Origin of the sequence: Glutamicibacter sp. V16R2B1 (assembly GCF_005774635.1) — a bacterium.
Lineage (GTDB): Bacteria > Actinomycetota > Actinomycetes > Actinomycetales > Micrococcaceae > Glutamicibacter > Glutamicibacter creatinolyticus.
Window position 1 is genome coordinate 1 of record NZ_VATX01000022.1, and the last position, 115,343, is coordinate 115,343.

A 115,343-nucleotide genomic window follows, 5' to 3' on the forward strand; every position below is an offset into this window, starting at 1 on the left:
GGCACCTCGAACGGCCCCACCGAAGCGATCAATGGGAGGTTGGAACACCTGCGCGGCAGCGCTCTGGGGTTCCGGAGCCTAGCGAATTATATTGCCCGTTCGCTCTTGGAATCTGGCGGGTTCAGACCCGTTTTACACCCTGGATTGTGAAGAGCCCCTAAAGATAACGCAAATGCTAGCTTGCGAAGCTAGGGATTTAGAATTAAATCGAAGGGTACGGTCCCGGACGGCCAAACAGGAATCCCTGAAGGCAGTGGGCTCCCAGGGTGCGCAGCACGGCGGCTTCGGCCTCGGTTTCCACGCCCTCCACGATGCACTCCAAGCCACACGCCACCGCCAGGTCCAACACGGCCTGCATGACGGCCCGCTGCTTGGGGTCGCTGTCCACTCCGATGGTGATGGAACGGTCGACTTTCACACCGGCCACCGGCAATTTGCTGAGATAACCGAAGGACGAATAGCCCGCACCGAAGTCATCAATGAAGACCCGAACCCCCAATTCTCGAAGGGCCCGCAGTGAATACAGCTCCGGGCGATCCCCGGAGATGTAGCGTTCCTCGGTCACCTCGATGACCAGGCACTCGGGCGGGATTTCGTGTTCACGCAACTTCTGGGTGACCTTGTCCGAGAAGGCAAGATCCGTCAGCTCCGAGGGGGTCACGTTGACTTGGACGCGGAAGTCCTCGGAGACCCGCTGTCCTCGCCGCCACTGTCCCAGGTCGGCCAGTGCACAATCCAGCAGCCGGGTGGTGAGCTGGCTGAGCAAGCCTGATTCGGCCGCCAGCGGCAGGAAGTCCGCCGGGGAGAGCTCGCCCAATTCGGGGTGTTCCCACCGGGCCAGGGCTTCGACCCCGACTTCGGCGCCGTCCTCCACCGAGATCACCGTTTGGTAGGCCGGGTGGATTTGCCCGCTGGCCAGGGCCGTACGCAGCTCCGTGCTCAGCAAGGCCTTGCGGTGCCGTTCGTAGAGCATGAAGTCCTCGAACTGCTGGACCTTTTCCTTCGGATCCCGTTTGGCGACGTACATGGCGGTGTCGGCGCACTCCAGCCATTGTTCCGCGGTGAGTGATTCGTGGCCCACGCAGAACCCGATGCTGCCGCCCGGAGTGATGTTTGCCGGGCCGACTTCCACCGGTTCACGCAGTACCTGAAGCAGGCGCTGACCCATCGTCTTGGCTGCCGAGGCATCCACGCGAGCCAGGATGGCGAATTCATCTCCACCCAGCCGTGTCGCCAAATCTCCCGGACGCACGCTCTGACGCAGCCGGGTTGCCACTTCCTGCAGCACCCGGTCTCCGGCGTTGTGTCCGTGGATGTCGTTGATGGGCTTGAAGTCATCCAGGTCAATCAGGAACAACGTGCTGACCGGTTCGGCGCGATGTGCCGCATCCAGTTGTGAGGCGAGTTCGCGCATCAGGGCGGCCCGGTTGGCCAGGGACGTGAGCGGATCGGTGTACGCCAGCACCTCCATTTTGTCCCTCGCGGACTCCAGCAGGTGGGTCCGCTGGCGCACCCGCTGCTCCAGCTCCTCATAGGTGCCCGAGAGGCGATTGGCCATGGCCTTGATCCCCACCATGATCGCGTCGATGTCATCACGCTGTTGGCTGGGCCGCAGGGAGACAGCGAAGTCTCCACCGGCAATTTTCAGGATCGAGTCAACGATGTCCTGGATCCGCGGATCCATTTCGGCGTGCGTCACGAACCGTCCTTTCCTGCCTGCTGCGCCTGGTGGCGTTTGTGCTGCGCTGCTTTCGGCTCCCCGGCCTGCTCCAGCAGCTGCGCCCACCAGGAGAAAAGGGGAACCAAATGCTCAGGTGCACCACTATAACGGGACGTGAAACCCTCCAGAATGGCCATGGCGCGGGCAGGGTCGCCCTGGACGGCGGCGGCGCGAGAACGTGTCAGACACAGGCCGGCGTGGTCCAGGTCGCCGGCCTCGATGAGTCCAAAGGCCAGCTCGGCCCGCTGCAGGCAATCCTGGACTTGTTCGTTTAGGATCCCGGCCTGAAGTCGTAGTTCGGCGGTGGCCCGGTTGAAGCGCGCCCAGAGGACCATGTCCTGGGCCGGGACCAATAGTTCCGCGGCGCGCTGGTGGTAGTGCACTCCCAAATCCGGTTCGCAGACCATGAAGGCCAAGTTGCCCAGTGTCCAATACGCCTTGCCCTGCTCCTGTCCGTCGGCAACAAGATGCAGCGAGCCTGCCAGGTGCTGGTGCAGTTGCCATGCTTCATCTGGGTGCCCGGCTTCTACCAGTGCGGCCAACAGCACCTGGTAGAGCTGGATCCGTACCGGGGACTCATCGTCCAGTTCACGCACCAGGCATTGGGCCTGGCGGGCAAGGGACAGTGCGGTGGCGTCATCACCCACGCAGCGCCGTGCGGTTGACTGGGCCAGCAGCGCCTTGATGGTCAGGTCGGTGCGGTTCAGCTGCCCGGCGGTTTGTTTCATCTGATCCGCTACCCGGCACATCAGTTCGTAGTCATCCACGGCGTGGGCGGCCGAACACAGGGCCTCCTGCACCAGCCAATAACTTGACGCTTCGGTCTTCGGATCTAATTGGGCCAGTACCTGGGGGCCTTGGAGGGTGACCTTCTCATGTTCGCCATCGCGTGCGGCACGCAGTACCTCGGCGACCTTTAGTTGGGCGGCTGAGCCGTGACGAAAATGATCCACTGCATTAGTATCGCATCAGATGCGTTTAATTGTGCAGATTCCTTGTTCTCATTCTCAGGCTTCACTAGGCTTTACCTTGGCTCGTTGCGCTTCGGCAGGAGCCGCGGCACGAGCCGCGCATTTCGAGAAGGGTACTGCCCGTGAAGAACGTCAAGAAACTCATCGCACTGGCCGCCGCGGCCATGGCCCTGGTAGTCGGTGTCAGCGTCAGTTCCGCCTCCCAGGGGGATACCACCGCCGGTGGTCTGTGGCCGTACAGCCACGGGATCAGCACCCCGGCAGGCGGCCTCTGGCCCTACTAATAACGACGACGGTAGATACTGCGGAATACGCCATATTCTGATGGATCGCCGACCAACTGTCGACCGGCCGCTGAGTTCCAACCCCGGAACTTGGCGGCCGGTGCCGGTTTGGAGCCAAATACCGTCGCACGCCTAACGAGTCAGCAGGTGTTGCATAAGACTTGCCGGGGGTTAGTCGGCGAGAGAAAGTAAAAAAGTAGGCTGGGACCCGAGGTTGTGTATGAGCGGATACGCAAAACTCCCTGCTCCTCGGGATCACCGGCGGGTCAGGGAGTTTTGCAGGAAAGTAGGGGAGCCGATGGCAGGTGTTGATTCACCGCCGCCGACTTTTCTTTGGCTGAGTGATGAGCCGGTGGGTTACACGAAGTTCTCGGTGCCCTCGATGGTGTTCATGAAATGGTGCATGAACTCGGCGAAGTCCGCCGCGTCCGATTCCTGATCCAACTCCACGCTCTGCACCACGGCATCATCCAGGTGCAGGTCCACGTTCGGGTGTGCATCCACGTTGAAGCGGAACACCCGGCCGGTGGAGGTGGCGATCTCATAGCCTCCGTCATTGACCAGCGCGAGCTGGTTGACGTTCGTGTTGTTGATGGTGATCGCGTCCTCGGCGGCCCTCAGGTCCGCCGGATCGATGGGGGCGAGCACCAATTCTGCCGGTTGGCGCCGATACCCGATGACCTTTAATCCGCCGCTGCCGGCCAGTCCCACCGCCGCGACCAGGTTATAGCTGGCGAAGTTGGGGATCTGTGCATCAAACGCCTCATGCAGCAGGCGCTTGACGGTGTCGGTCGGATTCTCGTCTGGGCGTGTGTCCATGACTCACACTCTACTAAGAATGCTGAACAAAATGATCAATGAGCGCTTTTGGCGAAATGTGTCATTGTCGCGTCACGGGTTGTCCAATTGGTCATATTGACTTCTAGAATCTTTTTCATGAGCCAGGAAACGACCCCAGATATCAAACCACGCTCCCGCGCGGTGACCGATGGTATCCATGCCGCTCCCGCCCGGGGCATGCTCCGCGCCGTGGGCATGGGTGATGAGGACTTTGCCAAGCCCCAGATCGGTATCGCCAGCTCGTGGAACGAAATTACCCCGTGCAACCTTTCGCTGAACCGCTTGGCCCAGGGTGCCAAGGAAGGCGTCCACGCCGGTGGCGGCTTCCCGATGCAATTCGGCACCATCTCCGTCTCGGACGGCATCTCCATGGGACACGAGGGAATGCACTTCTCGCTGGTCTCGCGTGAAGTGATTGCCGACTCGGTGGAAACCGTGATGATGGCCGAGCGCCTGGACGGCTCGGTCCTGCTGGCCGGTTGTGACAAGTCCCTGCCCGGCATGCTGATGGCCGCGGCCCGCCTGAACCTGGCTTCCGTATTCCTTTACGCTGGCTCCATCATGCCCGGCTGGGTGAAGCTGGAAGACGGCACGGAGAAGGACGTTACCCTGATTGACGCGTTCGAGGCCGTTGGCGCCTGCGCGGCAGGGAAGATGAGCGAAAAGGACCTGGACGCCATCGAACGGGCCATCTGCCCGGGCGAAGGCGCGTGCGGCGGCATGTACACGGCCAACACCATGGCCTCCATCGGTGAGGCCCTGGGCATGTCCCTGCCCGGTTCCGCTGCCCCGCCGTCGGCGGACCGCCGCCGCGACATGTTCGCCCACCGCTCCGGTGAGGCCGTCGTGGAGATGCTGCGCAAGGGCATCCGCACCCGCGACATCCTGACCAAGGAGGCCTTCGAGAACGCGATCGCCGTGACCATGGCGTTCGGCGGCTCCACCAACGCGGTGCTGCACCTGCTGGCCATCGCCCGCGAGGCCGAAGTGGATCTGACCCTGGATGACTTCAACCGGATCGGTGACAAGGTCCCGCACCTGGCCGACCTGAAGCCCTTCGGCCGCTACGTGATGAACGACCTGGATCGCATCGGCGGTGTCCCGGTGGTCATGAAGGCGCTGTTGGATGCCGGGCTGCTGCACGGGGACTGCCTGACCGTCACCGGCAAGACCGTGGCCGAGAACCTGGCCCACATCGCCCCGCCGGATCCGGATGGCAAGATCCTGCGCGCCATGGACAACCCCATCCACAAGACCGGTGGGGTGACCATCCTGCACGGTTCGCTGGCTCCCGAGGGCGCGGTGGTGAAGTCCGCCGGCTTCGACGCCGACGTCTTCGAGGGCACCGCCCGCGTCTTCGAACGCGAACAGGGCGCCCTGGACGCCCTGGACAAGGGTGAGCTGAAGGCCGGGGATGTGGTGGTCATCCGTTACGAGGGCCCCAAGGGCGGACCAGGCATGCGCGAGATGCTGGCCATCACCGGCGCCATCAAGGGCGCCGGGCTGGGCAAGGACGTGCTGCTGTTGACCGATGGGCGCTTCTCCGGGGGCACCACCGGGCTGTGCATCGGCCACGTGGCCCCCGAGGCCGTGGACGGCGGACCGATTGCGTTCGTCAGGGACGGGGACAAGATCCGCGTGGACATCGAGGCCCGCAGCTTCGACCTGCTGGTGGATCCGCAGGAGCTTGAGGCCCGCAAGGTCGGCTGGGAGCCGCTGCCGGCCAAGTTCACCACCGGTGTGCTGGCCAAGTACGCCAAGCTGGTCAACTCGGCCTCCACCGGCGCATTCTGCGGCTGAAACACTTCGGTGTGAAGCGGTGGGTGGACACCCGCAGTGTCCACCCACCGAACATCCGTCTCATATCTTGAGATCAACGGAGAGTCGTGTTGATCTTTCAGATGAGTTGGACAAAACTGGGTATATGCAAACAACCACCAGTGTTCTACTAGTTATCAGGCGCGGAGCCTGAAACTTGATCTGTCCTAGACAGATCGCCTGGTGACGCGCACAGCCCCCTTTCGTCAGTTGCTGACGGCCGCGGGGCGTTTTTTATGCGCAGATGAAGAGATAGATCAGGAAGGATCCCGATGAGCAACGGAAAACCTGCCAATCCGGCTACGGTTGCCAAGTCATTGAACCGCAGCAAGGATGCCACCGCTGTCTCTTCCGTCGTGGAGGCTTCGAACCCGGTCCAGGGTCCGAACAACATTGTCGCTCCCACGCAGATGACGGGCTCACAAGCCATCGTCCGCTCATTGGAAGAACTGGGCGTCAAGGACGTCTTCGGATTACCCGGTGGGGCCATCCTTCCCACCTATGATCCGCTCATGGACTCAACCAAGCTCAACCACATCTTGGTCCGCCATGAACAGGGTGCCGGCCATGCCGCACAGGGTTACGCCATGGTCACCGGGGAAGTGGGCGTATGCATCGCCACCTCCGGTCCGGGCGCAACCAACCTCGTCACCGCACTGGCCGATGCCAACATGGACTCGGTCCCGATGGTGGCAATCACCGGACAGGTGAACAGCGCCTTCATTGGCTCTGACGCGTTCCAGGAAGCCGACATTGTCGGCATCACGATGCCCATCACCAAGCACGCCTTCTTGGTGACCAAGGCCGAGGACATCCCGCAGGTGCTGGCCAGCGCCTTCTACCTGGCCCAGAGCGGACGCCCCGGCCCGGTGCTGGTGGACATCACCAAGGACGCGCAGACCGCGCAGACCGAGTTCTCCTGGCCGCCCAAGATCGACCTGCCCGGCTACCGGGTGGTCACCAAGGGCCACAACAAGCAGCTGCGCGAGGCCGCCAAGCTGATCGCCGCGGCCACCCGTCCGGTGCTCTACGTGGGCGGCGGGGTCATCAAGGCCGATGCCCACCAGGAACTGAAGGAATTCGCCGAGTACATCGGTGCCCCGGTGGTCACCACCCTGACCGCCCGCGGCGCCTTTCCGGACTCGCATGAACAGCATGTGGGCATGCCCGGCATGCACGGGGCCGTCTCGGCGGTCACCGCGCTGCAGCAGTCCGACCTGCTGATCACCCTGGGTGCGCGTTTCGATGACCGGGTCACCGGGGTGCTGCACACCTTCGCCCCGTACGCGAAGGTGATCCACGCCGACATCGACCCGGCCGAGATCTCCAAGAACCGCACCGCGGACGTGCCGATTGTCGGTTCGCTGGATGAGATCATCCCGCAGCTGCATGCCGCCTGCCGCACCCGGTTTGAGACCGACCCGCAGCAGGACTTGAAGCCCTGGTGGGATCTGCTCAACCGCCTGCGCGACACCTACCCGATCGGCTGGACCGAAACCCATGACGGGCTCACCGCTCCGCAGAAGGTCATCGAACGCATCGGGGCCCTGACCGGCCCGGAGGGCGTGTTCGTGGCCGGGGTGGGCCAGCACCAGATGTGGGCCGCCCAGTTCGTGAAGTACGAGCGCCCGCGCTCCTGGCTGAACTCGGCCGGGCTGGGCACCATGGGCTACTCGGTGCCCGCCGCCATGGGCGCCAAGGTGGCCCAGCCCGAGCGCGTGGTCTGGGCGATTGACGGGGACGGCTGCTTCCAGATGACCAACCAGGAGCTGGCCACCTGCGTGATCAACCAGATCCCGATCAAGGTCGCGGTGATCAACAACTCCTCGCTGGGCATGGTCCGCCAGTGGCAGACCCTGTTCTACGATGCGCGGTATTCGAACACCGACTTGAACACCGGCCACGGCACCGCCCGGATCCCGGACTTCGTGAAGCTGGCGGACGCCTACGGCTGTGTGGGGCTGCGCTGCGAACGTGATGAGGACATTGACGCGACCATCCAGAAGGCGTTGGAAATCAATGACCGCCCGGTGGTCATCGACTTTGTGGTCTCCGCCGACTCCATGGTCTGGCCGATGGTGCCGTCCGGGGTCAGCAACGACCAGATCCAGATTGCCCGGGGCATGACCCCGGAATGGGAAGAGGAGGACTAGGAAAGATGGCAAAGCATACGCTGTCGGTGCTGGTCGAGGACGTCCCCGGTGTGCTGACCAGGGTCGCCGGACTCTTCGCCCGCCGTGCCTTCAACATCCACTCGCTGGCCGTGGGACCCACGGAAATCGAGGGAATCAGCCGCATCACCGTGGTGGTCGACGCCGAGGGGGACTCCCTGGAGCAGGTTACCAAGCAGCTGAACAAGCTGATCAACGTCATCAAGATCGTTGAGCTGCTCCCCGAGGCCTCGGTGCAGCGCGACCACATCATGGTCAAGGTGCGCGCCGACGCCGCGACCCGGCTGCAGGTCACCCAGGCCGCGGAACTCTTCCGCGCCTCGGTCATCGATGTGGCACCCGAGTCCCTGGTCATCGAGGCCACCGGCAACGCCTCGAAGATCGAGGCCCTGCTGGCGGTGCTCGAACCATTCGGGATCCGCGAAATCGTGCAGGCCGGCACCCTGGCCGTGGGCCGCGGCGCCAAGTCGATGAGCGACCGGGCCCTGAAGTCCCTGAGCGCCTAGCGACGGCGCCGGGCACCGCACACCACAGAACAACAACATTGAACACCCCTCGGTGGGGGCAGCCCTAGGTAGGCCGAACACCGTGGAACCAAGCTTCTGAAACGAAGAACACCTAAGGAGAAATACAGTGGCTGATTTGTACTACGAGGACGACGCGGATCTGTCGATCATCCAGGGCCGCAAGGTAGCGATCATCGGTTACGGTTCGCAGGGCCACGCCCACGCACTGAACCTGCGTGACTCCGGCGTTGAGGTCATGGTCGGCCTGTCCGAGGGCTCCAAGTCCCGTGCCAAGGCCGAGGCCGAGGGCCTGAAGGTCGCCACCGTTGCCGAGGCCGCCGCCTGGGGCGACGTGATCATGATCCTGACCCCGGACCAGGTCCAGGCCAAGGTCTACAGCGAGTCCATCGAGAAGAACCTGAACGAGGGCGACGCCCTGTTCTTCGGCCACGGCTTCAACATCCGCTTCGGCTTCATCCAGCCGCCGGCCAACGTGGACGTGGCCCTGGTGGCCCCGAAGGCCCCGGGACACACCGTGCGCCGCGAATTCGAGGCCGGACGCGGCATCCCGGATCTGATCGCCGTGGAGCAGGACCACACCGGCAAGGCCAAGGACCTGGCCCTGTCCTACGCAGCAGGCATCGGCGGCACCCGCGCCGGTGTCATTGAGACCACCTTCACCGAGGAAACCGAAACCGACCTGTTCGGTGAGCAGGCCGTGCTGTGCGGCGGCACCTCCCAGCTGGTCCAGTACGGCTTCGAGGTGCTGACCGAGGCCGGCTACAAGCCGGAGATCGCCTACTTCGAGGTGCTGCACGAGCTGAAGCTGATCGTGGACCTGATGTGGGAAGGCGGCATCGCCAAGCAGCGCTGGAGCATCTCGGACACCGCCGAGTACGGCGACTACGTCTCCGGCCCGCGCGTGATCACCCCGGAGGTGAAGGAAAACATGAAGGCCGTGCTGGCCGAGATCCAGGACGGCTCCTTCGCCAAGCGCTTCATGGATGACCAGGCCAACGGTGCCAAGGAATTCAAGGAACTGCGCAAGAAGGGCGAGGACCACCCGATCGAGTCCACCGGCCGCGAACTGCGCCAGCTGTTCAGCTGGGTCGCCGCCGATGACGACTACACCGAGGGTTCGGTAGCCCGCTAAGCGCGGCACCGCCGCCTAGGCAGCAGCGCCTGTGGCGCAGTGAGGGGAGCTCATCCCCGAGACTGCGTCGCAGGCGCTTTGTCGCGTTCGGGGTTTTCAGGACTGCGCGCGGGCAATGTCCACCAGCTGCGCGGCCAGGCCGTTCAACCGGCGCGGCCCACCCCATACGGCGCTCAGCGGCCGGGCCACCCCCTGGCCCTGGAACGGGACGCTGAGCAGCTCCCCGCTGGCCAACTGGGCGTGCACCGCCAACTCGCTAAGCGCCGGGGGCCCGGCCCCCGATGCCGCGGCCACCCGCACGGCCGAATTGCTGGAGAGCACCTGGGCCGGCTCCGCCAGCGGCCAACCGCTCAACAGCTCAGTCAGGGCCTCGCGGGTTCCGGAACCGGATTCACGCAGCACCAGCGGTGTCGCGGCCAGCTCCGCCAGGCTCACCGGCGTGCTGCGCTCGGCCCACGGGTGGTGGGGGCCGACCACGATCCGCAAGGCGTCCTGCTGCACGAGCAGCGTGTTCAGCTGCTGGGGCAGGTACGGTGTCTCCACGAAACCCAACTGCAGCGCACCTTGCTGGACCTGCTGCAGGATTTCCTCCGAGTTGCCCACCTTCACGTCCACGCGCACCCGCGGAACGAGCGTGCGCAAACGTGAGAGCCAGGCGGGCAGCAGGGTTTCGGCGATGGTCATGCTCGCTCCCACCCGCAGTTCCTCCACCTGGCGCCCAACGCCGCTCTGCTCCCAGGCGCTGAAGCGTTGGGCGGCATCCAGCAGGATGCGTGCCTGTTCGGCCAGCTGGACCCCGACTTCGGTGGGTGCTGAGCCGCGTGGGGTGCGGTGCAGCAGGGATGTTTTGAGCCTGGCCTCCAACAGGGCCACGGCCCGGCTGGCATTGGGTTGGGCCATCCCCACCTTCCGGGCCCCGGCGCCGAGGCTGCCGGAATCCACCACGGCCACGAAGAGTTCTAAGACATCCAAATCGGGCCAAGAATTACTCATATCAGGAGTATATGTCCTGATGTCAAAGTGCCGTCTACTGGGTTCGGCCCCGTGTTGAAACCATGGAAACATGGCAATTAAAACAGATCAGGTCAGACAGCCTGCGACCCACAAGGCCACAGGAATCATTCGCCCATACCTGCCGGGACTGCTGCTGTGCGCGGTCGCCGTAGTCATCTCCATGGGCATCAACAAGCTGCTGCCCGGCGTCAGTGCGCTGATCGTGGCGATCGTGTTGGGCATTACGCTCACCAACGTCATCCGGCTTCCCGAAAGCACCATGCCCGGCATCACCTTCGCCTCGAAGAAGCTGCTGCGCCTGGGCATTGTCTTCCTGGGATTGCAGCTGGTGCTCTCGGACATCATCTCGCTGGGGGCACCGATGCTGCTGGTGATCGTATGCATCGTCGGCGGCGGGATCTTCTCCACCTTGCTGATTGGCCGGCTGATGAAGATGCGCGCCGCACAGGTGCTGCTGATCGCCTGCGGCTTCTCCATCTGCGGCGCCGCGGCGGTGGCCGGAGTGGAAGGGGTCACCGACTCGGATGAGGAAGATGTGGTTACCGCGGTGGCCCTGGTGGTCATCTTCGGCACCCTGATGATCCCGGCGGTGCCCTTCCTGGGCCAGGTGCTGGGCATGAGCGCGGAACTGAACGGCATGTGGGCCGGAGCCTCGATCCACGAAATCGCCCAGGTGGTCGCCGCCGGCGGCATCATCGGCGGGGGAGCGCTGGCCGCAGCGGTTATCGCCAAGCTGGCCCGAATCCTGATGCTCGCCCCCGTGGTGGCGGTGCTCAGCGTACGCCAGCGGCGCCGCGGCAACCTGAACCCGGAAGCCAAGCGCCCACCGATCGTGCCGCTGTTCATCATCGGCTTCCTGGCCATGATCCTCATCCGCTCCTTCTGCAACCTTCCGCAGGGAGTCATCGACGCCGGTTCCATGATCCAAACCGCGCTGCTCTCGGCGGCCATGTTCGGCCTGGGCTGCGGGGTGAAGATCCGCAATCTGATGAACGTGGGCGTTCGTCCCTTTATCCTGGCCGCCATCTCCACCCTCATCGTGGCCGGCATCGCCTACGCCGGAATCATCCTGGTTCACTAACCCCGGAATCAAACAACCAACCCCACGAAAGCGCAGCACATTCGTTGCTGCGCTTGAAGTGCATCCGACCCGCGCCGAGCCGCACCTCCATCACCTCCACATCAGACCCTGCACCGGAAAGAACATGAACCGAGATCCCCGTACCCCACTGATTGCCATGGCCCTGCTCAGCACCCTCCTGCTCGGAGCCTGCTCCAGTGGAGCCGCCCCGGCCAACCACACGACACCCAGCCCTGAAGCCAGTGCCGAAAGCAGCGAAGCCGCGCGCACACCGGCGGCTCCCTCGGCTGAGGTCGCCCGGCTGCTCGCACCGCAGGATGCCCGCACCATCAGCGCGCCGAAAGCAGCATCCGGCACGCTGGTGCTCTTCACCGATTACCAGTGCCCGTTTTGTGCTGGGATGGATTCTGTAGTGCGCCAAGCCAATGACGACTACGGAGATGAGCTGCGCATCATCATCCGCAACTTCCCGCTGCCCATCCATGAGAACGCACCAGCGGCGGCCCGCGCGGTGGAAGCGGCCGCGGAACAAGGCGCACTGGAGAAGATGTCGGAAACCGTCTTTGAGGATCAAGATCAATGGAGCCAGAGCACTTCGGTGGACGAACAGTTCCTGACCTATGCAAGGGACTTGGGCCTGGACAACGAGAAGTTCCTGAGCGACTACGAATCCGAAGCGATAGCGGAACGGGTGGAGCGCGATTCCCAGGACGCCATGGAGTTGGGCCTACAGGGAACTCCCACCCTGATTTTGCAAGACACCGTGCTGGCCGTTGATGTATCCAACTACGAGACACTCTCCGCACCGCTTGATGACTTCCTGAACCGCTAGCATCGGTGACGGCTCTGCATGCACCACCGCAGACGAGACAGGGGCTGCCGTCCACCAGCACATCCGGTGAATGGCAACCCCTGTCAGTAGCATGATGATGCCCTGGCTAGGGCGACCGCTTAAACCTTGGAGGCGCGGTAGCCGGCCTTCCGGGCATCAGCAGCGGTCTTGAAGCACTCTTCTGGCTTGGTGCTCTTGTAGAAACGCTGACCCGGAACGTGGTACTTCCATTCCTTGTTGCTGCCGGTGCGATTGCCCTTGACCGGGAAGCCTGCCGGGCAGTTGATGGTCTTGCCGTTCATCTTCACCACGGTCTTCTTCACGGCGGCCTTCTTCACCACCAGCTGCTGCTTCTTGCTCACCGTGGAAGTCTTGCCCTTGTACTGGTACTTCACGGCGGTGGTGACCTCGTAGGTGCCCGCTGCCAGTGCGACCGACTTCTTGTTCTTGGCGATCGTCTTCTTGCCCTTTTTGACCGTCAAGACTGCCGACTTGATCTTGACGTTTTTCGCCTTCTTGTAGCTTGGCTTCACGGTGGCCTTGGCATTGCCCTTGACCGTCTTGGTGCCGATCTTGTTGATCGTCACTGCCGGGGCCTTCTTGGCAGCGGCGACCGAGACCGTAGTGTGCGCCGTTGTCGGCTGCAGGGCGGTAGCTGCGGTGGTGCCCGAAAGCATCAGTGCCAGAGCTGCCCCGGCGGCTGTGACCCCACGGATGATTTTGTTCATTCTTGTACCCTGATAAGTAGTGGTGACAGCGAATTCCCCGATCCGCTTGAGGAGTAGTTTATCCTCAATTTGAGACAAATATTCGCCCCAACAAGCTCAAATTCTCCTCAGGCTATGTTCGCATCCGACGGCGGCGGCCCTTAACCGCAATAGTTGCGGTTTTGGCTGCCGGTACGGGCGCAGGATCAGGGTTGTGTCTGAATCGATTGGCATGACGCAAAATGGGGGATTCGAAGAATCGAAAGCTCACGTAGGCGGCCAGCGTGACCAATAGCGTGGCGCCGATGAAGATGTCGATTCCCACTTCGTGCCCGAGCACCCGTCGCACCACATTGGCCGCCAACATGTGCATCAAATACATGCCATAACTAATGGCTCCGATAAAGGTGAGCAGACGCAGCTGTAATAGGGGATGCAGAACCGTTTCTTCCCTGATGCACAATGTAACGACCAGCAGGACCATCAGGGTGTGAATCAGGAGACTGGGTGCGTCGGCCGCGATCACCGCAAGGAGAAGGATGGCCAGGGACAACGCTGTCCATCGTCCACCGAGCAGACGGTAGGTGATACGAAACGCAGCCGGTTGATGCACGATGATTGCCGCAGCCGAAGCCATCATGATCGCCGGGGACAGGTTAATCAAAATCGTCAGCAACAGATTCTGCTCACCGACGAAGGAAGCTGCGATCTGCAGAAGCGTCAGCGCAATCGCCGCGTAGATCCCTGCAGTGACGCGCAGGAACAGTGTGATGAGCAGGATCAGCAAGGGCGGCCACAGTAAGTAGAACTGTTCCTCGGTAGCCAACGACCAGGCAAAGTAGAAAGTGACTCCTTCCTCACCTTTGGTCAGGTCCACGAACCAGTTAGAGGTATAGGTAAGAAACGCCGGCAGGTTGTCCCAGAAGGCCTGTCCCTTGGTTGTGCCGCTTAGGGTGAGGGCAACGAGCAGACAATACATCGCCAGTACCGAGTAATAGAGTGGAAAAATTCGCAGTGAGCGGCGAATGTAGAAATTCTTGAGCGAGATTTGCCCCGTGCGGCTTCTTTCCCGTATCAACAGGGAGGTAATGAGGAAACCACTGATGGCAAAAAACAGGTCTGCACCGCGGAACCCCTGATCCAGTTATGGAATGTAGTTCATTCCCGAAACGTGGTGCCAGATGACCGCCACGACGCTAAAGGCACGCAGACCATCTAGGGCTCCGAAACGCTTCTTCCGGATGAAATCCTCGTAGAAATTCTCCTGCTGCATAACGTACCCCCAAGATCGATGCTGAGCAGATGTCCCTATTATGGCATCAAGGTCAAGCCCTCAGCCCGACGTTGATGTTCGCTTTACTAGGCCTTAATAAGCAGACTTATTGGATCCGCGCTGACGGGATGCGCCGGGGAAGCGACACGTCACGCAGTGTCGTAACCCTCGTTTTCGCATTTGCTAACGAGTAACATGTCCTCCAAGACCTACCGGGCCCTTTTGGGGAGGGCCTGGATTTTATCCAGATCTTTGGGGGGATAGGGTAAATGGGTGTCATTGTCGCATCTTCGCAGTGGTTAAATCACTGGGATGGCATTCCGACACAGTGCTGGCACGCCACAGGTGAGCGAAGCGTGGAACGAAAACGCGTTCTTATGTTGCTTGCCGGATTGGGCGAAGAGACGGACCGCGGGGGCTATGTCCTGCGCGGTGCTATTGGAACCGGTAAGCGCGAGCTGCTAAGGACTGCCTTCAATCAACGCAGCAGCGGCACCGGACCGTTGTGGGTGTCCGGGAGCCGCTATGGAAGTGAAATTCCCTACGGGGCAATCCACTTCCTTCTTACACGCCTGGAGCACGAGCAGCTGCAGTCGCCTCTGGCCGTTTACGGACACCTTCGACAGCACTTTACTGGCTTGGGAACACGGCCGGTCATCGTCCTTGAGCATGTTGACCTCATCGACACTCTTACCAGCGCCGTGCTGGCGCAACTTGTCAGCACGGGTGTCATCAAGCTGGTGATCATCGATGACATCCTGACGGAACTGTCTCAGGACATTTCGGCCCTGATCCGTAACGGCGTGCTGGAGGTGTTGAACCTGGGCGCGCTGAGGCTGCGCGAGGCCCGGCTACAGGTCGCGGAATCTGTAGAGGGCGACGTCTCTTTCTTGACGGCTGCCCACCTCTGGATGCATACTTCCGGCTGCTCGGAGGCGCTGGATGCCGTGCTGCTTGACTGCCGACAGGCGAACAGTTTTGAGTTTGGTGCAGATGTCGTGGCACTTCGGAAGGGAGCGATTCCCCATCTGACCAACGTTGAGCAGCACATGGTGGCGCGACTGGGACGCTTGAACCGACGCGAACGACAGTTTCTGGATTTCGTCGCCCAGCGTGGGGCGGTACCGTTCGGGCATGACCTCTGGGTGCACGACGTAGATGTGGACCATCTAGTGGCCTCCGGGCTGCTTACTGAGCAGGAGGGCAGTTTTGCGATCGCCAGCCCTGCCATTGCGCGAAGTCTTTCCGGTTCGGTGCCGGGATATTCGCCGCTTCAGCCAGCAGGTTCCTCCGGCGCGGGGGCACGCCCGGATCACTTGGTACAAACCCATACATCCGAATTGCACCAAGCATGGCGCACGTCGAAGTCCGAAGCGCAGCGATCCAGTGCCGAGGCAAAATGGTCACGCGCCATCGACAGCGTCAAGAGCTTCCGCCAGGGCCACCAAGACAGGACGTTGACGGAGGGCCAGCGGGAGCAGACAGACCTGAATGAGTCGACGCTGATGCTGCTGCGCCTGCTGTTGGCGGCCAGCCGCCTGGAGGAAGCAGCGGCGCTCATCGATGAACTACAGCCCGAGGCGTCACATGGAGTGTGGACCGCACTGGATCCGTGCCAGAAACACGAGGCACTCGCGCTGGTCGCCGAATACCATTCCAGGATCAATGACTTCGAGATCGCCAATGAGCTGATCGACAGCTTGTGGCGACACCTTGATGTCCAGCACGCAGGAAACGCCACCGGCTACAGGCTCGCCCCGTGCATGGCCGAAACCATCCGGGCAATGCTGAACTGCAGTCTGGCTTTGGGACGTTGGGAACAATCTCGCCACCTCATCGAGCTGATTCTTGACGGGGCACTACCGGACCTTGAGCTCATCGCCTATGCGGAAGCCATGCAGGCCATCATCTTTGCCCTGGCAGGAAACCTGACCCAGGCGCAAAAAGCGATAGTTCCGCTGCAACAGCAGCTGCGCGAAAGCGGGACCGAACTTGAACGACTGTATGTCGACGCGGTTTCCCAATACATCAGCGGGCGCAGCGGCCGCGAAACCCTGGGGGCCGGCGCTCAGTGGAAGACCATTAATATGGATCTCGGTGCAGCCAGCGCCTTCGACTGCCTCTGGCAGTGCCTGCATGCGGTTCAGGCCGTACAACCGGGGCAGGCATCCCATGGAATTGAGGCCGTCCAAGCCTGGGCCCGGCGGGCGGAAGCCCAAGGGGAAATACTGCTGGCCTCCCACCTGTTGGGGTTGCTGATTCGCAACGGTCAATTTGAGGTTGCCGACCGCCTGCTTGATCTTCAACACGGGCAACGGCACCAGCTGGCCGAGTCGTTCAGGCTGCTGGCGCAGGGGGCACAGAACCGTGACGCTCAGCTGCTGGCCGCTGCCGTCGGTGCATTGGCGGCCTTGGGGTTCGTCTCCTATGCGACCGATGACGGTGCCGAAATTTTCCGGCACATGAATGCCTCCCAACGCCGGCAGGCTGCCCGAAAAGCCCACAAGTTCATGCTCTCGCTGCAGGCCGAGCGCATCAGCCCCAAGGCGTTTGCGAACCTGGGCAGCCTGACCGTGCTCACCGAGCGGGAAAAGTTTGTGGCCTCCGCGGCGGCCAGCGGGCTGTCGAATCTGGAAATTGCCGAACAGGCCAGCGTCTCCGTGCGCACCGTGGAGGGCCATCTGTACCAGGTGTACTCGAAACTGGGAATCCGCAAACGCACCGATCTCCACGCACTGACCGAGCTGAAACACGACCTCAATGCTGCCGGGTAGCGATGAATAATCGCCAAGAATGGAATCGCAGGGAATATGCCCTGGTGGTGCGTGCGCTGAAATCGCCCGGGAATGCCGGAGTGCTGCTCAGCGGCGAGTTCGGCACTGGCAAATCCCAACTCGTGCGCCGGCTGGTCACCTCCAAGGAGCTGCACTTGCCGATGATCCGGCTGATCTGCAGTGCCGCGTTGACCGACTCCTCCTATGGGGCGCTGGCGCCTCTGTTGTCCGGTGCCCAACAGCCAATCAATGACGTATCGGCCATTCGTGCTGCCCTCGCGGCAGTGGAAGAACTGCTGCAGTTGGAGCACGGTGCAGAGCACGTCCTGATCACGATCGAGGAAGCCCAGAGCATCGATTCGGCCAGTGCCTTCGTTTTGGGGCAAATGGTCCGCTCGGGGAAGGTCAAGCTCCTGGTGGTAAGCAACGAACAACACGAGGACCCGCTGTCGCTGGATGCACTGATGTCGGTGGCGCGGTTGACGCGCGTCGTTGTCGAACCACTGACACCGGATGAGATCGTAGACTTCTCTGGCACGGTGCTTGGTTATCCGGTCAGCCGTGGGTCGGCGAAAATCATCCACCAACTGACTTCGGGTTTCCAGAGCTTGGTCCAGGACTACCTGGAACTGGCGGTGCGCTTGGGCATCCTGCTTGAAGTCGAGCAACTCGGCGCATTGCGCGAATCCAGCCTGGCCATTGACCATGGCACCGCGGGACGCATTGCAGCCCTGGCTCACCGTCACCCGCCACAGGTGCAGCAGCTGTTTGAAATTCTGTGTATTACCGGCCCACTGTCCATCGAACAAGTTGATCGGCTCGGTCTGCGTGAGGCCCTGCAGCAGCATCCCACCGCCTTGATCGAGCTGCGCGACGGTTGGACGTATCTGAGTAGCGAATTCTTCGAGGAAGGCCTTCGCGCCAGTATGTCCGCCGGGCGCAGTGCCGGGGTGTACCGGGAAGTGCTCGCGCACCTGGGGGAGGATCTACCGGTAGGTCCCGACTTCGTGGGATTCCGGCTGATCTTCGGGGACACCGTGAGCCGTGAAGAGCTGCTCGCTGCCGCCCGACGGGCGCAACGCAGTCATCGCTACCAGCAGGCGTTGGAGCTATTGGAAAAGGTGGAGGAACCCGACCGCGAAGCGGAGGCCATTCGTCTGTTGGCCCATCTGGGGGCAGGGCAATTCCAGGCCGCCCGGACGTTGCTTTCCACCTCGGCGGGCAAGCTCGGTGACGAGGAAGGCTCACTGGCACAAGATGTCGGCTGTGCCCTGAATTGGCTGCACCCCGCCGTGACGGAGCCCGGCGGGGACCTGACCCAGCGCTTCTGGGGAACCTCGGCTTCCGACGGCGGCCATTCGGACGGGTACAGGGGTGGGGACTGTGCATTAGTTGAGGGCATTGAACGCGTCAGGTCCCTGTATTGGCTTGGTCAGCCTTCCACTGCGCTCCACCTTTCCGAACAGAGCACGGTAGGCGGTACCGCGGTGCCATCCTGCCGTTACCGCCTGGCCCTGCTCGTGGTGGCAGTACGCTCGGCGGTGGCCACCGGAAGCTATGAACAGGCCAGCAGGTTGGTTGACGGATTCGTGATGGGCAGTTCTTATGAGCTGCTGATGGAACACGGAACGGTGCAGGCGCTTCGAGCACTGATCGATGCACGCCGCGGACAAGTCAGCAATGCGCAGCTGTACCTCCGTCAAGCCCGGGCGGAATTGGCGCTAAATGACCCAGAAGGATTATTGGCCCTATGTTCCTCGCTTGACCTACTCATAGAGCAGTCCTCGAATGGGGAAGCACTAAGCGAGGACGGGGCGCAGAGAAACGACAAGGCAGAACAATTCGGGCAGTGTAATGCCGGCCGGCGGGAACCGGGCGCGCTCGCCGCAAACGCCTGGTGGGCAGCGGATCAATTGGAATGTGATCTGCTGGCCGAGCTGCAGCGGACGAAGCCCTCTGCAGGAGTCATTGACAGAATTCTGCGCTCCGCCCAGCAGAACGGTGTATTTCTCTATGGAATCTTGACTTACCAGGTCTGGAACTTGTCGCGCAATGAAAAATTGGCCTCAAGAGCTGCCGAGATATTAGGCGGGTTGGAAGTACCGGAGGAATGTGCCGCATTGCAACGACGACAACGCGCCGTCCAAGTGGTCCAGGACTCCGACGTGAAAGCAATGCAAGGCTTCGCGCAGGAACTGCATGACGAGGGCGACCGTGTCCTGGCCTTGGAAATGATCACCAGGGTCGTGGATTACTGGTCTGCTCAAGACAACCCCCGCAATCGCGGGTTCGCCATCCGTCAGATTCATGAATGGCTGCACCAGATGGGACAAAAACCTTGGGGACGCATGGCTCGGAGTTTGGAGGAAAGTGGGCTGACCGCGCGCGAGAATGAAATTGTCGAGTTGGTCCGGCAGGGGCTGAGCAACCGCGAAATCGCCCGCCTTTTGACCGTCTCACAGCGCACCGTGGAAGGGCACTTGTACCGCATCTTCGCCAAGCTGGGCATTACCCAGCGCTCCGACCTGAACTTCGGTGGGCGTCACTAGCGCCCGGAATTACCTGCACCCGCTTCAAAGCTCAGCGGTTGGCGCACTCGCGGGGTAGCTCAATGGACTGGGTGGCTTCTCAATGGACCGCGCGCACTGCTGCTCAGCGGGTACCTGGTCCGTGCCCGCAACCAGTTGCGTAGCGGCATCTGCAAGTAGCCAAGTCGCCAGGGTATTTAGCCTCCAGAGGTTGGCTCATCTCTTGCCTGTGTCGATTCGCTGTGCCCGAAAACCCTGGGCTGAGTGTGGACTACTTGGACTATCTGCGCAGAACGAGTGGCCAATGCCAAGAAATGGCAAACAAGCGCTTCAACTCGGGTGTGAGCTTACGCGTGAGTACTTCTTAGTTGGTTCATAGAATTTCCACTGTGCAGTGAGCCATGATCCCTCAGGGACGGTGCCGCTGCCTGAATTACAGATGAACACTTGGGGAAAATCTAGGCAAAATGGGGAGCCGAAGATTCTCGTGAAGCCCGTGCCTGAGCAGCACGTTAAGCCTCGCACAGCACTTCTTCACGGTATCGGCATCGCCAACAAGGGGGACGGCGTGTCGCAAGCTTATGAATCCTTAGGGAATCGTGGCCTTGTCGGAAATTGGGGAAACGGTTTAACCGACCTTTCCGGTCACACACTTAAGGATCAGCAACTCCTGCCTGCCAGCGGCTTCTCGGCCAGCAGGTGGAGACAAAAATACACTCGCATTTTGCTGCTATCCGATATGGCCACCTTGGTGCTGCTCAGCGGCATCGTGGTGCACCTGTACTCGCAGGCCGCAGGACCAAACTACTGGTTCGCCGGTGCATCGGTGGGCGTCTGGGCGGTATACCTATGGCTTTCGCGCACCAGGGCCGCGCAGGTAATCGGCGTCGGCGTTCGGGAGTACAAAAGAGTTGTTGACTCCAGCGCACTAGCCGCGGGGACCATGGCGCTAGCCGTTTTGGTCTTTGACCTTGAGGGAGTGCGCGAACAACTCATTGTCACCTTCCCGGCGGGGATGGCGCTGCTCTTAGCCAGCCGCTGGCTGTGGCGGCGCTGGTTGCTGGCGAAATCGGAAGCCGGGTACGCGCTGTCCCAGGTCGTTGTGCTCGGCCAGGGTTCCGACGTGGACTACGTCGTCAGGCAGCTGCAGAAGAACGCAGGACCGGCCTACAAGATCTGCGGGTTGCTGATTGACGGGGCGGGGGAGGAGCATCGCTATGAGGATTCCGTGCCGACGTTCCAGGGTCTGGAAAACCTTGAAGAAGCGGTGCAGCTCGTCGGAGCGGACTCAGTCATCGTTGCCGGCTCGCTGCGCGGCGGGAGCGATGCGCTCAAGGACGTAAGCTGGCGCCTGGAAAAGACGCGCACCAATGTCATCGTCGTGTCTTCACTGACTAATGTCGCCGGTCCACGCATCAGCATGCGTCCGGTGGAGGGTTTGCCGCTCATGCATGTGGACGTACCCAGTTTTGCGGGCGGTCACCATGTGGTGAAGCGGGGGATCGACATTGTCCTTTCCGGCCTGGCCCTGGTGCTCTTGGCTCCGCTCTTCTTGCTCATCGGTCTTTTGGTGCGCAAGGACAGCTCGGGTCCCGCGTTCTTCAGCCAGGAGCGGGTGGGACGCAATGGCCGGACCTTCCGGATGTACAAGTTCCGCTCGATGGTGGTCAACGCCGAAGCTGAGCTGGAGAAACTCAAGGAACACAATGAGGGCAGCGGTCCGCTGTTCAAGCTGAAGCAGGATCCCCGGGTGACCAAGGTGGGCAGCTGGCTGCGCAAGTACTCGCTGGATGAGTTGCCGCAGATTTACAACGTGTTGCGGGGGGACATGTCCCTGGTTGGGCCCCGACCGCCGCTGCCCGCCGAAGTAGCCAGTTACGAGGGACATACCGGACGGCGGTTGTTCATCAAGCCCGGCCTAACCGGTCTATGGCAGGTCAATGGGCGCTCCGACCTGGACTGGGAGGAGAGCGTCAGACTGGATCTCTACTACGTGGAGAACTGGTCGTTGACCGGTGACCTGATGATCATGTGGCGCACCTTCAAGGTCATGGTGCAGCCGGAGGGCGCCTACTAAACACGGTTGACCGTGATTACGGCAAAGGCAGGGCAGCGGAGGCTGCCCTGCCTTTGCCGTGTTCTAAAGTAACCACAAATGACAGTAGTCGCAGGAACGGTGAGTTGTCATCGGGCCTCGCCTTGGCAATGACAACGCCGCGGAAGCCTTCGGAGCGCTGGACCCGGCGGGCCGGCGGCAAGCACCAGGGCGGCCACCGGTGATCTACGGGCAGCGGTAGAGCGTGCGTGTGGTAAGAGCGAGAGTGAACCACTTGTTGCAAAGGTCGGGATTAAGTATTGACTACGCGTGTGAGGGCGGTCACCGGTTTGTAGCTTGGATGTAGGCGGAGGGATGGATCTTCCTGCCTGAGCGATCGTGCATGACGTCATGGCCGGGCTCGGGTGGGAAGTTCAATAATCAGCAGCGTTCCCCAGACGCGATTCATTTCTGCGCCTCATGGACGGGACCGGCGACGAAGACTCCCGGCAATTCGGGAGCTCATCCCCCCAGCCGTCGTCGGTCCCTTTCCATCGTTGTGTTCTTCGGCGTATTCAGCCAATCCCGGGCGGGACAGGGGCGCGCGGCTAAGGCCCACCGCAGGTGCACCGCGTTCCTTCGGGGTGGCCGCGGCAAGCGGGCCGGGAGGAGCGCGGATGCACCGGCAAGCCCAGGAGCAGGTCCGGGGGCTCCCGGACCTGTCGAAGGCCTGATGGTGTGCTAGATCAGATCCCTAGCGCTGGTTGAACCGGTAGAACAAGCGCAGGGGTGCGCTCAGCGTGGTGGCCAGGCGGCGGTCCAAGTCCTTCATCTGGGTGGTCCATGCATTGTCGAACTTCAACTTGATCTGCCCCACCTTGAAACGCATCGGATTCCCGGCCACGGTATGGTGCGCATCGAGGGTGATGTGCCCGTCGGCAAACTCCGGTACGCGGGCCTGGGTTGGCTCCAAGCCGGCGAAGCGGATGACCTCTTCGAGTGTGCGCGTCGGGTCAGTCATGAATTCCTCGTAGTGGACGGTCAGCACCGGAACGCGCAACAGTGTCAGGGCGTGAAACAGCAGGCTGTACGTCGTCCAGTTGAAAATTGAGGCCGGCACGGAATAGCGAGGCATGTCTTCGGCGCGACTGCCGGTTTCCGGCCGGGTGACCACCTTTGACCACGAGTAGGCAACGCCGCGTGGATCACGGACAACCAGCACACAGCGCAGGTCAATGGGCAGCGAGCGCAGGAAGTACGCGTAGGCCGGGTGTTTGCTGGAATCCACCAGTACCTTGCCGTCGGCCACGGTGTCGGCGGCACGGTACAGCTTGGACAGGTTTGACAGCAGTCGCTGCCGTGCTTGGCGCCGTCGCCCGAACCCACGCTGCAGGATCAGTTCTGGCAGGAACCGGTTGCGGATCACCGTCCGCCGGTCGGCTATGGCTTGATCGGTGTCAATCCGCCCCCAGCGGCCATAGGCCTGGACCCCGATCTGCTGCCAGACCGGGCATTCATGGAAAGCTAGGCCACAACCGCACAGTTCGTTGTCACGCAGGCCGCGTTCCCACAGGTGCAGCAGCTCACCCAGCCCTATGAAGTCTTCACATTGGGCCAGACACCGCTCCAGCAGGGTGGAACCGCTGCGCCCAAAGCCACCGAGCATGACAACGCGTGGTCGGCGTGGTGGCCCGTCGGCCGATTCACGCCGCGCGGGCTGTGGGTCCGGATCCAGCCCCGCGGCTGTTGCTGGCGCTTCCCCCGATGCGTCCTGCGCTGTTTTAACTTCTTTGATATCCCCCAAGGAATCCACGTGCCCTCCGTTGAGCGTTCTGCGTCATAGTCCCCAGACGACGCAAAAGGTGAATAGTTTCAGCTTTGAGTCTGCCATTGCGACGCAACATTTTGTAGAGGAACCGCCTAAATTGCGTCGAAGCGAGGAAATGTTGGCATGCCCCCTGCCCATGTTCGGTGTCTTATGCCACAATTACTCAAATGGGGAAGAATTATCTTGGGGACCCCAAGCTGGGGGAAATTATGTCTTTTGACAATTCACAGGGGAATGAGTTTTTTAAGCGTGCAGTCACCCGCCGTTGGCGGTGGATTGCCTGGTTCAGCATCGTGGGGGTGCTGCTGGCCGGAGTCACCTTCATGCTCTCGCCGCGGGAGTACACCTCGACCGCTAACGTGTTCTTGAATCCATTGGTCGGCAGTCCTTTCTCGCCGACCACGCCTACCTCGCGCACAGAGCAGCTGGCGGCCATGAATACCGAGGCCGGCGTGGTGCTCACCGACGAGGTGCTGGATCAGGCGCTGCAGAAGGCGGAGATTGCCGGGGCTTCGCGACAGTCCCTGCGTGAACAAACCGTGGCCTCGGTTCCATCGAACTCGCAGGTCATGAACATCAGGTTCACCAGTGCCGACCCGCAGGAGGCCCAACGCGGGGCCCAGGCCGTCACCGACGCGTTCATGAACTTCCGTTCGGAGCGGGCGCAGAGCGTCATCGATGCGCAGAGCAAACTGCTGCAAAGCCGTGAGGAGTCCCTCGCAGGGCTGCTGAAGAGCGCGAACCAGGCCTATGACGCGGCCAAGAAGGCCGGCAGCGACAGTGCCGGGGTCATCGAGCTCGAACAGCAGGTGCGGCTCTACGCCCAGGAACTGGCCAACGTGAAGGTGGACCGCACCACCACCGAAACCTCATCCATTGACCCGGGCACCGTGGTGGGCCCGGCGAACCTGCCGCAGGCGCCGGAGGGGATCAACCCGCTGCTGCTGGCAGCGGCGGTCCTGCTGGGGTTCGTGGCCCTGGGCTTCGTGGCCACGCTGATCGTGGAACACGGGGATAAGCGCGTGTGGGACGAGGGCGACTTGGAGCGCCGCCAGGCACCCTCGGTGCTGGCCGTGCTGGGAGATGCACGCGAGAAGAAGGACAATGCCGCTGAGGGTGTGATTGAAAAGTATCTGCGGGTCACCCAGGTGATCAGCGGGCACGTCAACACTCCTGGGACACTGGCGCTGATTGGCAACCAGTCCAGGGAGGAAGTGCACACCATCGCCGCGGGGCTGGCGGCCGCGTTCGCCATGACCGGACGTCGGGTGTGCGTGATTAGCACGACCCGGTTGCCGGGGGACTCCGAGACGCAGCTGGGCTTCAGCGACGTGTTGGAAGACGGGGTGGCGCTGCGTGAGGCAATCCATGTGAAGAAGTTCGGTGAGGGGCGTCTGGCGGTCATGTCCGCTGGCACCCAGTCGGAGAAGCTGCCCGGCCTGGTGCAGGCTGATTCGCTGAAGAATCTGATCAACCTGCTGGGAGCGGGCCATGACCTGCTGATCTTCGTGGTTCACCAGGGGGCGTCGGCCGTGGCCAGTGCCATTAGCGGGGTCTGTGACCACAGCGTGCTCACGGTCTCCGGGGGCAAGGACACGGTCACCTCCGTGTTCTCCACCGCCAACTACCTGCAAATGCGCGGTGCCACGATTTCCGGGACGCTGCTCTACTCCTCGGCCTGGGTGCAGGCCAGCGAGAAGGAGCTGGCCCAGGAGCTGCAGGGCGCGTTCGAACAGCTGCACCACGGCCTGGATCCGCGACGTGTCAGCTCATGATCCGAAGGCGTCGAAGCACACCGCGGTGGAGGGGGAGGACCGCGCCCTAAAGCGGATCGCCCGCAGTGGAGCGGCAAACGTGGGTGCGGCAGCGGTCGGCTCGGCATCGAATTTTCTGCTGATTGTGCTGATCACCCGCTTCTGGGCATCCGAGGATGCCGGCCTGCTCTTCGCGGCCACCTCTTTCTTCATCATTGCCGTGGCCCTGGCCCACCTCGGGGCGGACCAGGGCCTGGTGCGCTTCATTGCCTGGAACGTGGGACGCGGCGCCGGGCACAGCAACCGGGCCACCGTGCTGGCCGGCGTGCTGCCATCGTTGACCATGACCCTGGTGGTGGCCGTCCTCGGCTACGCGGCTGCGCCCTGGCTGGCCGGGCTGCTCGGCGCGCAGTCCGGTGCCGAAGGCGCCCTGATCATCCGGGTGCTGGTGGTGACCCTGCCGTTCGCTGTGCTCTATGAGCAGCTCCTGGCGGTCTGCCGCGGGTATGCGGTCATGAAACCGACCATCGTGTTGGAGCGGGCCCTGCGCCCAACCTTGCAGATGCTCCTGATTCTCGCGGCCGGTCTGGCCCAGAGCGGGGTGGTCGTCCTGACCCTGGCTTGGACACTGCCCTACGCGCTGTGCTTCCTGCTGGCTGGCGTGGCCGCCGTGCGCACGCTGCGCCGGCATCGGGATGACTGGCACGGTGCCGGGCCGATCGGGGAGGACCTGCGCTCGGAGTTCTGGCGCTTCACCGCGCCGCGCGGCCTGGCCCGGATGGCGCAGGTGATGATCCAGCGGGCGGATATCGTGATTGTCACGGTGATGCTCGGACCGGCTCCGGCTGCCATTTATACCGCCGCCACACGTTTCCTGGTGCTGGGCCAGGTAGCCACCAGTGCCCTGCAGCAGGTGAGCGAACCGCAACTGGCGCGATTGCTGGCCCGCAAACGCAAGGACACGGTATCCCTGGTAATCAGGCAAATGACCCTGTGGTCAGTGGCGCTGGTGTGGCCGGTCTACCTGGTCTTCGCGGTGCATGCCTCCGCCCTGATGGCCCTGGTGTTTGGACCCGGCTATGAGGCCGGTGGGATTGTGCTGCAGCTGTTGGCCACCGCCATGCTGGTGGCTACCGCGGTCGGTCCGCTGGATGTGCTGCTGCTGATGGCAGGCAGGAGCTCGCTGTCGCTGCTGAACATTTCGGTGGCCCTGGTCGTGGATCTGGCCTTGTGCGTGCTGCTGATCCCGCAGCTGGGGATCCTTGGGGCGGGAATCGCCTGGGCAGCGGCGATCATCGCCAAGAACCTGCTGTGCCTGTGGCAGGTGCGAAAGCACCTGGGGATCAGCGTTTTCAGCCGGGAACTGGTAATGTGGCTAATCTCACTATTGGGTCTCTTTGGACTACTGGGACTCCTTGGTAGCCTCCCGCCCGCGCAACCCTGGGTGGGGTTGGGCATTTCAGCTTTGACTGGCATTTTCTACCTCGGGTATCTGTGGTCCAAGCGAACCCTCTTGATGCCTAAAAAGGTGGGGGCGTAGGGGGCGAAATCAGCGGGAATCCGGGCTTTTAGCGGCATTTGGACTTTTTATTCAAGAACCTTCAGATTACAGTTTGGTAACGATCAAGCGGATCCCCGCTGTTGAATCTGCAGGCTGGGTGCAGAGTCACATCCCAACTCTTGGAGACTGAACATATGGCTGACGCCAAACTATTTTCATTCCCCCGCCGCAAGGGGGCTAACGTGGCAGCCTGCGCCGTAATGACCGGTGCACTGCTGGCCACGAGCCTTGCTGGCGCCGGTTCGCTAGCTGCACCCGCACAAGCCGCTCCGACCGACGGAGCGATTACCGCCGACACCTACAGCGTTTCCACCCGCGCTAATCACAGCAACGGCGATAGCTCGAAGATCGCCGTGGGCGAGAACACCGGCGCCAACCGCGAAGCCTTCCTGCGCTTCCATACCGAAACCAAGGTAACCAAGGACTCGCAGGTCGAACTGAAGCTGCACATCAACGGCGGCACTCCTGGCCAGCTGCGGATTCTGCAGGGCCCTTCGGACTGGTCAGAAGACTCACTGACCGCCTCCAACGCACCGCAGGCCGGTGCTTTGCTCAAGACCGTTTCGGTCAGCGGCACGGACCAGACCCTGAGCATTGCGCTGACCGGTTTGGTCTCGGCCGACAACGGCCTGAACATCGTCCTGCAGCGCACCGATGGCGGCATCACCCGCATCGATTCGCGTGAGAAGAGTGACGGGCAGGCCCCGGCGGTTGCCATCAGCGGGGAAAACACCCCGGGCACCGGAGGCCCGGAGGAAGTCGAAAAGCCGGGGGACAACCAGGGCAATGGCCACGACTCGGTGGAGAACTGCACCGTCTCCGAGATCCTGGTGCCCAGCTGCGGCATCTGGTTCGGGGCAGCGGCCAACCCGCTGAAGGGTGAATCGTGGGATCAGGCGCTGCTGAACTTTGAGAAGACCTCCGAGCGCAAGATGGACATCGCCCACTACTACAAGCGTGGCCAGTCCGCGATGTTCCCCAACACGGCCGAACTGAAGCGTCAGGACGAGTCCGGAGCGAACCGGATCCTGTTCTACAACTGGAAGCCCACCGGCATGACCTGGAAGCAGGTTGCCGAGGGCAAGGCCGACAGCTACCTGAAGTCGCTGGCCCAGCACATGAAGAAGAACGCATCGAAGAAGTTCTTCCTCTCGCTGAACGCGGAAATGGAAGACGAGGTCAACGAGAACGCTGGCTCGGGGCAGACCGCCAAGGACTACGCGAACTTCTACCGCCATGTGGTGCAGGTGCTGCGCGCGAACGGGGCCGACAACATGGTCACCGTCATGAACTACACCGGCATCCAGAAGTGGGGCGAGAAGTCCTGGTTCGATCAGCTCTACCCGGGCAACGACGTGGTGGACTGGATTGCCCAGGACCCCTACGCCTTCGGCAAGCCGCCGGTGTGGCTGACCGACATGGAGGGCATGGTCAACCGCACCACCAACTCCAAGACCTGGCCCGGCTTCTACAACTGGGCAGCCTCCAAGTACCCGAGCAAGCCGCAGATGCTGGCCGAGTGGGGCGTGGACGAAGATGGTTCCTACCCGAAGTACAAGAGCGACTTCTGGAAGACCGCCAACGAGCAGCTCCAGGACCTGCCCAAGCTCAAGGCCCTGGTCTACTGGGACAGCATGGGGTATACCCCCAGTGGTTCCAAGCTCAGCGTGGGCATCACCCGCGTTGACTCCAAGCAGGACTCGTTGACCGCCTACCGCAACTTCCTGGACGAGGAGTTCATGAACGCGGCGCGCGAGTCCTACCTGGACTAAATTGCCACACCGCCATCAGGCTGCGGCCGCAAGGACCGCACGGTGGCGGACATTGAAGGAGTGCCTGGCATGGGGATGAACCTGTGCCGGGCACTCCTTTTTCTTTGCGCCTGCCTTCCTGCGCAACCTCACCGGTTTTCTGTCCGTAACACTGTTCAGTAGCCAGCACACGGGCTAAGCTCGAGGCACCGAGTATTTGGGGATCTCGGTTCATCAGTCTTTGGGGAGGCTCACTTGAAGAAGACCGTCTATGCGCTGGCGGCATTGGCCCTGGCAATCACGGCATCCGGTTGTACATTCGCCGCGGATGAGGAAGCTGCGCCATCTGCAGCTGAGGCCACGCAGAACGAGGGCACGTCAATAGACCCACTCGGTGGCACGCCTTCGGCGGCACCGACCGAAAAAGACGTGGACTTCCTTGAGGACCTCGGCGTGAACGACCGCGGCAATGTGACGGTGGAAGAGAACGAACAGGCGGTCTTCAAGGATCCCAAGGGGGATGCCGAGTTCGCCGAATTCACGGCCACTTACGTCACCACGAATTTCAAATGCACCGCCAAGGACGCCCAGCCGAGCATCAACGGCCAATACGTGGCGCTGGACTTTGACGTCAATGCCAACGAGGACCTGGCCGAGTCCGGGTTCCCGTACTTCTACCTGAGTGTGCACGAGTTCCGTGCCTGGGATGCCAAGGGTGAACCAATTCCGGATCCGGTGGGCAACGCCGAATCGTGCATCACCGACAAGGAGCGGGTGCCTTCACCCATTGACCCGGGCGACAGTGAGAAGGGCCTGGTCGTCCTGGACGTGCCCAAGGGGGCCGGCACCGCGAGCTTCACGCTCGGTGGGTTCCAAGGCTCATACGGCTGGGAATGGAGCTGGTGAGCGTCCGGGGCAGCACTTGAGGAGTAAAGCCACAGCAAGTTGAACGGGCAATGCCGGTGTGTCCGTGACTAAACACGTCAACCGGGATGACCTTTTGGGGGAGGACATCATGAAGGTACTTTTTGTTACATCGCCGGGGGGACACCTGGCCCAGCTGCTGCCGCTGCGGGAGTGGTGGGAACAGCACCAACGCAGCTGGGTGACGTTCCGGCGTCCGGAAGTGGAGCAGGCGCTGGAGGGGGAAAACGTGACGTGGTGCTATTGGCCCACCACCCGCAACATTCCCAACGCCATCCGCAACTTCTTCCTGGCCATTCGCACGCTGCGCCGGGAGCGGCCCGATGTGGTCATGTCGGTGGGGGCCGGGGCCAGCGTTCCCTTTTTCCTGATTGCCTACGTCATGGGCATCAAGACCGTGTACCTGGAATGCTTTGACCGCATCACCATGCCGACGCTGAGCGGACGCATCTGCTACCCGCTGACCGACCTGTTCTGCGTGCAGTGGGATGAACAGAAGAAATACTATCCGGAGGCCGTGAACATTGGGGCCGTGCTGTGAGCGGGGCAGAGCAGCATTACGATTTGGTGGTCTCCGTCGGCACCGACCACCACCTCTTTGATCGGCTGATTGACTGGGTGGATGACTGGATGGACCGGCAGGCAAAGGCACCAAGCCTGTTTGTGCAGCACGGTGCGAGCCGGCGACCGCGGCATGGAACGGGCGTGGAGCGCCTGCCCCGCGGGGAACTGTTGAAAATTTACGAACGCGCCCAGGTGGTGGTGGTGCAGGGCGGGCCCGGCTCGATCCTGGACGTGCGCGAAATCGGGGTGATTCCCCTGGCCGTGCCACGGGTTCCTGAACTGAAGGAAGTCGTGGACGGGCACCAGATCGAATTCACCCGGGTCATGGCCGAACACGGTGACGCCATTTACGTGGACCAGCGCCAGGAGCTGCACCGTCAACTGGACAAGGCGTTTGCCAACCCGCTGGCCTTGCGCACCGAGCCACGGCGGGCTGATCCGGGGGCTGCGGGGCAACGTCTTGCCGCGCAGCTGGGGCAGCCTTTGTTCGGTTCGCGGCGTTCGGTGGGAAGGATGCTGCGCCGTGTCGGTCAGCTGGTGCGGCGCTAAGACATCGGTGAACGCAATCCCACTCCGCGTTGGCGCCGGCCATCGGGTGGAGCGGTATAGACGGCTGGGAGCAGCATCGTTCTGAAAGGTGTGCGCGGATGCAGAAGAACATATACGAGTAACAAGCCGCCAAACGGACCGGCCGGCAGCCAGGCGGCCAACACAGCTTTCCGCGGCCGGTCCTTTGGCATGGGGGAGTACATGATCACCACGACGAACTCACGCGTCGGGCAACGCAAGAATCAGAACATCGAGACCCTGCGGGGCATCGCGATCATCGCCTTGGTCGCCTTCCACGTCATCGGGGTCAGCGGCTCCGCCGGATTAAATGTTCCGCCCGACAGCGTGTGGCGCTGGTTTGCCGATTCCCTGGGCTTCATCCGCATGCCGTTGTTTACTTTCCTTTCCGGGGTCGTCTACGCCGCCTACGCACCCATGCGCAGCGGGATGGGCAGGTTCGTGCGTTCCAAGGCCCGTCGCCTGTTGCTTCCCATGGTTTGCGTCGGGGCGATCTTCCTGACCGTGCAGTCATTGGCCCCGGGCACGAACCGCGACTTGCTCGGTGAAGAGCCCTGGTTCATGTGGCTGATCCTGCCCGTGGCGCACTTTTGGTTCCTGCCGGCCCTTTTCTGGATCTTTGTGCTGTTCGCGTTGCTCGATGTCCGCCACCTGATGGACTCGGCCCGTAACCTGTGGACCCTGCTGGGCCTCACGGTAGCGGCCTCGGTGCTGATCGGGCCGCTCTTTGACCGGAACTGGCTGGGATTTGAGGGCAGCCTCTACCTGCTGCCGTTCTTCACCTTTGGCGTCATCTGCGCCCGCCTGGGCTGGCAACGGCAGGCGCTGAAGTGGCGGTTGCTGTCCGTGGCCGCCCTGGCGGTGGCCTTCACCTGGATCCAACTGGGCCTGCTGGGCGTGGTTCCGGCCATCGCTGAACGTCACGAGTTGGGCGGGATTCTGGCCAGTTTCGCAGCCCTTCTGGCGGTCTTTGGCTTTCCCTTCCAGGTGCGGGCGCTGGCCTGGCTTGGCCAGTTCGCCTACCCGATCTTCCTCTTCCACGTCTTCGGTTCGGCCGGGGCCCGGATCGTGCTGCTGCGCCTGGGCGTTGAGGTAACCTGGATTCACTTCCTGACCGGCGTCCTGCTGGCCCTGGCCTTGGGAATCGTGGCGGACAAGATGTTCTGCCGGTTCAACGCCACCAACGTGGTGCTGTTGGGGAACAAGCTCCGTCCACGCCATCGGTAGCCCGCCTTCCGGCCAAGTAGCCGCCGGGGAGCGCCTACCGCCACGCCAGCAGTATTTTATGGCCGTAGACACTGTTGGCCCCCGGCAATAGCCGGGGGCCAAGGCGTTGGGAGGGCCGGGACTGGTCAGATGCCGCGGCCCTTCTCGTTCAGGCGGTCCACCACCCAGCCGGGGCTCAACGCCCCGCTGGCCACCGCCAGGGCCAGGTAGCCGCGCGGCTGGCGAGGGTTGAGCCGAATTGACTGCGCGGCAATCTGCACCCCCTCACGGCGGCGCTCCTTGAGCGAGGCTAGGGCGAAGGCCCGCTGCCCATGCAGCCAGGAGGCCGTGCGCTTCGAAGCGGTCAGTTCCGGGTGCTTGCCGATCAGGAAACTGATTCCGGCTTCCATGGCCTCCCACCGGCGGGAGAACTTCGAACCGCCCTTGTGCCACAGCACGTCAACGGCCGCCTGCGGCAGGACGCTGATTCTTCCCGCGGCCGCGGCCCGGATCAGCAGGTCGTAGTCTTCCCCATAGCCGTAGGGAATGGTTTCATCGACTAGCCCCACCTCCTCGATAAGGAACACCCGGTCAAAGAGGTAACTGGAGGGGTGGGCGCCGGTGAGCCGGTCCTGGGTGATGGCACTGGTGTCAACGGTGGCAAGCTGCGGAATCCTGACCATCCGCTTCTGGCCGTAACTGATCTCAATGCCGGAGACGCACCCCGAGGCGTTCTCCTGGCGCATCAGGGCGACCTGCCGGGTCAGCTTGCTGGGCTTCCAGGCATCATCATCATCACAGAACGCCACCAACTCTGTGTCGGCGTGCAGGATGCCCGAGTTGCGGGCTCCGGCCAACCCGGGTGTCCGGGTGTTGGTGATGACCTTCACCTGGCGGTTGCCCTCGCGGCGGGCAAGCTCTGGATGCGGTGCATGGTTGTCGTAGACGACCGTGATGGTGATGGACCCCTGGTAGTCCTGGTTCCAGGCGGCCTCGATGGCCTGCTGCAGCAGGTGCATGCGGTCCTGCGTGGCGATCACCACCGTTACCGATGGTGCCGGCGATGGACCGTGGATCTCAGACATTGATACCCCCAAGTAGCTGTGGTCGAGACTCTCTGGCGGCAAACCGGGCATCGGACAGGGCCGAACGACGGTTGGGCGCCACAATAAAGGACAGGACGATGGCCAGGGCCAGCGAAGAGGTGAAGTAGACGGTCACCGGTGGACGTGCGGCCGTATCCGGTACGGCGGCCTGCCGGGAAATAAAGCCCGGGTCCGGTGGGATGGTATCGATGGCCGAGAGCGCAAACTCCAGTTCACTGATTCGCTCCGAGGATTCGGCCAGCGCCTCACGGCGTTCGCTGATCGGGATGTCCTCGATCTGCTGCTCCTGGGCTTCGGTGCGCAGCACCTTGATGTGCGCCTGCAGTTCCTCGCGCCGGCTTTCCTCCAGGCTCTCCAAGCGGGTGAGGCGCTCCTGAAGGAAGTTGGCCGAAAGCAGCTTCACGGCCCGGTAGGCCAGCTGTGGATCCGTGTTGGACACGTAGAGGCGCAGGATGCGGGAGTTGATGATTGGTGAAATGGCCAGCTCCCGCAGCAGACCGGAGGAGCGCCCCGGATACTCCAGCTCGCGGGCGGTCTTTCCCACCACCGCGTCCGAATACAGGATCTGCACCGCGGAGTCGATGGACACGTCCCGGTCGGCGGCAACCTGCGACGAACTGGTCACCGCAACGACCACCACGTCTACCTGGGCCGAATACTTTGCCGGCTGCATCAGGTAGAACGCGCTGCCCAGGCAGAAGACGATGATGAAGCACAGCAGGGTGCGTCCCGGGTTACGCAACGGCATCGAGAAGACCTCGGCCAGCGTTTCCACGTCGCTGCGTCGCTCGGCGTGGCGGCTCTTGAGGCTGGCAACCTTGGCGATCATTGCAGCCAGCTTGGCGTGTAGCCCAGGAATCGGATGAGCTCATCGTTCTCGCCGGCGAACTCCCGGTCCAGCAGCTGGCGCAGCTGCGGGGCCATCTCGGCGCTGGGCCGGGAATTGGAATGGATGATCTCCTCCGGGCGCCAGGGGTCCAGCCCGATGCTGTTCAGCAGCTGATCCCAGCCCTCCAGGCCGGGTCGGAAGAACGCATCGGCGTCCAGGATCGTCAGCTTCCCCGGGGCCAGTGCGTTTTTGGCCCGGCGCAGCTGAGCCGTGTAGCGGCCCCGGGCCACATAGCCGTAATGCTGGTGGGCGAAGGACTGGTAGTTCGGGTCGGCGATGATCTTTTCTTCCTCTCCGGCCAGGCGCTCGGGTTCGCGATCCAGGGCCTCTTCAAAGGACAGGGTTTCAAATCCCCGCCCCTTCTCCTGCTTGTAGGCCGAAAAGGCGCGCTGGGCAGGGTCGCGCAGCAACGCGATGACCTGGGCCTGTGGTGCCACCTCGGCGATGCGCTGCATGGCCAGGGGATGGAAGAGGTAGTACGGGCTGGCCTCCCCGCTGATCCGGTCCGACCCCCAGGGGCGGCGCAACGGGAAATGACCGGCATAGAAGTTCGGGCCCCGGCTGAAGCGCTCGGCGGTGTCAAAGAAATGGATGCCCTTGTTCAGCATCGGCGGGCGCACCTGCGGATGGCGCGCGAGCATCCGGAAAAGACTGGTGGTGGCGCAGCGCTGCGCGCCGGCGATAATGAAGCCCGGCTGCATGCGCAGGCTCGCGGTCATTTGCCCGAAACCCACCAGCGTGGTCCGCGCGAACTGGCGTGCCGAATGCTGGATGGTGTCTTCCACGACGAATTCTTGTTTAGTCATCACTTACCCCCATTGAGTGTCTTTGATCAGTTCTTGCATCACGTCGGTGTACCAGCGCCCCAGCGCAAAGGTCGCCTCGACCTGGTGCCGGTGCCCGTCCCCAAGGAACCTGGCCGCCAGGGTGGCCAGGTAGAGCAGCCGGAGCATCGCCTGAATTGCGTGGCGCGGTGCCCGGGTCCCACATTGCACCTGCAGTCCCGCCACGTCCGCATTCAGTTCCGGATCGCGCAGCGCCCTAAGCGCCGCACCCATGTTCCCCATCTCGCGCAACCTCTCGTGGGCCGCGAAGTGGAATAGGTCATTGCCCACCGGCTGACCGGTGTCGTAGCGCTCCCAGTCCCAGACCATTGGCGCGGATTTGGTGCGCGCCATGTTCCACGGGCCAAAATCCCCGTGCCCCGCCCCGAACGCCAGGCTCTCTTCGGGCAGCAGGCGCGGCAGCTGGCGAACCATGTCGGACAGTCGTCCGGCTTCGGGAACCGCTGCCAGAGCCTCCAAGTCACGCAGCAGGACCCGGAACCAGGTGGAATCGGCCAGCAGGCGTTGCTCCACCGGCGCGCTGGACAACAGCCCGATGACCGCGCCGACCGGCAACGGCAGGGGACGCTGGAGCGCATTGGGGCGCAGTGCGCTCATCACCAGCACGGGTTTGCTGTCAAAGAAGTCATAGGAAATCACCTGCGGTACCTGCAGCGCCGAGGCTGAGCTTGACTGCAGGGCCAGCAGCGCCCGGTGTTCATTGGCCACCAACTCGTGGGCCAGCTCGGACAGCCCGATCTTCGCAAACCCCAGTTCACGCCCGCGCCGGTCAAAGATCCCCAGTACCGGTTTGCGGTTGGCGCGCGCCGATCCGGTCATCAGCCCGAAGCAGACCGGCTGGTTGAAAATGTTCTCCAGATGGGTGGTGATGGAGTCGGAGGCGTCACCGACGGTGATCCCGGCGGGCATCAACCGTGCGCCTGCCGGTGAACGCAGCGCCGCGGCCAGGGCGTAGCGGCGGGCCTTGTGCTTGAGACCGTCGCTAGCGCAGGGGCGGATCGCACTGCGCATCGCGGCGGCGGGAACGTTGGCCGGGACCGCCAGGCGCGGGTTGGTGCGCGAGGGCACCAGCCGCCAGCCATCCTGCCCGGGGGCAAGATCCTGCACTTCGACGGTTCCGTGCGGGAAGAGCTCACCGAGCGTTTCACACAGTGAGCCGAGTCGTTCACCGGTAGCGCTGTTCATCAATGACCAGTCCTTCCGCTAATGGGTCTAGTTCCTGTTTTTCCCTGAACCAGCGCCAGGAAAGACCGGTGGCGATCATCAGGATGAACAGGGAAGTGGTGATGGTGTCATAGGTCGGCAGCACGCAGGCGAAGAACAGCGCCGGGTAGACCATGACCCACTGGCGTGAGTCCCTGCTCTTGAGTATCGGGAAATAGCGGCGCACGAAGAACGCCAGGAACAGGAGCGTGCCGATGATGCCGGTGCAGAAGATCAGGTACCACAGCGTGCCCTGGGTCCCCAGCTGCGGGGGCGAGCACTGGTGGCAGTCCGCGGTGGCGCCGGCGGCAATGGAGAAGAAGTTCCCCTGCCGGGTGCGGGTGGAGCCGAAACCGATGAACGGGGAATGCTCCACCGTGGTCTTGAGCGTGTAGCTGGCCAGGTTGGTGCGGCCCGTGTTGCTGTGCGGGTTGTCCAGGCGTGCCTGGATGACCTCCCACAGTGGGGTGCTGATCAGCAGCACCGCCGCCACCAGGAACGCGGTGCAGAAGCCAGCCAATGCCATGAAGTGCCCGTTCAGCGTCAACCGGACCAGGAGCAGCAGCCCGAGCACCACCAGCCCAACCCACATGGCGCGATTCAGCGAGAGGATGGCCGGCGGGATCGCTGCCAGCAACCCGACCCATAGCAGCACCCGCACCCACTTGCGGGCAACATACTTGATGACCAGCAGGTAGAACGGCAGCAACAGGCCGTAGTTGGCGCCCCAGGAGTTGGCGTACTGGTAGGGCGCCTTGGGGCGCGCACTGGAATACCCCAGGATGTCCTGCACCTGGGTCAGCCCGGGATGGATCTGTGAATTCACAAATGTGTTGGAGGTGATGGCGTGCGGTAGCACGGCCTCCAACACCGACGGGAAGTCAAGGAAGCTCAGGTACACCCCGGCATAGCCGCCCAGTACCGTGACCCCGAAAAGCATGGCCAGCAGGGTGATAATGGTGCGGTCTGCAAGCGTCTTTTGCGAGCTGTTGCCGATAAAGAGCATCACCGCGGTGCTGGCCAATATCCACCCGAAGCGGTAGGCCCAGCTCAAAACGCGGGACGCACCGCTTTCGGGCATCAGGCCGGGCACCGGAACCCAGAGCACGAACACGCCCAGGGCCACGATGATCAAGAACAGTCCCCATAGCCAGAATCCCGGCGGCACCTGAATCCGCGGCTGCTTCAGCAGCTGGTAGCCCAGCAGGGCGCCGACAATCAGGAAGCCCAGATTGCCCAGTCCCAGTAGCCACCACAGCGGAAAGAATCCGAGAAAGGCGACCAGCGGCCACGCAGGATTGCGCTCGAACCAAGTGTTCGAGCGCAGGCGCCATTCATGGCGCGGTGCAGTATTAAATCCCCCAAGTACAGGTGGCTTCATCGGTTTACATCCCCAGTTAGAAACCGAACCCGGCCGCCACGTGGTGACGCCGAGTTTGAAACTGACGCCAGCCTACCGACAAAGCGTTGACGAAGGGAAGGGGATGACGCGCCAGGAGCGCCGTGCCGCGGCGGATTGCAGTAGCCCATCACGAATCGAGTATCAGGCGAGTAGTGAATCCAAGTAGTTCGGAGTAGTTAACGAGTATGGGGTCGCGGTTACCACTATTCCTGTGTCCCGGATTGCTACCCATAATTAGGTCAGTTGTCGTCCTTTCGGCGGCGCTATGTCACTGGCATTGCCAACTTGGGGTTGGTTTGGGGGAACATCATGAGAGTCAAGAGATTCTTTGCGGCCGTGGCTGGCCTGGCAATGATCTTGGGGTTAACAGGGATTAATGCGATACCGGCCTCCGCGTCGGATCAGGAATACAACTCCGTGGTTTCTGCCACGCCACGGAACAACACACCCCACGTACTGGATGGAATTGTCTTTTCCATCGCCGAAGTGGGGAACATGATCGTGCTGGGCGGATCCTTCACCCAGGTCCAAGCCGCCAATGGCGGCCCGGTCCTGACAAGGAACCGCCTGGTTGCGTTTAACAAGGACACCGGGGCGATCAGCACCAGCTTCGCCCCGAGCCTGAACAGCACCGTGCGTTCGGTCATCGCCGCACCGGATGGCAATTCGGTGTACGTCGGTGGACAGTTCGGTACGCTCAACGGCCAGTCGGCTCCCAAGGTGCTGCGGCTGAATGTGGGCAACGGGCAACGGATCACCCAATTCAACCCGGGCCAGATCAACGCCGTGGTGCATGACATGAACCTGGTGGGGGACCGGCTCTTCTTCGGCGGCGAATTCACCGCCGTGCGCGGGCAGGAACGCCTGGGCCTGGCCGAGGTGAACGCCACCAGCGGGGCGCTGTCCGAGCGCACCAAGGTCGCCTTCACCGATACCCACCGTGGAGGGATCACCTTCGTGCACAAGTTCGATGTGGATGCCGCCGGCAAGAAGATGGTGGCTACCGGCAACTTCCGCTACATCGATGGGCAGGACCGAGTACAGGTGGGCGTGCTGGATATTTCCGGTGCCCAGACCAACGTGGCCGACTGGCAGACCGAGCGCTGGAAGCCGAACTGCTACCCGTCCTTCGCCTACTACCTCAACGATTTGGACTTCGCCCCCGACGGCAGCTACTTCGTGCTCTCATCCATGGGCGGCTACGGCAGTGGTCCGCCCACCCTGTGTGACACCATCTCCCGCTGGCAGAGTGATGACAGCGGTGCCGGCATCAACCCGGTGTGGGTGGACTACACAGGTGGTGACAGTGTCTACGCGCTGGAAGCCACACAGAACACCATTTACTTCGGTGGGCACATGCGTTGGGTCAACAACCCGTTCCGCGCCGACGCCGCCGGGCAGGGCGCCGTGGGACGCGAAGGCATTGGTGCGCTGAACGCCTCCAACGGCATGCCCATCGAATGGAACCCGGGACGCGACCGGGGCCGCGGCGTCTTTGACCTGTTGGCGACCAAGGACGGGCTCTGGGTGGGTTCGGATACAGACCGTATCGCCCGCTACGTGTACAAGGGGCGTATCGCACTGTTCCCGCTGGCCGGAGGCACTAAAATCCCGTCAGCCGAACCACCTGCACTGCCGGTGGACGTCGTGCAGGCCGGGGCGCTGTCCTCCAACCAGGATCCGCGCTACCTTTACCGCATCAACTCCGGGGGCGACACCATCCCGGCAGTGGATGGCGGGATGGACTGGCTGGGCGATAACAACGCCCCGGGCAGCAACTACCGCAGCAGCGGGAACAACAGCGCCGGCTATGACGCCGTCGGTTCGCTGAGCGACAAGGTGCCCGAATCAACGCCGCGCGGGATCTACTCCAGCGAGCGCTGGGACCCAGCCGGCGGGGAGAAGCTGCAGTACAACTTCCCGGTGGACTCCGGGAAGAACGTTGAGGTGCGGGTGTACCTGGCCGACCGGTGCAACTGCACCACCGCCCCGGGCTCGCGTGTCTACAACCTGGATGTCGAGGGCAGCCGCGCCTACAGCAACATCGACCTGAACGCTGACCCGGGCCACAATATCGGCACCATGCTCAGCAAGCGGGTGGTCAGCGATGGCAGCATCAACATCACCTTCGACCATGTCACTGAGAACCCGGCCGTAAACGGCGTGGAGATCGTGGACCTGGATGCCCAGGCCCCGGACCCAGGGGCCAGCGCACAAGTAAACGAAACCTACTTTGACGGCACCAGCGCCGCGTCCAAGGGCGCCACCAAGCTCACCGGGAACGTGAACTGGGATGCGGTGCGTGGCGGTTTTGTGGCCGATGGCCGGATGTACTTCGCGATGGCCGACGGCACTTTCGTCAGTCGAACGCTGAACGGCAATACGCTGGGCAACGCGGCCACCCATGATCTGTATGGGCTGACCAACTTCTCCAGCGAGGCGCAGCAGATGACGGGGCTGTTCTTCAAGAACGACCGGATCTACTTCACCCTGAGCGGGCAGAACGCCCTGTTCATGCGCTACCTGGATTTGGACAGCGGGATTATCGGGGCCGAACGCTTCACGGTGGCCACCGCGTCTGCGCAGGTGCCCTGGAGTGCGGTGCGCGGTATGTTCCAGGCCGGTGACAAACTCTACCTGGCCACCCCAGATGGCGACCTGATGGCCGCCAACTGGCGGCAGGGTGTCACCGACGGCACGGCCGAGGGACCCACCCAGGTGGTTTCCGGGCCGGACAAGGACGGGGCGAACTGGGCCAGTCGGGCGCTGATCTCGATGACCAGCGATGGGGCGCCGCCGCTGCCGAACAAACCGCCGACCGCGGACTTCGGCTCGGAATGCACCGATTTGGGATGTGCCTTTGACGCCTCGGGATCCACGGATTCCGATGGGGAGATCAAGGACTACGCCTGGAACTTCGGGGACGGCAAAACCGGTACCGGCAAACAGGTCGAGCACCAGTACGCCGAGGCCGGGGACTATGAGGTCACCCTCACGGTCACCGACGATGACGGGGCGACGGCGACCAAGACCGTCACGGTCACGGTCACCGCGCCTGAGAACCAGGCACCGACCGCCCAGATCACCCAAACCTGTGATCAGCTGGCGTGCGAGTTCTCCGGTGCGGACTCCAGCGACCCGGACGGTGAAATCGCCTCCTACGCCTGGAGCACCTCCGATGGCGGCAGCGGTGAAGGAGCCACCTTCAGCCACGAATTCGCCGAAGCCGGAACGTACACGGTCAGCCTGACCGTCACCGACGACCGGGGCAAGAGCGATACGAAGCAGGTCGAGCTCGAGGTGAGCACCACCCCGAACTCGGCGCCGGAAGCCAAGATCCTGACCACCTGCAACCAGCTGGAGTGCACCTTCAACGGCGGCGGGTCCACGGATCAGGAGGGCGAGATTGCCTCGTACAAGTGGAGCACGTCCGATGGCGGCAGCGGGGATGCGGTGGAGTTCGTGCACAAATTCCCTGCCGGCGGCAAGTACACGGTGAGCCTGACGGTAACTGATGATGCCGGAGCCACCAACACCGTGCAGGAGGAGGTGCAGGTCAGCGCGGCAGCCAACCAGGTGCCGAAGGCTTCCTTCACCCAGGACTGCGTGTTCCTTTCCTGCACGTTTGACGGCACCCTCTCCGCCGACCCGGACGGGGAGATCACCGGCTACGTGTGGAGCGTGAACGGCACCGAGGTCGCCGAGGGCATGGTCGCAACCCACGCCTTCGAACAGCCTGGCACCTACCAGGTCACCTTGACGGTTACCGACGACGCCAACGAGACCGGCTCGGTGACCCAGCCGGTGAGCGTGGTGCAGGACCCGGGCCCACAGCCCGGAAACAACGTCTCGTTCGTCGCCTCGGCGGCCAACGACGGCGCCACCACCAGCACCAGCCATACGGTGAGCGTGCCCTCGGCGGTGAAGGAAGGCGACCTGATGGTGGCGGTCCTGTCCACCAACTCGGGCAGCACCACGCTCAGCGCACCGGCCGGCTGGGAAACGCGGGCCGATGCCTCCACCACCAGCATGAGCGGGGCGATCTACTCCAAGATCGCTTCGGCCTCGGATGCCGGCAGCAGGGTGAGCGTGGGCAGCAGCGGGTATGTCAGGGGATCACTGGTGCTCTCGGCCTACCGGGACGCCACAGTTGACGGGGCCTCGTTCGCGATGCGTCCGGAGACCACCTCCGGCGCGGTGCACACCACCCCGGTGCTCAACGCCCAATCGAACAGCTGGCTGCTGTCCTACTGGGCTGACAAGACCGCATCGACCACCACCTGGCAGCTGCCCGGCGGCACCGTGGCCCGGGAAACCGGATCCGGCAGCGGGGCGGGACACCTGTCCTGGATGCTGGCCGACTCCAACGGGGCAGTCTCCGCCGGGGACGCCGGGGGGCTGAAGGCCACCGCCAACTCCACGACCGCCAACGCGGTCATGGCCTCGGTGGTCCTGGCCGGGGCACCGGGGCAGGGCGGCAACGCCAAGCCGGTGGCCGACTTCGAGTGGGACTGTGACTTCCTGGCATGCATCTTCGACGGCACCGGGTCCTCGGACCCCGAAGGTGCGCTGCTGGACTACACTTGGTCCGTCAACGGCGAAGAAAAGGCCAATGGGGAAAGCTTCAGTCACGCCTTTAGCGAAGCCGGCACCTATCAGGTCAGCCTGAAGGTCACCGATCCGCAGGGAGCCAGCGGCACCAAGACGGCCTCGGTGAGTGTTGAAGCGGACACCGCGCCGGAGCCTGAATCCGAGGTGGAGTTCGTGGCCTCGGCCGCCAACTCCGGGACCGCAAATGCCACGACTCACTCGGTGAAGCTGCCCTCGGGCATCCAGGCCGGAGACGTGCTGGTCGGCGTGTTTGTCACCAACCAGTACACCTCGGCCCCCAGCATCCCGGCCTCCTGGGAGCAACGGGCCCAGGTCGCCACCGCCTCGATGCAGGGAGCGATGTTTTCCAAGGTGGCCACGGCCTCCGATGCCGGGGCCACGGTGAGTGTCTCGGTCGGCGGATATGCGCGCGGCTCACTGTCGGTGGCGGTCTACCGCAACGCCACGGTGAACTCGGCCTCCTTCGTGATGGAACCCGAGGTGGGTGCGAAGGCCGAACACCAGACACCGCAGGCCACCGCGGCCAACGGGGACTGGGTGTTGTCCTACTGGGCGGACAAGACCGCCTCCACCACCAAGTGGTCCATCCCCTCGGCGCTGTCGACCCGACAGACCGGGGCGGGCACCGGGGCCGGGCACCTGTCCTGGATGCTGGCTGACTCCGGCGGACCGGTCAGCGCCGGCGCCGTGGGCGGGCTGACCGGCACCGCGGACAGCAGCACCTCCAACGCCGTCATGGGAACGGTGGTGCTCGGCGCCGAGGACTAGCCGCCCGGTGCGCCACAACGACGGTGGCCTGCGATCCAGTATTGCTTGCAGGCCACCGTCGTATTGTGCTCGGATCCACACGGCAGGCCGCGGCAAGAATTGTTGCCCGGCCGGTTGCGCCGCAACGTGCATCATGCCGGGATCGGTGCGGTGGCGGCATGGACTGATGGGCCGGGCTCTGCAAAGATGAGTTCTGTAAACGCTGCATCACATCATGAACCTGGGCGCCAGATGAAATGGTCTGCGCCAGGGTGAGGTCACTGAGCGGCGCTGACCCATGTGGGGTGGGTTTCATGGCAATACAGGGGGAGTATTGTGGGCATTGATGCCATATTGACGCTGGTCGTTGTGCTGTGCGTCCTGGGGCTGCTGGCCGCCACACGGCTGGCCGCGGACCTGATTCTGATGGGAGCGGCACTGTGCCTGATGCTCCTGGGCATCCTGACGCCCCAGGAGGCGCTCGCGGGGTTCTCCAACACCGGGGTCATCACGGTCGCCGTGCTCTATGTGGTGGCCGCCGGACTGAGCGAGACCGGGGCCGTGCAGTGGATCACCCAGAACCTTCTGGGCCGGCCCTCCAGCGTGCGCGGCGCCTACGCGCGCATGCTGCTGCCGGTTGGGGGACTGAGCGCCTTTTTGAACAACACCACCGTGGTGGCGATGCTGCTGCCCGGCATCCAGGAATGGGCGGCCCGGCTGCGCATTCCGGCCTCGAAACTTCTGATCCCGCTCAGCTACATGGCGATCATCGGCGGGACCATGACGTTGATTGGCACCAGCACCAACCTGGTGGTCAACGGGCTGCTGCAGTCCGAGCTGGGAATCTCGCTGCGAATGTTCGACATCGCGGCCGTCGGACTGCCGCTGACCGTGTGCGGGGCCCTATTCCTGACCCTGTTTGGCAACCGCCTGCTGCCCAACCGGCAGGACGCGGTCGAGCAGATGCAGTCGGCCCGCGAGTACGCGGTGGAGTTCCGGGTCCAGCCCAATGGCCCGATTGCCGGCAAGTCCGTCGCCGCCGCCGGGCTGCGCAGCCTGACCCATGGGTTCTTGACCAGGGTGGAACGTGATGAGCACCTTGTGGTAGAGGTCACCCCGGAACTTATCCTGGACCCGGAGGACATCCTGATCTTTGTCGGGGCACCGGAGTGTGCCAGCGAACTGCGCCACATCCGCGGACTGGAACCCAGCGCCGGAGATGTCTCCAAGCTGGGGATCCGCCACTCCCAGCGCCGGCTGGTGGAGGCGGTCGTGGGACCGGATTTCACTGGGATCGGCCAAAGCGTCAAGGAAAGCCGCTTCCGCTCCCACTATCAGGCGGTGATCCTGTCCATCTCCCGGTCCGGGGAAATGCTGCGCGGAAAAATCGGGGACGTGAAACTGCGGGTCGGGGACACCCTGCTGCTGGAGACCGGAACCGACTTCGTGCGCCACTACCGTTTTCGCAGGGATTTCATGCTGGTCAGCAACATCAGCGACATCGCCCCGGCTAACTTCCGCAAAGCCCCGTGGGCGATTGCCATCCTGATCGGAATGGTCGCCCTGAACGCCCTGGGGGTCCTGGAAGTCATCCAGGCGGCCCTGCTGGCCGCGCTGGCCATGCTGGTGACCGGGTGCCTGTCGATGGGCAACGTGCGCCGGCATATCGACCTGCAGGTCATCATCGTCATTGCCGCCTCGTTCGCGCTCGGGGCGGCGATGGTGAAAACCGGGGCGGCCGCCACCATCGCCAACACGCTGCTGCTGGCCGGCACCGGGCCCTGGGGAGCCTTGGCGCTGGTGTTCCTGCTGACGCTGTGCTTTACCGAGCTGCTGACCAACAACGCCGCGGCAATCCTGGTCTTTCCCATTGCCATGGCTGTGGCCGAACGGGTGGAGGCAAACTTCATGCCCTTCGCCATCACGGTCATGATCGCCGCCTCGGCCAGCTTCATCATCCCCATCGGCTACCAGACAAATCTGATGGTGATGGGTCCTGGTGGGTACCGGGTCATCGACTTTGTCAGGATCGGGATCCCAATGAGTTTGGTGACGGCCGCCGTCACCCTGAGCGTGGTTCCCCTCGTCTGGCCGCTTTAGCCCGCACCGCCCGCCACAACGAAGGCGGGCGGCCGTGCGCCGTGGGCGCCCTTCAGCGGCCCCGCCGAAACCTAGTGGACGTGTACGGCTTCCGGCGTGTGGGCCGCCAGCAGCGCAAAGACCCGGTCGGTGGCGGTATTCAAATCCACGACCGATAGATCCAGGGTGAGCTCGGCATCCTCGGGGACCTCGTAGGGGGAATCAATTCCCGTGAAGTCCTTGACCTCTCCCGCCCGGGCCTTGGCATACAGTCCCTTCCGGTCCCGCTGCTCACATACCTCCAGCGGGGTGCTCACGTGCACCAGCAGGAACCGTCCGTGCGGCGCGACCAGCTCACGCACCGCCTGACGGGTTTGGGCAAACGGCGCGATGGGGGCGCACAAGGCCAGACCGCCGACCTCGGCGATGCGGGCGGCAATCCACCCAATGCGTTCCACATTGGTCTCGCGGTCTTCACGTGAGAAACCCAGTCCCTTGGAGATGAAGCGGCGGATGTCATCCCCATCCAGCAGCACGGCCGGGCGTCCCAGTTGCTCATGGATGCGCTGCTGTACCGCGCGGGCCAACGTGGATTTGCCCGACCCCGATAAACCACTAAACATCACCACCGTGCCCGGGGCAGCCTCGGGTTGCTGGTGCCGCGCGGAGCGGAAATCGGCGAGCACATTCCCGGAAAGACGCTGGATCAGTGCCGCTGCGTCCACCGAAGGCGGAACTACCAGATGCCCCGCGGTGCTGCCGGAGAAAAGGTCGGACGCCGCCCGCAATTGCTTGATGGCCCCGGCATGCCCGGGACCCGAAGACCGGTCGCTGGGGCTGAGCAGCACAAAACAGGTGCCGTTGGGCAACGGCTGCAGCTGCTGCAGCCGTTGCAGGTCCACAGCCGACGGTGCCTGGTCAAAAAGCACCACGGCTCGTGGACCGAGCGGCGAAGTCAGGCGCAGTTCGCGAAACGGCCCGTGTTCGGCATCGGCCAGTTTCTGTACCTTTCCCACCGTTACGGAAGCCTGCCCCGGATCCGACTGCCGGGTGTAGGAGACCCGTACCAGCGGTGTGCCATCGGGATCGGCCAGCTGAATGTGTCCCCTCTGGCCGGGATCGGCCAAGGCAGCGTCCGGGAGTTGCGACCATTGCGGAAGGTTTTCCAGATCCAACCCCTGGTGGTCGAGCAGACCGCCCACGATGAGTTCCACGATGTCGAGCTGGGCAATATCCAGCTGCACGATCGGATCCTGATACGGGATCGACCCCATGTTTTCCATACTTTCCCCCAAGAAGTATTCCCTGGAATCCACCCTAGAGAGCGAAAGCCATTTCGGCTAGAGCCAGGTAAAGGACACGAGTAGCGTGTAACCCCTTTCATCTGAACCCCAAACATGGATAGGATGGCGAACAACCGAGTGTCTTGGGGAAGACCTTGGATTTGTTTTGGGAGCAAAAGGGGGATGCTTCATTGGGGGATTTGCAATGCGCTATCGACCTGGCCGAAGGTGCCGGGAAGAAACTTCTTCAACTTCGTGACCGGGCCGGCGAACTAGGCCTGGAGGGCAGGGATCTCAAGGCCGCTGGGGACAGAACAGCCCAGGAATTTCTCGCGCAATCCTTGCACCAGCTCTATCCGCAGGACGCCGTCCTCTCCGAGGAGGCCGTGGATGACAAGCGGCGCCTCGATAGCCGACGGGTCTGGATCATTGATCCGCTGGATGGCACGCGTGAGTATTCAGAATTCCGGGATGACTGGGCCGTGCACGTCGCCCTGTGGGAAGACGGAGAGTTGTCGGCAGGTGCCGTTGCGTTGCCGGGGCTTGGTCTTGTCTTGGACAGCGCCGAACAGGGCATGCCGATAGCCGTTGGCCCGGCCCGTCCATGGCGCATCGCCGTCTCGCGCAGTCGCCCTCCGCAGATCGTGCACCAGCTGGCACAGAACGCGGATGTCGAACTGGTGCCCATGGGCTCGGCCGGCTACAAGGTCTGCGCGGTGGTCAGGGGAGAGGTGGACGCCTACGTTCACGCCGGCGGCCAATACGAATGGGACTCGGCAGCTCCGGTGGCGGTCGCCCAGGGCAAGGGCCTGCACACCAGCCGGGTCGACGGAAGCCCGCTGGAGTACAACCGCGCCGATCCCTACCTACCGGACCTGGTGGTCTGCCATCCGGCGCTGAAGCGTGAACTGTTTGAAGCCGTACACGCCTTCGCCTAGACACCTACAACAAACGTTCATTCACTGAATTTGGGGGTTCACTCGATGAAACTAAAAACTGCCACGAGTATGCGGTATCAGCTGGATCAGCTGACCGCGCTGGAGGCTGAATCAATATTTATCATCCGCGAGGTCGTCGCCGAACTGGAGCGCCCGGGACTGCTGTTCTCCGGAGGAAAGGATTCGGCGGTGCTGCTGCACCTGGCGGCCAAGGCCTTCGCCCCGGCAGCCATCCCGTTCCCGGTGGTGCATATCGACACCGGGCACAATTTCCAGGAGGTGCTGGATTTCCGAGACGCCGAGGTGGCGCGGCGCGGGGTCCGCCTCATCGTCGGGTCCGTGCAGGAAGCCATCGACGCCGGTCAGGTGGTCGAGGAACGCAACGGCTCACGCAACCGGATCCAAACCCCGGTGCTGCTGGACACCATTGAAAAGCACCAGCTGAATGCGCTGATGGGCGGAGCCCGCCGGGATGAGGAGAAGGCCCGCGCCAAGGAACGGGTCTTTTCCTTCCGTGACGAATTCGGGCAATGGGATCCGAAGAACCAGCGTCCCGAGCTGTGGAGCCTGTACAACACCCGGCTCAATCTGGGGGAGAGCATCCGGGTGTTCCCGTTGTCCAACTGGACCGAACTGGATATCTGGAACTACATCGAACGTGAAAACGTTCAGTTGCCCTCCATCTACTTCGCGCACCAGCGCCAGGTGTTCGACCGCAACGGGATGCTCTTTGCCGTGCACCCGTTCTGTCAGCCGCGGGAAGACGAGCCGGTGCGCAATCAGATGGTTCGCTATCGGACCGTGGGGGACGCCAGCCTCACCGCGGCCGTGGCATCCACCGCGATGACCGCGGCGGAAATTGTGGAGGAGGTGGCCACCACCACGATCACCGAGCGTGGGGCCACCCGCGGAGATGACCAAGTGAGCGAAGCGGCGATGGAAGACCGCAAGAAGGAAGGGTACTTCTAGACATGGACCTGCTACGCATAGCCACCGCCGGCTCCGTTGACGACGGCAAGAGCACGCTCATTGGCCGTCTGCTCTTTGACTCCAAAGCGATCTTCGCCGACCAGCTGGATTCGGTCGAAAAAACCAGCCAGGAACGCGGCTCCGAATACACGGACCTGGCGCTGCTCACCGACGGGCTGCGCGCCGAGCGCGAACAGGGCATCACCATCGACGTGGCCTACCGGTATTTCGCCACCCCGAACCGCAAGTTCATCGTGGCCGACACCCCGGGACACATCCAATACACGCGCAACATGGTCACCGGGGCCTCCACCTCCGATCTGTCCATTGTGCTGGTTGACGCCCGCAAGGGGATGGTGGAGCAGTCCCGGCGCCATGCCTTCCTCGTTTCCCTGCTGCAGGTACCGCACCTGGTGGTGGCGGTGAACAAGATGGATCTGGTCGACTGGTCCCAGGAGGTCTTTGAAGACATCCGCCGGGAATTCGTGGACTACGCGGCTCGCCTGAACATTGCCGACATCCAGGTGATACCGGTCTCGGCGCTCACCGGCGACAACGTGGTCACCCGTAGCCAGAACATGCCCTGGTATGAGGGGGCTTCCCTCATGCACCATCTGGAGAACGTGCAAACCGCCAGCGACTCGAACATGGTGGATGTGCGCTTCCCCGTTCAGTATGTGATTCGTCCGCACAACAACGACTACCACGACTTCCGGGGGTACGCCGGCCAGGTAGCCAGTGGAGTGATGAAGGCAGGGGACAAGGTCGTGGTACTTCCCAGCGGGCTGCCAACGACGATCAAGGAAATCAGCACCGCCGATGGGCCCGTGGGACTGGCCTACCCACCAATGTCGGTCACGGTGCGGCTCGAAGATGAAGTCGATATCTCCCGTGGTGACATGATCGTGCGCCCCAACAACCAGCCAAAGGTGGCCCAGAACTTCGAGGCCATGATCTGCTGGATGAGTGACAAGCCCATGAAAGTGGGGCAGAAGCTGGCGATCAAACAGACCACCAAGACCGCCAGGGCCCTGGTCAAGGAACTGCGTTACGGCCTGAACATCAACACGCTGCATCGAGACGAAGAAGCTACCGGACTCGCCCTGAACGAGATTGGCAGGATTTCAATGCGGACCACCCAGCCGTTGTTGGCCGATGAATACCATAAGAACCGCACCACCGGGGGCTTCATCCTGATCGATGAAATCACCAACGATACTGTTGCTGCGGGAATGATTATCGAAGCGGGCTAAACTGGCGAATAACGTGAGGCGCTGAGCGATGTAAGAGGACACCGCTCAGCGCCTCATGCTGTGGGGAGAAGCACGAGCAGAACGCCTGGCAGAGTGACCTGCTACACCTATGAGGCAACAATGAAGAGACTAAGTGAAACTTTTCACAAAGTAGGCGAACCGGTGCGTAACATCTGAAAAATCAAGGAAATCGGGGCATCCGAGGCACTACTGTGGATTGCGGAGCCGGTCGCTGTTGACCGTATCCGCGTAAGCATCCAGCCCAATGAAATCGCAAAGGTGCCACCCTCGTGTCTGACAACAAGCCCGTAGTACTTCTGGCCGAACAGCTCTCTCCCGCAACTGTTGCCGCTCTCGGCCCAGACTTTGAAATTCGTCAGACAGACGGGGCGGATCGTGCCCAGCTGCTGGACGCGATAAAGGACGTCGACGCGATCATGGTTCGCTCCGCGACCCAGGTGGACGCCGAAGCCCTGGCCGCGGCCAAGAACCTGAAGGTGGTGGCTCGCGCCGGCGTGGGGTTGGATAACGTGGACATCAAGGCCGCGACCCAGGCTGGCGTGATGGTGGTTAACGCGCCCACCTCCAATATCATCTCCGCTGCCGAACTCACCGTGGGACACATCGTGTCGCTGGCGCGCCGGATTCCTGCGGCCAACGCGTCCCTGAAGGGCGGTGCGTGGAAGCGCAGTTCCTTCACGGGAGTGGAGCTTTTCGAAAAGAAGGCCGGCATTATCGGCCTGGGGCGTATTGGTGCCCTGGTGGCGCAGCGCCTGCAGGGCTTCGGCATGGACATCGTTGCTTATGACCCCTACATCACGCCTACGCGAGCCCAGCAACTGGGCGTAACACTGTTGAGCTTGGACGAGCTGCTGGAACAGGCGGACTTCATCACCATCCACATGCCTCGTACTCCGGAAACGATTGGCATGCTCGGCAAGGAAGCCTTCGCCAAAATGAAGAACAGTGCTTACGTAGTGAATGTCGCCCGCGGTGGACTCGTGGATGAGGATGCACTGTACGAGGCTCTGAAGAACGAGCAGATTGCCGGTGCCGGCATTGACGTCTTCGTCAAGGAACCGAGCACCGACCTGCCGTTCTTTGAGTTTGATAATGTCACCGTCACTCCGCACCTTGGCGCTTCCACCGATGAAGCGCAGGAAAAGGCCGGCGTATCCGTGGCAAAGTCGGTGCGACTGGCCCTTGCGGGGGAGCTGGTTCCGGATGCTGTCAACGTCGCTGGGGGAGTGATCGATGAGAATGTTCGCCCGGGTATCCCGTTAATTGAGAAGCTTGGGCGCATCTTCAATGCTCTCGCCGTTGGATCACTTACCAGCATCGATGTTGAGGTAGCCGGCGAAATCGCGGCCCTCGACGTGAAGGCTCTGGAGCTCTCTGCACTAAAGGGCGTATTCATGGATGTCGTTTCTGAGCAGGTCTCCTACGTCAATGCACCCGTGCTTGCTGAACAGCGCGGCGTAGCAACCCGGCTCATCACGACGGCGGAATCACCAGAGTACAGGAACCAGCTGACGATTAGGGGTGCGACGAACGAAGGTGCGCAGCTGTCCGTAGCGGGAACCTTGACCGGGCCTAAGCAGATCGAGAAGCTCGTTGGAATCAACGGTTATGAAATTGAGATTCCTATTTCGGATCACATGATTGTGCTCCGATACAATGATCGGCCGGGCGTCGTAGGAAGCCTGGGTAATGTTCTGGGCGAACGGAACATAAATATTGCCGGTATGCAGGTATCGCGGGATGAGAAGCTAGGCGAGGCAGTTGCCGTCATCAATATTGATTCCGTGCTGCCACAGGATGTACTCGACGCCGTAGGCACAGAGATTGGCGCGAGTGTCGCTCGCGAAATTAATCTGACTGTTTAATTGCGACGTGTTTTACCGTCCAGCTTCCGGATAGGCGCCGACATCCTCGTGCGGTCGGCGTCTGGGGATTCAATCAGGAATATTTAGCATTATTAAAGGGAGACCGATGCTAGAAGTGCTTTCTTGTGTGTCGAATCGCTAGCCGTGAAACCGAACAAATGGAGCCCATTAGTTCGACCATGCGATATGGACGATGGGATCCAGGGTCGCCCCCGCTGGTAGCCCTTCGATGGATGAGTGTCCCAAAATCCCAAGTAGAGTTCACGTAAACCAGGTTCAAGGACTTCTGTTGGCAACGGGAGGAACATCATGATTTCCAAAGTGAAAAATGTAGTCGTGTTACTGGTGTCGGTTGGTTTATTGGTTGGTTGCAATCCGGAAGTTCGAGATCAGCGCCTAACTGACCAGGGAAATTCAACTACCACGGCGCCTTTACCTCCCCAGTCGTATCAGAAAGCTGAATCCGAGTTTGTTCAGAAATTCAATCAGCGGCCCAAAGGCAGAGCGATGGGTGTTACTGTCAAGAATTCTTTCCTGGGGACAAATCTGGATGCTGATAATATTGGGATCTCATTTGAGGCTACCGAACTGACCGATGCCAGATGGGACCCCGAATTAGGCAATCTCGACGAGATGCTGCAGGCTCTAGGCAATCCGGGGCTGCGATTCGGTGGCAACGGACTAGACCGTAAAGTCTTCTGGAGCTCGACGGGAGAAAGTGCGCCTAAGGGTAAAACATTGATCACGCCTGAGGATTTACGGCGGGTGATGAAAACAGTGCGAAAGATCGACGCAAAGGTAACCATAGGAGTCCCCCTTGGTACGTTTGATCCCGCCCGCTCCGCTGACATGGCAAAGTACGCCATGGAAATCTTCGGCCGGCACTTAATAGGCATTTCGATAGGTAATGAACCTAATGGCTTCACCAAGGACACCCGGTCTGGTCTTCAAGTACGCACGCCGGGCTCATGGGACAAGAATCAGTATGTTACGGAAGTACGTAGCTATATCAACGCTATAGATGCCGTAGTTGACGCTGAAGCACCTATCATCGGTCCAGGTGTTTTTGAAGGGACTTGGATGGACGCCTTCTTAGCTGCGAAAATCCCCAACTCTAAAGCACTTACTCAACACTATTACGCTACGTACATGTGTTCTTCGACCGTTGTGCCTGGTCGTGGTCCAGAGTGGGAAAATCTGTTAAACCCTGTCGTCGAGGAGAGCTCCCACAAAATGTTTGGCGTTGGGCTCGCGAAAGCCAGAAAGGCTAAACTACCACTATGGGTGGAGGAAACAGGCCCAACGAGTTGCCCTGGAACTAATAGCACTTCCAAGACGCACGCCACCACGCTGTGGACGGTAGATCATATATTTTCTGCTGCTCGACAGGGCGTCGAACGCATGAACATGCACTCAATGCTCGGCGCGTGCCGGGGAGGTGCGCCCATGTCGGTAATCTGTTCTTCAAAAGGCACAGGTACGCAGGGGAGTGGTAAGATACTTCCTCAACCAAGCTACCAGGCCATGCGTATTGCCCGAGTTAGTGCCGGCGGCAAATTCTTGGTTACGAAAGTAACAGGAGATGAAAGACTGCGTGCGTATGCGATCGAAGATCGGAATGGAAATATCTTGGTCACCATTGTGAATAAAAACGACGCCGCGAAAAGCTCTGCCAATTCTGTTACGGTTAATGTTCCTAAGGAATACCATGCCGCACGTGCTACCCAAGTTTATGGCGTAAGTAATGGCGTCGTTAACGGGTCAGAACATGTCGACCTTTCACCGTTCTCAGAGAACGGAAGCGGCGTAAAGACTAATCTGGATGGAAAGTTACTAATTGATCTAGTCTCCAGTAGCGTCACTACGATCGAGTTTACGAAAATTGAAAATAATAAGTGAACTTGATTATAATTTCTGCGAGCGGTCACTGTTATGGCCGCATGCCAGATCGGGACAACAATTGTTGTGAACTACATCAAGAGGGCGATTCAGGCGAACGGTTCAAATCGAATACGGTGGAAGTCGGGCACGAGATCTCCGCCATCGTAGCAGTCGCCGTGCAGGGGCTAGACTCCGCTCTGGAGGTGTCGCGGCTCTCCTGGGAGCCTCGCAACTACCGGCTGCAAGTCGAGTCGAGCTGAAATTTCGGGTCCACTCACCGCGCTTCGTTCACCTACGTTTCATCCTGGCTACACGGCAACACGAGCAGCGGAAGCCTATACCCGCTCTTAAAAGTTAAGCGTGGTGCAGGATGTTCAGCACGGCAGTAAGCCCGCCGTGTACAACAATTTCGGACGCCGATAGTGCCCATGATTCCGGTATCTCCTCCAGATTCGTTTGAGGTTCTTCGCCGTCAGATTCACCGCCTCGCTCCTGGCGTTGGTCAATCGAGTCGGCACGAAGACCAGCAGTTCCCTGTGCCAGTCTGTCAGAATCCGGAACAGTAACTTCGCCTCAACCAATGCGGCCGCCTTCACTGGTTTCTCCAGCACTGCCCACCGGGACTGGAACTCATGAACGTCCGTGGCTTTCAGCAATACCCGCACGCGCTCCTTAATCGCGTAGATCACCCCAAGCTCGGGATCCGTTTCAATGATCAGCTTCAGCCAGTCAACCTGCTTGATCGAAAGCGGACACACCGAGCAACGATCTCCGCTGTAGACCGATTCAGACATGATGTGTTGCAAGATACCTACGGCGCGGACATCTAAAGCGGAAGTCATATGCTTACGGTGGTGATCTGTTTTGCCTCTCGACATCTCTCACGTTGGAAGGCTGAAGGGGCGTGAGGCTGGTGACGTGTAGTAGGCACGTGCAGAGTTAAACAGCGCGATATGGAGTATGTCTTGTGCTGAATGTTGCTTGACGTTTACGATCGTCATTCTCCCAGACCGAAATCGCGATCTGCTTCAGTTCGCGGAATATAGCGTATCCAATGTAGATTTTGCTACCCCCGCCGGGCAACGTATAGAGTATCAACGATGAGGCATGCATTAGCCGCCTGACCTGCCTAGACCACGTGATTGGATGGCTGAAGAAATGGGAAGAATTCAACTCAGTAGGAGACGAACTAAGCAAGTCGGTCTTCTAGCCGGTATGGCGGCGTTTTTCTTCACAGCAGGGATCGTGGTCCTTCTGGTTGGCAATGCGCCGGTCTACGTCGTCTTTTCAATCTTCGCATTCCTCGGAGGGTTGGCAGTCGTCTTGACATCTGTAATGGGGTTTCTATTAAGGCAAAGAGCCTCCGTAAATCGCATGCGAACCGAGATGAACCATCTTTCCAGGAAGCTGGAAAAATCTCAGGCAGCGCAACGGGAAATGATGCAGCATCTTAAGGCGTTAACGGCGAGCCAGACACGACTCTGGGACGATTTTGAGCGCAGTTACAATCCTCAGCATACGCTGAAGAAATGAAGGAAATGACTTTTTCAATTATTGGTGCCAACGGTGACATCCTTGCGCTAAACCGGTGGACTGCATCACATGCGGCTTCTGTGGCAATGAGTATTTCTGAGAGCAACCGAACGAAGGTCATTACTTCCCAGGACAGTACCGTGTATTTGGTCGCCAATGGGGATGACAAGGACTTTAAACGGCTCCGCACGCCAAACGCTTTCGCTGTCGAAAGCCACCGGATCCTGCACATCTCCACCCGAATTAAGCGGACCGGAGATGTGCGTCCAAATCTCCTGATTCTCGAATATGATCGCCAAGGAATTCGACTCGGTGAGATCTCCGTTAAGCTTGACTCGACTGCTCGGGTGACGCTACGGCGGGAGACTGGCTTCATTCTGCTGGCAATACGGATCGTTGGCCGAGGCACGTTGGAGTTCAGTTCTATCAGCGCGACAGTCACGGCTGACAGCTCAAAGGTGCAGGGACCCTTCGTCGAATACGTCGAAGCCGACTCGGCCGTTGTTGAAGAAGTGTCCGGAACTATCCTAGGGGCACAAGAACGTGTGGCCGAGATATCTCACTCCGTCCAGGCCCTTTCTCGAGAACTATTTGCTCTGGCAGCTGGTACCGAGCAGGCTGATGTTGCAGAAGCCGCTGGCTCGGCGCGGACTAGCGAGCCGATCTCTTCGAATCGGGAGAGCATAGTTAGGGAACTGCTATCCTCGATGGCGCGCTCGCTGCCGGAAACTACCGGGTCGCACCACTATGGGAAGATCCCGGCAGCTGTCGGACTTATCACCGATGAATACATGTTCAATTTTTACAGGGACGTTTTCGAAGACGCCATCTACTTATCCCCGGAAAATCATGCCGAAATTCTAGTGAAGAAGAACCTTGACGCTATCTTCTACGTCACCTGCTGGAAGGGAATGAATGACGAAGAATGGAAGGGCGTGAAGTACAGGGAGAAGCCGAAGCAGGCGCTCGAGCAGATACTGGAATACGCTAGGTCACGAGATATTCCTACCGTTTTTCAGTCGATTGAGGACCCACCGAATTTCGAATACTTCCTTCCCATTGCAGAAAAGTTCGACTTCGTCTTTACATCCGATGCCGAATCTATCGACAATTATCGGGACCAGTTGGGACACGATCGTGTCTACTACGGCGAGTATGGCGTCAATCCCATCGTGAACAATCCCGTCGGCTCCTTTCGGTTCGATCTCCCGAAGTCGTTTTTCGCTGGCTCCTACCCGGAACGCTACCCGGAGCGCTGCCTCGACATGCAGACCGTCTTCAACTCGGTTCCAGGGTCACGAGAGAACCTGCTCGTGGTGGACCGGAACTTCGGTATGGAGGGGTACGATTTTCCCGAGATGTATCAAGAATCGATCATCGGACCGTTCCCTCATGACTTGTTGCAGAAAATTCACAAACTCTTCCGCCACAGCCTGAACTTCAACTCGGTCAAAAGCAGCTCTACGATGTGCGCCATGCGCGTATATGAGCTTCAAGCTCAGGGCAAATCCCTTATCTCGAATTACGCACGTTCGGTGTTCAATAAGTTCCCCGAGGTTCGAATCGTGGCCGAGCAGAATCCGTTGCCCAGTCTCGTGGACACCAGGCTGATCCACTTCGAGCGACAGTTGGCGCAGCGAGCAATGCATTACGTCATGCACGACAAGACAAGCTATGCAGTTGTTTCGAAGATAGCTGGACAAGTAGGCATGCCGGCGTCCGTTAGTCGGTCGAACGCCATCCTGGTTATTGCCGACGGAAACGTCCTCCATGTTGAGGATATCGTCAGTAAGCAGCTTCTTGTGAAAGCCGTGGTAGTCACGCAGAGCGCAGCTTCACACGCTCTGGCGTCCGGCCAATACGGATACGTAACCCGAATGAGTGATGCCCATGAATTCGGTCCGTTCTATCTTGCCTCGCGCGTGAACGCCTTCAAGTATGCCGACATCGAATTCGTTGGTCAGTCCGCGCGCTTCGTCAATGGTGTTTATCATGACGCGAAGATCCACGAATTTGTCGAAGAGGTCCCAGACCTTGCCACCGCTATGGTGAGCACGGAACACCCGGATGTAGACACATTCCTTTCTGGGGACCTCGAATCCCTCAAGGGCCGAGGATACGTGGTTGATCCGTACGAATTGGATTTCGGTGCATATATTGATCGTGAGTTCGGAGATACGGCGTCAATGCATCCGGAGCTTTCCGTCATCGTTCCTGTTCATAACAACGGTCGTTACTTGGAAACCAAGTGCATTCCGAGCCTCATGCGGAACCGCTCGTGGTCACGGATGGAAGTTCTACTTATTGACGACGGTTCCACGGACGCTCAGACTCTTAACGCACTTGCCCGGTTGGAGCGAATGCCAAATGTCAGAGTGGAGCGATTCGACGACGGCGGTAGTGGTAGCGCCTCGCGTCCTCGTAACCATGGCATGGACATTGCACAAGGTGACCTCGTCACCTTTCTGGATCCCGACAACGAGATTTCAGAGGCGGGGTACGATGTTCTTCTCGATTTATACCGCGAGTGCGCAACAAGTGATAAGCCCGTAGATTTCGCGAGCGGCTATCAGGTCAAGGTATCTCACAAGAACACGATCACGGGTCGTCATGCCCTAGGTGGCGACAACTTCGTGAAAAGTCCGAGGGAGGTCTTCTTTGAAGCGGGTAAATTCCCTGTCGTGTCGACTCAGGCCGCAGTCATTAGCCGGGCTTTCCTGCGCGAAAACAACCTACGTTATGTCGAACGGGCAGCAGGACAGGACACATTATTTGGGTGGGAGGTTTTGGCACGGGCCAAGTCGGTTGTGTTCACGGATCGCGCGCACCTGATCTACTACGCAGAACGCGATGGATCCGTGACGAACTCGGTAGACATCCGCTATTTCGAAAAATGTATGATCATGGAGTCCGCACAGGTCGATACCCTGCGTAAGCTGAACCTGCTGGACCTGTACCGGCAACACCATCTCGACAACTTTATTTTGAACTGGTATCTCAAGCGGCTCGAGCTTGTACCAGACAGCGATCAGTCGTCTGCACGGGACATTCTTGCAAGAATCGTCGAACTGTACGAGCGGCGACTTGAGGAGTATGAATTCCAGAATGCTGGAAAGGAAATCTAACATGAAACGCATTGCGATGGTCGGCTATTTCGGCTGGGGTAACTTCGGCGACGAGCTATTCCTCGAAGCACACAAGCAACACCTTGGCCGGGATTATGAATTGGTGGTTGCTAACGACTTATTGGCAGCACCGTACTTTTCGAAGCCCGTGGCCAAATTGGTGGAAGACTTTGACGGTGTACTCATCGGCGGCGGTGATTTGCTGAACCCATTGCGGGTTTCTGACCTGTACTGGGACGTGGCGTGGCTTAACAAGCCGACCTTCATCTACGGTCTCGGTGTACCGCGTGCTTCTTTCCGACGGGAGAATGTAATCGCTCAGTACAAGAAATTCGTACAACATGAGAACTGTAAACTGATCGTCGCTCGTGACGTGGAGAGCTACGAGTGGATCAGAGAGAACCTGGAGCCCGGTGACAAGTTGAAGTGGTATCCAGACCCCGTGTGTGCACTCGATCGGCCGGCTGCCACTCCGCCAAAGGAGAAAACCCTTGGTGTGGTCATGCGTGAGCATCGCTCTCTGGACCAAGACATGTCGCATGTGCGGAAGCTGATCGACGAGGCCAAGGCTATGGACTACAAGATTAAGCACCTTGTGCTTGCGACGAAGTCCCTCGGCGAAGGCGATCTCAAACGTGCCCAGATTATTGCCAAGGACGACGAGCAGATTGTCCACAGCGAGTCCCTAAGCGAGCTCTGCGCGGCGATCTCCTCGGTTTCGGCACTCGCCACGATCAAGTTCCACGGTCTAGTCGTAGCGACTATGTACGGTGTGCCGTCCGTGGCAATGTCGGTCACACCGAAGAATAGGAACTTCCTCCGCATGATCGAACGTCCGGAGATGCTTGTCAGTTACACCGACCCAAATCTCTACAAGCACCTCTCGCATTACCCAGCGCGTATCCATCAGCGAGTGCGTGGCGGCCTCTATCGCGAGGCCCGCGAGGGTTATCGTGTGCTGAAGGAAACCATCGCGCAGCACATCTAATATCGGTTAGCGGCCACGGGCAGTTTTGACATGACCGTGGCCGTTTTCTAATTGTTCTAAACGATCTGGCGTAACGTTGTGTTGCTGTGAGACTTGGAGAGCATTAGCGAATTATCATCCAAAGAGCTCACAGCTATGTTTCACGATCTTTTGCTCGGTGGCCGATGATTGGAAGTACACGTCTACAGTTGATACATCAGATGGGTGTCCGGACAACACGTCAGACGAAACTGATACTTTCGTTGAGGTGTTGCCCGCTCCTGACACTGTTCCCGAGGTTAGGTGCTGGGTGCGATCCCGGATGCACACTGTATCGAATTCAATACGTTGCGTTCCAGACGTGGTGACTTCTATGCTGCCTAATAGTGCATTGTCGACGCGAGCTATGAGTGTTACTGGTTCACTTGTCGTTGCGCCGATGACAGTCACGAGCATCGATAGGAAAAAATGTTTTCCTACGCTTCGGAAATACGCTTTCGGTAAGCTGTTTCGGAATTGCGCGACTAATACCTCCTCGTTTTCGGAGCAACTGATGGTTCCTTGCTCGTAATCATTCCCAATGTTGAAAAGTGCTCGGTGACCTGTCGATGCACTGGCACCCATGCTTTCCCCGGCCCACATCATTGCTCGAAGCTCGCCTGAAGCACCGGCAGAATATACTTCTCGGGTATTGGCATCGGCTCCGGTTCCCCAAACAATGCCACTTTCGTTATGAGAAGCAGAGTTGATTATGGCGAGAGCCGTGCCGTTTCGCCGTAGTGCTACTTTTTTGAAGTTTGCGACACAGTGTTGAAGTAATTCGATCCCGGTCTCGCAATCTTCAACTTCTAGATAGTCGAGGTGTCCGACGCACCCTTCTTTGCTGCGAAGCCCTATTTTACAGTTACGAATAATCATCTGGTCAGTATGGCGTGAGACAGTGGCCAGCGAACGACTGACTGCGAAGTATTCATCAATTCCGGCATAGGTCATATTCTCGATGAGTCCGCCCTTGATGTAGTAGCGGGAATGTGCGGAGATCGAGAATCCGCGAGCACCTTCGCCCAGCCCATCCGCATGAACGTTGGTAAACCAGCCGTAAACATTGCGTGTGAATTGGACTGCAACAGGGAACCCGCCAACGAATTTTAAATTCTCCAGCCAAACCGCCAGACCATCTTCGGCAAGTAGTCCTCGGTTAATTCCCTGGCTGTGGACGATTCGAGTCGTCGGAATGCCGTTCGACTGTTTGCCCACAATCCGTATGAAGTCGTCTTGAGCGGTAGCGCGGGTTAGCGGAATCCTAATGCCTCCATTGAACTCACCTTCACCTACGTCGATTAACACTGTGCCTCTGATCACCGGACCGTACTCGTCAAGTGACTGCACGGCAGTAGTGATCTGTCTGAATGGATTATGGCGGGTGCCATCGCCATTTATTGGGTGACCATTGCTTCTCACGAATATTCGACGGACATAACCCCTTCGGCCAAGCCGTGGCTCAAATCGGTCTTCTATTGTTGGATCTTCAGTAGAGTGCATTATTTCAATATACAGCGCCAAGGTTACTTGCCGACGGTTGACATCGCGAGTGAATCTATCGCCGCTTTTTCTCGTTTACTTGTTTTAGTCTTGATGGACACTTCAACATTGAGAATGGAATTGCCTACAGACGGGCGAGACCTGAATAGCACCTGTCTCTAAGAACGGTGCCACACCAGCACTCGGCAGCCATCTTCCTTGTTTTCGTTTTACCATACCCTTTTCCACGATGTTGAGACTTTCCTCCAACGCGCAGCGGCAGCGCATCTTGCGTGTCTCGCCTAATCATCGGGGTCTGGTGCAGGAATAGATGGCATCGAACATAGCTAGCCGAGGAGGCTGGCATGAAAGGATGCCACTATGCCCAAGCCTTTCCCCAAGGAGTTCTGAGAAGACGTCGTGCCCGTCGCGATGAACCGCGAGGCAGGCGTCTCGATTGTGCAAGTCGCGAAAGACTTCGGCGTCCGTGTCGGAACCCTCGACAAATGGCTGCCAGAGGCTCGCATCGAGTCTGGCGAGCAGCCTGGCCAGACGAAGTCAGAGTCCGCGGAAATGCGCGAGCTGCGCAAATGCAACCGGCTCCTCGAGCAAGAGGTAGAAGTCCTGCGCCGCGCGACGGCGTATCTGTCACCGGCTCATCTGCCGGGAAAATGATGTACCCGCTCGTGATCGAGCTCGCCGAAGACGCAATCCCCGTCGCGGTGTCGTGCCGGTACTCAAGCTCGCCCTATTACCGCTGGAAGAAGAATCCCATCACGCGGCGCGAACTCGACGAGGCGTACCGAGCAAACGCGTTGTTCGACGCGCATCATGAGGACCCCGAGTTCGGGTATCGGCTCCTGGCTGACAAGGTCCGCGTTGAGTATGGCGAAGTCATGTCAGACTGAACCGCGTGGCGGATTGCCTCGTCGAATGGCTGGTGAAGCGTGTTCGGGAAGAAGCGCGGCAAGAACGGCAAGAAGCCCGGCCCCGCCGTTCACGACGGCCTCTGCGTCGTCATCGACGAGGACGGTCGTGAACGCCATCAGTTCGTCGCAGACAGTGCGAACCAGCCCTGGCTGGCCGATATCACTGAGCATAAAACCGCGGAAGGTAAGCTGTATCTCTGTGCGGTGAAGGACGCCTTCAGTGGCAGGATTGTCGGCTACTGGATTGACTCAAAGATGAAAGCCTCGCTTGCCGTGCGCGCCTTCCGAAACGCTATGGCCAGACGCGGCAACGTGAAGGGTTGCATCGTCCATTCCGGTCGAGGATTGCAATTTCGAAGCAGGAAACTGCGTCGCGAGCTCGCCTGCAATAATCACGTCGGGTCTATGGGAAGAGTCGCGTCGTGCGGTGACAATGCGGCGATCGAATCGTTCTTCAGTCTGTTGCAGAAGAACGTGCTGGACCGGCGTTCGTGGGCCTCGTGCGAAGAGCTGCGCATCGCGATCCTGACGTGGATCGAGCGGACGTATCACCGGCGTTGTCGTTAGGCTCGGTTGGGGCGTTTGACTTCGATCGAGTTCTAGACGATGATGAGCAAGGACTTGGCCCTCGCGGCCTAACAGGAACTGTCGCTTCCTCCTCCACCAGACCCCTCCGCGCGTTGAGTATAATTTGATCTGGTCTTCTAGCGAAACACGTATGGTGGTGCAGTGAAACAGGCAATTAGCGAGGTTCGAAAGGCTCTATGGCACCTACGGAACGGGGGGCCCGAGCAGGTACGTGAATGGGCCGAACGCCGGTCCTACGCGCGCAGGACTGCTACCGTGCAGTCCGGACAGCTTTCCGACGTTGAGAAAGCCATCGGGATCCGCTTGCCAGATACGTTGATGTCCACCGGATACGCGCAGCATAAGGCATTAACGGTGGCAGTGATTCTCGACGATTTTAGTGCTAAGGCCTGGTCCCCGGAATGGAACTGTGTCTTCGTCAAGCCAAGTACTTGGGAAGAAGAACTGGCCACAGGGGATTTTGATTTCCTTTTCGTGGAGTCCGCGTGGGCAGGCAATAGAAAAGCTTGGCAGTATCACTTAACGGGACCTACAGCTCCCCGCCCCGCATTCATTGAAATGGTCGAAGCGTTCAAGTCGAAGAACATTCCAACGGTTTTCTGGAACAAGGAGGACCCGCCGCACTTCGAAGACTTCTTGGATACGGCCAAACTATTCGACTTCGTATTTACGTCGGATGTGCGCATGATTCCGCGCTACCAACAGGTGCTTGGGCATGGAAGGATCGAGGCTCTCAGTTTCGCGGCTCAGCCTGCCTTCCACAATCCTGTGAGACCGTTGCCTCAGCCACGTCGGGATGTAGCTTTTGCCGGGATGTACTTCGCTCACAAGTTTCCGGAACGTCGCGAGCAAATGAATATCGTTCTGGGTGGGGCAGAGATGGTCGCGCCGCGCTTGGAATCAGGTTTCGACATCTTCTCGCGGCAATTGGGCGGCGATGAAAAGTATCAGTTCCCAGAACCGTTCAATAAGCACGTTGTGGGGTCGCTTCCCTATGAGAAAATGCTGACTGCACACAAGTACTACAGCGTATTCCTCAACGTGAATTCAGTGGTTGATTCACCAAGCATGTGCGCTAGGCGAATCTTTGAGATCACTGCAGCTGGTGCTGCCGTAATCTCAGCACCGAGCACAGCGATCGGCAACTTCTTTGCTCCAAATGAGGTGGTCGAAGTCGCGAACCAGGAAGCTGCCGCTCACGCAATACGGAGTCTGACCCGAAGCCCCGAGCTGCGAGACCGGACCGTACACCTTGGACAGCGGCGGATCTGGTCCGAACACACCTACGCACACCGTGCCAGAGCGGTCGCCAAGAAGATCGGTATCGATGAGGAAGATCCAAATCCTCTGAGCATGGCTTACGAGCCATCAGTCAGTATCGTGGTCTCAACGATCCGCCCGGCACAGATCGACCACATCATTCGCACGGTAGCGATGCAGTGGGGTGTGCAAGTTCAACTCATCCTCGTGGCGCACAAGTTCCAGGTAGATGATCACGAGCTCCGTTCCAAAGTGTCAGCTGTTGGTATTGAGAACTTCAAGCTGGTGCGGGCCGGTGAGGATTTTTCTTTGGGTGAATGCCTGAATCAAGCCGTGGATCTATGCGATGGTGACTTCATTACCAAAATGGATGATGACGATCTTTACGGCGAGCACTATCTTTTCGATCAGGTATCGGCGCTGCGTTACAGCGGCGCATCCGTCGTCGGCAAGCAGGCCCATTACATGTACCTGGGGCAGTCCGACGCTACACTCCTACGGTTTGCGGAGCGGGAGCACCGCTTTACCAACCTGGTAATGGGCCCAACAATGCTGGGTCATGCGACTGTATTCAAGTCCACACCATTCGAATCCCGCAGTCGAGGGGAGGACACCCAATTCCTCCGTGATGTTGCCGCCAACGGCGGCACTATCTACTCGGCAGATCGTTTCAATTTCCTGCAGATGCGTGCCGGTGATGGAAACAACCACACGTGGAATTTGAGCGATGCTGAACTCACGTCCACTGGTACTATTCAATGGTTTGGTAAGAATGACAGCCATATTTTCTTCTAGGAATCCGGCTGACGACGGGGAAACACGGGGGAGGGAATGTAACGGGTGCGTATACTGCTGCTGACGCATTCCTTTTGGCCCGATATTTCTCCCCCGCAGAAGCGATGGGCCGCATTCTCCCGGGAGTTTGCATCTGCTAGTCACCAGATTGATGTGGTGGCTCCGAGTGTGTTCGATCAGTATTTCTTCAAAATTTCGCATCGATCAGCACCTCCAGCAGGTGTAACGGTGTACCGTTACCCGTCCATCGGTAAGTCCGGCACCATGGTGGGCAAGCTGCTCAAGCATGCGATAGATGCATTGCGCAGTATTCCCACAGCACTTCGAACACCAAAGCCACAGGTCGTAATCGCCACTGTGCCGGCGATTCCCACCCTCGCCGTGGGTTACCTCGTGAGCCGAATACGCCGAACACCGTTTGTCGTAGACCTTCGTGATGCTTGGCCCGACCTATTACAGGATTCACAAGTTCTCCGCATATCCTGGCTGGAGCCTTTGGTTTCTCGAATTCTGACATTCATGATTCAACGCAGTGACCTTGTAGTTACTGTATCCGAGGGCTTCGCGCAAAAACTGACGTCTGAGGGCGCAAGGAAAGCAGTCACTATTTCCAACGGCGTTGACATCGACAGATACGGCATGAAACTGGTGGCAGCGCAACGCGGCGAGAAGCTGCGTGTACTCTACTTGGGAAACCTGGGCAGGAGCCAAGGTCTTGATCTGGTGATTCGCGCTGCCGCCTTGGCAGAGGGCAAAGTAGAACTTCGGATTGTCGGTCAGGGGACCGAGAAAACCAATTTGCAAGAACTCGCTGCTGGACTCGGCGTTGATGTCGACTTCAGAAATCCAGTCTATGGTCCCAGCGTCCTGGATAATTATGCCTGGGCCGACACATGTCTAGTCACCTTACGTTCGGACTGGGATAGCTTTGACCACACCATTCCGTCGAAGCTCTACGAGCTATTGTTCCTGGATCGCCACATTACCGGCCTGGTGAAAGGTGAAGCAGCGGAGATCATCCGTGCCTCGGGGTCAGGCCAGGTCATTGAGCAATCGCACCAGGTGTTGGCCGAACACTTTTTGACTCTGTACTCAGAACGTAGCCGGTTGACGACAGGGCTCGCCGGTTCCCAGTGGGTGCGACGAAATGCGGCCTTGCCTACCCTGGGGCAGCAATACCTACGAGAACTCAAACTGCTGACAGACCGCTATCAAGAATCGAAGTAGAGATCATGCCTGTTCACCCACGGAGCACCCTCCGCAATCTCGTCAATACCGTTGGTTTGGTATATGCGAACATCACGGATGATCCAAGTTTCTTCGCGCTGCAGGTTGTGCGAAAATTCAAGAATCCGGTCCTACGGCGGATCTTTCGATCCGTCCTTTACATACCAATGAGCAAAACACGACGTGAGGTGCTGCAAAGTATGCTCGCTGAAGACACCAGCCGCATACTCCTGGTGTCCGAGCGTTGGTTCGCAGATACTAATCGCAAAAGTTCCGATGGGCTGGCGCTGGCTAATGTCTGCATTGCTGTACACCAGTGGGATCAGGCTCAGCGTATCCTTGACCAGATTGACGCTGACCAGGCGACGGCTCGTGTCCGGGCCCGTATGGCGTGGCACATGGGTAACCTGCGCGAAGCGGTGGAAGTCCTCTCAAACAACGGTGCCTCTCGACAACTGCGTCACTATGAGAGCGAACTGCAAGTACTCTCCGGGTGGAAGCCAGTCGTTGCACCAGAAGGAAACGGGACTAGTGGCCGCGACAACCAGGTGCTGTATTTCGCGACAAATTCGTTGCCGTACACGGGCAGTGGTTATGCTCAACGCACCCATTCTACAGTTGCCTCGCTTCCCGACGCCGGTTGGCGAGCGTCGGTTGCCACCCGAATTAATTATCCCGCGAATATCGGACATCTGCTGGCGCCGCCGCGGGAAACCGTCGACGCTGTCACCTATCACCGTGTATCGTCCTTTCCTGCACGTACCGATATGAAGGGACGACTGCAGCAGCAGAGCGATGAACTGATGAAGCTGGTCACCGAATCCCGACCGTCGGTATTGCATACAACCACGGACTTCAGCAACGCGGTATCCGTGCGCGCCGTAGCCGACGCGACCGGCCTGCCATGGGTTTATGAAGTGCGCGGTCAGCTGGCCGACACCTGGGCTTCGATGCGTCCGGACTCGGCGCACGACACGGAACGGTACCGGCTATTCCAAGCGCGCGAGGCCGAGGCGGCTCAAGCGGCGGATCATGTGGTCACCTTGGGCGAGCACATGAAATTGAACCTCGTAACCGCTGGCGTTGCCGAAGAGAACATCACAGTCCTTCCCAACGGAATCGGGGACAAGTTTCTTGAAGCTCCAGTGCCACGGCTCATAGCCAGGGCCAAGGTGTCCCTGGAATCGGACGCCTTCTACGTCGGTACGGTCAGCAGCCTAGTCCCTTACGAAGGACTGGACACGCTGCTGAAGGCAGCCGCATTACTCGCCCCGTCCCACCCTTCGCTGCGTGTACTGATCGTCGGAGATGGCACAGAACAGGAAAACCTCCGCAATCTCGCCCAAGAACTAGGAATCAAGGCAATCTGCCGGTTCCCAGGCCGGGTACCCAGGGACGACGCGCATTTATACCACGCCAGCCTGAACGCTTTTGTTGTTCCCCGTCAGAACTTGGCAGTGACACGGTCTGTGACGCCGCTCAAACCTGTGGAGGCTCTTGCCAGCGGTGTTCCCGTGCTGGCTTCGGATCTTCCTGCTCTTGGAGAGCTGATCAGAGACGGTGAGAATGGTCACCTGATCAAAGCTGAGGACATCAACGCTTGGGCGGCAGCCATTTCGGATCTAATATCACGTCCTGATCAGGCGGCTCGTATGGGGCGCGCAGGCCGGGACTTCGTTCTTCGCACGCGCACGTGGTCCTCGAATGCGCATCGTTTAAGCGAGATCTACGAGAACCTAATAAGTAAACCCTCGTGACCTGCGGGGCTGAATTGCGATAAGGTTCTTAAGGCCCTGCTGACAGATCCCTGAGCCGAGCGTGCATCATTGGATAGCCGTTGCGGCGGCCGTAATCACGCACCTGAGAGAAAGCGACTTTAGTGAACAGCATAAAGGAAGTTGCAGTTATCGGTTTGGGCTACATTGGTTTGCCCACAGCCGCGATCCTGGCATCCAAGGGAATCACGGTAAAAGGCGTCGATGTCTCGACTCGAACCGTTGAAGCTGTCAACAAAGGCGAAGTTCCGTTCGTCGAGCCAGCCCTGGGCGAGTTTGTCGCGGAGGCCGTCTCGCAGGGTACGTTGAGTGCAAGCTTTGAGACTCCTGAAGCCGAAGCCTACATCGTCGCTGTACCCACCCCTTTCAACGAGGACCACTCGGCCGACCTTTCTTACATTGAAGCCGCCGCCGACGGAATCGCCCCGAAGCTCAAGGGTGGGGAGCTGGTCATCCTTGAGTCAACTTCACCTCCAGGCGCGACCGAGCACATGGCCGAGTATCTGCTTTCCAAGCGTCCAGACCTCTCCAAAGACAACCTGCTGATCGCACACTGCCCTGAGCGAGTCCTTCCCGGGTACGTTATGGAAGAGCTGGTCACCAACGATCGCATTGTCGGCGGCATCACTCCGGAAGCTGCAGATAAGGCCCGCGAACTCTACGAAACCTTCTGCGAGGCAGCCATCCTGACCACCGACGCCAAGACGGCCGAAATGGCCAAACTGGTGGAAAACTCCTACCGCGATGTCAATATCGCGTTCGCTAATGAACTTTCCGTCATTTCCGACAAGCTAGGCATCGATGTCTGGGAACTGATCAATCTGGCAAACCGTCACCCGCGCGTCAATATCTTGCGGCCAGGTCCAGGCGTGGGAGGACATTGCATCGCTGTTGACCCATGGTTCATCGTCGCGGCAGCCCCTGAAGAATCTGGCCTCATTAAAATGGCCCGTGATACTAATGACGCAAAGCCGAACTGGGTCATTAACAAGGTGAAGGAGGCCACCAAGGCGGAAGACTTTAACGGCAAGGTGGCCGTTATGGGTCTGGCTTTCAAAGCCAACATCGATGACATGCGAGAATCGCCGGCGATCGCCATCACCCGAAAGTTGGCAGAAGGCAATCCGGACGTTGAGTTTTTAGCTGTTGAACCACACGTGGAAGTGCTGCCAAAGCAGCTGGGCGATATCTCCAACTTGACCATGGTGTCCACCGAGGACGCCCTGCAGGATGCGAGCGTCGTTACGTTGCTGGTCGATCACGACCAGTTCAAGGCTGTTCCCGCGACCGCGCTGGCTGGAAAAGCTGTTGTTGATACGCGCGGCCTGTGGCGCTAAAGCCCCTTAGACGACAAGGTACTCATCCCCATGAAGAAGATCATGCCGATCTACGGCACACGTCCCGAAGCCATCAAGGTAGCCCCAATCGTGAAGGCGCTCAAGGACTCCGAAGGTTTTGAATGTGTCGTGACCGTTACTGGTCAGCACCGTGAGATGCTCGATCAGGTTAATGAGCTGTTCGACATTACCCCCGACTATGACCTTGATGTCATCCAACCTCGCCAGACCCTCAACGGTCTTTTGACCAAAACCATCAGCGGGTTGGATGAGATTTTCGAAAAGGAAAAGCCGGATGCAGTAGTCGTTCAGGGCGACACGACCACCTCCACTGCAGGCGCCATTGCCGCTTTCTACCGCGGCATTCCCGTCGTTCACGCTGAAGCAGGCTTGCGCAGCTACGACATTTTCTCACCATTTCCCGAGGAAGCTAACCGCAAACTCACGAGTCAGATTGCCAGCCTACACCTGGCACCGACCTCGCTGAGCAAGAACAACCTGGTACGAGAGACCTTCCGCGAGAACGATATCGTCATTACTGGTAATACGGTGATTGATGCTCTTCTGACGGTGGTGGAAAAACAAGTTCCGTTTTCTGATCCCACACTTGAGAATCTTGTAAACTCGGGCAAGCGCATTGTTCTGGTGACGACACACCGTCGTGAAAACCAGGGTGAGCCGATGCGCGGAATCGGTCGGGCGCTGGCCCGGCTTTCCGCCGCTGAGCCGGATGTCGAATTTATCCTGCCAATGCACCGCAATCCTGCTGTGCGTGAAGCTCTATTGCCGGAAATTGACGGCCTGTCGAACATCACCCTGACCGAGCCGCTGGCTTATGGTGAGTTCACTCGCATCATCGATGCCGCAACGCTAGTGCTCACCGACTCAGGGGGAGTGCAGGAGGAAGCACCAAGCCTCGGTAAGCCGGTTCTCGTGATGCGTCTGAACACCGAGCGGCCCGAAGCAGTCGCGGCAGGCACCGTAAAGCTGATCGGCACCAACGAGGGGCGTATCTTCGAGTCGGTAACCGAACTCCTGCACAACCAGGATGCCTACGATGAGATGGCCAACGCAGTAAACCCCTATGGTGACGGCAAGGCCTCTGAACGAACCGTTGCAGCAATCGCAGAGTTGCTTGGCGTGGGGATCCGCATGGAGGACTTTGATTCGAAGTTGCCGGATCCGGAAGACCTGATGCGAGCGGCCAGCATTTAGTCCGTTTGCGTGGAATCGAGGCCGAGATTTTACGATCTCGGCCTCGATTCTTTTTGCCTGCCCGAAGGGCCATGCAGGGTTCAACAGTACCGCTTAGTAGGATCGACGTATGATGAACCAATCGGCCATATTTATTGATGCAGGTTTTCTTCTCTCCTTAGGTGGGCACCGCGCTGCGGGTACCACGCTTCGATCGGCGTTTACCATTCATTATGAAGCCCTGATCAAAGGGATAGTCCAGACGGTTAAGAAAAATACCGGCCTGAATAATCTGCGCGTCTACTGGTACGACGCGTCCAAGGACGGGCTGTTCACGGAGCAGCACAAACGCATTGGTTTCATTCCCGGTGTTAAGGTTCGCCTTGGCCGTATCTCCTATAACGGCGAGCAAAAGGGCGTGGATCTGCGTCTGGCGCTGGACCTTGTCGGCGTTGCGCGTCATGGCGCCGCATCCGTTGCATATCTGGTTTCAGGAGACGACGATCTCGCCGAAGCGGTCGAAGAGGCCCAGGACCTTGGTATGAAGGTCGTCCTTTTAGGTGTACGGCGGGACGAGAGCCGGTTGGGAGTGGCCTCAGTCGCGGAGCACCTAGCACTAACTGCAGACGCCATTGAGACAATTCCTGACCAACTGTTGGACAGTTCCTTTACGAAGGTCATTGAGTGGGACGATCATCACGCCTCTGAGTCCGCGACCATCGCGGCCGCCCCCACCGAGATCGCCGCATCAGAACCAAAGCCCGCTGCTGCTCCCACCCCGGCGATTATGGCGCAGAGACTGAAGAACGTCAGCCAGGCGCAAGGGCGGGAGCAGATAGCCGAGTCGGAAGTTATCTACTCCAGCGGCGGTGAAAAGTCGGGTTTCCAGGGCAAAGCTGCGTATGAGCAAGAAGAAATGGCTGTCGCCCAGGAAATTGGTGCCAACGTCGCAAATTCCTGGCTCGCCAGCACGACGCAACTTGAATTGGTGGAGCTTATGGCCGATCGACCCCAGCTGCCCCCCGAGATCGATCGGACGCTGCTAAAGGACTGTGCCCAAGTTATCGGTGAATGGAAAACCGACCAGCAGCAGATCCGTCGCGTCCTGCGCGGAGCATTCTGGAGCTCGCTGGACAAGTACACCTAAGAGTCAGACAGCGACTCTGACTCCTGAACAACCATGCAACTAAGGTAAATTACTAACGTGACTTCGCAGCAGAAACCCTATTACATCACCACCGCAATCTCGTACCCCAATGGCACGCCTCATATTGGTCATGCCTATGAAGTAGTGGCAACCGATGCCATGGCGCGTTTCAAGCGTCTGGATGGATACGACGTCTTCTTCATGACCGGCACCGATGAGCACGGCCAGAAGATGATGCAGACGGCTGAGCGCGAAGGCATCTCGCCCGCTCAACTGGCCCAGCGTAATTCCGATGCCTTCCAGGCGATGAATGATGAGCTGGGAATCAGTTACGACCGATTCATCCGTACCTCCGATGCTGACCATCATGCTGCAGCGCAGGAACTCTGGCGCCGTATGGAAGCCAACGGAGATATCTACCTCGATGCCTATGCGGGCTGGTATTCGGTGCGTGATGAAGCCTTCTACACGGAGGAACAAACCGAACTGCGTGAAGACGGGGTTCGCTACGCCGTTGAAACCGATACCGAGGTCACCTGGACCGAGGAGGAGTCCTACTTCTTCCGCCTCTCCAAGTACCAGGAGAAGCTGCTGAAGCTTTACGCGGAGCAGGAAGAATTCGGTGCTCCCAAGTCTCGCTTCAATGAAGTGATCCGCTTTGTTGAAGGTGGGCTGACTGACCTTTCGATCTCACGCACGACTTTCGACTGGGGCATCCCGGTTCCCGGTAATGACAAGCACGTCATGTACGTCTGGGTGGATGCGCTGACCAACTACTTGACCGGTGCCGGTTTCCCTGATGTCGAGGCCGCTTCATTCAAGAAGTTCTGGCCAGCCGATGTCCATGTCATTGGTAAGGACATTTCTCGCTTCCACGCCATCTACTGGCCTGCTTTTCTGATGTCCGCGAAGCTGGAGTTGCCGAAGCGCATCATGATCCATGGCTTTCTGCACAACAACGGTGTGAAGATGTCAAAGTCACTGGGTAATACCGTCTCCCCGGATGACTTTGTCCAGCAGTACGGGCTCGATCAAGTACGCTACTTCTTCCTACGTGAAGTCCCGTTCGGTGCCGACGGCAGCTACAACCACGAAACGATCGTTGCGAGAATCAACAGCGACCTGGCCAACAACTTCGGAAACCTGGCACAGCGTTCACTGTCCATGGTGGCCAAAAACTGTGGGGGAGCGGTACCGGAACCAGGGGTGTTCAACGATGCTGACCGAGCGGAATTGGAAGCCGCCGCGGCGCTCTTGGACACCACTCGTGACTACTTCGCACGGCAGGAGTTCAGCCGTGCGCTGGAGGCGATCTGGCATGTGTTGGGTGATACCAATGCCTACTTCGCCGAACAAGAACCGTGGAAGCTGAAGAAGACCGACCCGGCCCGCATGGAGACGGTGCTTTACGTGACCCTCGAGGTGGTCCGCCAGGTGGCCATTCTGCTGCAGCCGGTACTGCCCCAAACCATGACGGCCATGCTAGATCTCTTGGCTGTGGGTAGCGGATCTGCCCGCACCTTTGAGAACTTCGACAAGGCGCTCGTTCCGGGGACCGAGTTGCCGGCACCGAGCCCGGTGTTCCCGAGGTACGAAGAGCCCAAGTAAACTCCGCAAGCTAAAGATCCAGCCCTGGCACATGTGCCAGGGCTGGATCTTTAGGGACTGCGATTTACATAGCCACGAGCCACGACCGTCAGGGAGTGGCCACGCCGGTTTGGTAGGCGATGACGACAGCTTGAACCCGATCACGCGCTCCGAGCTTAGAGAGAATATGTCCTACATGCGTCTTCACGGTCGCTTCAGATAGGAAGAGATCTTGCGCGATTTCAGGATTCGATCGTCCGGCGGCGATCATTTCGAAGACTTCGCGCTCCCGTCGGGTTAAGGAATCAACGAGAGCCTGCAGGTTGGCATTGGGCTGCGCATTGCGTTTCAGAATCGGCGCCATGTGGTTTAGCAAGCGTCGGGTGGTGGACGGCGCGATCACGGCATCGCCTCGATTCACAGTTCGAATGGACTCCAGAAGTTCCTCCGGAGGGGCATCTTTGAGCAGGAACCCACTGGCGCCGGCCTGAATGGCATTGAGTGCGTACTCGTCCATATCGAAAGTCGTCAGCACGATGACTTTCGGAGCTGCTCCCGGGTACTTTTCTCCGTGGAGAAGGTGTTCTGTGGTCTCAATGCCGTCCATCTCCGGCATTCGTACATCCATGAGGATCACATCAGCGGTAGGCAACAGCGTCGACGCCAACGCCTCCCGGCCGTTGGCGGCCTCCGCCATCACTTCCATGTCGTCTTGGGAGTTGATCAGCATTCGAAAGCCGCTACGCACCAGCAGCTGGTCATCAACCAATGCGACTTTGATTTGCTCTGTATCGCCCACGTGTTTTTAGTCCTCCGAGTAAGGGATGAAAACTGAGACCTTGAAACCTCCACCCGGTTTCGGGCCAGCCGCGCATTCCCCATCGTATAGGGCAACTCGCTCGGCCATGCCTCGTAACCCCTGTCCGGTACCTTCACTGGATAGGGCTCCGGCACCTCGTCCATCATCTTCAACGCTGATATCCAGGCCTCGTGTTCCCCAGGAGAGGGAAACTTCGGCGCTCGCGCTGGCGCCAGCGTGCTTGACTACGTTCGTCAGAGCCTCCTGCACACAGCGATACCCGGTGAGCTCTGCGCCAGCGGGAAGGGAGCGTCGCGGCGTTCCCTGCAACGCCAAATGCACTTCCAAGCCCGTGCGCCTGACGGTGCCAACCAGGTCAGGGATATCTGCCAGCGTGGGCAGTGGCCGGTTGTCTGCTCCGTGGCCCGTTCGGAGTACTCCGAGCAGACGCCGCATCTCCCGCAACGACGAACGCCCCGTGTCGGCGACGGTTTTCAACGTGTCGATGGCGACCTGCGGATCCTTCGCGGCGGCATAACGTGCGCCATCGGCCTGAGTGATGATGACCGACAGTGAGTGGGCCACGATGTCATGCATTTCACGCGCAATATGGTTTCGTTCATCGGAGGCCGCCAAGTCACGTTCGTACTGGCGTTCCAGTTCCAGCCGCTTGGCGTGGTCGCGCAGGGCATCCATTGTCAGTCTGCGTGTCCTTGCCAAGTCACCAAACGTCCAGGAGACCAGGACAATCAAGGAGAGCCCCACGAAGGATACGAAGGTGTCAAAGGAGAGGGGCTGAGCATAGGGCAGATTGGAGAACATCCGCACAGTTGCTGCCAGCGCGCCGAAGATCCCTATGCCCAGAGTGGTCAGTGACTGCCAGCGCTTGCCGTATTTGGCCATGGTGTAGACGAGGATTGGCACTGAAAATTGCGAGGGCAAAAAGTAGTTGCCGTGCAACAGCTGCAAAAGGTGGCCGATAACGACAAGTACGGTGGCTGGCCAGGGAAAACGTCGTCTGACAATCAGCGGCGCCGACTGTAGGAACGCAATCAGAACAACAACGGATGTTCCCACTCCGTAGACCAGGCCGAAGCTGCCGACTAGGCAGAAGAGTGTGTAGAAGGACCCGGCAATGGCATCCATGCGATACGGGTTGTCCCGCACCCACTGATCGATGCGCCGGTGAAGACTTAAGAGTTCCAAGAAAAGGTGCCCACTCGTGATTTTCCTACTGTTCCTCTCAGGGTACTGAACAGAAGCAGAGCAGACCTCATGCCAAGGGTTGAAAATAAGAGGAGAATACAGCTGAGTTCATATGATGAGATAACTTCTCACATGTTGGATTCCTCCGGTTAGGATCTAAACATGGGAAACGTATTGAAGATTGCAGTCATACCCGGGGACGGCATAGGGCCCGAGGTTGTCGCCGAAGCCGTTAAGGTTCTGAAAGTTGCCACCAGCGCCAGCGCCACACAGGTCGAACTCACGGATTACGCACTGGGAGCCGAGCACTGGCTGGCCACGGGGGAAAGCCTGAGCATAGAAACCCTGGAGTCAATCAAGAAGCACGACGCCATCCTCTTCGGAGCCGTCGGTGCCGCGCCGGGGGATACCCGCATCCCTTCCGGGCTTATTGAACGTGAACTGCTGCTCAAGCTGCGCTTTTCCCTCGATCACTTTGTGAACTTGCGGCCAGCCAAGCTGTACCCGGGAATTGAGAGCCCTCTGGCCAACCCTGGCGACATCGACTTCATCGTGGTGCGGGAAGGCACCGAGGGACCATATGTCGGCAACGGGGGATCGGTACGAACGAATACGGCCCACGAAATCGCCACCGAAGTCTCGGTCAACACCGCCTATGGCGTGGAGCGCGTGGTGCGTGATGCCTTCACCCGAGCTGCGGCACGCCCTCGCAAGCACGTAACGCTGGTGCATAAGCACAATGTCCTCGTACATGCCGGACATTTATGGCGTCGTACGGTCGAGGCCGTGGCAGCGGACTTCCCGGAGGTGACCCACGATTATCTGCACGTGGATGCCGCCACCATCTTCCTGACCACCGACCCTTCCCGGTTCGATGTCATTGTCACCGACAATCTTTTCGGCGACATCCTTACCGATCAGGCCGGTGCCATCACCGGGGGCATTGGCTTGGCCGCCAGCGGCAACATCAACATGGACCGGACCTATCCGTCCATGTTCGAGCCGGTGCATGGCTCTGCGCCGGATATCGCCGGGCAGCAGAAAGCCGATCCCACGGCAGCGATCCTGTCCGTGTCGTTGATGCTTGACCACCTGGGATTATCCAAGGAAGCCGCCGCGGTTGAGCAGGCTGTCGAAAAAGAGATCACCTCACGGCAGGAATTGACCGATCAGCGCACCACGGCCGAAATCGGCGATGCAATTGTGTCACTGCTGGCATAAGCTACACATAGAAGCCCAGCTGGCGAAGTGAATCTTCCCTGATGGGCGCAACCACGAACGGGTGTTCCGCTTTAGGCGTGGGCACCCGTTTTTCGTCACCGAATTAAGGAAGTCCTAGGTCGATATGGAATTCACCGAACATCTCTCAACGAATCGCGCCACCGACGAAGAGCGCGCCCGCATCTTGGCGAACCCGGGTTTCGGTGACTTCTTTACGGATCACACCGCCGTGATTGACTGGACCTCCAACGAAAATGGCGAGGGCGGCAACTGGCATGATGCACGAATTGAACCCTACGGGCCCATTGCCCTGGATCCGGCCGCCTCGGTGCTGCATTATGGGCAGGAAATTTTCGAAGGCCTGAAGGCCTACCGCCATGCAGATGGCACCGTCTGGACCTTCCGGCCCGACAAGAACGCCGCGCGTCTCAACCGCTCCGCGGCCCGTCTGGCCCTTCCGCAGCTCGACGAGGAGCTGTTTGTGGAGTCCCTGCGCAGGCTCGTGAAGGCAGATGTTCAGTGGGTTCCTTCCGAAGAAGGCGAGTCGCTGTACATTCGCCCGTTCATGATCGCCACCGAGGCCTTCCTTGGGGTGCGGGCAGCACGCGAAGTGTCCTACCGCGTGATCTGCTCGCCAGCCGGAAACTACTTCGGCGGCGAGCTGAAGCCGGTGTCCATCTGGGTCTCCACCAAGTACGCCCGCGCCGGTCGCGGCGGCACCGGCAATGCCAAGTGCGGCGGCAACTACGCTGCCTCCCTGGTCGCCCAGATGGAAGCCGAGGCCAACGGATGCAAGCAGGTACTCTTCCTGGATCCGTTTAACAACAATGCCGTCGAAGAGCTTGGCGGAATGAACGTGTTCTTTGTCATGAAGGATGGAACGCTGGTCACCCCGGCTCTCACCGGAACCATTTTGGAGGGCGTAACCCGTGAATCGGTGCTGCAGCTCGCCAAGGACCGCGGGATGAAGGTCGAGGAACGAACCATCACCCTGGATGAATGGCGTGAAGGAGTCAACAGTGGTGACATCAGCGAAGTCTTCGCCTGCGGAACCGCGGCCGTGATCACCCCGATCGGTGTTCTGAAGAATGGGGACGAGATCATTGGGGACCCCCAGGCCGCTGCCGGGGAAGTCACCATGGCCATTCGTGAGGAACTGCTTGGCATCCAGCTGGGAACGGTGGAAGACCGTCACGGCTGGTTGGAGCAGCTGGCCTAACGAGCAAGCAATATCGATAGAATGGCTCGGGCTTTTCCTTGAAGTCCGAGCCATTCGCCCGCGAAGCTAAAGGAATACGATGCGCGTACTTGTCACCGGTGGAGCTGGGTACATCGGCTCCCACACCGTTCTGTTGTTGCTCGAGGAAGGGCACGAGGTGTTCGTTGTCGACAACTTCAGCAATTCCTCGCCTGAATCGTTGCGTCGTGTCTCTGCCCTCACCGGTCGGGCTCCTCGCTTCTTCAACGTTGATTTGCTGGACGCTGATCGCCTAAACGAGGTTGTCATTGAAGCAGCTCCCGATGCAGTAATACATTTTGCCGGACTGAAGGCCGTCGGTGAGTCGGTCTCAAAGCCACTGATGTACTATCGCAACAACGTCACCGGCACCTTGAATCTGTTGGACGCCATGGAACTTTCCGGATGCCGTCAGCTGGTCTTCAGTTCGTCGGCCACGGTGTACGGCGAGTCGACGGAGCTTCCCCTGGTGGAGTCCACCCCGCGCAGCGCCACCAACCCGTATGGGCGCACCAAGCTTCACATCGAGGAGATGCTTGAAGAGCTTGCGGCGGCAGATGAGCGTTGGTCCATTGCCGCCCTGCGCTACTTCAACCCGGTAGGCGCCCACGAGTCGGGTCGTATCGGGGAAGATCCCCAGGGAATCCCGAACAACCTCATGCCCTACGTGGCACAGGTAGCGATCGGGCGCCGTGAGCAGGTCAACGTCTTCGGCGGTGACTATCCAACGGTGGACGGTACCGGCGTGCGCGACTACATCCACGTCGTCGACCTGGCGTCCGGACACCTGGCCGCCCTGGACTATCTTTCAGACCGCACCGGATCTTTTGTTTGGAACTTGGGGACGGGTGAAGGCTCCAGCGTGCTGGAGGTGATCGAGGCCTTTGGGCGGGCAGCGGAGAAAGACATTCCCTATCAAATCGTTGAGCGTCGGCCCGGGGATGTCGCCGAAAACTATGCTGATCCAGTTAAGGCGCGGCTCGAGCTGGGCTGGAAATCCGAGCGTGGATTGGAGCAGATGGTCCGCGACATGTGGCGCTGGCAGGAGAACAATCCCACCGGTTTCCCGGAAGAAGACTCTTCGGCTACCGATGAGCAGCTTAATAACGAGCTGCTTCAGGCGGCGCGACGCGCCTCAGATCCCAAGAACGCCAAAGAAAGTAACTAGGTAAAGCAATGCGCATTGCACGATTCGTAGTAGACGCTGACCCTCTGTACGGCGTGGTCGAAGAGCAAAAAGTCCACACGCTGGCGGGGGACCCCTTCTTTCAAGGGATCAAACCGACCGGACAAAGCCACGAGCTCGAGGATGTCCGCCTGGTGGCCCCCATCATTCCTCGCTCAAAGGTGGTGGCCTTCGGACGCACTTATCGCAAACACGCTGAAGAGCTGGGCAATGAGGTACCCCCGGAGCCGATCATGTTCCTCAAGCCCAACACCTCCGTGGTGGGACACAACGAACCGGTCACGCTTCCTTCGTTTTCCGACGAAGTCTCCTTCGAGGGGGAGTTGGCCGTGGTGATCGGACGCATTTGCAAAGACGTTCCCGTGGAAAAAGTGCCCGAAGTCATCTTCGGCTACACGGCGGCCAACGATCTGACCGCCCGGGATGCCCAGCGCAGCGACCTGCAGTGGGCTCGCGCCAAGGGCTTTGATGGTTCATGCCCCCTGGGCCCATGGATCGAGACCGAGCTGGATAATCCCGACGACATTGGGATTGTCACCAGGGTCAATGGCGAGGTGAAGCAGGACGGCTCCACGAGCGAACTGATTTGGTCTGTTCACGAGCTTGTTGCCCGAGCTTCTGAAGCCTTCACGCTGTTGCCGGGTGATGTGATATTGACTGGCACCCCGGCAGGCGTGGGCGAGGTGCGTGAAGGGGACCGCGTCGAGGTAGAGGTCGAAGAAATCGGTAGTCTTGGCAACATTTTCCGGCGCTGAGAATTGAAACTGTCTTCGCTTTACCGCGGTTAGTAAAGAGTTTGAGCAGGACCTCTAGGTTGGATAACTAGAGGTCCTGCTTCTCTTTGCGGTCTTTCTAGCGCTGAATGGAGCGGCCGCCAGAAGTGGGCATAGAATGAAGTCATCATGATTGATCTATCGCTGATTCCCGCAGTAACCGATGACACTCCCGTCCGGGTTCGCTTTTGCCCCTCGCCAACTGGCACTCCGCACGTAGGCTTGATCCGCACCGCGTTGTTCAACTGGGCCTACGCCCGGCACACCGGTGGCAAGATGATCTTCCGTGTCGAAGACACCGACGCCAACCGCGACTCCGAAGAAAGCTACAACCAGCTGCTGGACGCGCTGGACTGGATGGGCATCGACTGGGATGAAGGGGTGAACGTCGGTGGCCCGCACGAGCCGTACCGTCAGTCCCAGCGTAGCGACATCTACCAGGACGTCATTGCCAAGTTGCGTGCTGCCGGTCATCTGTACGAGTCCTACTCCACCCCGGAGGAGATTGAGGCCCGCCACCGAGCCGCCGGCCGTGACCCCAAGCTCGGCTACGACAACTTTGACCGCGAGCTGACCGATGAGCAGGTTGCCGCGTTCAAGGCAGAAGGCCGCGAGCCGGTGTTGCGCGTTCGCATGCCCGACACCGACCTGAGCTTCACTGACCTGGTCCGCGGGGAAATCACCTTCAAGGCTGGTTCGGTCCCGGACTTCGTGGTGGTGCGCGCCAATGGGAAGCCGCTCTACACCCTGGTGAACCCGGTGGACGACGCCCTGATGGGGATCACCCACGTCTTGCGTGGCGAGGATATCCTTTCATCCACCCCGCGCCAGATCGCCCTCTACGCGTTGCTGCATGACATTGGCGTAGCCAAGTACATGCCGCGCTTCGGTCACCTGCCCTACGTCATGGGCCAGGGCAACAAGAAGCTGTCCAAGCGTGATCCGGAATCCAGCCTCTTCCTGCACCGGGAACGCGGCTTTATCCCCGAGGGGCTGCTGAACTACCTGGCACTGCTGGGCTGGTCGCTGAGCGCGGATGAAGACATCTTCACCCGGGAGCAGCTGATTGAGGCCTTTGACGTGAAGGACGTGCTCTCCAACCCGGCACGCTTCGACCAGAAGAAGGCCGAAGCCATCAATGGCACCCACGTGCGCATGCTGGAGCCGCAGGACTTCAGGGACCGGCTTGTTCCCTACCTGCAGGCCGCGGGCCTGGTCGGTGAGGAACTGAGCGAGCGGGAGGCACAGATCCTGGATGCTGCAGCACCACTGGTCCAGGAGCGCGTGGGCCTGCTGGGAGAAGCGGCCGACATAATGGCCTTCCTCTTCCTGGCCGACGAGCAGATCACCGTGGATGAGAAGGCATTGAAGGGCATGCCGGCCAATCTCGGCGAGGTTGTCCAGGCCTCCATCCAGGCACTGGAGCCGCTCACCGAGTGGAGTGCAGCGGCCATCCAGGAAGCCCTGCGGGCAAAGCTCGTCGAGGAGATGGAGCTGAAGCCGCGTCACGCCTTCGGTCCGGCCCGCGTGGCGGTCTCCGGCAAGAAGGTCTCACCGCCGCTGTTCGAGTCCATGGAGATCCTGGGCAGGGAATCAAGCCTCAATCGGCTTCGGGCCTTTGGTGAAGGCCGCTAGAATCGGTTATCGCCACTGTGACTGAAACAGCTGACGCCCTCGACACTCCCGTTCTTTCGGGAGTCGTCGGGGGCGTTTTTTTGATATTGACGATACACTCGTCGATTTGCGCAGTGCTGTGGTCGACGGGTTCCTGGCAATGGTCTACGACGATTTCTCCGTCGTGAACTATGCGCTGCGGTTACAAGCTGCAGCGGACTTCGCCGATGATGGAGCCCACGCCTATCGGCGCTACATGGCTGGCGAACTGAACAACGTACTCTGCGCATTCAGAGGGCGTATGGCCTCGCCTCAGTTTCGGCGCTAATTGCCTTGGCGCTGACAGGCTAAGTGCAAAGGTACGAATCCCGGTGCGAAGCGCCTGGAAGCCTTCTCAGACGTTCAAGAGCACCTTGAGACGCTTTCCTCTAGGGATCCCGTTCGGTGCCGTGAGCAACAACGTTGAGGCGTATCAGCGTGAGAAGCTGAGGCTTGCTGGACTGGGCATGTTCGAAGTGGCTATCGGTTCGGATACCGCCGGTGCCCCGAAGCCTGATGCAGCTCCCTTCCTGGCCGGTTGTGAGCAATTGGGAACCGATCCGGGCAGGACCCTTTACGTGGGCGAAAACGCCATAAACGATGTGGTGGGGGCAAGGAATGCCGGACTGTCGGCAGTCTTGCCGGATCGTGGGGCACGTCACAAGAATTCCGAATCGGCGCGGGTGGAAAATCTGGCCGGGCTAACCCCTGAAATCGGCGAGAATTCAAGGGATTTGGCGGCTCGGGCAGCGGGGGCACCCTCGATTTGTTTCTTCCCGAAAACGCCGGTATAGTTATATCTCGTGCTGAGGCGAACAGGAAAGTTCGAAACGCTGAGCTTTCCGAAAAGCCGCAGGTCACAATGGGATATGGTGTAATTGGCAACACAACGGTTTCTGGTTCCGTCATTCTAGGTTCGAGTCCTGGTATCCCAGCGCTTCACCAAATTTATTTGGTGAGCTAAGAAGAAGTTCTTAGCGTGCGGCCCCATCGTATAGCGGCCTAGTACGCCGCCCTCTCACGGCGGTAACGCGGGTTCGAATCCCGCTGGGGTCACAAGTTTTTCTTCATCTTAGGTTCCCCGAGTCATCGGGGTTTTGCGGCCCCATCGTATAGCGGCCTAGTACGCCGCCCTCTCACGGCGGTAACGCGGGTTCGAATCCCGCTGGGGTCACGCATGAACAAAAGCCACGGGAAACCGTGGCTTTTGTTGTACCCGCTGCGTGTGCCTTCTTGCCCTGACTTCACTTTCGGGCAAGATGGGCATATGGATCCGATATCTTCCACTGGCCCGAACCCAGAGCCGCAGCCGAACAGCACTGAAGGACAAGCCAGTGCGCTGGAGCGGACTTTGGTGGGGCTGGAGGACATCCTGGCTCGGCTGATGTTCGTGCACGGCTATCGGTGGGGAACCGGGGATCCCGGGGAACTTAAAACCACGATCAGGAACCAGATCGGTGATTATCTCCTGCCTCGGGCCCGCAATGCCCACGCGCCACTGCTGACCGTGGTCGGTGGTTCCACCGGGGCTGGCAAGTCGACTCTGGTCAATTCACTGCTTCAACATGTGGTTACCCGTACCGGGGCCGTGCGTCCCACGACCCGCACGCCTGTGCTGGTGCATCACCCAGATGACCACCAGTGGTTCACCGGCTCAAGAATCCTGCCCTCCCTGACCCGGCTGACCGGCAGTGGGTACCAGGACGCCTCAAGTCTGCAGCGTTCAGATGCACTGCTCTTATTGGCCGACCAACGGATTCCATCGGGGCTGGCGCTACTGGATGCTCCCGACATTGATTCCATTGCGGATGAGAATCGTGAACTGGCCGGCCAGCTGTTGAACGCGGCGGACCTCTGGATCTTTGTCACCACCGCGAACCGCTACGCGGACGCCGTCCCCTGGCAGCTGCTGCAATCCGCGGGGCGCCGCTCGGTGACGGTTTCGGTGATCCTGAACCGGGTTCCGCATGGTGCGGAGTCTCAAATTGTGCCTGAGCTGGCAGCCCTGCTGGAGGCCCACGGGATTGACCCGGAGCTGTTGCAGGTGATCCATGAAGCGGAGCTGAGCGAAGAGGGGCTGATTCCTTACGGAGAAGTCCAGCAGCTTGGAGCTTGGCTGCAGTCCTTGGCCGCCGATGCGGCCGAGCGCCGGAGGGTAGCGGCCCAAACCCTACGCGGTGCCTTGGAGCAGTTGGCGGAGGACCTCGACACCCTGGTGGCCGCAGCCCATGAGCAGGATAGGGAAGTAGGAGCGCTTCAGGAGTATGTCGGGGAACGCTTTGCCTTGGCCCTGGAGCGAACCCAGGACTCGCTGCACGATGGTTCCCTGTTGCGTGGCGAAATCCTGGCCAGATGGCAGGACTTTGCCGGTGCGGGGGAGCTGATGCGTGGTCTTGAGGGGACCGTGGGCCGGGTCCGAGATCGTGTTACCGGTTTCTTTACGGGAAGACCACCCACCCCCAAGAAGGTGGAGAGCGCTATTGAGACCGGACTCCACCTGGTGCTGGTCAATGAAATCACCAAGGCATGCCAGGACGTGGACCGGCGGTGGGTTGACTCCGCACTGGGCACCGAACTGCTGCTGGATATTGACTCTCCCCGTCCGTCGGCGGATCTTCCCGAGGATGCTGCGCAAACGATCCGGGACTGGCAGCGGGATGTGCTGGATATGATCCGCAAGGAAGGGGCAGGCAAGCGCAAGACCGCGCGTATCGCCGCCTTCGGGGTCAACGGGCTGGCGGTAGCGCTCATGGTGCTGGTCTTCGCCTCCACCGCCGGCCTGACCGGGCTGGAAGTGGGAATCGCCGGCGGTTCTGCAGTCGTTGGGCAAAAGCTGCTGGAGGCGATCTTCGGCGAAGACGCTGTGCGCCGCATGTCACAGCGGGCGAGCGTCCTGCTCCAGGAACATTGCCGTGCCCTGATAGAACGTTACGAGGGGAACTACACCCGTGCCACGGAGCATGTCCTAGAGCAAAGTGTTGCCAGTGAGCTTGCCAAACAAATCGGCGTGCTGGGGCGGGACGGAGGAAATTCTTGAGCGAGCGCAAACGGCAGCGAGCCGCATCAAATCTGACCGAGCAGATCAATGCTTTGAACCAGGCGCTGGAACTCGGTGGCGACTTTATGGATCTAAGCCAGTACGAGAAGACCCAGGCGGTGCTGGACAAGGCAGCGGCACGGCGGGAACTGTCGGCTGAGCACACCGTCATCGGGCTCTTCGGGGCCACGGGCAGCGGCAAGTCCAGCTTGTTCAATGCCCTGGTTGGGCAGGATATCGCGTTGACCGGCGTGGTGCGTCCCACCACCCGCGCCGCGGTGGCCGCCGTATGGAAGCCGGAGAACGCGGCGGAACTGCTCGATTGGCTGCAAGTTCCAGAACGCCACAGCATGAGTGAACCGCTGCAGGGAGCGGCCTCCAGCCGCAAGGCGGCGCACACCAGCGGATTACTGCTGTTGGATTTGCCGGACATGGATTCCACCTCCGTTGAACATCACCAGATCGCCGCACGACTTGCCGGGCAGGTGGACTTTCTCATTTGGGTGCTGGATCCGCAAAAGTACGCTGATGCCAGCATCCACCACGGCTATTTGTCCAGCCTGGGCGCCCAAGCAGGCAACCTGATGGTGGTGCTGAACCAAATCGACACCCTCTCACCAGCCGACCGGGAGGACGTCCTGGCCTCACTGAAGAACCTGCTGAAGGACCAGGGGCTGAAGGACGTGCCAGTCGTGGTGGCTTCAACATTGACCGGGGAAGGCGTAGAGGAAGTGCGAAGCCAGATTGTCACCGTCATGCGACGGCATGAACTGGCAACGCAGCGGATTCGCAACGATGTTGACGCCATTGCCCGGCAGTTGGAGGAGGAGCTTCCCGCTTCCCGGGTTTCCCTACCGGGAAAATCATCTCAACAACAGCTGGAGCGAAGCGTGGCTGCGGCCCACGGAACCGAGAGAATCGCTGACGCGGTGGGCACGTCCTACCGCTGGCGGGCCGCCAAGAGTACTGGCTGGCCGTTGACGTCCTGGCTCACCCGTCTGCGAAACGACCCGTTGCAGCGAATGAATCTGGGCCGAAACGAGAAACCCAGCGACCTGTCCCTGACCTCGCGGCCAGAACTCTCCGCGGGGGAGGTGGCCGCGGTTGACCGGGCAGTAGATGGCTATGTTCACCAGGCCACCGAGCCAATGCCGCCAAGCTGGCGCCAACCGTTGCTGGATGACATGTCGAAGGCCGGAGAACGGATGGAAGGGCCAATCGACCTGGCGATTGCCTCGACACCGCTGGGAGTGGAAAAAGGTTCCTGGTGGTGGCCGCTGATCAAAATCCTGCAATGGGTAAGCGTTGTGCTCGCCGCTGCAGGTGCCCTGTGGCTCGGCGCGCTGGCTGCCGCCCAGTTCATGCAGTTCTCCTTGCCCGAACCACCACGAATTGAGGGAATTGCGATTCCCACCCTGCTGCTGCTCGGCGGTATCCTAGTAGGTATTGTGCTTGGCCTTGGCGGCTCGATTTTCAATCGGCTACTCGCTAGGATCAAGCGCAAGAAAGCCTTGGGGAACTTGAACAAGTCAGTAGCGCAGGTCGTGCGGCAGGAAGTCGTGGATCCAACAGGGGAACACGTGGATCGATACAACAGCTTCGCCGGAATGATTCGCCAAGCAGCAAAGAGAGTGCAATAGGTTTAGAGTGACTGATCACGTACAGACTTCCGAACGCACCGTGGCAAACATCGGCGAAAGCGGAATTCTTCAAGTCATCCTCCCCATCTTCAAATCCCAGGGTGTCGTGCTCGGCCCCGGGGATGACGCCGGCGTCTTGCAGATCGGCACCGGTGAAGTCCTGGTGACCGTGGACACCATCGTCGAGGACCAGGATTTTCGGCTGAAATGGCCCAGTGGCGCGGTGCATGAGGCCTTTGACATTGGATGGAAGTCTGCCGCCCAGAATCTCTCCGACATCAATGCCATGGGTGGCCAACCCACCGGCGTGGTCATCTCCCTATCGCTGCCCGGCAAGACGAGCATCGGATGGGTTGAGGATTTCGCCCGCGGGTTCGCCCAGGCGCTGCATGAGCTGAGCGAACACCCGATCGCCGTACTCGGTGGAGACCTGGGGCTGTCCAAGGAAATCTCCGTCACCACCACCGCGCTCGGAGAGACCAGCAAGGGACGGGTGCTGCGCAGCGGAGCGAAGCCGGGGGACCTCGTGGCGGTGGCTGGCCGAGTTGGTATGGCCTCGGCTGGCCTGGCGCTGCTGGACAAACCCGATTCCGAGCACTCGTGGAGCCGTGCTCTGCGCCGCGTGGTGCAGGGCCAATGCCGCCCGGTGCCACCGCTGGAATCCGGTCCGCGGGCTGCCGAAGCCGGCGCCACCGCGATGCTTGACCTTTCCGACGGCCTGATGATTGATGCCCAGCGTCTGGCAACCGCCAGCGAGGTGACACTGGCATTGGATTCCCAGCCACTGGGCGACTTTGCCCGCCGGCTGCAGCCGGCGGCTGACTTCCTGGGTGAGGAAGCCATGCACTGGGTTTTGTATGGGGGAGAGGACTTCGGATTGCTGGCGACCTTCCCCAAGGATGCCACCATTCCAGAGGAATTCAGCATCATCGGAGAGGTCGCAACGGAGGGCAGCAAGGGGACCGCCATCACCATTGATGGTGAGCAAATGTCGACCAGCGAAGGGTTTGACCACTTTTCCTGACCGGTCACAGCGCCAGGTATCACCGCTGGCTTGCCCCGAATGCTGCTGCCGGGTGCTGCTAGTACGCAGGTGCGTCCTCCTGGACGCGCAACAGCTCCGAGAGTTCGTCGGCCGTCTGCACGACCGCCTCGTGGTGGATCTTGCCTGGCTGACGGGTCAGGCGCTCAATAGGGCCGGACATGGACAGGGCGGCGATCACCCTTCCGGACTGTCCGCGAACCGGCGCCGAAACCGAGGCGACACCCGGTTCGCGTTCGCCCAGCGACTGCGCCCAACCGCGGCGGCGCACCCCGGCAAGAATGGTGGGAGTGAAACGGGCGCTGCGCAACCCGTCGACCAGACGCTCGTTGTCTTCCCAGGCCAACAACACCTGGGCCGCTGAACCTGCCTTCATGGACAGTTGCGTACCGACGGGGATGGTGTCCCGAAGTCCCACGGGGCGCTCCGCGCTGGCGATGCATACGCGGTATTCCCCCTGCCTGCGGAAGACCTGGGTGCTTTCGCCGGTCTGGTCACGTAACCGAACCAACAGCGGGCCGGCGGCAGTGACCAATCGATCTTCACCTGCTGCCCCAGCCAATTCAACCAGTCGGTTACCGAGTTCAAAACGACCGTGCATGTCCCGGCCAACCAAGCCATGATGAGCCAGCGATTGGGCGATTCGGTGAACTGTGGGACGGGAGATGCCGGTAGCATCCACGAGTTGGGCCAGGGAGAATGGGCCCTGTTCCAGGGCGTTGAGGATCGCGACGGCCTTGTCCAGCACGCCGACACCGCTGCTAGTTGTCATGGAAGACATCCTTCCATCTCAATATTTGAGATTCAAGTCCGTATATTGGAAATCTCCGCCCAAGCGCTGGCACACTGGAAACTGTAGGAAGAACAAGTTGAAGGAGTGTGTCGTATGTCTGCGCAGCAGTCACCCGTGACACTGGCCGAGAAGGTCTGGAACGCCCACGTTGTGCGTCGCGGAGAAGGCGAAGGAGCCGCGCGTCAGCCCGATCTGATCTTCATTGACCTTCACCTACTGCATGAGGTCACCAGCCCGCAGGCCTTTGAGGGGCTGCGCCTGGCCGGTCGAAAGCTGCGTCGCCCGGATCTGACCATTGCGACCGAAGACCACAACACTCCCACGCTTGACATTGACAAGCCGATTGGGGACCGGACCAGCCGTACCCAGATCCACACCCTGCGGGATAACTGCAAGGAATTCGGGGTGCGCCTGCACTCGCTGGGCGACAAGGAACAGGGAATCGTGCACGTGGTCGGGCCCCAGCTGGGTCTGACCCAGCCGGGCATGACCGTGGTGTGCGGTGACTCCCACACCTCCACTCACGGAGCCTTCGGTGCTTTGGCCTTCGGCATTGGCACCTCCGAGGTGGAACATGTCATGGCCACCCAGTCCCTGAGCCTGAAGCCGTTCAAGACCATGGCCATCAACGTGGAGGGAACACTTAAGCCCGGTGTCACATCCAAGGACATCATCCTGGCCGTGATTGCCAAGATTGGCACCGGCGGGGGACAGGGCTACGTCCTGGAATACCGGGGCTCGGCCATCCGCTCCCTGTCCATGGATGCACGCATGACCATCTGCAACATGTCCATCGAGGCCGGAGCCCGTGCCGGCATGATCGCACCGGATGAGACCACCTTCGAGTACGTCAAGGGACGCCCACACGCACCGGAGGGCGAAGACTGGGACGCCGCAGTCGAGTACTGGAAGACCCTGCATACGGACGAAGGCGCCGAATTCGACGCCGAAGTCTTCCTGAACGCGGACGAACTCGAGCCCTTCGTTACCTGGGGAACAAACCCGGGCCAGGGTGTGTCGCTGTCGGACTCGGTGCCAAGTCCCGAGGACTTCGAAGATGAAAATGACCGTCAGGCGTGCGAACGCGCCCTGAAGTACATGGGGCTGGAAGCCGGAACCCCCATGAAGGACATTCGGGTGGACACCGTGTTCCTGGGCTCCTGCACGAACTCGCGCATGGAGGATCTGCGCGCCGCCGCCGAGATCATTAAGGGGCGGGAAAAGGACCCGGACGTACGCATGATCGTGGTCCCCGGCTCGGCTCGTGTTCGCCTGGAGGCAGAAGCCGAGGGCCTGGACAAGGTCTTCAAGGACTTCGGGGCCGAGTGGCGTTTCGCAGGGTGCTCCATGTGCCTGGGCATGAACCCGGACCAGCTCTCGGAAGGCGAGCGCTGCGCCTCAACCTCGAACCGCAACTTTGAGGGACGCCAGGGCAAGGGTGGGCGAACCCACCTGGTGTCACCACTGGTCGCCGCGTCCACGGCCATTCGCGGAACCCTGTCCTCACCCTCGGATGTCGCCCAGACTCCGGTTGCCGTCTAGAAAGGAACACTTCCATGGAAAAGTTCACCTCCCATACCGGAATCGGTGTTCCCCTGCGCTCGAGCAACGTGGACACCGACCAGATCATCCCAGCCGTCTACCTCAAGCGCATTACTCGTACCGGTTTCGAGGACGCGCTGTTCGCCGGCTGGCGCAAGGATGAGAACTTCATCCTGAACCAGGAGCCCTACTCCTCAGGCAGCGTGTTGGTGGCGGGTCCCGACTTCGGCACCGGTTCCTCTCGTGAACACGCCGTGTGGGCCTTGAAGGACTACGGGTTCAAGGCAGTGCTCTCATCAAGGTTTGCCGACATCTTCCGGGGCAACTCCGGCAAACAGGGCTTGGTGGCGGCCCAGCTGGCTCAGGACGACATTGAGTTGATCTGGAAGGAACTGGACAACAATCCAGGTACGAATATCACCGTGGACCTGGACTCCCGGACCGTCACCTGTGGTTCCCTGGTTGCCCCGTTCGATATTGACGACTACACCCGCTGGCGCCTGATGGAGGGGCTGGATGACATTGGCCTGACGCTGCAGCACGAGGACGCCATCACCGAATACGAACAGGCGCGGCCTTCCTTCAAGCCGAAGACCCTGCCAGCCCGCACTGCCAGCTGACTCCTGCTATTCGGTCACATCATGCTGTGGGCGGCGCCACCCGATTTCACATTGGAATGACGGCGGTGCCGCCCTTATTGCCTTCCAACGCAGTGCTTTCCCAAGATGTGGTGTGAATTGCCTGATAAGACGGAAATAATGTGGACGGCTCGCAACGTTGGAACCAAGAGGACACAGGGCCAGGCGGTATGCTGGCTTAGTCCTATCCACTTTCGGAATCCGAAGGCAGTGGACAGTTTCAACTACGTGATGAGGGTAATTCATTCATGGGCAAGATCCTGACAATCCATGGTGGTGTGCCACTGAAAGGCACCGTAAGAGTTGGCGGAGCCAAGAACTTGGTTCCCAAGGCCATGGTTGCCTCTCTGCTCGGCAATACACCCTCGGTCCTGCGCAACGTCCCAGAAATCAAGGACGTTTCAGTGGTGCGCAGCTTGCTGGAACTGCACGGGGTCAACGTCACTCAGGACCCGCAGACCGGGGACCTGACGATGGATCCCACCGACGCGAAGTCCGCCTCCAACCGAGCGATTGACGCCCATGCTGGTGACTCGCGCATCCCGATTCTTTTCTGTGGCCCGCTGATTCATTCGCTCGGCCAGGCCTTCATCCCGGATCTGGGCGGTTGCCGGATTGGTGACCGACCCATCGATTTCCACCTGGATGTTCTGCGCGAATTCGGCGCCGTGGTTCACAAGGGTGAAGACGGCATCCGGATCTCCGCGCCCCAGGGCCTGTCCGGCGCCAAGCTCGATCTGCCCTACCCGTCGGTGGGCACCACCGAACAGGTACTGCTCTCGGCCGTTCGCGCCCGCGGCGTGACCGAGGTGCGCAACGCCGCTATTGAACCAGAAATCCTGGACCTGATCGCGCTGCTGCAGAAGATGGGCGCCATCATCTCCGTGCACCGCGACCGGATCATCCGGATCCAGGGTGTGGATGAGCTCCAGGGCTATGACCACACTGCCCTTCCGGACCGCAATGAGGCTGCCTCATGGGCTTCGGCCGCACTGGTGACCAAGGGGGATATCTTCGTCGAGGATGCCCAGCAGCGGGACCTGACCGCTTTCCTACACGTATACCGTCAGATTGGCGGCGAGTTCGAGGTCAAGCACAATGGCATCCGCTTCTACCACCCCGGTGGTGAGCTGAACCCGCTGATCCTGGAAACCGACGTCCACCCGGGGTTCATGACCGATTGGCAGCAGCCGTTGGTGGTGGCCTTGACCCAGGCCAGCGGGGTATCGGTGATCCACGAAACCGTGTACGAAAACCGCTTCGGCTTCACCGAGGCACTGCAGCGAATGGGCGCAACCGTCCAGGTCCACGTGGACTGCCTTGGCTCCACCCCCTGCCGCTTCGGCCACCGCAACTTCAAGCACTCTGCGGTTGTCATGGGCCCAGTCGACCTTCGCGGTACCGATGTGGATATCCCGGACCTGCGTGGCGGGTTCTCCCACCTGATCGCGGCGCTGGCCGCCGAAGGCACCAGCACCGTAACTGGAATTGAAATCATCAACCGCGGTTATGAGCACTTCACTGAAAAGCTCATCTCCCTGGGCGCCAACGTAGAGCTCCATGAAGCAGGAGTGAAGGTTGGCAGCTGACAGCACGGTGAGTAAGGAACCACTGAAGTCCAGGCTGATCTTTGCAGGCCTGGCCGGCGCCGTTCGGCCGGTCTTGAATGCCTTGATCGGCAAGACCTGGAAGGGCTTTGACTCCCTTCCGCAGGGCGGCTTCATCCTCTGCGTCAATCACGTCACCAAGATCGACCCGCTCGTGATTGGCCACGCGATGTACAGCAATGGCCGATTGCCGCGTTGGCTGGCCAAGGAATCTTTGTTCACAGCCCCCGTGCTCGGTTGGATCATGAAAGCCTCCGGGCAGGTGCCGGTGGCCCGCAAGAGCAGCGCAGCCGGCGACTCACTGGTGGTGGCCAAGCAGGTGCTGGACGCGGGTGGGGTAATCATCATTTACCCAGAAGGGACGCTGACCCGCGACCCGAACCTGTGGCCTATGCGCGGGCACACCGGTGCGGCGCGTCTGGCCCTGCAGACCGGTGCCCCGGTTGTGCCCATGGCCCACTGGGGTGATCAGGAACTGCTGCCACGCTACAGCAAGAAACTGAACCTGTTTCCGCGCAAGCACGTGGTGGTCTCGGCCGGACCCGCGGTGGACCTGGATGATTTGCGCAATGGTCCGAGGACCCGTAGCGTCCTGCAGGAGGCCACGGACCGCATTATGCGTGAGGTGACCCGTTTGCAGGCCGAGCTACGCGGTGAAGAGCCGCCAACCAAACTATGGGATCCCAGCGAACACGGCCAGGCGGCCACCGGTTCCAGCTACGACGCATCAAACCCTGTCACCGAAAAGAACAAGCCAGCCGTAGAGGACTGAAAAGTGCCGAAAACCTTGCCACGTAAGATCGCCGTCATGGGTGCCGGAAGCTGGGGGACCACCTTCGCCAAGGTGCTGGCAGACACGGTAGAGCATCATGACATTCCCGTGATGATCTGGGCGCGGCGAAGCGAAGCAGCGGCGGAGATCAACGAACGGCACACGAACTCGCGGTACCTTCGCGAAACCAAGCTGCCGGCGAATATCAGCGCCTCAAGTGACAAGGCCGAAGTACTTGCCCAAGCCGATCTGGTGGTTCTGGCCATCCCTTCGCAGTCCTTGCGCAGCGAGCTCGCCGAGTTCAAACAGTACCTGGAGACCGGGGCGGTGCTGCTGTCCTTGATGAAGGGCCTGGAGCGCGGTACAGATCTTCGCATGAGTGAAGTGATCGCCGAAGTGACGGCACAGCCACAGGACAAGATCGCGGTGCTGTCCGGCCCGAACCTCGCCATGGAAATCGCCCGGGAGCAGCCAACGGCATCCGTCGTAGCGTGCACCGACCCGGAAGTCGCCAGCTGGATTGCCGAACTCTGCTCGGCTCCGTACTTCCGTCCCTACACCAATGATGATGTGCTGGGTGTTGAGCTCGGCGGAATTGTCAAGAACATAATCGCGCTGGCCGTGGGAATGTGCGATGGCATGGGCTACGGAGACAACACCAAGTCAAGCGTCATTACCCGAGGTCTTGCCGAAACCACCCGCCTAGTTCTCTCCCTGGGCGGACGCATGGACACCCTGGCCGGACTTTCCGGGCTAGGGGATCTGGTGGCCACCTGCTCATCGGCGCTGTCACGCAACAATACAGCCGGCCGCCTGTTGGGTCAGGGCCTGTTCCTGGAAGAGGTTAACGACCGCATGTCGCAGACGGCCGAAGGCATCAAATCAGCAAGGGCCGTTTTTGACCTTGCCACGACTCATGGGGTGGATATGCCCATCACCGAGGCCGTCACCATGGTTCTGGAGGGGAACTTGAGCGTGGAAAACATGGCCCAGCGCTTGCTGGCACGTGATCTTAAATCCGAAGGAGAGCTGCAGTCATGAGTGAGGCTAAGGAAACCAAACCCCGGGTTCTGCTTCTGATGGGCGGCCAATCCTCCGAACATCCGGTTTCCTGTGTCACTGGAGCCGGCGTCATGCATGCCATTGATCCGGAACAATTTGAGGTCATTCCGGTGGGGATCACCCGCAAGGGTGCCTGGACACTCGTCGAACAGGATCCGCGCGACTGGTCGCTGACCGGCGGCGAACTACCCGAGATCACTGCCGTCAGCACCGCTGTGGCGCTTTCGAGCAACGGCGTGGAAACCAGGCTGATCGCCCGGAATGGGGACAAGGTAGAGGATTTGGGCAAGGTCGATGTGGTCTTCCCACTCCTGCATGGACCTTTTGGCGAGGACGGCTCCATCCAGGGCCTGCTGGAAATCAGCGGAGTGCCCTATGTCGGTTCCGGCATCGCAGCCAGCGCTGTCGGCATGGATAAGCACTTCATGAAGGTCATTTTCGAGGCCGCCGGGTTTAACGTCGGCCCCTATGTTGTCATCGGCAACAAGGAATGGCAGCGCGAGCCACAGGCGTGCCTCGATAAGTGTGATGCCCTGGAATACCCATTGTTCGTCAAACCCGCTCGTGCCGGTTCCTCTGTTGGCATCACGAAGGTTGATTCCAAAGACGGACTGGCGGCCGCGATTGACTTTGCTCGCGCCGAGGATCCCAAGGTCATCGTCGAGCAGGGCATTGAAGGTCGGGAAATCGAGTGTGGCGTGCTGGAGGGCAACGGCGCTAACGTTGCACGTGCTTCACTGCCTGGCGAGATTGCGGTGGAAAGCCCGGATAACGCCTTCTATGATTTCCAAGCCAAATACGTCAATGGAGCTGCGGCAAAACTGACCTGCCCGGCGGTGCTCAGCGATGAAGCTACTGCCGCCATTCGTGACCTGGCGGTCAAGGCATTCGACGCCGTCAACGCGGAAGGGCTCTCTCGGGTTGACTTCTTCTACACCCCGGAAGGGGAGTGGATCATCAATGAAATCAACACCATGCCCGGATTTACTCCGTCGAGTATGTACCCACACATGTGGCAAAAGACCGGCATTGATTACCCGGAGTTGATTCATCGACTGATCGATCTGGCGTTGGAACGTACTACTGGACTGCGCTAAGACACGATTTACTGCCAATAGGCAGCACCCGGTATGCCGGGTGCTGCCTATTGTTTCGTGTTCCTACATGTTGTCCAGGGCCTTGTCGTACGAGACGCATTCACGTTCGGCAGGGATCTTGCTTGCCGCATCAGCCAGGGAAGCCGTGACAGTGCTCGAGGGAATTTCTTGAGGATCTAAGAGAATCTCCGTGGCCGGGTTTCGTCCATAGGTGGTCAGCGTCCATACTCCGTCGTCTCCCTCCCGAGCAATCCAGTCAACCCCGTTGACCGAGACGCACGGGTCCGGAGTAGGCCCGGGCACCTGGACGCCGCACCGAAGCACCACCTGAGCAGGATCTCCCCAGGCCGCAGTAGCTTGGGAACTGGTGGGGCGCTTTTCGACGTCACCCATGACCTCCGGCAGGACGACCATCATGTCGGCACAGCGAGGATTGGCGGCATCTGGTGCGGCTTCAACGTTCAACACAGCCTGACACCCCGTCAAAAGTGTGACGGTTGCCACGGAGCCAGCAACCAAGCCTGCGCGTTTACTGAATCTTGAGACTCGACTTGATAACGGTTTGCGAAGAAAACTCATTTTGGCCACCTTATTAGCGTACCTGTCATTTCTGATAGCTAAGATGTAGTGAGTTAAAAGTGTGAAAGGTTGCATATGTCTGAACGAACTGCAGCGGTGGAAGAGACTAAACGTCCACGGCGAAAGAAACGTCGGGGACTAGGTGTCCTCATCACTGTCTTGGCACTTGTTGTCGTAGCGGCAATCGTCGCTGGCCTCTATGTTTGGAACTTGGGACGCACTTTCGACGAAAACTCGCAGCGTCTGCCCGACGCATTTCCGGCAGAGGAAACGCGCCCGGAGGTGAAAGAGGAATCCAAGGACGCGGTAAATATTCTGCTTTTGGGCAGTGACACTCGCGAACAACGCACTGACGGGGATGATGACGAGGGGTTCGGCACTCTGCCCAACGGTGGTCGGTCTGACACCATGATGTTGGTCCACATTCCTGAGAACCGTGAAAATGTGTACGTCACCTCCATCATGCGCGATACGTGGCTGGACATTCCCGGCGTTGGAACCGCCAAGATCAACCGTGCGTTTGCCAGCGGGGGAGTTCCCAAGGCCGTCGAAACGCTGGAAAACCTCTTCGGGGTGAGAATCAACCATGTTGCTTCGATCGACTTTGAAGGATTCAAGGGGTTGACCGACGCTCTGGGCGGCGTCACTATCAACAACCCGATCGCCTTCCGACAGTCGATCACCAACGGGATGTATTTCCCGGCAGGAACCCAGACACTGGATGGCGAACAGGCCCTCGCATTCGTCCGGGAACGCAAGTCTTTCCCTGGCAGCGATTATCAACGCGTGAAAAATCAGCAGCTGTTCGTGAAGGCGATGTTGGGACAAATCATGTCACGGGAGACGCTGACGAATCCCGGAAAGGTATCGGATGTCATTTCAGAGATCTCTCCCTTCATTGCGGTCGATGACTCGCTGAATTCTGCCGCCGTGGCTAAGCTTTCGACCGGTATGCTGGATGTGCGTCCCTCCGATATGACCTTCTTTACGCTTCCGAATAAGGGACCGGGACGGTCGGCAGACGGACAATCCATTGTCATTCCTGACATGGAGGTCATCGACAAGTTCGGTAAGGCGTTACAAGACGATAAGGTCGATGACTTCGTGGCGTCCACAGACTTGTCACGATGATGCAGAAAGATTGATTCCCCATGAGCCAAAAACTCGATACCTCCGGACGGGCCATCACCCAATGGCTGGAACGGAGTGTCAAGAGTCTAGGCAATCACTCGGATCGGCTCAACGCGATTAACGTCTTTCCTGTCGCGGACGGTGATACAGGCAGCAACCTGTATCTCACCGCCCGCGCCGGACATGACGCCGTGAGTGAGTTGGACAGCCCGGACGTGGGTGGATATCTGGAAATAGCCGCCCGCGCCGCCATGGAGTCCGCGCGTGGCAACTCCGGAACATTGCTTGCCGTCTTCCTCAGCGGTTTGGCTGAACCGCTGATCGGCGCTGACCGTCTCACCGCGCCCGGGTTGGCGGCAGGCCTGGAACGGGCCAAGGTGCGGGCATGGTCCGCTCTCAGCGACCCAGTAGACGGAACCATGCTTTCGGTAATCAACGCTGCCGCTTTGGCGGCGAGCAGCACCGTAATGCACCTGAAGCATGACCCGGAAAGCCGAGCAGCCCTGGACGAACTGCTGACACAAGTCGCTCAGGCTTCTCGGCTGGCTGTCCAGGGAACAGAAAATGAACTGCCGAGCCTGGCGGAAGCCGGCGTAGTGGATGCCGGCGCTGTGGGCATGTTGATCATCATTGATGAATTGTGCGCCGCAGTGCGCGGCACGGACGCGCAGTTTGAATTCTATGAGACCTTCCACGGATACAACATCCAAGACCCGCACGTCCACCTTTCGGTGGACAACGCCGAGGGGGTAGAGGTGATGTGCACCGTCACCTTGGATGCACTCGGTGCCGCTACTTTGCGCGGGCAATTGGATTCCATTGGTGATTCGGTGATCATGTCGCCGGTGAACCAGCGGGGCAAAGCATTCCGCTGGCGCGTACACGTGCACGTCCCCGAACCCGAAGAGGCGTTGGCCCTGATCCGCCAGCATGCCGAACCGGTCAACCTTAGTATCACCGACCTATGCCACCACGATGCCTGAAATGACGCGCAGCTCCCTGCTTGAAGCTCCTTTGGCTACGGTTGTTGGGGGCAACAATGCCAAACAGCTGCAGAAGGCCTTCGGCTACGAAACAGTTGGTGAGTTTTTAGCACACTTTCCACGACGCTATGTCGAAGTAGGGGAACTGACCCCGATTTCGGAGCTTCCCTACGACGAGCACGTCACCATCGTTGCCCGCGTGGTAAACACCAGCCAGCGCAAAATGCACTCCCGGCGGGGATTCATCTTTGAGGTGACCGTCAGCGATGAGCTCGACGCCAACGGTCAGCAACTGCGGATGACATTCTTCAACGGATATCAGGCCCGCAATGAACTCCAGCACGATACCGTGGCAATGTTCTCCGGCAAGGTCAGCTGGTATCAGGACCACCTGCAGCTCAGCCAGCCGGAGTACGCGATCCTAGATGAGGCGGCCGAAGCCGACCCACGACCCATCCCGATCTACCCGGCATCAGCCAAAATGCCGAATAAGAAGATCCGCGATCTGATGCAGCTCGTACTTGACCGTCTATCGCCCGCCGATGTCCCGGAATTCATCCCACAGAACCTATTGGAGTCCCGCGGCTACGTCAACCGCTTCCAAGCCCTGCTGGAACGACATCAGCCCCAGGAGATCCGTGACGGGTACCGGGCACGCGACCGCTTCGCTTATGAGGAAGCGCTGCTCTTGCTGTTGTCCTTAGCCGAGCGCAGCAGCGAGGTCAGCCAGCAGCGGGCCACACCCCGTCCACCCAAAGCCGCAGGAATCGCGGTCCGCTTTGATGCGAACCTGCCCTTCCAACTGACCGACGAACAGATCACCGTGGGGAGGGAAATCAGCGACGACCTGCAAAAAGCGCACCCCATGCACCGACTGCTGCAGGGCGAAGTTGGCTCCGGAAAGACCTTGGTGGCCCTGCGAGCCATCCTCCAGGTCATTGATGCCGGGGGACAGGCAGCACTGTTGGCCCCGACCGAAGTTTTGGCGACCCAGCATTACGAATCAATCCGCAGCATGCTCGGACCCCTGGCTGATCCTGGCCTCTTTGGTCAGGGTGAAGGCACCGGTGTTGCCCTACTGACCGGCTCGGCCAAAACTGCGCAACGCCGACAGGCTCTGCTGGGGATTGCCAGTGGTGAAACCGGGCTCATCATCGGTACCCACGCCTTGCTGGGAGAGCAGGTTCAGTTCGCTGACCTCGGGCTGGTCGTAGTTGATGAGCAACACCGCTTCGGGGTTGAGCAGCGGGACACGCTGCGTGCCAAGGGCAACGACTCGGTCCCGCATACGCTGGTAATGACCGCGACCCCGATACCCCGAACTGTCGCCATGACCGTGTTCGGTGATTTGGAAATCTCCACCATCCGGCGAATGCCCTTTGGCCGGGCTCCCATCACCACGCACCTGGTACCGCTGCAGTTGCCCGGGTATCAGCAGCGCATGTTTCACCGGATCGCCGAGGAAGTGTCCAAGGGGCACCAGGTGTATGTAGTATGCCCTCGTATTTCCGACACTCGCGGTGAGAGCGGCGTGCCCGCTGTATCTGCGACTGCGGGCGGCAGGGAACCAATGAGCGTCGAGGCCATGCATGAGCTGATGCACTCCATCTCGCTTTTCAACCAGGTGCGCGTGGAGTCGCTCCATTCCCAATTGCACGCCGAGGACAAGCACGCAATCATGGAAGAATTTGCTGCCGGGGAGATTGATGTGCTGATTTCCACGACGGTCATTGAAGTTGGTGTTGACGTTCATAACGCGACGTTGATGGTCATCGTTGATGCAGAAAATTTTGGTATTTCCCAGCTCCACCAGCTGCGCGGTCGAGTAGGCCGCGGTGGCTTGCCCGGCACCTGTTTGCTCACCACCTGGTTGGACGCGGATCACCCCTCGGTGAACCGGCTGCGCACCGTGGTGGGAAGCATTGACGGGTTCGAACTTGCCGAAGCGGATCTGGCCGAACGCAAGGAAGGCAACATCCTCGGAGTCCAGCAGTCGGGCAGCCGTTCATCGCTAAAGGTGCTCAGTGTGATGAAGGACCGGAACATCATCGAGAGGGCACGCGATGACGTGGCGCTATTGACGAGATCAGGGACATGGAAGACTGATTTTCCACGTCTTGCCACGTCCCTTGCTTCCTGGGTGGATGACTCCACCCGCGAATTCCTAGAGAAGAACTAAAGTGACGTTTTTGAGCGATTCAGGGAAGGGCACATCATGAGCCGCATCATTGCAGGGGCCGCCGGTGGAATCAGTCTCAAGTCTGTTCCCGGGAACGCCACCCGGCCCACAACCGACCGGGTTAAGGAGGCCTTGTTCTCTCGGCTGGAAAGCTGGGGTGTCTTGCAGTCCGCGCGCGTATTGGATCTGTTTGGCGGCTCCGGGGCACTGGGCTGCGAGGCCGCTAGCCGCGGGGCTCGTAACGTCCTCCAGGTTGAAAAAGCGCCCAAGGCAGCGGCGGTGTGTCAGCAAAACGCCGGCACCATTAACCGCGTCCTAAAAGCCGAAATCATCCACGTGCACCGAGGCAGTGTCGATACGGTGCTGGAAGGTTTCTTTGATAACCAAACCGGGAATCCTAGCCGCACCTTTGACCTGGTGTTCTTGGACCCACCGTATCCCTTGACGGATGACGAACTGGCGAAGACCTTGCAGAAGGTCACCCGAGTTTTGGCTGATGATGCAACCGTAGTGGTAGAGCGATCGAGCCGTTCTTCTGCGCCTCGCTGGCCCGAGGCGCTAGCGCCCTTGGCCGATAAAAAATACGGGGAAACCCATCTATGGTTCGCCGAACCGATCTAGGTCGGTTCCACTGAGCACTTCCGAAGGATGAGGCCCCGCAGCTTTCCATTCCGCGACGGTGGAGGAATTCACCGACCGATTCGTGGCGGTAAGTACGAGGTTTCCTGGATATCTCCGGCTGAACATTTCGGTCGGGGCGCTGACGGCAACGAAGTTGAAATTGGCCCGCGCGGCTGCAACCTGACTGTCCGTGAAGCGCAGCGGTGGGTCATCTCCGATGTTGACGAACAGTACGCCCTCGGGGGAGAGCCGGGAAGCCAACAGCCCATAGTAGTCCGTGGTGGTGAGATGTTCGGGGGCGTCCGGTCCGCTGAAGATGTCCAGGACGATGACATCGTAGATCTCGTTAGCCAACTCTGAAGTCAACACGTTGCGCGCATCTGCGGTGATCGTGTTTAGATGTGTTCCTGCCGGCAGGGGCAGTTCTCGAAGGACGAAGTCGACAAGTTCTCGTTCGAGGTCCACGGCGACTTGTGTGCTGCCCGGGTATTGTTGTCCCGCCCACCGTGCCAGGGTCAGGGCGCCCGCTCCCAAATGCAACAAACGAAGAGGCCCGGCTGTTGGATAGAGGACTTTCATGTGGTTGGCGATACGAGCCAGGTACTCGTAGGCGATCTCGCTCGGGTGATCCATGTTGACGTGAGACTGCGGGGCATCGCCGATGGTGAGCACCTTGGCGCCGGCAATCAATGGATCCGTCTCGATTACGGCGTGGGCTTGACGGATGCTCAGCCATTGGGAGGGATGATGTTCTGCCACAGCTCAACCCAGTTTTGTTTGGAGCGAATTCAAGCGCTCAATAGCCAACTGAAGCACTTCAGGACGTTTGCAGAACGCGAAGCGCAACAACGTCGAGCTACGTTTATCTTGCGTGTCCTTGCAGAACACCGAGAGTGGAATGGCAGCCACGCCCGCTCTCTCCGGCAGGAGACGGGCGGTATTTACCGCGTCCGTTAGCCCAAGCGGTGCAATGTCCGCTACGAGGAAGTAGGTGCCCTGGGGACGCAGGACCGTCATACCCGCTGCTTCCAAGCCAACTGCCAGCTGCTCCATCCGAGCAGCTAGACCTGAAGCGAAATTAGCGAAGTAGCTGGCGGGCAGTTCCAGAGCTTGGGCAACTGCGTGCTGAAATGCTGGCCCTGAAGAGTAAGTCAAAAATTGTTTAACTGTCCTGACAGCATCGATGAGGTGCTCAGGGCCGGTGGCCCAGCCCACCTTCCACCCCGTGAAGGAGAAGGTCTTGCCTGCCGAGGAGATGGTGATGCTTCGTTCAAATCCTCCGGGGAGGGAAGCAATGGGGGTATGGGTGACCCCAAATGTCAAGTGTTCATAGACTTCATCCGAAATGATCAGACAGTCATGCCGGTGTGCCAATTCGATAATGCGTTGTAGAACGTTGGGACTGAAGACAGCGCCGGTGGGATTGTGGGGGTTATTGAGGATGATCAATCGTGTGCGGTCGTTGATCACGGAAGCTAGCTCATCCAGATCGGGTTGGAAATCAGGTTGGCGCAGCTGCACGACCCGGTGAACCCCATTAGCCAACCCAATCGCGGCACCGTACGAGTCATAGAAGGGCTCAAAAGTGACCACTTCGTCACGAGGTTCCGTAAAGGCAAGGACGGAAGCCGCGATGGCTTCCGTCGCGCCAGTAGTTATTACCACCTGGCTTCCGGGATCCACCGTGAGACCGTAGAACCGGTGCTGGTGCTCGGCAACTGCTTCACGCAATGCTGGAACACCACCGCCCGGAGCGTACTGATTCGCACCCTCCACGATTGCTTGGATGGCGATATCGCGGATTTCTTGCGGGCCCTCGGTGTCGGGGAAACCCTGACCGAGGTTAACCGCCCCATGTCTGGATGCAAGCGCGGTGATCTCTTCAAAAATGGTGCGGCCCGTCTGGCCACGGGCATCAACCAGATTTGCGCCAAGAGCGGTTCGCAACCATGGGCTAGGTGTCGTCATGGGAACCATTATGCGCGGCTCTGGGACGGAATTCACGCTTGTCGCGTCTTGTCTTGTTACACGCCACTAACTGAAGCTTCGGCGATGCCTGCCGGATTCTTGATAGATTCAGACTATGCGTCGAGCCGTCTGCCCCGGATCTTTTGATCCCATCCATAATGGTCATGTAGAGATCATCGCGCGTGCCGCGAGCCTTTTTGATGAGGTCATTGTTGCCGTCTCGACGAACTATTCTAAAAAATACCTATTCAGTGAGGAAGAACGCGTGGCCATGGTCGACGAGACTCTCGGTGGCCTGAGAGGGGTATCTGCGATGCCTATGGGCAATGGCTTGCTTGCCGATTTCTGTAAAGAACAGGGAGCGGAGGCCATTGTCAAAGGGCTGCGCAGCACTGTTGACTACGCGTACGAAATCCCGATGGCAACGATGAACCGGCACCTGACCGGAGTTGAAACGGTCTTCCTGCAGGCGGACACCCGGTATACCCATTTATCTTCCTCATTGCTCAAGGAAGTCTCGGCGTTGGGTGGAAACGTTTCAGAGTATTTTCCCCGAGCAGTTATGAAGCGGATTGCAAAGCTCTGAGTCTCCCGCAGCGTCTGGGAGGGGCAAACGCACAGGCTGCTATATTGCAGTTTCATCAACTAACAGATTGGTAGGTCTCACAGTATGAATTCTCAGCGCCGGATAACTAAAGCGGTAATACCAGCGGCCGGATTAGGAACGCGTTTCCTGCCGGCAACTAAGGCCATGCCAAAGGAAATGCTCCCTGTGGTAGATCGCCCTGCTATCCAATATGTGGTGGCTGAAGCAGTGAACGCTGGATTGAATGATGTCTTGATGATTACCGGACGTAGCAAACGTGCTCTCGAGGATCACTTTGACCGTGTTCCGGCTCTGGAGCAGACGCTGGAAGACAAGGGAGACATAGCTAAGCTTCGCAGCGTTCAAGAAGCTACGGCACTGGGAGACATCCACTACGTGCGCCAAACCGATCCGAAGGGTCTTGGGCACGCAGTGCTATGCGCGAAGAAGCATGTTGGCAACGAACCATTCGCCGTTCTTCTGGGCGACGATCTCATCGATGAGCGCGATGAGGTTCTTAACACGATGATCGAGGTTCAAGAGCGTACTGGTGGCTCGGTTATCGCACTGATGGAAGTCGATCCAAAAAACATCAGCGCATACGGGTGCGCAGATGTCACCGAGATTGACGGGGAGAGCTACGTTAAGGTCAACGGACTGGTTGAAAAACCAGCAGTGGAGGAAGCGCCTAGCAATCTGGCTGTCATCGGGCGTTACCTCCTCCACCCGCGCGTTTTCGAGGTTCTGGAGCACACGCAACCAGGGCGTGGCAACGAGATTCAGCTGACTGATGCGCTCCAGGAACTTGCCGCCGCCGATGGTGATGGTGCAGGCGTGTACGCGGTGGTGTTCCGCGGTCGCCGTTACGACACGGGTGATAAGTTGAGCTACCTGCAGGCGATCATCTCTTTGGCTGTAGAGCACGACGAACTGGGCGACGGACTGAAGCCGTGGCTTCGGGAGTTCGCTGCGAATATGGAGAACTAGGATCTTGGAGGGGCTACTCAGCATAATCACATTTATGTTGAGTAGCCTTTTCATTTGCGGCAACGAGAGTGAAAAGTATAGTAGCTTCGCTGTGAGCAAGAAACAGCCGACAAGCGGAGTATTGGATGTCCCATAAGAGCAAGGGTGGATCTACGGAAGTTGCTTCACGTAGCGTCCGATTCGGCACCGCACGTCGTCGTCGGCGTAGAGTGCGGGCGATTGTTCTTTCTGTTGTGAGCCTGGTGCTGGTGGCGGCGCTCGGTGCAGGCTACTATCTGTTCAACCTCAGCCATAAGTTCAATTCGCAGAAAAGCACAGTTTCGATTGATTTCACGCCTGAGGAGGAAGAAGCTCGTCCAGTTAAGGATCCTGAGGACGGCTCAATGAATATTTTGCTGCTGGGCGTGGATCTCAGTGACGAAGCCGACGCTGGCGCGAATTCTCTTACCGAAGCGGCCGGTCAACGCAGCGATTCAATGATGCTGGTGCATATCCCGGAAACCCGGGATGAAGTCTTCGTCATGTCGTTGGTCCGCGATACTTGGATTGAGATTCCGGGCCACGGAATGAATAAGCTCAACTCTGCGATATCCCTGGGCGGTGTCCCACTACTCATGCAGACGCTGGAAGGAACTTTTGATACGAAGATCGATCACGTCGCGATGATCGATTTTGAGGGATTCAGGGAGCTGAGCACTGCGCTAGGCGGAGTCACCGTTGATAACGACATCGCATTTACCGCTAACGATACTGATTACTACTACCCTGAAGGTTCAATTACCCTAGAAGGGGATCGGGCTCTTAGGTTTGTGCGCGAACGCAAATCCTTCACCGATGGCGATTACCAACGTGTACGGAACCAAAGGAAGTTTATTTCGGCAGCGGTCGATCAGATGTTGGCACCCGGAGTACTGACCAATCCGGCCAAGGTGTATGACCTGGTGGACAAGGTTTCTCCGTATCTGACCTTTGATGAATCTTTCGACGCTGCGACAATGGTCGGCCTAGGCATGCAACTTAAGAATGTGGGTGCAGAAGATCTTAAAATGTTCACAATGCCCACCGCTGGAAGCTCAATCAGCCCTGATGGACAGTCAATAGAGTTAGCGAACGAGAAAGCAATCTCTCAGATCCGCGAGGCGCTACGAACCGATAAAATGAGCGAGTACCTGGCTAAGAACCCGCCCCCCGATTAATATCGAACGTTAGTGCGAGATGAGTCACTAACGGAACTCAGAGGTGATTGCGCGTCTAGATGGCGCAATCAACTAGACTTTGAGCTGTCCTAATTGACTTTACGATTAGATCTTTACGCGTTGCAAGAGGAATCGAACGAACATGACAGTTGCCGAGGTCGCCGAACAACATGGTTTGCACCGGGTAGGCGCTCGCCCATCGCTGGGCAACTATCTCAAGCAGACTTGGGAGCGGCGTACCTTTATTTATGAACTTGCGAAGGCACGCGTCCAATCCCAAAATGAGCGCAATCGTTTGGGTATGGTATGGGTTGTCCTCAAGCCAACCTTGAACGCTCTCATGTATGGATTCATTTTCGGAGTTCTGCAGGGAGGTAGTCGCCCTGCTGATTTCCCCATTTACGTAGTAATTGGCGTCTTCCTTTTCGAGTTCTTCAGCTCGTCTATGACCGGAGGAGCAAAGTCAATCACTGGCAACACTGCGCTCGTGCAGTCGCTTTCATTTCCTCGAATGTCGTTGCCCGTCGCGCAGGTTACTCAGAACTTCCTAACTCTGATGCCGATGCTCGTAGTAATGTTCCTGTATGCGGTGATTTTGGGATCGATGCCTAAGTGGAGCTGGTTCGCAATCGTCCCGATAGTTCTGCTCTTTACTGTCTTTAACATGGGTATTGCTTTCATCTGCGCGCGAATCACTGTTCACATTAGGGACTTCACCAATATCCTTCCACTGATCGGTCGCGTTCTCTTCTACACTTCTGGCGTTCTCTTCAGTGTTGATCGACTCCTGGGATCGTGGCCGTGGATGATCTCTGTCTTTGAGTATCACCCGATCTATCAGACGCTAACACTCGCCCGCTCGTTAATCATGGACAGCGTTCCGTATGAGCCCCGAGCATGGTTTGTTATCGCAGCGTGGGCGATCGGAACTCTAATATTTGGTCTCATCTTCTTCTGGAAAGCCGAGGAGCGTTACGGCCGTGTCAATTAGTTTCGATGACCTAATCAATCCGCAACTGCACCCCGAATATCAACCCGAACCTGTTTTCTCAGATGCCACGACGTTTGAGGCCAGTGAAGGGCAAGAAAAGGAGGAGCAGTCCTCCCTGGAGATCGATCCCAACCGAAACCCTGTCGTAATTGTAGACAACCTACACGTCAAGTATCAGGTCTACTCCAGCGGAAAGTCTGTGGGAAATGCCGGAGCACGTCGTCTTCTACAGACAAAGATGAGGGGACTGCGCACCGTTCACGCTCTAAAGGGGATATCGTTCGTCGCGTACGAGAACGAATCGATCGGCATTATCGGGACCAACGGGTCTGGAAAGTCCACACTTCTGCGAGCTATTACAGGATTGACTCCGCCATCTTCAGGAGCGGTGTATGCGACGTCGCGGCCGAATCTGCTAGGTGTAGGTGCTGCGTTGATTCCCGACCTTTCAGGCGATAAGAACATCACCCTCGGTGGGCTGGCACTTGGTTATGACAGACCAAAAGTGGAAGAAATGCGTGAGGACATCACTAAGTTTGCAGAGCTAGAAGAATTCATCGATCTGCCAATGCGAACTTATTCGTCTGGCATGAGTGCGCGTCTGAAATTCGCCATTGCAGCTTCCAAACAGCACGATATTTTGATCGTTGATGAAGCATTAGCTGTAGGAGATGCCAAATTCCGCAAACGCAGTGAGGCCAAAATCCGGGAAATGCGCGAGAACGCAGGAACGATCTTTCTGGTTTCCCACTCGATGGGATCGATCCGGCAAACTTGCAATCGTGTGATCTGGATTGAAAAGGGCGTGCAGAAAATGGACGGTGACCCGAATACCGTCATCAAGGCGTACGAGAAATTCAAGAAGTAGCGTATGACTAATTTTCCAGGTGTTTCATACGTCATGCCTGTGCTCAATGAGGCCAATTATTTAGTAGATGCCGTTGGTTCAATTCTTGACCAGAGCTACCCAGGGGCAAAGGAACTGATTATTGCTCTAGGGCCAAGTGTGGACGGAACCAACGAGGTCGCTCAGCGCCTTGCGGAGACAGACGAGCGTATCGTTCTCGTGCAAAATCCGGAGGGGCGAACGCCAATTGCGTTGAATCTGGCGATACGAGCCTCGAGCTATCCGGTCATCATTCGCGTCGATGCCCACAGTGAGTTGCCGGAGCATTACACGCGTCGAGGGGTCGAGACGTTATTTCGGGCCCAAGCGCACGATGTGGGAGGGTTGATGGATGCTCGCGGCAGGACTCCACTCCAACGTGCCATCGCTGCGGCTTACAATTCGCGCTTTGGTTTTGGTGGCGCCGCTTACCATTCAGGTGCACCCGAAGGTCCTGCCGAGTCTGCGTATCTAGGCATCTTCCGGCGCGAAGTTTTCGACGAAGTGGGATTCTACGATGAGTCCATGCTACGAGCTCAAGATTGGGAGCTCTGCCACCGAATCAGGGAAGCGGGCTACAGAGTTTGGTTCGATCCGGAGCTGAAAGTAGGTTATTATCCGCGTGACACTTTCCGTGCTCTGGTTTCCCAGTCATTTGCCTCCGGTACCTGGAGAGCGGAAATTGCTCGCCGATACCGCGATGGAAAATCATTGCGTCATGTAATACCGCCGCTGATGGTAGTCGGTGTAACCGCTGGCGTCGTCGCAAACTTAATGCGGCCCTTGGTCAAAAGATCGGGGCCGTCCAGCGCGAGGCGTTTTTTGAACTTGGTTTCTGCTGCTCCCTATGTTTACGGAGGACTAGCTGTATGTGAGGGAATGCGAGGCCAGGCCCCAAGAACGAGTGAAAGGCTTCTCACAGGGGCGGTATTCCCGGCCATTCACTTTCCCTGGGCTCTTGGGTATGTGCGCGGACTGCTTCTCGGTGCGGGAAAGACTGTTGATAGAGGCAGAGTGAACCATGGACGTTGAGCGACCAAAGAATCCAACGCTCGAGCAACTACGCGAGATTTGTCAGCCCCCTGAGGTCCGCTCGCGGCGGAATGCTGAACATTGGACCGCCGAACTGTACCTTCGGCATGTCTCCATCTATCTAACCGCTGTTTTGGTGCGCACTCGAATTACGGCCAACGGAGTCACCGGCCTGATGATTCTCGCTGGGTGGAGCATGTCATTGGCGCTCCTGATCCCCGGCATATGGGGGCCGGTTTTGGCACTCTTGCTGTCGCAGTTGCAGCTTTACTTTGATTGCTCGGATGGTGAGGTAGCCCGTTGGAGATCGAGTCAGTCTCCCAAAGGCATCTTTATTGACATGGTCGGCCATCACACTACCGAAGCCTTCATTCCCCTTGCGTTAGGGTATCGAGCATTCCGGGAACTTTCTGCTAATGGAACGACGATCTCCCAGGCGTGGCCCACTCTATTCATGGCAGCGTGTTTGGCCGTACTACTCGTATTGAACCGCTCTCAATCGTTGATGGTTCATGCCGCACGTGGAATGGGTGGGTTAGGCAAGCTGCCTGATACCGCTGAAGCGCGAGCGGTACCGACAACCAGCCTCATCGGTCGGCTGCGTGCCATGGCCAAATTTCTCCCTTTTCATAAGCTATTGCACGCTGTGGAGCTTAGCCTGATGATACTCTTTAGCGCCGTGGTGTCAGTCTTTCTCGGCCAACCGGGGTTGGGGGAGAAATGGGTGATTTGGATCCTTCTGCCAGCCACATTCCTAGTGAACATTGGGCACTTCATCTCTTCAATGGCGTCTTCACGCCTTAAGTAGAAAAGCCTAAAATAACTAAGAGTCGTGAGGGGAACGTGATGCATGCAGTGCCACCGTCGGTGGGGGTAGTTATTCTGACTATGGGGAGGAGACCAGCCGAATTACAGCGTGCACTCAACTCTCTTCTTAGCCAGAAAGGCGTAAATATCGATGCGGTGGTGGTGGGAAATGGATGGGACCCTGAAAGAATCCCCGCCTCGATCAGGACTCTTTTCCTTCCAGAGAATCTGGGAATTCCGGCCGGACGTAACGCCGGTGTACCGATGGTCTCAGGCGAATTCCTATGCTTCCTTGATGATGATTCCTGGTTCCTTGAAGATAATTTTCTAACCTCAGCCATTGAACGATTCCGCCTCCATCCGGGCATGGGGCTACTACAGCCTAGAATCACCGACCCAGAACGTGACGATGATCCTACACGTTGGATTCCGCGCTTGAACAAGCGATCTGCTGAAGTACCGAGCAAGGTATTCCACGTCGGAGAAACGTGCCTGGTTATGCCCCGCGAGGTTTTCGAAGAAACCGGAGGATGGGCGGGTGGCTTCTGGTACGCCCACGAGGGCATCGAATTAGCATGGCGTGTTTGGGACACGGGTAGATACGCGTGGTATGCGGGCGATATGAGAATCGGGCATCCCGTGGTCGATCCTCGGAGACACGACGAATTTTACCGCCTGAACGCGCGCAACCGCGTCTGGCTGGCGCGCCGCAACCTGCCCCTGCCGTTCCGCTGGCTGTACACCGTGGACTGGGCAATGGTGGAATGTTTACGGCTCCGTCGGAACAAATCGGCTGTGCGCCAGTACCTCTCCGGTTGGAAGGCTGGTTGGAAGGGCAGCCCCTGGTACCAGCAGCCGCGCCGGAAAATCCGCTGGGCCACGATCCTGCGCATGAGCCTGGCCGGTCGCCCACCGCTCATCTGATTTAGCGTTTGCGAGCGCACCGACTAGATTGGGAGAATCAGCCGCGATGTCTGAAAGGCGAACCTAAAATGAAAACCGTATTGACTTACGGGACCTTCGACCTGTTCCACATCGGCCACTTAAACATGCTCAAACGGCTGAAGGAAAAAGGCGAACGGCTCATTGTGGGAGTCTCCACCGACGAGTTCAACGCCCTAAAAGGCAAACGACCAATCGTGCCCTTCGAGCAGCGTATCGAGATCGTACGCTCCATCCGTTACGTCGACGAGGCAATCCCTGAAATGACGTGGGGTCAAAAGCGCAGCGATATCGCCAAATACGACGTGAACGTCTTCGGTATCGGCGAGGACTGGAAGGGCCGCTTCGACGACCTTGAGGATCTAGTGGAGGTCTTCTACCTGCCACGCACTTCGGGGATATCCACCACTGAGATGAAGCGCGTGCTCAGCGAGTTTGATGAACGCCATGTGGAGTCGCTAAAGAACACCCTTGATACGCTGAGCCAGATCGTCAAGGAGCTGAGCTAGCCGTGCTGAGGTTGACGGGATCCATTCATCCCACGGCGGTTGCATCCGATCAGGACTAGAACAGGTAGGTACTCGAAATGCTAGCAGGATGGCGGGGGAAGATCGGGCGCAACCTGCCCGAGCCGCTGGTACGCCGCATGCTTGAGGCAACGCTGAAGGCCCCGTCCAGTGACGTGACTTACACCATCATGCAGTTGCGCAAGGATGCCGAACGTGTCTCTACGCGCATCGCCGCCGACCTGGGCATCGCATTCGACCGAGCGGGACCGGGCTTGCCGTTCACAATTCACTCGGGTCACTGGGAACGCCTGCGCGACGCCCTGCGGTCCACCGGGCTGGTGGTTCAGAAGCTCCACCACGCCCACTCGAACGCCGCGGCGGCGGCCTGGAGTGTCAGCGTCGCTACCGCGCCGACCGGGGGCGTTGCCGATTTGCGCGGATGCGGGGCGGTTTGGCAAGCGTTCCCTGGAGGCCTGGAGGCGCTGGTGGACGCGCAGGATTTCACCGGGACGGTGGACGCGGTCTACACCTGGGTGGATGCCAGCGACCCCGTCTGGAACAGTGCTTACCAGGCCCAATTACGCGCCGCGGGCCGTCCAGCCGGGGACAGCGCGGTAAACCGGGCACGATTTGCCTCCCGTGACGAACTGCGCTATTCGCTGCGTTCCCTTGAGATGAACCTGCCTTGGATCGATAAGATCTACCTGGTCACCGCTGGTCAACGCCCCGCTTGGCTGGCCGAGGAGCACCCCCGGCTAACCGTCGTGGATCATCGAGAAATCTTCAGCAATCCTGACCGATGCCTGCCTACGTTTAACTCGCACGCCATCGAATCGCAGCTACCGAATATCCCGGGACTCAGTGAACACTTCCTGTACGTAAATGATGACGTGTTCTTCGGGCGGTATCTGCACCCCAACACGTTCTTCGGTCCCGCGGGTCAGGCTAAGTACTGCCTCACTAAGGGACACTTCGCACAGGCCGAGAACCCCGGACTGCCGATCAATCAGGCTGCGGCCAATAACCGCGAAGTCATCCTGGAGCGCTTCAGCCGCACCGCCTCCCGCAAGTTCCAGCATGTTGCGCACCCGCAGCGCTTGACGGTCCACCGTCGGATCCACGAAGACCTCGGACCGAGAATCGCGGAGATCGCCACGCATCGTTTCCGGTCCGCGACCGACCTATCTATTCCCTCCTCGCTCGCACATCAGTACGCCGCCCGCCTGGGCATGGGTTACCCCACCTCGGTCCAATACCAGTATGTGGACCTCGGGTCGGATCGCTTTCATCTGGACATGCTACGTCTTGCACGCAACATCGATCTGGATATGTTCTGTATAAACGAAGTTCTATCAACCGTCGATGAAAATCAGCGTTCACAGGTCGTGGATGAGTTTATGAGTACGCGGTTCCCGGTGTCTTCGTCGTTCGAGAAGTAGTTTTTAGAGATTTAGCCATGAATTTTCTCTTTACCATTTACTCTTTGATAGCGAAAGTCAATATACTCGCTTCTCCAGCCGCCGGAAGAAACAGCACATAAGATAGAACCTGAGTAGGCGTTTGATTACCGGTGCCAGAGCTGGTTCGCCCTGTCTGCGACGAACTGATGGCGTTCACGACCGTCCTCGTCGATAACGACGCAGTGGTCGTCGTGAACGGCGGATCCGGGCATCGTGCCGTTCTTGCCGCGCTTCTTCCCGAACACGCTCCACCAGTCATTCGACGAGGCAGTCCGCCATGCGGTTCGGTCTGACATTACTTCGCTATACTCAACGCGGGCCTCCTCAGCCAGGAGCCGGTACCCGAACTCGGGGTCCTCGCGATGCGCGTCGAACAACACGTTTGCCCGGTACGCCTCGTCGAGTTCGCGCCGCATGATGGGATTCTTCTTCCAGCGGTAATACGGCTGGCGGGCGAGCTTGAGTACCCGGCACGACACCGCGACGGGGATTGCGTCTTCGGCGAGCTCGGTCACGAGCGGGTACATCATGTTCCCCGCAGATGAGCCTGTGACAGATACGCCCTCGCGCGGCGCAGGACTTCTACCTCTTGCTCGAGGAGCCGGTTGGGTTTGCGCAGCTCGCGCAGTTCCGCGGACTCTGACTTCGTCTGGCCAGACTGCTCGCCAGACTCGATGCGGGCCTCTTACAGCCATTTGCCGAGGGTCCGACATGGACGCCAAAGTCTTTCGCGACTTGCGCAATCGAGACGCCGGCCTCGCGGTTCATCCCGACGCGCACGACCTCATTGCCGAACTCCTTGCGGAAGGGCTTGGGCATAGTGGCATCCTTTCATGCCAGCCTCCTCGGCTAGCTATGTTCGATGTCACCTACTCCTGCACCAGACCCCCTGTGTTGCACGGCAGAGGTTGTATCAAGACGCGACTTTGCTGGTCATGGCGCGAAGTCCTTCTAAGAACGAGTGACCGGCTCGAACTCTCTAGTAATTCACTCGAACCGGCTCCGTTTCAGATACGGATGCAAGTGGTACTAAAATTGGGTAACAGTCCGCACGACTACGACAGTGGTCGTGAATGCGTACCTAGGAGGCCGCGAAAGAAGTTGGGAAGCCAACACACAATAGCCAGCTCATTGCAGGTCACAGACTATGCATGGTCTTCGGCCGGAAAACTCAGTTTTCTGCTCGCAGGGCGTCCTGATTCTAGTTCGGACAAGATACAGTCCGTCAAACTTGTTAGTCAAGATAAAAAATTGATGGCGCCCTCCGTTAAGATCTGTGGATCCGTAGGTGGCAGCCTCCATTGTGAGGTGCATGTTCCTACTGGTGCTAACTACAGGATCGAAGCTCTGGACAGTAGTGGCAAATTATATCGTGTGGGGCTACCTATAGGACTCGCTAACAAAAAGGGCAAATTTTCGGGTTTTATCTCCCGATATATACTCCGTTCACCTGCGTATGCGATGACGCTCCAAAGGGAAATAAAACGCCTACCGAAGAAGATATCTGTAATAACGCGAAGTGATTCGATAGAGATATTAGACGAGGAAAATTTGGGACAGCAACTGCTCTTTACGCGTCGCGGTTCAAAAGATACGGTGCGTGGAAGCCTTTTGCAGAACGGAGCAAGTGTTTTTTCGGTTAGTGAGTTTTCCGAAACGCTTTTGTGTCTACCCGATGGCGAAACGCTATGGGATTGCAGACTCGGTTCCAACAGCGGTCGTAGGCTCCAGTACTGGGGAAGCGCTTCGGAAGAGCCGAGGAGACTTATGCAATATCCCTGGTACTGGATGGGAGACGAAGGCGCGAGCGCAAGGGCCAAGGTCTACTGGACAAAAGACGGCCACTTGGCCTTGAAAATTGTGAAGAAAGGGCTCAAAGCAGCATGAAGATCGCATTCATACTAACCACAGGCGACACGAGCGCGGGAACGGAACATGCGATCCAGTCGCAAGCAGTAGGTTTGCGTGATCGCGGTTACGAAATATCGATTTACAGTATTTACCGGACTAACGGGCGCCTCAGCAGAATTATGCCGGATGACATCAAGGTTACATATTGGTTGGATTCTGAAGGTAAAGATCTGACGGGCATGTTGTCGGATGAACAAGCAGAACGCTTAAGCAAGGCACCTTCAACCCTAATATCGCATGCTTGGGACAACCAGTACAGTAAATTAACCGACATTGTTTGTCGAAAGAAAATTGGCGGCCTCCGCGAGGATGCAGTCGTTACTACCACGCCAGCGTTAGCAATGCTTGCATCATATTTCCTCCCAGAAGGGACGATGTTGGTTGCCGAAGAGCATCGAGCAAGCATGAGACGAGGTGTCGGCATTACGCCTCTTGCAAACGTCGTTCACGACGTAGACGCGATAATCTCGCTCAACAACGAAAATGCAGAATGGATCCGGGACCGTTTCCCAGAGTACGGGTTCGTCAGCGCTGTCATTCCGAACTCTATTCCTGATGTTCTACGCCCGCGAGCAGCAAGTAACTCGACGATTGTAATGGCTGCTGGACGTTTCGCGCCTGGCAAACAGTTTGATCAGCTACTTGAGGCCTTTTCTCTATTTAAGGCGGGACATCCAGACTGGACTCTGCGCCTATTCGGTGAGGGACCGGGTGAGACGAAACTCAGAGAGTTAATTGGGAAACTGAATCTCCACGATTCCGTCGAGATCATCACTGGTGTAACCGATTTAACCGCTGAGTGGGCCGAAGCGGGAATTCACGCCATGACGTCCAGAAGCGAAGGCCAACCGTTGGTAATTCTCGAAGCGTCTGCAGCAGGTGTTCCTACCGTTGCTTACGATTGTCCGATTGGGCCGAGGAACATTCTTACTCATGGTATAGACGGTTTGCTCGTACCACTCAATGACACCGAAGCTTTCGCCCAGACACTGGCTTCGATTGCAGACGATACAGAACGTCGTGCGAAAATGTCGTCTGCCGCAATTCAGACGGCGAAGAAGTACAGCCCTAAGAGTATTCTTGATGAATGGGAAAAGCTGTACTCAGAATTGGCCCAGCGAAGGACACCGAGTGAACCTCGCGTTGAAGCTAACCTTAAGATTTTACGAGGATCGCGTGAAAATGAAACAGTTACGCTCCCTGATGATCTCGATTTTAACGGAACTGAAAATGCAAAAAAGGGTTTCAACGTCCGTATCGTGGAGCCGCGTAGCTTATCCGCTCAACTCGCTCAGGACGTGAACCAGAAATTCGTTAAAGGTTTGCTAATGCGGGCTGAAATCTGTGCTGTTGAAATCCCGTCCTACAGCTACTACAGGCAGACTTTAGCGATTCGGGAAGAGGACAGTCTGCGACTTCTTCAGGCATTGTCACGGTCACCCCAGGAGGGTGTATGTGTGAGGGCCATGAAGGGAAATTCCAGATTGTCTACGAAAGACTGGCACCCTGGTGTCGATGAACTTTCCGAGTACGACCGTGATTTGGCAAATGTTTTCCGGGTATTCATTCCGATTTCGGACGAACTTCGTCGCTTTACCTTCGGTTCAGTTTTCGCTGTAGACATAGAAGTATGGTCTATTGACCAAGATGCGTACGTGGCACCCAGGTCCAATCCAGGTGTCGATCGGTTGTTGAACGATGACTTCCTTCGGGGCAGTGTCCTGCCGGAAGCGCCGCTTTGGGACGAAATTAACTTCCCGATTGATGCAGTGTATACGTGGGTTGATGATAGTGATCAGAACTGGCGTCGGACTAAGGACCATTACGACGCTCTCGAAAACGGTTCACACCCTTTAGCAACTGGGTCTATGCGATTCAAGAACCGTGATGAGTTACGTTATTCAATACGGAGCGTACGTACATTTATGCCCTGGATACGTAATATATACGTAGTTACTGCAGACCAATATCCGACATGGCTATCGGAAGAATCCGACATACAAGTTATTACACACAGCGACATTTTTCCTGACAAGTCGGTCCTACCTGTCTTTAACTCGCATGCCATAGAAGCTTGCTTGCACCGGGTGCCAGGATTGGCGGAGCACTTCTTATATTTCAACGACGATACCCTCCTTATGCGCATGCAAGATCCGCGTACCTATTTCCACGGCAACGGTGCGGCCAAATTTTTCATGTCCTCGGTAAAAATTGATACGAATAGTGCTGAGAATGAACCTCACATGTGGGCGGCGCGCAATAATAGAAAAATCCTATTTAGGGACTTCGGCAAAGTAATTACTCGTGGCATGCTACACACGCCATATCCCCACCGGAGATCGGTGCTGTCAGAGATAGAGTCTCAATATCCTGAGGTTTTCAAAACGGTCAGAGCCTCTAGATTCCGCAGTCCTACCGATATATCCTTGCTGTCCTCGTTTGCTCAGCATTATGGATATTTCGTAAATGAATACATACCTGGGAGCATACGTTATGCGTTCTGCTCGATGGCAGATGAAGGGATTCAAGCTAAGCTGTCCATGTTGCAACAAAGTGAACGGTTTGATGTTGTTACGTTTGGCGAGGGTGAAAACCCTGTCTATACAGGGGAGCAAATTGACGGGATGATGGATCAGTTCTTCCGTAGTCGTTTCCCATATCCGGTCCAAGATGAGATTGGGTCGACTTCATTGACTGTAAAAGAATCGTCGGATTCGACGGAGTGAGAAAAATGCGAAATTTTCAATCGGTGCAAAGAAGTGCAAAGCGTGTGTTGACATCGGCCAGTAGTAAAATCGGCGCGCGACTCGCTCCTGGTCTTGCTTCAGTTAAGACGCTATTTACGCGAGCTGTCTCAAGTGATTTTCGTGAACATTCTACCCTTCTTAAGCTCCCTGAGGGCTTCCGATTAGGACTAACCGCTTCTTCCTTGTCGCTTCCTGATGTATCTAAAAGTAACTTCGAACAGCTAGAGATGGCACTGAAATCGTGTGCTATCGACTATTGGGTGTTGAATGTTGATCCTTCGGGCTCCATGCAGTTGAATATAATGACCGATGATTTCGATCGATTTATTCGTAATATAGTGAACGCTGTCGATTTCAAGCACTGGTATTATCAGATACTCAATGATAATGGCAAAACGTCAAGTTCCACCGAATTATTGCATGCCATGGGTTCTGATACCAGTAAGATAAACGGTGTTCGACTATTTCAGTATGTTGCTCCTTCAGTAGAATCATTCTTCTTCGCTGGGGCGGCGCAAGGTGTCGATGTAGTACGTTGGCGGGTCAGCGATGCGAACGGTGGAATCACGAGTGAGATATGGAAC

The 115,343-nt window shown here is 59.3% G+C and carries 89 protein-coding genes, 3 tRNA genes and 2 pseudogenes (1 of these 94 running past the window's edge); 72 read left to right on the plus strand and 22 right to left on the minus strand.

The features are described from left to right. The coding region (locus tag FDN03_RS14260; RefSeq protein ID WP_138178211.1) for a transposase at window positions 1-150 on the plus strand (150 nt) is incomplete at its 5' end. A gap of 52 nt (window positions 151-202) precedes the next feature. Here the strand turns inward: FDN03_RS14260 and FDN03_RS14265 are convergent. Further along, complete coding sequence (locus tag FDN03_RS14265) at window positions 203-1,699, minus strand: EAL domain-containing protein (protein WP_138178213.1); 1,497 nt, start codon at window positions 1,697-1,699, stop codon at window positions 203-205. Next, window positions 1,696-2,673 (minus strand): hypothetical protein, encoded by a 978-nt coding sequence (locus tag FDN03_RS14270; protein WP_138178215.1) that lies wholly within the window; start codon window positions 2,671-2,673, stop codon window positions 1,696-1,698. The genes FDN03_RS14265 and FDN03_RS14270 overlap by 4 nt, the downstream gene beginning before the upstream one ends. A gap of 140 nt (window positions 2,674-2,813) precedes the next feature. On the opposite strand from FDN03_RS14270, the gene FDN03_RS16455 reads away from it, so the two are divergent. Beyond that, window positions 2,814-2,975 carry a hypothetical protein gene (locus FDN03_RS16455; RefSeq protein WP_171021268.1) on the plus strand — a complete coding sequence of 54 codons (162 nt, stop codon included), beginning with the start codon at window positions 2,814-2,816 and terminating at the stop codon, window positions 2,973-2,975. Window positions 2,976-3,332: 357 nt separating this feature from the next. On the opposite strand, the gene FDN03_RS14275 is transcribed toward FDN03_RS16455, so the two are convergent. Continuing rightward, window positions 3,333-3,794 carry a hypothetical protein gene (locus FDN03_RS14275; RefSeq protein WP_054821021.1) on the minus strand — a complete coding sequence of 154 codons (462 nt, stop codon included), beginning with the start codon at window positions 3,792-3,794 and terminating at the stop codon, window positions 3,333-3,335. Window positions 3,795-3,911: 117 nt separating this feature from the next. On the opposite strand from FDN03_RS14275, the gene ilvD reads away from it, so the two are divergent. The 4 genes from ilvD to ilvC all read left to right on the plus strand — a co-directional run bounded on the left by ilvD (window position 3,912) and on the right by ilvC (window position 9,463). Beyond that, entirely contained in the window at window positions 3,912-5,615 is a 1,704-nt protein-coding gene (gene ilvD / locus FDN03_RS14280) for a dihydroxy-acid dehydratase (RefSeq protein ID WP_138178217.1), read from the plus strand. A 290-nt stretch (window positions 5,616-5,905) separates the two neighbouring features. Beyond that, complete coding sequence (locus tag FDN03_RS14285; protein ID WP_138178219.1) at window positions 5,906-7,786, plus strand: acetolactate synthase large subunit; 1,881 nt, start codon at window positions 5,906-5,908, stop codon at window positions 7,784-7,786. A 5-nt stretch (window positions 7,787-7,791) separates the two neighbouring features. Further along, the gene (gene ilvN, locus FDN03_RS14290; RefSeq protein WP_138178221.1) at window positions 7,792-8,310 is read left to right on the plus strand and encodes an acetolactate synthase small subunit; all 519 of its coding nucleotides are present in this window, start codon (window positions 7,792-7,794) and stop codon (window positions 8,308-8,310) included. 127 nt (window positions 8,311-8,437) lie between these two features. Continuing rightward, window positions 8,438-9,463 (plus strand): ketol-acid reductoisomerase, encoded by a 1,026-nt coding sequence (gene ilvC / locus FDN03_RS14295; RefSeq protein ID WP_138178223.1) that lies wholly within the window; start codon window positions 8,438-8,440, stop codon window positions 9,461-9,463. 96 nt (window positions 9,464-9,559) lie between these two features. Here ilvC and FDN03_RS14300 read toward each other — a convergent pair whose 3' ends face one another. Beyond that, window positions 9,560-10,456 carry a LysR family transcriptional regulator gene (locus FDN03_RS14300; protein ID WP_138178225.1) on the minus strand — a complete coding sequence of 299 codons (897 nt, stop codon included), beginning with the start codon at window positions 10,454-10,456 and terminating at the stop codon, window positions 9,560-9,562. A gap of 70 nt (window positions 10,457-10,526) precedes the next feature. On the opposite strand from FDN03_RS14300, the gene FDN03_RS14305 reads away from it, so the two are divergent. Then, complete coding sequence (locus FDN03_RS14305; protein WP_138178227.1) at window positions 10,527-11,558, plus strand: YeiH family protein; 1,032 nt, start codon at window positions 10,527-10,529, stop codon at window positions 11,556-11,558. Between the two features lie 124 nt (window positions 11,559-11,682). Then, window positions 11,683-12,390 carry a thioredoxin domain-containing protein gene (locus FDN03_RS14310; protein WP_138178229.1) on the plus strand — a complete coding sequence of 236 codons (708 nt, stop codon included), beginning with the start codon at window positions 11,683-11,685 and terminating at the stop codon, window positions 12,388-12,390. Window positions 12,391-12,509: 119 nt separating this feature from the next. Here FDN03_RS14310 and FDN03_RS14315 read toward each other — a convergent pair whose 3' ends face one another. After that, a complete protein-coding gene (locus FDN03_RS14315) occupies window positions 12,510-13,118 on the minus strand; it encodes a hypothetical protein (RefSeq protein WP_138178231.1) in 609 nt (202 codons plus the stop codon). 112 nt (window positions 13,119-13,230) lie between these two features. Beyond that, window positions 13,231-14,241 carry an acyltransferase gene (locus FDN03_RS14320; protein WP_138178233.1) on the minus strand — a complete coding sequence of 337 codons (1,011 nt, stop codon included), beginning with the start codon at window positions 14,239-14,241 and terminating at the stop codon, window positions 13,231-13,233. Window positions 14,242-14,726: 485 nt separating this feature from the next. Between FDN03_RS14320 and FDN03_RS14325 the strand changes: the two genes are divergently transcribed. The 3 genes from FDN03_RS14325 to FDN03_RS14335 all read left to right on the plus strand — a co-directional run bounded on the left by FDN03_RS14325 (window position 14,727) and on the right by FDN03_RS14335 (window position 21,749). Then, window positions 14,727-17,144 (plus strand): helix-turn-helix transcriptional regulator, encoded by a 2,418-nt coding sequence (locus FDN03_RS14325; RefSeq protein WP_171021269.1) that lies wholly within the window; start codon window positions 14,727-14,729, stop codon window positions 17,142-17,144. Window positions 17,145-17,146: 2 nt separating this feature from the next. Beyond that, on the plus strand, window positions 17,147-19,693 hold the full coding sequence (locus FDN03_RS14330; protein ID WP_138178237.1) for a LuxR C-terminal-related transcriptional regulator: 2,547 nt from the start codon (window positions 17,147-17,149) through the stop codon (window positions 19,691-19,693). Window positions 19,694-20,396: 703 nt separating this feature from the next. Beyond that, a complete protein-coding gene (locus tag FDN03_RS14335; RefSeq protein ID WP_249354605.1) occupies window positions 20,397-21,749 on the plus strand; it encodes a sugar transferase in 1,353 nt (450 codons plus the stop codon). Between the two features lie 712 nt (window positions 21,750-22,461). Here the strand turns inward: FDN03_RS14335 and FDN03_RS14340 are convergent. Continuing rightward, entirely contained in the window at window positions 22,462-23,520 is a 1,059-nt protein-coding gene (locus tag FDN03_RS14340; RefSeq protein WP_138178239.1) for a sulfotransferase, read from the minus strand. Between the two features lie 182 nt (window positions 23,521-23,702). On the opposite strand from FDN03_RS14340, the gene FDN03_RS14345 reads away from it, so the two are divergent. The 7 genes from FDN03_RS14345 (at window position 23,703) to FDN03_RS14375 (ending at window position 31,883) form a co-directional block, all read left to right on the plus strand. Next, a complete protein-coding gene (locus tag FDN03_RS14345) occupies window positions 23,703-25,310 on the plus strand; it encodes a hypothetical protein (RefSeq protein WP_138178241.1) in 1,608 nt (535 codons plus the stop codon). Further along, window positions 25,297-26,829, plus strand: coding sequence for an oligosaccharide flippase family protein (locus FDN03_RS14350; protein ID WP_171021270.1), 1,533 nt, complete (start codon window positions 25,297-25,299; stop codon window positions 26,827-26,829). The genes FDN03_RS14345 and FDN03_RS14350 overlap by 14 nt, the downstream gene beginning before the upstream one ends. Before the next feature lie 221 nt (window positions 26,830-27,050). Beyond that, window positions 27,051-28,622, plus strand: coding sequence for a DNRLRE domain-containing protein (locus tag FDN03_RS14355; protein WP_171021271.1), 1,572 nt, complete (start codon window positions 27,051-27,053; stop codon window positions 28,620-28,622). 234 nt (window positions 28,623-28,856) lie between these two features. Next, window positions 28,857-29,507, plus strand: coding sequence for a hypothetical protein (locus tag FDN03_RS14360; RefSeq protein ID WP_138178247.1), 651 nt, complete (start codon window positions 28,857-28,859; stop codon window positions 29,505-29,507). A gap of 109 nt (window positions 29,508-29,616) precedes the next feature. Further along, window positions 29,617-30,066, plus strand: coding sequence for a PssD/Cps14F family polysaccharide biosynthesis glycosyltransferase (gene pssD, locus FDN03_RS14365; RefSeq protein ID WP_138178249.1), 450 nt, complete (start codon window positions 29,617-29,619; stop codon window positions 30,064-30,066). After that, window positions 30,063-30,638 (plus strand): glycosyltransferase, encoded by a 576-nt coding sequence (locus FDN03_RS14370; RefSeq protein WP_138178251.1) that lies wholly within the window; start codon window positions 30,063-30,065, stop codon window positions 30,636-30,638. The genes pssD and FDN03_RS14370 overlap by 4 nt, the downstream gene beginning before the upstream one ends. A 201-nt stretch (window positions 30,639-30,839) precedes the next feature. Next, window positions 30,840-31,883: an acyltransferase gene (locus FDN03_RS14375; RefSeq protein ID WP_171021272.1), complete on the plus strand. Its 1,044-nt coding sequence runs from the start codon at window positions 30,840-30,842 to the stop codon at window positions 31,881-31,883. Window positions 31,884-32,008: 125 nt separating this feature from the next. Here the strand turns inward: FDN03_RS14375 and FDN03_RS14380 are convergent, their stop codons facing one another. Genes FDN03_RS14380 through FDN03_RS14400 form a run of 5 tightly spaced genes read right to left on the minus strand, consistent with a single transcriptional unit; the run spans window position 32,009 to window position 37,286 of the window. Beyond that, window positions 32,009-32,947, minus strand: coding sequence for a glycosyltransferase family A protein (locus FDN03_RS14380; protein ID WP_171021273.1), 939 nt, complete (start codon window positions 32,945-32,947; stop codon window positions 32,009-32,011). Continuing rightward, window positions 32,940-33,797: a hypothetical protein gene (locus tag FDN03_RS14385; protein ID WP_138178257.1), complete on the minus strand. Its 858-nt coding sequence runs from the start codon at window positions 33,795-33,797 to the stop codon at window positions 32,940-32,942. The genes FDN03_RS14380 and FDN03_RS14385 overlap by 8 nt, the downstream gene beginning before the upstream one ends. After that, a complete protein-coding gene (locus FDN03_RS14390) occupies window positions 33,794-34,663 on the minus strand; it encodes a sulfotransferase (protein ID WP_138178259.1) in 870 nt (289 codons plus the stop codon). Before FDN03_RS14390 ends, FDN03_RS14385 begins: the two co-directional genes overlap by 4 nt. A gap of 3 nt (window positions 34,664-34,666) precedes the next feature. Continuing rightward, entirely contained in the window at window positions 34,667-35,887 is a 1,221-nt protein-coding gene (locus tag FDN03_RS14395; RefSeq protein WP_138178264.1) for a hypothetical protein, read from the minus strand. Beyond that, window positions 35,868-37,286 carry a hypothetical protein gene (locus FDN03_RS14400; RefSeq protein ID WP_138178266.1) on the minus strand — a complete coding sequence of 473 codons (1,419 nt, stop codon included), beginning with the start codon at window positions 37,284-37,286 and terminating at the stop codon, window positions 35,868-35,870. Before FDN03_RS14400 ends, FDN03_RS14395 begins: the two co-directional genes overlap by 20 nt. 330 nt (window positions 37,287-37,616) lie before the next feature. Here FDN03_RS14400 and FDN03_RS14405 point away from each other — a divergent pair, with 330 nt between their 5' ends. Continuing rightward, window positions 37,617-42,686 carry a PKD domain-containing protein gene (locus tag FDN03_RS14405; RefSeq protein WP_138178268.1) on the plus strand — a complete coding sequence of 1,690 codons (5,070 nt, stop codon included), beginning with the start codon at window positions 37,617-37,619 and terminating at the stop codon, window positions 42,684-42,686. A 315-nt stretch (window positions 42,687-43,001) separates the two neighbouring features. Next, on the plus strand, window positions 43,002-44,765 hold the full coding sequence (locus tag FDN03_RS14410; protein ID WP_138178270.1) for an SLC13 family permease: 1,764 nt from the start codon (window positions 43,002-43,004) through the stop codon (window positions 44,763-44,765). A gap of 71 nt (window positions 44,766-44,836) precedes the next feature. Here FDN03_RS14410 and cysC read toward each other — a convergent pair whose 3' ends face one another. Next, the gene (cysC, locus tag FDN03_RS14415; protein WP_212743918.1) at window positions 44,837-46,018 is read right to left on the minus strand and encodes an adenylyl-sulfate kinase; all 1,182 of its coding nucleotides are present in this window, start codon (window positions 46,016-46,018) and stop codon (window positions 44,837-44,839) included. Window positions 46,019-46,227: 209 nt separating this feature from the next. Between cysC and FDN03_RS14420 the strand changes: the two genes are divergently transcribed. The 5 genes from FDN03_RS14420 (at window position 46,228) to FDN03_RS14440 (ending at window position 52,972) form a co-directional block, all read left to right on the plus strand. Then, complete coding sequence (locus tag FDN03_RS14420; protein ID WP_283205494.1) at window positions 46,228-46,965, plus strand: 3'(2'),5'-bisphosphate nucleotidase CysQ; 738 nt, start codon at window positions 46,228-46,230, stop codon at window positions 46,963-46,965. Window positions 46,966-47,010: 45 nt separating this feature from the next. Continuing rightward, window positions 47,011-47,934, plus strand: a complete 924-nt coding sequence (gene cysD / locus FDN03_RS14425) for a sulfate adenylyltransferase subunit CysD (protein ID WP_138178274.1) — start codon at window positions 47,011-47,013, stop codon at window positions 47,932-47,934. A 2-nt stretch (window positions 47,935-47,936) separates the two neighbouring features. After that, complete coding sequence (gene cysN, locus FDN03_RS14430) at window positions 47,937-49,187, plus strand: sulfate adenylyltransferase subunit CysN (protein ID WP_138178276.1); 1,251 nt, start codon at window positions 47,937-47,939, stop codon at window positions 49,185-49,187. A gap of 290 nt (window positions 49,188-49,477) precedes the next feature. Beyond that, the gene (gene serA / locus FDN03_RS14435) at window positions 49,478-51,073 is read left to right on the plus strand and encodes a phosphoglycerate dehydrogenase (RefSeq protein ID WP_138178278.1); all 1,596 of its coding nucleotides are present in this window, start codon (window positions 49,478-49,480) and stop codon (window positions 51,071-51,073) included. 309 nt (window positions 51,074-51,382) lie between these two features. Beyond that, on the plus strand, window positions 51,383-52,972 hold the full coding sequence (locus FDN03_RS14440) for a hypothetical protein (protein WP_138178280.1): 1,590 nt from the start codon (window positions 51,383-51,385) through the stop codon (window positions 52,970-52,972). A 356-nt stretch (window positions 52,973-53,328) separates the two neighbouring features. Here FDN03_RS14440 and FDN03_RS14445 read toward each other — a convergent pair. Then, window positions 53,329-53,718: pseudogene (locus FDN03_RS14445) on the minus strand (transposase); the annotation flags it as partial. A gap of 382 nt (window positions 53,719-54,100) precedes the next feature. Here FDN03_RS14445 and FDN03_RS14450 point away from each other — a divergent pair. From FDN03_RS14450 to FDN03_RS14460, 3 genes are read left to right on the plus strand one after another with little or no spacing between them, the layout of a single operon-like run. After that, on the plus strand, window positions 54,101-54,487 hold the full coding sequence (locus FDN03_RS14450) for a hypothetical protein (RefSeq protein WP_138178282.1): 387 nt from the start codon (window positions 54,101-54,103) through the stop codon (window positions 54,485-54,487). Further along, window positions 54,484-57,612, plus strand: a complete 3,129-nt coding sequence (locus FDN03_RS14455; RefSeq protein ID WP_138178284.1) for a glycosyltransferase — start codon at window positions 54,484-54,486, stop codon at window positions 57,610-57,612. The genes FDN03_RS14450 and FDN03_RS14455 overlap by 4 nt, the downstream gene beginning before the upstream one ends. Window position 57,613: 1 nt before the next feature. Further along, window positions 57,614-58,600: a polysaccharide pyruvyl transferase family protein gene (locus FDN03_RS14460; protein WP_171021274.1), complete on the plus strand. Its 987-nt coding sequence runs from the start codon at window positions 57,614-57,616 to the stop codon at window positions 58,598-58,600. A 114-nt stretch (window positions 58,601-58,714) separates the two neighbouring features. Here the strand turns inward: FDN03_RS14460 and FDN03_RS14465 are convergent, their stop codons facing one another. Beyond that, window positions 58,715-60,121: a hypothetical protein gene (locus FDN03_RS14465; protein ID WP_138178288.1), complete on the minus strand. Its 1,407-nt coding sequence runs from the start codon at window positions 60,119-60,121 to the stop codon at window positions 58,715-58,717. A 411-nt stretch (window positions 60,122-60,532) separates the two neighbouring features. On the opposite strand from FDN03_RS14465, the pseudogene FDN03_RS14470 reads away from it, so the two are divergent. The 8 genes and pseudogenes from FDN03_RS14470 (at window position 60,533) to metG (ending at window position 71,960) form a co-directional block, all read left to right on the plus strand. Continuing rightward, window positions 60,533-61,632: pseudogene (locus FDN03_RS14470) on the plus strand (IS3 family transposase). Between the two features lie 240 nt (window positions 61,633-61,872). After that, window positions 61,873-63,672 (plus strand): glycosyltransferase, encoded by a 1,800-nt coding sequence (locus tag FDN03_RS14475; protein WP_349291719.1) that lies wholly within the window; start codon window positions 61,873-61,875, stop codon window positions 63,670-63,672. A gap of 45 nt (window positions 63,673-63,717) precedes the next feature. Beyond that, window positions 63,718-64,899, plus strand: a complete 1,182-nt coding sequence (locus FDN03_RS14480) for a glycosyltransferase family 4 protein (protein WP_138178290.1) — start codon at window positions 63,718-63,720, stop codon at window positions 64,897-64,899. 5 nt (window positions 64,900-64,904) lie between these two features. Beyond that, entirely contained in the window at window positions 64,905-66,656 is a 1,752-nt protein-coding gene (locus tag FDN03_RS14485; RefSeq protein WP_138178292.1) for a glycosyltransferase, read from the plus strand. 122 nt (window positions 66,657-66,778) lie between these two features. Continuing rightward, window positions 66,779-68,011: a UDP-N-acetyl-D-mannosamine dehydrogenase gene (gene wecC, locus FDN03_RS14490; RefSeq protein WP_138178294.1), complete on the plus strand. Its 1,233-nt coding sequence runs from the start codon at window positions 66,779-66,781 to the stop codon at window positions 68,009-68,011. 30 nt (window positions 68,012-68,041) lie between these two features. Then, on the plus strand, window positions 68,042-69,226 hold the full coding sequence (gene wecB, locus FDN03_RS14495; RefSeq protein WP_138178295.1) for a UDP-N-acetylglucosamine 2-epimerase (non-hydrolyzing): 1,185 nt from the start codon (window positions 68,042-68,044) through the stop codon (window positions 69,224-69,226). Window positions 69,227-69,335: 109 nt separating this feature from the next. After that, on the plus strand, window positions 69,336-70,352 hold the full coding sequence (locus tag FDN03_RS14500; RefSeq protein WP_138178297.1) for an NYN domain-containing protein: 1,017 nt from the start codon (window positions 69,336-69,338) through the stop codon (window positions 70,350-70,352). 57 nt (window positions 70,353-70,409) lie between these two features. After that, a complete protein-coding gene (metG, locus tag FDN03_RS14505) occupies window positions 70,410-71,960 on the plus strand; it encodes a methionine--tRNA ligase (RefSeq protein ID WP_138178299.1) in 1,551 nt (516 codons plus the stop codon). An 88-nt stretch (window positions 71,961-72,048) separates the two neighbouring features. On the opposite strand, the gene FDN03_RS14510 is transcribed toward metG, so the two are convergent. Further along, window positions 72,049-72,738, minus strand: coding sequence for a response regulator transcription factor (locus tag FDN03_RS14510; protein WP_138178301.1), 690 nt, complete (start codon window positions 72,736-72,738; stop codon window positions 72,049-72,051). 6 nt (window positions 72,739-72,744) lie between these two features. Further along, window positions 72,745-73,884 (minus strand): sensor histidine kinase, encoded by a 1,140-nt coding sequence (locus tag FDN03_RS14515; protein ID WP_138178303.1) that lies wholly within the window; start codon window positions 73,882-73,884, stop codon window positions 72,745-72,747. A gap of 222 nt (window positions 73,885-74,106) precedes the next feature. Between FDN03_RS14515 and FDN03_RS14520 the strand changes: the two genes are divergently transcribed. From FDN03_RS14520 to thiL, 13 genes are all read left to right on the plus strand, one after another. Further along, window positions 74,107-75,165 (plus strand): 3-isopropylmalate dehydrogenase, encoded by a 1,059-nt coding sequence (locus FDN03_RS14520; RefSeq protein ID WP_138178305.1) that lies wholly within the window; start codon window positions 74,107-74,109, stop codon window positions 75,163-75,165. A gap of 124 nt (window positions 75,166-75,289) precedes the next feature. Next, window positions 75,290-76,384 carry a branched-chain amino acid aminotransferase gene (locus FDN03_RS14525; protein WP_138178307.1) on the plus strand — a complete coding sequence of 365 codons (1,095 nt, stop codon included), beginning with the start codon at window positions 75,290-75,292 and terminating at the stop codon, window positions 76,382-76,384. Between the two features lie 79 nt (window positions 76,385-76,463). After that, window positions 76,464-77,570 carry a UDP-glucose 4-epimerase GalE gene (gene galE / locus FDN03_RS14530; protein WP_138178309.1) on the plus strand — a complete coding sequence of 369 codons (1,107 nt, stop codon included), beginning with the start codon at window positions 76,464-76,466 and terminating at the stop codon, window positions 77,568-77,570. An 8-nt stretch (window positions 77,571-77,578) separates the two neighbouring features. Further along, window positions 77,579-78,343: a fumarylacetoacetate hydrolase family protein gene (locus tag FDN03_RS14535; RefSeq protein ID WP_138178311.1), complete on the plus strand. Its 765-nt coding sequence runs from the start codon at window positions 77,579-77,581 to the stop codon at window positions 78,341-78,343. A gap of 147 nt (window positions 78,344-78,490) precedes the next feature. After that, entirely contained in the window at window positions 78,491-79,996 is a 1,506-nt protein-coding gene (gltX, locus tag FDN03_RS14540) for a glutamate--tRNA ligase (RefSeq protein ID WP_138178312.1), read from the plus strand. Window positions 79,997-80,102: 106 nt separating this feature from the next. Beyond that, window positions 80,103-80,303: a hypothetical protein gene (locus FDN03_RS14545; RefSeq protein ID WP_138178314.1), complete on the plus strand. Its 201-nt coding sequence runs from the start codon at window positions 80,103-80,105 to the stop codon at window positions 80,301-80,303. A gap of 43 nt (window positions 80,304-80,346) precedes the next feature. Beyond that, complete coding sequence (locus FDN03_RS14550) at window positions 80,347-80,808, plus strand: HAD family hydrolase (RefSeq protein ID WP_249354607.1); 462 nt, start codon at window positions 80,347-80,349, stop codon at window positions 80,806-80,808. A gap of 69 nt (window positions 80,809-80,877) precedes the next feature. Further along, a tRNA-Gln gene (locus FDN03_RS14555) sits at window positions 80,878-80,949 on the plus strand. A 48-nt stretch (window positions 80,950-80,997) separates the two neighbouring features. Continuing rightward, window positions 80,998-81,070 (plus strand) — tRNA-Glu (locus FDN03_RS14560). A gap of 45 nt (window positions 81,071-81,115) precedes the next feature. Continuing rightward, window positions 81,116-81,188: transfer RNA gene (locus FDN03_RS14565), tRNA-Glu, on the plus strand. Window positions 81,189-81,191: 3 nt separating this feature from the next. Continuing rightward, a complete protein-coding gene (locus tag FDN03_RS14570) occupies window positions 81,192-83,051 on the plus strand; it encodes a dynamin family protein (protein WP_249354609.1) in 1,860 nt (619 codons plus the stop codon). Continuing rightward, window positions 83,048-84,691 (plus strand): GTPase, encoded by a 1,644-nt coding sequence (locus FDN03_RS14575; RefSeq protein ID WP_138178318.1) that lies wholly within the window; start codon window positions 83,048-83,050, stop codon window positions 84,689-84,691. The genes FDN03_RS14570 and FDN03_RS14575 overlap by 4 nt, the downstream gene beginning before the upstream one ends. Window positions 84,692-84,698: 7 nt before the next feature. Further along, a complete protein-coding gene (gene thiL / locus FDN03_RS14580) occupies window positions 84,699-85,715 on the plus strand; it encodes a thiamine-phosphate kinase (RefSeq protein WP_138178320.1) in 1,017 nt (338 codons plus the stop codon). A 58-nt stretch (window positions 85,716-85,773) separates the two neighbouring features. On the opposite strand, the gene FDN03_RS14585 is transcribed toward thiL, so the two are convergent. Next, the gene (locus FDN03_RS14585) at window positions 85,774-86,505 is read right to left on the minus strand and encodes an IclR family transcriptional regulator (protein WP_138178322.1); all 732 of its coding nucleotides are present in this window, start codon (window positions 86,503-86,505) and stop codon (window positions 85,774-85,776) included. A gap of 114 nt (window positions 86,506-86,619) precedes the next feature. Here FDN03_RS14585 and leuC point away from each other — a divergent pair, with 114 nt between their 5' ends. From leuC to FDN03_RS14615, 6 genes are all read left to right on the plus strand, one after another. Then, window positions 86,620-88,068 carry a 3-isopropylmalate dehydratase large subunit gene (leuC, locus tag FDN03_RS14590; protein WP_138178324.1) on the plus strand — a complete coding sequence of 483 codons (1,449 nt, stop codon included), beginning with the start codon at window positions 86,620-86,622 and terminating at the stop codon, window positions 88,066-88,068. A 14-nt stretch (window positions 88,069-88,082) separates the two neighbouring features. Continuing rightward, window positions 88,083-88,688, plus strand: a complete 606-nt coding sequence (gene leuD / locus FDN03_RS14595) for a 3-isopropylmalate dehydratase small subunit (RefSeq protein ID WP_138178325.1) — start codon at window positions 88,083-88,085, stop codon at window positions 88,686-88,688. Window positions 88,689-88,954: 266 nt separating this feature from the next. After that, window positions 88,955-90,295 carry a UDP-N-acetylglucosamine 1-carboxyvinyltransferase gene (gene murA / locus FDN03_RS14600; RefSeq protein ID WP_138178327.1) on the plus strand — a complete coding sequence of 447 codons (1,341 nt, stop codon included), beginning with the start codon at window positions 88,955-88,957 and terminating at the stop codon, window positions 90,293-90,295. 7 nt (window positions 90,296-90,302) lie between these two features. Then, window positions 90,303-91,085 carry a lysophospholipid acyltransferase family protein gene (locus FDN03_RS14605; protein ID WP_249354611.1) on the plus strand — a complete coding sequence of 261 codons (783 nt, stop codon included), beginning with the start codon at window positions 90,303-90,305 and terminating at the stop codon, window positions 91,083-91,085. Window positions 91,086-91,088: 3 nt separating this feature from the next. Beyond that, window positions 91,089-92,126 carry an NAD(P)H-dependent glycerol-3-phosphate dehydrogenase gene (locus FDN03_RS14610; RefSeq protein WP_283205492.1) on the plus strand — a complete coding sequence of 346 codons (1,038 nt, stop codon included), beginning with the start codon at window positions 91,089-91,091 and terminating at the stop codon, window positions 92,124-92,126. Continuing rightward, complete coding sequence (locus FDN03_RS14615; RefSeq protein ID WP_138178329.1) at window positions 92,123-93,244, plus strand: D-alanine--D-alanine ligase family protein; 1,122 nt, start codon at window positions 92,123-92,125, stop codon at window positions 93,242-93,244. The genes FDN03_RS14610 and FDN03_RS14615 overlap by 4 nt, the downstream gene beginning before the upstream one ends. A gap of 63 nt (window positions 93,245-93,307) precedes the next feature. Here the strand turns inward: FDN03_RS14615 and FDN03_RS14620 are convergent, their stop codons facing one another. After that, on the minus strand, window positions 93,308-93,823 hold the full coding sequence (locus tag FDN03_RS14620; RefSeq protein WP_138178331.1) for a DUF3515 domain-containing protein: 516 nt from the start codon (window positions 93,821-93,823) through the stop codon (window positions 93,308-93,310). Window positions 93,824-93,898: 75 nt separating this feature from the next. On the opposite strand from FDN03_RS14620, the gene FDN03_RS14625 reads away from it, so the two are divergent. The 4 genes from FDN03_RS14625 to rsmD are packed head-to-tail and all read left to right on the plus strand — an operon-like array spanning window position 93,899 to window position 98,737. Then, the gene (locus FDN03_RS14625; protein ID WP_138178333.1) at window positions 93,899-94,954 is read left to right on the plus strand and encodes an LCP family protein; all 1,056 of its coding nucleotides are present in this window, start codon (window positions 93,899-93,901) and stop codon (window positions 94,952-94,954) included. Between the two features lie 20 nt (window positions 94,955-94,974). Then, window positions 94,975-95,937, plus strand: coding sequence for a DAK2 domain-containing protein (locus tag FDN03_RS14630; RefSeq protein ID WP_171021276.1), 963 nt, complete (start codon window positions 94,975-94,977; stop codon window positions 95,935-95,937). Then, window positions 95,930-98,116: an ATP-dependent DNA helicase RecG gene (locus FDN03_RS14635; protein ID WP_138178335.1), complete on the plus strand. Its 2,187-nt coding sequence runs from the start codon at window positions 95,930-95,932 to the stop codon at window positions 98,114-98,116. Before FDN03_RS14630 ends, FDN03_RS14635 begins: the two co-directional genes overlap by 8 nt. Before the next feature lie 36 nt (window positions 98,117-98,152). Beyond that, complete coding sequence (gene rsmD, locus FDN03_RS14640; protein WP_138178337.1) at window positions 98,153-98,737, plus strand: 16S rRNA (guanine(966)-N(2))-methyltransferase RsmD; 585 nt, start codon at window positions 98,153-98,155, stop codon at window positions 98,735-98,737. Here the strand turns inward: rsmD and FDN03_RS14645 are convergent. Beyond that, entirely contained in the window at window positions 98,714-99,496 is a 783-nt protein-coding gene (locus FDN03_RS14645) for a fused MFS/spermidine synthase (protein ID WP_138178339.1), read from the minus strand. The two genes, rsmD and FDN03_RS14645, sit on opposite strands and share 24 nt — an antisense overlap. Window positions 99,497-99,499: 3 nt before the next feature. Then, the gene (locus FDN03_RS14650) at window positions 99,500-100,705 is read right to left on the minus strand and encodes an aminotransferase class I/II-fold pyridoxal phosphate-dependent enzyme (protein ID WP_138178341.1); all 1,206 of its coding nucleotides are present in this window, start codon (window positions 100,703-100,705) and stop codon (window positions 99,500-99,502) included. 115 nt (window positions 100,706-100,820) lie between these two features. Between FDN03_RS14650 and coaD the strand changes: the two genes are divergently transcribed. From coaD to FDN03_RS14700, 10 genes are all read left to right on the plus strand, one after another. Continuing rightward, window positions 100,821-101,291: a pantetheine-phosphate adenylyltransferase gene (coaD, locus tag FDN03_RS14655; RefSeq protein ID WP_054820470.1), complete on the plus strand. Its 471-nt coding sequence runs from the start codon at window positions 100,821-100,823 to the stop codon at window positions 101,289-101,291. Window positions 101,292-101,375: 84 nt separating this feature from the next. After that, entirely contained in the window at window positions 101,376-102,278 is a 903-nt protein-coding gene (galU, locus tag FDN03_RS14660; RefSeq protein WP_054820471.1) for a UTP--glucose-1-phosphate uridylyltransferase GalU, read from the plus strand. A 125-nt stretch (window positions 102,279-102,403) separates the two neighbouring features. Next, a complete protein-coding gene (locus FDN03_RS14665) occupies window positions 102,404-103,474 on the plus strand; it encodes an LCP family protein (RefSeq protein ID WP_138178343.1) in 1,071 nt (356 codons plus the stop codon). A 142-nt stretch (window positions 103,475-103,616) separates the two neighbouring features. Further along, window positions 103,617-104,465, plus strand: coding sequence for an ABC transporter permease (locus FDN03_RS14670; protein WP_054820473.1), 849 nt, complete (start codon window positions 103,617-103,619; stop codon window positions 104,463-104,465). After that, entirely contained in the window at window positions 104,455-105,333 is an 879-nt protein-coding gene (locus FDN03_RS14675) for an ABC transporter ATP-binding protein (protein ID WP_246049812.1), read from the plus strand. Before FDN03_RS14670 ends, FDN03_RS14675 begins: the two co-directional genes overlap by 11 nt. A 3-nt stretch (window positions 105,334-105,336) precedes the next feature. Further along, a complete protein-coding gene (locus FDN03_RS14680) occupies window positions 105,337-106,383 on the plus strand; it encodes a glycosyltransferase family 2 protein (protein WP_138178345.1) in 1,047 nt (348 codons plus the stop codon). After that, window positions 106,373-107,191 (plus strand): CDP-alcohol phosphatidyltransferase family protein, encoded by an 819-nt coding sequence (locus tag FDN03_RS14685; RefSeq protein WP_138178347.1) that lies wholly within the window; start codon window positions 106,373-106,375, stop codon window positions 107,189-107,191. The genes FDN03_RS14680 and FDN03_RS14685 overlap by 11 nt, the downstream gene beginning before the upstream one ends. Window positions 107,192-107,229: 38 nt before the next feature. Further along, window positions 107,230-108,114 carry a glycosyltransferase gene (locus tag FDN03_RS14690; protein WP_138178374.1) on the plus strand — a complete coding sequence of 295 codons (885 nt, stop codon included), beginning with the start codon at window positions 107,230-107,232 and terminating at the stop codon, window positions 108,112-108,114. 68 nt (window positions 108,115-108,182) lie between these two features. After that, a complete protein-coding gene (locus tag FDN03_RS14695; protein ID WP_054820475.1) occupies window positions 108,183-108,641 on the plus strand; it encodes an adenylyltransferase/cytidyltransferase family protein in 459 nt (152 codons plus the stop codon). Window positions 108,642-108,718: 77 nt separating this feature from the next. Beyond that, window positions 108,719-110,080, plus strand: a complete 1,362-nt coding sequence (locus FDN03_RS14700; RefSeq protein ID WP_138178349.1) for a stealth family protein — start codon at window positions 108,719-108,721, stop codon at window positions 110,078-110,080. Window positions 110,081-110,205: 125 nt separating this feature from the next. Here the strand turns inward: FDN03_RS14700 and FDN03_RS16615 are convergent, their stop codons facing one another. Continuing rightward, on the minus strand, window positions 110,206-110,631 hold the full coding sequence (locus tag FDN03_RS16615; RefSeq protein ID WP_212743919.1) for a hypothetical protein: 426 nt from the start codon (window positions 110,629-110,631) through the stop codon (window positions 110,206-110,208). A 1,021-nt stretch (window positions 110,632-111,652) separates the two neighbouring features. Between FDN03_RS16615 and FDN03_RS16460 the strand changes: the two genes are divergently transcribed. The 3 genes in view from FDN03_RS16460 to FDN03_RS14725 are tightly spaced (at most 5 nt apart) and all read left to right on the plus strand, a layout consistent with a single transcriptional unit that may run on beyond the window. Further along, window positions 111,653-111,988, plus strand: a complete 336-nt coding sequence (locus FDN03_RS16460; RefSeq protein ID WP_171021277.1) for a hypothetical protein — start codon at window positions 111,653-111,655, stop codon at window positions 111,986-111,988. Then, window positions 111,985-114,738, plus strand: coding sequence for a stealth conserved region 3 domain-containing protein (locus FDN03_RS14720; RefSeq protein ID WP_138178355.1), 2,754 nt, complete (start codon window positions 111,985-111,987; stop codon window positions 114,736-114,738). Before FDN03_RS16460 ends, FDN03_RS14720 begins: the two co-directional genes overlap by 4 nt. Window positions 114,739-114,743: 5 nt before the next feature. Beyond that, window positions 114,744-115,343: the beginning of a Stealth CR1 domain-containing protein gene (locus tag FDN03_RS14725; protein ID WP_138178357.1), read on the plus strand. The gene runs 1,044 nt beyond the window's last position; only the first 600 of its 1,644 coding nucleotides appear in the window; it begins with the start codon at window positions 114,744-114,746; the stop codon falls past the right edge of the window.

Excerpts from the sequence above, each read along its gene's own strand:
- FDN03_RS14275 (WP_054821021.1), bottom strand. The coding sequence starts at position 3,794 with ATGGACACACGCCCAGACGAGAATCCGACCGACACCGTCAAGCGCCTG.
- ilvD (WP_138178217.1), top strand. The coding sequence starts at position 3,912 with ATGAGCCAGGAAACGACCCCAGATATCAAACCACGCTCCCGCGCGGTG.
- FDN03_RS14285 (WP_138178219.1), top strand. The coding sequence starts at position 5,906 with ATGAGCAACGGAAAACCTGCCAATCCGGCTACGGTTGCCAAGTCATTG.
- ilvN (WP_138178221.1), top strand. The coding sequence starts at position 7,792 with ATGGCAAAGCATACGCTGTCGGTGCTGGTCGAGGACGTCCCCGGTGTG.
- FDN03_RS14300 (WP_138178225.1), bottom strand. The coding sequence starts at position 10,456 with ATGAGTAATTCTTGGCCCGATTTGGATGTCTTAGAACTCTTCGTGGCC.
- FDN03_RS14305 (WP_138178227.1), top strand. The coding sequence starts at position 10,527 with ATGGCAATTAAAACAGATCAGGTCAGACAGCCTGCGACCCACAAGGCC.
- FDN03_RS14310 (WP_138178229.1), top strand. The coding sequence starts at position 11,683 with ATGAACCGAGATCCCCGTACCCCACTGATTGCCATGGCCCTGCTCAGC.
- FDN03_RS14315 (WP_138178231.1), bottom strand. The coding sequence starts at position 13,118 with ATGAACAAAATCATCCGTGGGGTCACAGCCGCCGGGGCAGCTCTGGCA.
- FDN03_RS14330 (WP_138178237.1), top strand. The coding sequence starts at position 17,147 with ATGAATAATCGCCAAGAATGGAATCGCAGGGAATATGCCCTGGTGGTG.
- FDN03_RS14345 (WP_138178241.1), top strand. The coding sequence starts at position 23,703 with ATGGGGAAGAATTATCTTGGGGACCCCAAGCTGGGGGAAATTATGTCT.
- FDN03_RS14355 (WP_171021271.1), top strand. The coding sequence starts at position 27,051 with ATGACCGGTGCACTGCTGGCCACGAGCCTTGCTGGCGCCGGTTCGCTA.
- pssD (WP_138178249.1), top strand. The coding sequence starts at position 29,617 with ATGAAGGTACTTTTTGTTACATCGCCGGGGGGACACCTGGCCCAGCTG.
- FDN03_RS14375 (WP_171021272.1), top strand. The coding sequence starts at position 30,840 with ATGATCACCACGACGAACTCACGCGTCGGGCAACGCAAGAATCAGAAC.
- FDN03_RS14380 (WP_171021273.1), bottom strand. The coding sequence starts at position 32,947 with ATGTCTGAGATCCACGGTCCATCGCCGGCACCATCGGTAACGGTGGTG.
- FDN03_RS14385 (WP_138178257.1), bottom strand. The coding sequence starts at position 33,797 with ATGATCGCCAAGGTTGCCAGCCTCAAGAGCCGCCACGCCGAGCGACGC.
- FDN03_RS14390 (WP_138178259.1), bottom strand. The coding sequence starts at position 34,663 with ATGACTAAACAAGAATTCGTCGTGGAAGACACCATCCAGCATTCGGCA.
- FDN03_RS14395 (WP_138178264.1), bottom strand. The coding sequence starts at position 35,887 with ATGAACAGCGCTACCGGTGAACGACTCGGCTCACTGTGTGAAACGCTC.
- FDN03_RS14400 (WP_138178266.1), bottom strand. The coding sequence starts at position 37,286 with ATGAAGCCACCTGTACTTGGGGGATTTAATACTGCACCGCGCCATGAA.
- FDN03_RS14405 (WP_138178268.1), top strand. The coding sequence starts at position 37,617 with ATGAGAGTCAAGAGATTCTTTGCGGCCGTGGCTGGCCTGGCAATGATC.
- cysC (WP_212743918.1), bottom strand. The coding sequence starts at position 46,018 with ATGGGGTCGATCCCGTATCAGGATCCGATCGTGCAGCTGGATATTGCC.
- cysD (WP_138178274.1), top strand. The coding sequence starts at position 47,011 with ATGAAACTAAAAACTGCCACGAGTATGCGGTATCAGCTGGATCAGCTG.
- cysN (WP_138178276.1), top strand. The coding sequence starts at position 47,937 with ATGGACCTGCTACGCATAGCCACCGCCGGCTCCGTTGACGACGGCAAG.
- FDN03_RS14440 (WP_138178280.1), top strand. The coding sequence starts at position 51,383 with ATGATTTCCAAAGTGAAAAATGTAGTCGTGTTACTGGTGTCGGTTGGT.
- FDN03_RS14450 (WP_138178282.1), top strand. The coding sequence starts at position 54,101 with ATGGCTGAAGAAATGGGAAGAATTCAACTCAGTAGGAGACGAACTAAG.
- FDN03_RS14455 (WP_138178284.1), top strand. The coding sequence starts at position 54,484 with ATGAAGGAAATGACTTTTTCAATTATTGGTGCCAACGGTGACATCCTT.
- FDN03_RS14460 (WP_171021274.1), top strand. The coding sequence starts at position 57,614 with ATGAAACGCATTGCGATGGTCGGCTATTTCGGCTGGGGTAACTTCGGC.
- FDN03_RS14465 (WP_138178288.1), bottom strand. The coding sequence starts at position 60,121 with ATGCACTCTACTGAAGATCCAACAATAGAAGACCGATTTGAGCCACGG.
- FDN03_RS14485 (WP_138178292.1), top strand. The coding sequence starts at position 64,905 with ATGCCTGTTCACCCACGGAGCACCCTCCGCAATCTCGTCAATACCGTT.
- wecB (WP_138178295.1), top strand. The coding sequence starts at position 68,042 with ATGAAGAAGATCATGCCGATCTACGGCACACGTCCCGAAGCCATCAAG.
- FDN03_RS14500 (WP_138178297.1), top strand. The coding sequence starts at position 69,336 with ATGATGAACCAATCGGCCATATTTATTGATGCAGGTTTTCTTCTCTCC.
- FDN03_RS14515 (WP_138178303.1), bottom strand. The coding sequence starts at position 73,884 with ATGGATGCCATTGCCGGGTCCTTCTACACACTCTTCTGCCTAGTCGGC.
- FDN03_RS14520 (WP_138178305.1), top strand. The coding sequence starts at position 74,107 with ATGGGAAACGTATTGAAGATTGCAGTCATACCCGGGGACGGCATAGGG.
- FDN03_RS14525 (WP_138178307.1), top strand. The coding sequence starts at position 75,290 with ATGGAATTCACCGAACATCTCTCAACGAATCGCGCCACCGACGAAGAG.
- galE (WP_138178309.1), top strand. The coding sequence starts at position 76,464 with ATGCGCGTACTTGTCACCGGTGGAGCTGGGTACATCGGCTCCCACACC.
- FDN03_RS14535 (WP_138178311.1), top strand. The coding sequence starts at position 77,579 with ATGCGCATTGCACGATTCGTAGTAGACGCTGACCCTCTGTACGGCGTG.
- gltX (WP_138178312.1), top strand. The coding sequence starts at position 78,491 with ATGATTGATCTATCGCTGATTCCCGCAGTAACCGATGACACTCCCGTC.
- FDN03_RS14570 (WP_249354609.1), top strand. The coding sequence starts at position 81,192 with ATGAACAAAAGCCACGGGAAACCGTGGCTTTTGTTGTACCCGCTGCGT.
- FDN03_RS14585 (WP_138178322.1), bottom strand. The coding sequence starts at position 86,505 with ATGACAACTAGCAGCGGTGTCGGCGTGCTGGACAAGGCCGTCGCGATC.
- leuC (WP_138178324.1), top strand. The coding sequence starts at position 86,620 with ATGTCTGCGCAGCAGTCACCCGTGACACTGGCCGAGAAGGTCTGGAAC.
- leuD (WP_138178325.1), top strand. The coding sequence starts at position 88,083 with ATGGAAAAGTTCACCTCCCATACCGGAATCGGTGTTCCCCTGCGCTCG.
- murA (WP_138178327.1), top strand. The coding sequence starts at position 88,955 with ATGGGCAAGATCCTGACAATCCATGGTGGTGTGCCACTGAAAGGCACC.
- FDN03_RS14615 (WP_138178329.1), top strand. The coding sequence starts at position 92,123 with ATGAGTGAGGCTAAGGAAACCAAACCCCGGGTTCTGCTTCTGATGGGC.
- FDN03_RS14620 (WP_138178331.1), bottom strand. The coding sequence starts at position 93,823 with ATGAGTTTTCTTCGCAAACCGTTATCAAGTCGAGTCTCAAGATTCAGT.
- FDN03_RS14625 (WP_138178333.1), top strand. The coding sequence starts at position 93,899 with ATGTCTGAACGAACTGCAGCGGTGGAAGAGACTAAACGTCCACGGCGA.
- FDN03_RS14630 (WP_171021276.1), top strand. The coding sequence starts at position 94,975 with ATGAGCCAAAAACTCGATACCTCCGGACGGGCCATCACCCAATGGCTG.
- FDN03_RS14635 (WP_138178335.1), top strand. The coding sequence starts at position 95,930 with ATGCCTGAAATGACGCGCAGCTCCCTGCTTGAAGCTCCTTTGGCTACG.
- rsmD (WP_138178337.1), top strand. The coding sequence starts at position 98,153 with ATGAGCCGCATCATTGCAGGGGCCGCCGGTGGAATCAGTCTCAAGTCT.
- FDN03_RS14650 (WP_138178341.1), bottom strand. The coding sequence starts at position 100,705 with ATGACGACACCTAGCCCATGGTTGCGAACCGCTCTTGGCGCAAATCTG.
- coaD (WP_054820470.1), top strand. The coding sequence starts at position 100,821 with ATGCGTCGAGCCGTCTGCCCCGGATCTTTTGATCCCATCCATAATGGT.
- galU (WP_054820471.1), top strand. The coding sequence starts at position 101,376 with ATGAATTCTCAGCGCCGGATAACTAAAGCGGTAATACCAGCGGCCGGA.
- FDN03_RS14665 (WP_138178343.1), top strand. The coding sequence starts at position 102,404 with ATGTCCCATAAGAGCAAGGGTGGATCTACGGAAGTTGCTTCACGTAGC.
- FDN03_RS14670 (WP_054820473.1), top strand. The coding sequence starts at position 103,617 with ATGACAGTTGCCGAGGTCGCCGAACAACATGGTTTGCACCGGGTAGGC.
- FDN03_RS14680 (WP_138178345.1), top strand. The coding sequence starts at position 105,337 with ATGACTAATTTTCCAGGTGTTTCATACGTCATGCCTGTGCTCAATGAG.
- FDN03_RS14685 (WP_138178347.1), top strand. The coding sequence starts at position 106,373 with ATGGACGTTGAGCGACCAAAGAATCCAACGCTCGAGCAACTACGCGAG.
- FDN03_RS14690 (WP_138178374.1), top strand. The coding sequence starts at position 107,230 with ATGCATGCAGTGCCACCGTCGGTGGGGGTAGTTATTCTGACTATGGGG.
- FDN03_RS14695 (WP_054820475.1), top strand. The coding sequence starts at position 108,183 with ATGAAAACCGTATTGACTTACGGGACCTTCGACCTGTTCCACATCGGC.
- FDN03_RS14700 (WP_138178349.1), top strand. The coding sequence starts at position 108,719 with ATGCTAGCAGGATGGCGGGGGAAGATCGGGCGCAACCTGCCCGAGCCG.
- FDN03_RS16615 (WP_212743919.1), bottom strand. The coding sequence starts at position 110,631 with ATGATGTACCCGCTCGTGACCGAGCTCGCCGAAGACGCAATCCCCGTC.
- FDN03_RS14720 (WP_138178355.1), top strand. The coding sequence starts at position 111,985 with ATGAAGATCGCATTCATACTAACCACAGGCGACACGAGCGCGGGAACG.